Source organism: Phenylobacterium sp. (assembly GCF_036677185.1).
Classification (GTDB): domain Bacteria; phylum Pseudomonadota; class Alphaproteobacteria; order Caulobacterales; family Caulobacteraceae; genus Phenylobacterium.
This window is the reverse complement of record NZ_JAKFEN010000012.1, coordinates 54,505-163,286: the sequence shown is the minus strand read 5'-3', so window position 1 is coordinate 163,286 and position 108,782 is coordinate 54,505. Positions and strand designations below refer to the sequence as shown.

Annotated in this window: 112 protein-coding genes (2 of these 112 only partly in view); 56 read left to right on the top strand and 56 right to left on the bottom strand. The window is 69.2% G+C overall.

Annotated features, from left to right (window positions below; translation table 11 throughout):
* From dnaG to V6M51_RS02295, 5 genes are all read right to left on the bottom strand, one after another.
* On the bottom strand, positions 1-620 hold the beginning of the coding sequence (gene dnaG / locus V6M51_RS02315) for a DNA primase (protein WP_332764290.1). Its footprint begins 1,300 nt before the window's first position; only the first 620 of its 1,920 coding nucleotides appear in the window; its start codon is at positions 618-620; the stop codon falls past the left edge of the window.
* Between the two features lie 39 nt (positions 621-659).
* Complete coding sequence (locus V6M51_RS02310; RefSeq protein ID WP_332764288.1) at positions 660-1,520, bottom strand: sigma-70 family RNA polymerase sigma factor; 861 nt, start codon at positions 1,518-1,520, stop codon at positions 660-662.
* A 10-nt stretch (positions 1,521-1,530) separates the two neighbouring features.
* Positions 1,531-2,073, bottom strand: a complete 543-nt coding sequence (locus V6M51_RS02305) for a hypothetical protein (RefSeq protein WP_332764286.1) — start codon at positions 2,071-2,073, stop codon at positions 1,531-1,533.
* A 2-nt stretch (positions 2,074-2,075) separates the two neighbouring features.
* The gene (locus V6M51_RS02300; protein WP_332764284.1) at positions 2,076-2,456 is read right to left on the bottom strand and encodes a hypothetical protein; all 381 of its coding nucleotides are present in this window, start codon (positions 2,454-2,456) and stop codon (positions 2,076-2,078) included.
* Between the two features lie 67 nt (positions 2,457-2,523).
* Positions 2,524-3,219, bottom strand: a complete 696-nt coding sequence (locus V6M51_RS02295) for an HAD family hydrolase (protein WP_332764283.1) — start codon at positions 3,217-3,219, stop codon at positions 2,524-2,526.
* Positions 3,220-3,378: 159 nt separating this feature from the next.
* Between V6M51_RS02295 and V6M51_RS02290 the strand changes: the two genes are divergently transcribed.
* Positions 3,379-4,503, top strand: coding sequence for a hybrid sensor histidine kinase/response regulator (locus tag V6M51_RS02290; RefSeq protein ID WP_332764282.1), 1,125 nt, complete (start codon positions 3,379-3,381; stop codon positions 4,501-4,503).
* Here V6M51_RS02290 and V6M51_RS02285 read toward each other — a convergent pair.
* Entirely contained in the window at positions 4,500-4,745 is a 246-nt protein-coding gene (locus V6M51_RS02285) for a DUF1272 domain-containing protein (RefSeq protein ID WP_332764280.1), read from the bottom strand. The genes V6M51_RS02290 and V6M51_RS02285 overlap by 4 nt on opposite strands.
* A gap of 86 nt (positions 4,746-4,831) precedes the next feature.
* Positions 4,832-5,266, bottom strand: a complete 435-nt coding sequence (locus tag V6M51_RS02280) for a DUF1330 domain-containing protein (RefSeq protein WP_332764278.1) — start codon at positions 5,264-5,266, stop codon at positions 4,832-4,834.
* A gap of 153 nt (positions 5,267-5,419) precedes the next feature.
* On the opposite strand from V6M51_RS02280, the gene carA reads away from it, so the two are divergent.
* Positions 5,420-6,589, top strand: a complete 1,170-nt coding sequence (gene carA, locus V6M51_RS02275; RefSeq protein ID WP_332764276.1) for a glutamine-hydrolyzing carbamoyl-phosphate synthase small subunit — start codon at positions 5,420-5,422, stop codon at positions 6,587-6,589.
* Positions 6,590-6,646: 57 nt separating this feature from the next.
* On the opposite strand, the gene V6M51_RS02270 is transcribed toward carA, so the two are convergent.
* The 5 genes from V6M51_RS02270 to V6M51_RS02250 all read right to left on the bottom strand — a co-directional run bounded on the left by V6M51_RS02270 (position 6,647) and on the right by V6M51_RS02250 (position 9,637).
* Positions 6,647-7,150 (bottom strand): fasciclin domain-containing protein, encoded by a 504-nt coding sequence (locus V6M51_RS02270; RefSeq protein ID WP_332764274.1) that lies wholly within the window; start codon positions 7,148-7,150, stop codon positions 6,647-6,649.
* 178 nt (positions 7,151-7,328) lie between these two features.
* The gene (locus tag V6M51_RS02265; RefSeq protein WP_332764272.1) at positions 7,329-7,802 is read right to left on the bottom strand and encodes a YbjN domain-containing protein; all 474 of its coding nucleotides are present in this window, start codon (positions 7,800-7,802) and stop codon (positions 7,329-7,331) included.
* A 65-nt stretch (positions 7,803-7,867) separates the two neighbouring features.
* Complete coding sequence (locus V6M51_RS02260; protein ID WP_332764270.1) at positions 7,868-8,587, bottom strand: anti-sigma factor; 720 nt, start codon at positions 8,585-8,587, stop codon at positions 7,868-7,870.
* Positions 8,584-9,099: a sigma-70 family RNA polymerase sigma factor gene (locus V6M51_RS02255; RefSeq protein ID WP_332764710.1), complete on the bottom strand. Its 516-nt coding sequence runs from the start codon at positions 9,097-9,099 to the stop codon at positions 8,584-8,586. The genes V6M51_RS02260 and V6M51_RS02255 overlap by 4 nt, the downstream gene beginning before the upstream one ends.
* 124 nt (positions 9,100-9,223) lie before the next feature.
* Complete coding sequence (locus V6M51_RS02250) at positions 9,224-9,637, bottom strand: cupin domain-containing protein (RefSeq protein ID WP_332764269.1); 414 nt, start codon at positions 9,635-9,637, stop codon at positions 9,224-9,226.
* Between the two features lie 352 nt (positions 9,638-9,989).
* Here V6M51_RS02250 and V6M51_RS02245 point away from each other — a divergent pair, with 352 nt between their 5' ends.
* Positions 9,990-10,196, top strand: a complete 207-nt coding sequence (locus V6M51_RS02245; protein ID WP_254834032.1) for a cold-shock protein — start codon at positions 9,990-9,992, stop codon at positions 10,194-10,196.
* A gap of 190 nt (positions 10,197-10,386) precedes the next feature.
* Positions 10,387-13,677, top strand: coding sequence for a carbamoyl-phosphate synthase large subunit (gene carB, locus V6M51_RS02240; protein WP_332764264.1), 3,291 nt, complete (start codon positions 10,387-10,389; stop codon positions 13,675-13,677).
* On the opposite strand, the gene V6M51_RS02235 is transcribed toward carB, so the two are convergent.
* Both V6M51_RS02235 and V6M51_RS02230 read right to left on the bottom strand, forming a co-directional pair.
* Positions 13,674-14,021 (bottom strand): hypothetical protein, encoded by a 348-nt coding sequence (locus V6M51_RS02235; protein WP_332764262.1) that lies wholly within the window; start codon positions 14,019-14,021, stop codon positions 13,674-13,676. The genes carB and V6M51_RS02235 overlap by 4 nt on opposite strands.
* Positions 14,018-14,266 carry a hypothetical protein gene (locus V6M51_RS02230; RefSeq protein WP_332764260.1) on the bottom strand — a complete coding sequence of 83 codons (249 nt, stop codon included), beginning with the start codon at positions 14,264-14,266 and terminating at the stop codon, positions 14,018-14,020. The genes V6M51_RS02235 and V6M51_RS02230 overlap by 4 nt, the downstream gene beginning before the upstream one ends.
* 255 nt (positions 14,267-14,521) lie before the next feature.
* Here V6M51_RS02230 and V6M51_RS02225 point away from each other — a divergent pair, with 255 nt between their 5' ends.
* On the top strand, positions 14,522-14,683 hold the full coding sequence (locus tag V6M51_RS02225) for a hypothetical protein (protein WP_332764258.1): 162 nt from the start codon (positions 14,522-14,524) through the stop codon (positions 14,681-14,683).
* Between the two features lie 30 nt (positions 14,684-14,713).
* Here the strand turns inward: V6M51_RS02225 and V6M51_RS02220 are convergent, their stop codons facing one another.
* Positions 14,714-15,232, bottom strand: a complete 519-nt coding sequence (locus V6M51_RS02220) for a GNAT family N-acetyltransferase (RefSeq protein ID WP_332764256.1) — start codon at positions 15,230-15,232, stop codon at positions 14,714-14,716.
* 126 nt (positions 15,233-15,358) lie between these two features.
* Between V6M51_RS02220 and V6M51_RS02215 the strand changes: the two genes are divergently transcribed.
* Positions 15,359-16,156, top strand: coding sequence for an SDR family NAD(P)-dependent oxidoreductase (locus V6M51_RS02215; protein WP_332764254.1), 798 nt, complete (start codon positions 15,359-15,361; stop codon positions 16,154-16,156).
* Between the two features lie 9 nt (positions 16,157-16,165).
* Positions 16,166-16,666 carry an AAA family ATPase gene (locus V6M51_RS02210; RefSeq protein WP_332764252.1) on the top strand — a complete coding sequence of 167 codons (501 nt, stop codon included), beginning with the start codon at positions 16,166-16,168 and terminating at the stop codon, positions 16,664-16,666.
* Here V6M51_RS02210 and V6M51_RS02205 read toward each other — a convergent pair.
* On the bottom strand, positions 16,663-17,301 hold the full coding sequence (locus V6M51_RS02205) for a glutathione S-transferase family protein (protein ID WP_332764250.1): 639 nt from the start codon (positions 17,299-17,301) through the stop codon (positions 16,663-16,665). The two genes, V6M51_RS02210 and V6M51_RS02205, sit on opposite strands and share 4 nt — an antisense overlap.
* A 197-nt stretch (positions 17,302-17,498) precedes the next feature.
* Between V6M51_RS02205 and greA the strand changes: the two genes are divergently transcribed.
* Genes greA through V6M51_RS02180 form a run of 5 tightly spaced genes read left to right on the top strand, consistent with a single transcriptional unit; the run spans position 17,499 to position 21,823 of the window.
* Positions 17,499-17,972, top strand: a complete 474-nt coding sequence (gene greA / locus V6M51_RS02200) for a transcription elongation factor GreA (protein WP_305677653.1) — start codon at positions 17,499-17,501, stop codon at positions 17,970-17,972.
* Positions 17,973-18,001: 29 nt separating this feature from the next.
* Complete coding sequence (locus tag V6M51_RS02195) at positions 18,002-18,997, top strand: mitochondrial fission ELM1 family protein (protein ID WP_332764247.1); 996 nt, start codon at positions 18,002-18,004, stop codon at positions 18,995-18,997.
* Complete coding sequence (locus V6M51_RS02190) at positions 18,994-19,428, top strand: GNAT family N-acetyltransferase (RefSeq protein WP_332764246.1); 435 nt, start codon at positions 18,994-18,996, stop codon at positions 19,426-19,428. Before V6M51_RS02195 ends, V6M51_RS02190 begins: the two co-directional genes overlap by 4 nt.
* Before the next feature lie 45 nt (positions 19,429-19,473).
* Positions 19,474-20,529, top strand: coding sequence for a UDP-2,4-diacetamido-2,4,6-trideoxy-beta-L-altropyranose hydrolase (pseG, locus tag V6M51_RS02185; RefSeq protein ID WP_332764244.1), 1,056 nt, complete (start codon positions 19,474-19,476; stop codon positions 20,527-20,529).
* A 34-nt stretch (positions 20,530-20,563) separates the two neighbouring features.
* Positions 20,564-21,823 (top strand): flagellin modification protein FlmF, encoded by a 1,260-nt coding sequence (locus tag V6M51_RS02180; RefSeq protein WP_332764243.1) that lies wholly within the window; start codon positions 20,564-20,566, stop codon positions 21,821-21,823.
* 4 nt (positions 21,824-21,827) lie between these two features.
* Here V6M51_RS02180 and pseI read toward each other — a convergent pair whose 3' ends face one another.
* A complete protein-coding gene (pseI, locus tag V6M51_RS02175; RefSeq protein WP_332764242.1) occupies positions 21,828-22,883 on the bottom strand; it encodes a pseudaminic acid synthase in 1,056 nt (351 codons plus the stop codon).
* A 113-nt stretch (positions 22,884-22,996) separates the two neighbouring features.
* Between pseI and trxB the strand changes: the two genes are divergently transcribed.
* From trxB to V6M51_RS02145, 6 genes are all read left to right on the top strand, one after another.
* On the top strand, positions 22,997-24,004 hold the full coding sequence (gene trxB, locus V6M51_RS02170) for a thioredoxin-disulfide reductase (RefSeq protein ID WP_332764240.1): 1,008 nt from the start codon (positions 22,997-22,999) through the stop codon (positions 24,002-24,004).
* Positions 24,005-24,062: 58 nt separating this feature from the next.
* Positions 24,063-25,361, top strand: a complete 1,299-nt coding sequence (locus V6M51_RS02165) for a UDP-N-acetylglucosamine 1-carboxyvinyltransferase (RefSeq protein WP_332764238.1) — start codon at positions 24,063-24,065, stop codon at positions 25,359-25,361.
* Positions 25,362-25,527: 166 nt separating this feature from the next.
* Positions 25,528-26,841, top strand: a complete 1,314-nt coding sequence (locus V6M51_RS02160; protein ID WP_332764236.1) for an amidohydrolase — start codon at positions 25,528-25,530, stop codon at positions 26,839-26,841.
* A gap of 150 nt (positions 26,842-26,991) precedes the next feature.
* On the top strand, positions 26,992-28,728 hold the full coding sequence (locus tag V6M51_RS02155) for an N-acyl-D-amino-acid deacylase family protein (RefSeq protein WP_332764234.1): 1,737 nt from the start codon (positions 26,992-26,994) through the stop codon (positions 28,726-28,728).
* Positions 28,729-28,766: 38 nt separating this feature from the next.
* Complete coding sequence (locus V6M51_RS02150) at positions 28,767-29,252, top strand: GNAT family N-acetyltransferase (RefSeq protein WP_332764232.1); 486 nt, start codon at positions 28,767-28,769, stop codon at positions 29,250-29,252.
* A gap of 94 nt (positions 29,253-29,346) precedes the next feature.
* Positions 29,347-30,507 (top strand): Gfo/Idh/MocA family protein, encoded by a 1,161-nt coding sequence (locus V6M51_RS02145; RefSeq protein WP_332764230.1) that lies wholly within the window; start codon positions 29,347-29,349, stop codon positions 30,505-30,507.
* Here the strand turns inward: V6M51_RS02145 and V6M51_RS02140 are convergent.
* Positions 30,483-31,250, bottom strand: coding sequence for a PIG-L deacetylase family protein (locus tag V6M51_RS02140; protein ID WP_332764229.1), 768 nt, complete (start codon positions 31,248-31,250; stop codon positions 30,483-30,485). The two genes, V6M51_RS02145 and V6M51_RS02140, sit on opposite strands and share 25 nt — an antisense overlap.
* A 41-nt stretch (positions 31,251-31,291) precedes the next feature.
* Positions 31,292-32,425, bottom strand: a complete 1,134-nt coding sequence (locus V6M51_RS02135) for a cell wall hydrolase (protein ID WP_332764228.1) — start codon at positions 32,423-32,425, stop codon at positions 31,292-31,294.
* Positions 32,426-32,629: 204 nt separating this feature from the next.
* Between V6M51_RS02135 and V6M51_RS02130 the strand changes: the two genes are divergently transcribed.
* The 3 genes from V6M51_RS02130 to V6M51_RS02120 all read left to right on the top strand — a co-directional run bounded on the left by V6M51_RS02130 (position 32,630) and on the right by V6M51_RS02120 (position 37,781).
* Positions 32,630-35,008 carry a hybrid sensor histidine kinase/response regulator gene (locus tag V6M51_RS02130; protein ID WP_332764226.1) on the top strand — a complete coding sequence of 793 codons (2,379 nt, stop codon included), beginning with the start codon at positions 32,630-32,632 and terminating at the stop codon, positions 35,006-35,008.
* 157 nt (positions 35,009-35,165) lie between these two features.
* Positions 35,166-36,248 carry a quinolinate synthase NadA gene (gene nadA / locus V6M51_RS02125; RefSeq protein ID WP_332764225.1) on the top strand — a complete coding sequence of 361 codons (1,083 nt, stop codon included), beginning with the start codon at positions 35,166-35,168 and terminating at the stop codon, positions 36,246-36,248.
* A gap of 24 nt (positions 36,249-36,272) precedes the next feature.
* Positions 36,273-37,781 (top strand): L-aspartate oxidase, encoded by a 1,509-nt coding sequence (locus V6M51_RS02120; protein ID WP_332764223.1) that lies wholly within the window; start codon positions 36,273-36,275, stop codon positions 37,779-37,781.
* Here V6M51_RS02120 and V6M51_RS02115 read toward each other — a convergent pair.
* On the bottom strand, positions 37,769-38,362 hold the full coding sequence (locus tag V6M51_RS02115; protein WP_332764221.1) for a hypothetical protein: 594 nt from the start codon (positions 38,360-38,362) through the stop codon (positions 37,769-37,771). The genes V6M51_RS02120 and V6M51_RS02115 overlap by 13 nt on opposite strands.
* Before the next feature lie 50 nt (positions 38,363-38,412).
* On the opposite strand from V6M51_RS02115, the gene V6M51_RS02110 reads away from it, so the two are divergent.
* Genes V6M51_RS02110 through V6M51_RS02100 form a run of 3 tightly spaced genes read left to right on the top strand, consistent with a single transcriptional unit; the run spans position 38,413 to position 40,139 of the window.
* Positions 38,413-39,024, top strand: coding sequence for a TetR/AcrR family transcriptional regulator (locus tag V6M51_RS02110; protein ID WP_332764219.1), 612 nt, complete (start codon positions 38,413-38,415; stop codon positions 39,022-39,024).
* Entirely contained in the window at positions 39,021-39,866 is an 846-nt protein-coding gene (gene nadC / locus V6M51_RS02105) for a carboxylating nicotinate-nucleotide diphosphorylase (protein WP_332764217.1), read from the top strand. The genes V6M51_RS02110 and nadC overlap by 4 nt, the downstream gene beginning before the upstream one ends.
* A gap of 57 nt (positions 39,867-39,923) precedes the next feature.
* Positions 39,924-40,139, top strand: coding sequence for a hypothetical protein (locus V6M51_RS02100; protein WP_332764215.1), 216 nt, complete (start codon positions 39,924-39,926; stop codon positions 40,137-40,139).
* Between the two features lie 25 nt (positions 40,140-40,164).
* On the opposite strand, the gene V6M51_RS02095 is transcribed toward V6M51_RS02100, so the two are convergent.
* Together V6M51_RS02095 and V6M51_RS02090 are read right to left on the bottom strand one after the other, a co-directional pair.
* A complete protein-coding gene (locus tag V6M51_RS02095) occupies positions 40,165-41,184 on the bottom strand; it encodes a DJ-1/PfpI family protein (protein ID WP_332764213.1) in 1,020 nt (339 codons plus the stop codon).
* Complete coding sequence (locus V6M51_RS02090; protein WP_332764211.1) at positions 41,181-41,870, bottom strand: DJ-1/PfpI family protein; 690 nt, start codon at positions 41,868-41,870, stop codon at positions 41,181-41,183. Before V6M51_RS02090 ends, V6M51_RS02095 begins: the two co-directional genes overlap by 4 nt.
* A gap of 77 nt (positions 41,871-41,947) precedes the next feature.
* Here V6M51_RS02090 and V6M51_RS02085 point away from each other — a divergent pair, with 77 nt between their 5' ends.
* Positions 41,948-42,889, top strand: a complete 942-nt coding sequence (locus V6M51_RS02085) for a GlxA family transcriptional regulator (RefSeq protein ID WP_332764209.1) — start codon at positions 41,948-41,950, stop codon at positions 42,887-42,889.
* On the opposite strand, the gene V6M51_RS02080 is transcribed toward V6M51_RS02085, so the two are convergent.
* On the bottom strand, positions 42,886-43,962 hold the full coding sequence (locus tag V6M51_RS02080) for a cell wall hydrolase (RefSeq protein ID WP_332764207.1): 1,077 nt from the start codon (positions 43,960-43,962) through the stop codon (positions 42,886-42,888). The genes V6M51_RS02085 and V6M51_RS02080 overlap by 4 nt on opposite strands.
* Positions 43,963-44,260: 298 nt before the next feature.
* On the opposite strand from V6M51_RS02080, the gene V6M51_RS02075 reads away from it, so the two are divergent.
* The 3 genes from V6M51_RS02075 (at position 44,261) to uvrB (ending at position 47,460) form a co-directional block, all read left to right on the top strand.
* Complete coding sequence (locus V6M51_RS02075; protein ID WP_332764205.1) at positions 44,261-44,443, top strand: hypothetical protein; 183 nt, start codon at positions 44,261-44,263, stop codon at positions 44,441-44,443.
* Between the two features lie 238 nt (positions 44,444-44,681).
* Positions 44,682-45,086, top strand: coding sequence for a hypothetical protein (locus V6M51_RS02070; RefSeq protein WP_332764203.1), 405 nt, complete (start codon positions 44,682-44,684; stop codon positions 45,084-45,086).
* 127 nt (positions 45,087-45,213) lie between these two features.
* Positions 45,214-47,460: an excinuclease ABC subunit UvrB gene (gene uvrB / locus V6M51_RS02065; RefSeq protein ID WP_332764708.1), complete on the top strand. Its 2,247-nt coding sequence runs from the start codon at positions 45,214-45,216 to the stop codon at positions 47,458-47,460.
* A gap of 26 nt (positions 47,461-47,486) precedes the next feature.
* Here the strand turns inward: uvrB and V6M51_RS02060 are convergent, their stop codons facing one another.
* The 3 genes from V6M51_RS02060 to V6M51_RS02050 form a co-directional block, all read right to left on the bottom strand.
* On the bottom strand, positions 47,487-47,804 hold the full coding sequence (locus V6M51_RS02060; RefSeq protein ID WP_332764202.1) for a UrcA family protein: 318 nt from the start codon (positions 47,802-47,804) through the stop codon (positions 47,487-47,489).
* An 82-nt stretch (positions 47,805-47,886) separates the two neighbouring features.
* Complete coding sequence (locus V6M51_RS02055) at positions 47,887-48,237, bottom strand: UrcA family protein (RefSeq protein ID WP_332764200.1); 351 nt, start codon at positions 48,235-48,237, stop codon at positions 47,887-47,889.
* A 489-nt stretch (positions 48,238-48,726) separates the two neighbouring features.
* Positions 48,727-49,263 (bottom strand): 2'-5' RNA ligase family protein, encoded by a 537-nt coding sequence (locus V6M51_RS02050; protein ID WP_332764199.1) that lies wholly within the window; start codon positions 49,261-49,263, stop codon positions 48,727-48,729.
* Between the two features lie 239 nt (positions 49,264-49,502).
* Between V6M51_RS02050 and V6M51_RS02045 the strand changes: the two genes are divergently transcribed.
* Together V6M51_RS02045 and V6M51_RS02040 are read left to right on the top strand one after the other, a co-directional pair.
* Positions 49,503-49,793, top strand: coding sequence for a hypothetical protein (locus V6M51_RS02045; RefSeq protein WP_332764198.1), 291 nt, complete (start codon positions 49,503-49,505; stop codon positions 49,791-49,793).
* A 249-nt stretch (positions 49,794-50,042) separates the two neighbouring features.
* The gene (locus V6M51_RS02040; protein ID WP_332764196.1) at positions 50,043-50,369 is read left to right on the top strand and encodes a hypothetical protein; all 327 of its coding nucleotides are present in this window, start codon (positions 50,043-50,045) and stop codon (positions 50,367-50,369) included.
* 335 nt (positions 50,370-50,704) lie between these two features.
* Here the strand turns inward: V6M51_RS02040 and V6M51_RS02035 are convergent, their stop codons facing one another.
* The gene (locus V6M51_RS02035) at positions 50,705-50,977 is read right to left on the bottom strand and encodes a GNAT family N-acetyltransferase (RefSeq protein ID WP_332764195.1); all 273 of its coding nucleotides are present in this window, start codon (positions 50,975-50,977) and stop codon (positions 50,705-50,707) included.
* Between the two features lie 97 nt (positions 50,978-51,074).
* Here V6M51_RS02035 and V6M51_RS02030 point away from each other — a divergent pair, with 97 nt between their 5' ends.
* Both V6M51_RS02030 and V6M51_RS02025 read left to right on the top strand, forming a co-directional pair.
* Entirely contained in the window at positions 51,075-51,641 is a 567-nt protein-coding gene (locus V6M51_RS02030; RefSeq protein ID WP_332764194.1) for a DUF3617 domain-containing protein, read from the top strand.
* A 110-nt stretch (positions 51,642-51,751) separates the two neighbouring features.
* Positions 51,752-52,336 carry a DUF3617 domain-containing protein gene (locus V6M51_RS02025; RefSeq protein WP_332764193.1) on the top strand — a complete coding sequence of 195 codons (585 nt, stop codon included), beginning with the start codon at positions 51,752-51,754 and terminating at the stop codon, positions 52,334-52,336.
* A 165-nt stretch (positions 52,337-52,501) separates the two neighbouring features.
* Here V6M51_RS02025 and V6M51_RS02020 read toward each other — a convergent pair whose 3' ends face one another.
* Complete coding sequence (locus V6M51_RS02020; protein ID WP_332764192.1) at positions 52,502-53,689, bottom strand: acetyl-CoA C-acyltransferase; 1,188 nt, start codon at positions 53,687-53,689, stop codon at positions 52,502-52,504.
* 82 nt (positions 53,690-53,771) lie between these two features.
* Positions 53,772-54,929 carry a tRNA 2-thiouridine(34) synthase MnmA gene (gene mnmA / locus V6M51_RS02015; RefSeq protein WP_332764190.1) on the bottom strand — a complete coding sequence of 386 codons (1,158 nt, stop codon included), beginning with the start codon at positions 54,927-54,929 and terminating at the stop codon, positions 53,772-53,774.
* A gap of 206 nt (positions 54,930-55,135) precedes the next feature.
* On the opposite strand from mnmA, the gene V6M51_RS02010 reads away from it, so the two are divergent.
* Positions 55,136-55,321 carry a hypothetical protein gene (locus tag V6M51_RS02010; RefSeq protein ID WP_332764188.1) on the top strand — a complete coding sequence of 62 codons (186 nt, stop codon included), beginning with the start codon at positions 55,136-55,138 and terminating at the stop codon, positions 55,319-55,321.
* A gap of 5 nt (positions 55,322-55,326) precedes the next feature.
* On the opposite strand, the gene V6M51_RS02005 is transcribed toward V6M51_RS02010, so the two are convergent.
* On the bottom strand, positions 55,327-56,262 hold the full coding sequence (locus V6M51_RS02005) for a flagellin (protein WP_332701624.1): 936 nt from the start codon (positions 56,260-56,262) through the stop codon (positions 55,327-55,329).
* Positions 56,263-56,272: 10 nt separating this feature from the next.
* Positions 56,273-58,363, bottom strand: a complete 2,091-nt coding sequence (gene flgK, locus V6M51_RS02000; protein WP_332764186.1) for a flagellar hook-associated protein FlgK — start codon at positions 58,361-58,363, stop codon at positions 56,273-56,275.
* Between the two features lie 430 nt (positions 58,364-58,793).
* Between flgK and V6M51_RS01995 the strand changes: the two genes are divergently transcribed.
* From V6M51_RS01995 to V6M51_RS01975, 5 genes are all read left to right on the top strand, one after another.
* Positions 58,794-60,290 (top strand): flagellar hook-length control protein FliK, encoded by a 1,497-nt coding sequence (locus tag V6M51_RS01995; RefSeq protein WP_332764184.1) that lies wholly within the window; start codon positions 58,794-58,796, stop codon positions 60,288-60,290.
* A gap of 9 nt (positions 60,291-60,299) precedes the next feature.
* Positions 60,300-61,019, top strand: a complete 720-nt coding sequence (locus V6M51_RS01990) for a flagellar hook assembly protein FlgD (protein ID WP_332764182.1) — start codon at positions 60,300-60,302, stop codon at positions 61,017-61,019.
* Between the two features lie 45 nt (positions 61,020-61,064).
* On the top strand, positions 61,065-62,450 hold the full coding sequence (locus tag V6M51_RS01985; RefSeq protein ID WP_332764180.1) for a flagellar hook protein FlgE: 1,386 nt from the start codon (positions 61,065-61,067) through the stop codon (positions 62,448-62,450).
* Positions 62,451-62,616: 166 nt separating this feature from the next.
* Positions 62,617-62,904: a CtrA inhibitor SciP gene (sciP, locus tag V6M51_RS01980; protein ID WP_332764178.1), complete on the top strand. Its 288-nt coding sequence runs from the start codon at positions 62,617-62,619 to the stop codon at positions 62,902-62,904.
* A 147-nt stretch (positions 62,905-63,051) separates the two neighbouring features.
* Positions 63,052-64,077 (top strand): hypothetical protein, encoded by a 1,026-nt coding sequence (locus V6M51_RS01975; RefSeq protein WP_332764176.1) that lies wholly within the window; start codon positions 63,052-63,054, stop codon positions 64,075-64,077.
* Here V6M51_RS01975 and V6M51_RS01970 read toward each other — a convergent pair.
* A complete protein-coding gene (locus tag V6M51_RS01970) occupies positions 64,022-64,405 on the bottom strand; it encodes a RusA family crossover junction endodeoxyribonuclease (protein WP_332764175.1) in 384 nt (127 codons plus the stop codon). The genes V6M51_RS01975 and V6M51_RS01970 overlap by 56 nt on opposite strands.
* Positions 64,406-64,487: 82 nt before the next feature.
* Between V6M51_RS01970 and fumC the strand changes: the two genes are divergently transcribed.
* On the top strand, positions 64,488-65,879 hold the full coding sequence (gene fumC / locus V6M51_RS01965; RefSeq protein WP_332764174.1) for a class II fumarate hydratase: 1,392 nt from the start codon (positions 64,488-64,490) through the stop codon (positions 65,877-65,879).
* Positions 65,880-65,883: 4 nt separating this feature from the next.
* Here fumC and V6M51_RS01960 read toward each other — a convergent pair whose 3' ends face one another.
* A complete protein-coding gene (locus V6M51_RS01960; RefSeq protein WP_332764172.1) occupies positions 65,884-66,900 on the bottom strand; it encodes a polyprenyl synthetase family protein in 1,017 nt (338 codons plus the stop codon).
* A gap of 114 nt (positions 66,901-67,014) precedes the next feature.
* Here V6M51_RS01960 and V6M51_RS01955 point away from each other — a divergent pair, with 114 nt between their 5' ends.
* A complete protein-coding gene (locus V6M51_RS01955; RefSeq protein WP_332764171.1) occupies positions 67,015-67,782 on the top strand; it encodes a tRNA1(Val) (adenine(37)-N6)-methyltransferase in 768 nt (255 codons plus the stop codon).
* 73 nt (positions 67,783-67,855) lie between these two features.
* On the opposite strand, the gene V6M51_RS01950 is transcribed toward V6M51_RS01955, so the two are convergent.
* Positions 67,856-68,686, bottom strand: a complete 831-nt coding sequence (locus V6M51_RS01950) for an acyl-CoA thioesterase (RefSeq protein ID WP_332764169.1) — start codon at positions 68,684-68,686, stop codon at positions 67,856-67,858.
* 155 nt (positions 68,687-68,841) lie between these two features.
* Here V6M51_RS01950 and V6M51_RS01945 point away from each other — a divergent pair, with 155 nt between their 5' ends.
* The 3 genes from V6M51_RS01945 (at position 68,842) to V6M51_RS01935 (ending at position 73,282) form a co-directional block, all read left to right on the top strand.
* A complete protein-coding gene (locus V6M51_RS01945) occupies positions 68,842-70,989 on the top strand; it encodes a TonB-dependent receptor (RefSeq protein WP_332764167.1) in 2,148 nt (715 codons plus the stop codon).
* Complete coding sequence (locus tag V6M51_RS01940; RefSeq protein WP_332764166.1) at positions 70,989-72,041, top strand: PepSY-associated TM helix domain-containing protein; 1,053 nt, start codon at positions 70,989-70,991, stop codon at positions 72,039-72,041. Before V6M51_RS01945 ends, V6M51_RS01940 begins: the two co-directional genes overlap by 1 nt.
* A gap of 71 nt (positions 72,042-72,112) precedes the next feature.
* A complete protein-coding gene (locus tag V6M51_RS01935) occupies positions 72,113-73,282 on the top strand; it encodes a DegT/DnrJ/EryC1/StrS family aminotransferase (RefSeq protein WP_332764165.1) in 1,170 nt (389 codons plus the stop codon).
* Here the strand turns inward: V6M51_RS01935 and V6M51_RS01930 are convergent.
* From V6M51_RS01930 to V6M51_RS01915, 4 genes are all read right to left on the bottom strand, one after another.
* Positions 73,248-74,738 carry a hypothetical protein gene (locus tag V6M51_RS01930; protein ID WP_332764163.1) on the bottom strand — a complete coding sequence of 497 codons (1,491 nt, stop codon included), beginning with the start codon at positions 74,736-74,738 and terminating at the stop codon, positions 73,248-73,250. The genes V6M51_RS01935 and V6M51_RS01930 overlap by 35 nt on opposite strands.
* 26 nt (positions 74,739-74,764) lie before the next feature.
* A complete protein-coding gene (locus V6M51_RS01925; RefSeq protein WP_332764161.1) occupies positions 74,765-75,382 on the bottom strand; it encodes an acyltransferase in 618 nt (205 codons plus the stop codon).
* 159 nt (positions 75,383-75,541) lie between these two features.
* Positions 75,542-76,561: a ketol-acid reductoisomerase gene (ilvC, locus tag V6M51_RS01920; protein WP_332764159.1), complete on the bottom strand. Its 1,020-nt coding sequence runs from the start codon at positions 76,559-76,561 to the stop codon at positions 75,542-75,544.
* Positions 76,562-76,703: 142 nt separating this feature from the next.
* Entirely contained in the window at positions 76,704-77,510 is an 807-nt protein-coding gene (locus V6M51_RS01915) for an RcnB family protein (RefSeq protein ID WP_332764158.1), read from the bottom strand.
* A gap of 138 nt (positions 77,511-77,648) precedes the next feature.
* Here V6M51_RS01915 and V6M51_RS01910 point away from each other — a divergent pair, with 138 nt between their 5' ends.
* Entirely contained in the window at positions 77,649-78,203 is a 555-nt protein-coding gene (locus V6M51_RS01910) for a DUF924 family protein (RefSeq protein WP_332764156.1), read from the top strand.
* Positions 78,204-78,239: 36 nt separating this feature from the next.
* Here the strand turns inward: V6M51_RS01910 and V6M51_RS01905 are convergent, their stop codons facing one another.
* The 4 genes from V6M51_RS01905 to V6M51_RS01890 all read right to left on the bottom strand — a co-directional run bounded on the left by V6M51_RS01905 (position 78,240) and on the right by V6M51_RS01890 (position 80,591).
* A complete protein-coding gene (locus tag V6M51_RS01905) occupies positions 78,240-78,518 on the bottom strand; it encodes a hypothetical protein (protein ID WP_332764155.1) in 279 nt (92 codons plus the stop codon).
* Between the two features lie 130 nt (positions 78,519-78,648).
* A complete protein-coding gene (locus tag V6M51_RS01900; protein ID WP_332764154.1) occupies positions 78,649-78,942 on the bottom strand; it encodes a hypothetical protein in 294 nt (97 codons plus the stop codon).
* Positions 78,943-79,104: 162 nt separating this feature from the next.
* The gene (locus tag V6M51_RS01895; RefSeq protein ID WP_332764152.1) at positions 79,105-80,184 is read right to left on the bottom strand and encodes an alkaline phosphatase family protein; all 1,080 of its coding nucleotides are present in this window, start codon (positions 80,182-80,184) and stop codon (positions 79,105-79,107) included.
* Positions 80,185-80,276: 92 nt separating this feature from the next.
* Complete coding sequence (locus V6M51_RS01890) at positions 80,277-80,591, bottom strand: hypothetical protein (protein WP_332764151.1); 315 nt, start codon at positions 80,589-80,591, stop codon at positions 80,277-80,279.
* Between the two features lie 168 nt (positions 80,592-80,759).
* Here V6M51_RS01890 and V6M51_RS01885 point away from each other — a divergent pair, with 168 nt between their 5' ends.
* The 5 genes from V6M51_RS01885 (at position 80,760) to V6M51_RS01865 (ending at position 85,462) form a co-directional block, all read left to right on the top strand.
* Entirely contained in the window at positions 80,760-81,599 is an 840-nt protein-coding gene (locus V6M51_RS01885; RefSeq protein WP_332764150.1) for a thymidylate synthase, read from the top strand.
* Positions 81,600-81,616: 17 nt separating this feature from the next.
* Complete coding sequence (locus V6M51_RS01880; RefSeq protein WP_332764148.1) at positions 81,617-82,135, top strand: dihydrofolate reductase; 519 nt, start codon at positions 81,617-81,619, stop codon at positions 82,133-82,135.
* 81 nt (positions 82,136-82,216) lie between these two features.
* Positions 82,217-83,128, top strand: coding sequence for an SMP-30/gluconolactonase/LRE family protein (locus V6M51_RS01875; RefSeq protein ID WP_332764146.1), 912 nt, complete (start codon positions 82,217-82,219; stop codon positions 83,126-83,128).
* Between the two features lie 97 nt (positions 83,129-83,225).
* Positions 83,226-84,773 (top strand): DUF4118 domain-containing protein, encoded by a 1,548-nt coding sequence (locus V6M51_RS01870; RefSeq protein WP_332764144.1) that lies wholly within the window; start codon positions 83,226-83,228, stop codon positions 84,771-84,773.
* Positions 84,770-85,462: a response regulator gene (locus V6M51_RS01865; protein ID WP_332764142.1), complete on the top strand. Its 693-nt coding sequence runs from the start codon at positions 84,770-84,772 to the stop codon at positions 85,460-85,462. Before V6M51_RS01870 ends, V6M51_RS01865 begins: the two co-directional genes overlap by 4 nt.
* Here V6M51_RS01865 and V6M51_RS01860 read toward each other — a convergent pair.
* The gene (locus V6M51_RS01860; RefSeq protein ID WP_332764140.1) at positions 85,459-87,372 is read right to left on the bottom strand and encodes a potassium transporter Kup; all 1,914 of its coding nucleotides are present in this window, start codon (positions 87,370-87,372) and stop codon (positions 85,459-85,461) included. The two genes, V6M51_RS01865 and V6M51_RS01860, sit on opposite strands and share 4 nt — an antisense overlap.
* 120 nt (positions 87,373-87,492) lie before the next feature.
* Entirely contained in the window at positions 87,493-88,593 is a 1,101-nt protein-coding gene (locus tag V6M51_RS01855; RefSeq protein WP_332764139.1) for an NADH:flavin oxidoreductase, read from the bottom strand.
* A gap of 206 nt (positions 88,594-88,799) precedes the next feature.
* Here V6M51_RS01855 and V6M51_RS01850 point away from each other — a divergent pair, with 206 nt between their 5' ends.
* On the top strand, positions 88,800-90,077 hold the full coding sequence (locus V6M51_RS01850; protein ID WP_332764137.1) for a cytochrome P450: 1,278 nt from the start codon (positions 88,800-88,802) through the stop codon (positions 90,075-90,077).
* A gap of 211 nt (positions 90,078-90,288) precedes the next feature.
* A complete protein-coding gene (locus V6M51_RS01845; RefSeq protein ID WP_332764135.1) occupies positions 90,289-91,521 on the top strand; it encodes an aminotransferase-like domain-containing protein in 1,233 nt (410 codons plus the stop codon).
* A 24-nt stretch (positions 91,522-91,545) separates the two neighbouring features.
* Here the strand turns inward: V6M51_RS01845 and V6M51_RS01840 are convergent, their stop codons facing one another.
* Together V6M51_RS01840 and V6M51_RS01835 are read right to left on the bottom strand one after the other, a co-directional pair.
* A complete protein-coding gene (locus V6M51_RS01840; protein WP_332764134.1) occupies positions 91,546-91,677 on the bottom strand; it encodes a hypothetical protein in 132 nt (43 codons plus the stop codon).
* A gap of 113 nt (positions 91,678-91,790) precedes the next feature.
* The gene (locus tag V6M51_RS01835) at positions 91,791-92,423 is read right to left on the bottom strand and encodes a TetR/AcrR family transcriptional regulator (RefSeq protein ID WP_332764133.1); all 633 of its coding nucleotides are present in this window, start codon (positions 92,421-92,423) and stop codon (positions 91,791-91,793) included.
* Positions 92,424-92,595: 172 nt separating this feature from the next.
* Here V6M51_RS01835 and V6M51_RS01830 point away from each other — a divergent pair, with 172 nt between their 5' ends.
* Genes V6M51_RS01830 through V6M51_RS01820 form a run of 3 tightly spaced genes read left to right on the top strand, consistent with a single transcriptional unit; the run spans position 92,596 to position 98,309 of the window.
* Complete coding sequence (locus V6M51_RS01830; RefSeq protein ID WP_332764131.1) at positions 92,596-93,753, top strand: efflux RND transporter periplasmic adaptor subunit; 1,158 nt, start codon at positions 92,596-92,598, stop codon at positions 93,751-93,753.
* A gap of 9 nt (positions 93,754-93,762) precedes the next feature.
* Positions 93,763-96,903, top strand: coding sequence for an efflux RND transporter permease subunit (locus V6M51_RS01825; protein WP_332764129.1), 3,141 nt, complete (start codon positions 93,763-93,765; stop codon positions 96,901-96,903).
* Positions 96,903-98,309 (top strand): efflux transporter outer membrane subunit, encoded by a 1,407-nt coding sequence (locus V6M51_RS01820; protein ID WP_332764127.1) that lies wholly within the window; start codon positions 96,903-96,905, stop codon positions 98,307-98,309. The genes V6M51_RS01825 and V6M51_RS01820 overlap by 1 nt, the downstream gene beginning before the upstream one ends.
* Before the next feature lie 159 nt (positions 98,310-98,468).
* Here V6M51_RS01820 and V6M51_RS01815 read toward each other — a convergent pair whose 3' ends face one another.
* The 6 genes from V6M51_RS01815 to V6M51_RS01790 all read right to left on the bottom strand — a co-directional run bounded on the left by V6M51_RS01815 (position 98,469) and on the right by V6M51_RS01790 (position 104,408).
* Complete coding sequence (locus V6M51_RS01815) at positions 98,469-98,717, bottom strand: dodecin family protein (RefSeq protein WP_332764125.1); 249 nt, start codon at positions 98,715-98,717, stop codon at positions 98,469-98,471.
* A 73-nt stretch (positions 98,718-98,790) separates the two neighbouring features.
* Positions 98,791-99,948 carry a serine hydrolase domain-containing protein gene (locus tag V6M51_RS01810; protein WP_332764123.1) on the bottom strand — a complete coding sequence of 386 codons (1,158 nt, stop codon included), beginning with the start codon at positions 99,946-99,948 and terminating at the stop codon, positions 98,791-98,793.
* 14 nt (positions 99,949-99,962) lie between these two features.
* Positions 99,963-100,712, bottom strand: coding sequence for a class I SAM-dependent methyltransferase (locus V6M51_RS01805; RefSeq protein WP_332764121.1), 750 nt, complete (start codon positions 100,710-100,712; stop codon positions 99,963-99,965).
* A gap of 121 nt (positions 100,713-100,833) precedes the next feature.
* On the bottom strand, positions 100,834-101,730 hold the full coding sequence (mmsB, locus tag V6M51_RS01800; RefSeq protein ID WP_332764119.1) for a 3-hydroxyisobutyrate dehydrogenase: 897 nt from the start codon (positions 101,728-101,730) through the stop codon (positions 100,834-100,836).
* Between the two features lie 13 nt (positions 101,731-101,743).
* Positions 101,744-102,883, bottom strand: coding sequence for an isobutyryl-CoA dehydrogenase (locus V6M51_RS01795; protein WP_332764117.1), 1,140 nt, complete (start codon positions 102,881-102,883; stop codon positions 101,744-101,746).
* A gap of 10 nt (positions 102,884-102,893) precedes the next feature.
* Positions 102,894-104,408 (bottom strand): CoA-acylating methylmalonate-semialdehyde dehydrogenase, encoded by a 1,515-nt coding sequence (locus V6M51_RS01790; RefSeq protein ID WP_332764116.1) that lies wholly within the window; start codon positions 104,406-104,408, stop codon positions 102,894-102,896.
* Positions 104,409-104,500: 92 nt separating this feature from the next.
* Between V6M51_RS01790 and V6M51_RS01785 the strand changes: the two genes are divergently transcribed.
* Entirely contained in the window at positions 104,501-105,394 is an 894-nt protein-coding gene (locus V6M51_RS01785) for a LysR family transcriptional regulator (protein ID WP_332764114.1), read from the top strand.
* 178 nt (positions 105,395-105,572) lie between these two features.
* Here V6M51_RS01785 and V6M51_RS01780 read toward each other — a convergent pair whose 3' ends face one another.
* Positions 105,573-107,069, bottom strand: coding sequence for an MBL fold metallo-hydrolase (locus V6M51_RS01780; RefSeq protein WP_332764112.1), 1,497 nt, complete (start codon positions 107,067-107,069; stop codon positions 105,573-105,575).
* 10 nt (positions 107,070-107,079) lie between these two features.
* Positions 107,080-107,733, bottom strand: a complete 654-nt coding sequence (locus V6M51_RS01775) for a TetR/AcrR family transcriptional regulator (protein ID WP_332764111.1) — start codon at positions 107,731-107,733, stop codon at positions 107,080-107,082.
* 72 nt (positions 107,734-107,805) lie between these two features.
* Between V6M51_RS01775 and V6M51_RS01770 the strand changes: the two genes are divergently transcribed.
* Positions 107,806-108,459, top strand: coding sequence for a 2-hydroxychromene-2-carboxylate isomerase (locus tag V6M51_RS01770; protein WP_332764109.1), 654 nt, complete (start codon positions 107,806-107,808; stop codon positions 108,457-108,459).
* Between the two features lie 5 nt (positions 108,460-108,464).
* Here V6M51_RS01770 and V6M51_RS01765 read toward each other — a convergent pair whose 3' ends face one another.
* Positions 108,465-108,707, bottom strand: a complete 243-nt coding sequence (locus V6M51_RS01765; RefSeq protein WP_332764108.1) for a hypothetical protein — start codon at positions 108,705-108,707, stop codon at positions 108,465-108,467.
* 48 nt (positions 108,708-108,755) lie between these two features.
* Positions 108,756-108,782: the 3' portion of a toll/interleukin-1 receptor domain-containing protein gene (locus V6M51_RS01760; protein ID WP_332764107.1), read on the bottom strand. The gene runs 837 nt beyond the window's last position; the window shows 27 of its 864 coding nt (coding positions 838-864); its start codon lies off the right edge, out of view; the stop codon is at positions 108,756-108,758.

Sequence of the window (108,782 nt, the reverse complement as noted above, 5' to 3'; positions counted from 1 at the left end):
ATCCGGTCGCGGAACCGGTCATAGGGCGCGCCTCCGTCCTCCGGGGCGATCAGCACGCCGCTCTCGACCAGCTCGGCGGGTCTGGCGCCCTTGGCGATCAGATAGTCCTTTAGGGCCGTCCGGCTAGCCGGCGAGAAGCCCAGGCGGAAGCGACCCCACTCGCTCTCAGGCAGGCCGCGCCGCTCCAGATAGGCCCGGGCCTCGCGCCCCTCGGGCCGACGCAGGGCCGCCTCGAACCATTGGGCGGCCAGCTCCAGCCAGTCCGACAGGCCCTGGCGCTGCTTCTCCTGCTCGGCGGCGCGGGGATCGGCGGCCGGCAGGGTCAGTCCCGCCTCGGCGGCCAGGCGCTCCACGGCCTCCATAAAGGTCAGCCGCTCGGTCTCCTGCAAGAAGGTGATCAGGTCGCCGTTCTTGCCGGAGGAGAAGTCGAAGAACTGGCCCTTGTCGTCGTTGACGTAGAACGACGGGGTCTTCTCCTTGTTGAACGGCGACAGCCCCACATACTCCCGGCCCTGCTTGCGCAGTTTCACCGTCCGCCCGATCACGTCGGAGGGGCGGAGCCGGGATTTGATCTCGTCGAGGAAATGTTCGTCGAAGCGCACGGGCCTTATGTAAGCCATCGGCCCACAACCGCCTACAGCCTCCCCCGCCTGACGCGGCTACAGCCCCCGCAGCTTGTCCGGATTGCGCACCATATAGATGCCGGCCAGTTTGCCGCCCTCCCCGGGCTGGAAGGCCACGGTCATCGGGCCGTCCTCGGCCTCCAGGATCACCCCCGGATAGCCGTTGATGCGCACGGCGCGGAAGGTCATCGACCAGGGCTCGCCGTCGTGGCGCCAGGCCAGCCCCTCCAGCAGCCGCAGGATGTCCTCGCGACCGATCAACGGGCGCAGGGAGGCGTTCCGCTTGCCGCCGCCGTCGGTGACCATCACCGCGTCCTCGGCCAGCATCGCCGAGAGGGCGGTCATGTCGCCCTGGCTGGCAGCGGCCATGAAGGCGGCGGCGAGCTTGGCGGCATCCTCCTGGCTGACCGTGAAGCGCGGGCGGTTGTCCTTGACGTGGGCTCGGGCCCGAGCGGCGAGCTGGCGCACGGCCGCCTCGTTGCGGCCAAGGGTCTGCGCCACCGACTCATAGTCCTCGTCGAACACGTCGTGCAGCAGGAACACCGCCCGCTCCAGGGGCGAGAGCCGCTCCAGGGCCAGCAGGAAGGCCACCGAAACGTCCTCGGCCCGCTCGACGGGGTCGACGCTGAGCTCCTCGATCAGCGGCTCGGGCAGCCAGGGGCCGCGATAGGCCTCCCGCCGCGCCTTGGCCGAGCGCAGGCGGTCGATGCAGAGGCGCGAGGTGACCCGCACCAGCCAGCCGGCCGCGTCCTCGACGCCCTCCGCCTTGGTCCAGCGCAGCCAGGCGTCCTGCACCGCGTCCTCGGCCTCGGCCACAGAGCCCAGCATGCGATAGGCCAGCCGCGTCAGGCGGGGGCGCTGGGCCTCGAAGGCTTCCAGATCGCCGGTCGGGGTCATGGCGCGTCTCCTAGGCCGCCTGGCGCAGAGGCGCCGGCTCGCCCGCCACCGTCACCCGCGAGCAGGCCTTGCCGTAGCCGAGGGCGTATTTCAGGGTGGGATACATCCGCGCGGTGGTGATCGCCATGCTTACGGCCACCAGCCCCCGGTCGCCCCAGCGGCGCACGATCTCGTCGCGCAGGGGATCGGCGGCCTCCATGTCGCGAGCCAGGCTGGCCTGGGCGAACCGCCAGCCGAGCGCGGCATCCTCGCCCATGGCCGCCTCGTCCCCGGCCAGGATGGCGCGCAGGACCTGGGGCTTCACCCCGCCGGCCGCGGCCATGTCGACGGAGATCTGGGTGCAGGGTCCGCAGTCCTCGGCCAGCGTCCCCGCGATGCCGGCCGCGGCGAGCGCCGCCGCCGGCGCGGCCTTGCGGTCGACGAGCTGGGTGAGGAACCCGAATTTCAGGAACGTCGCCGGGCTCGCCCGCAGCACATGGCGCATATAGCTCGCGTCATAGCCCCAGGTGCGCTCGATCTTTTCGATCTGGCGGGTGAGGAAGGTCTTCAGCATGGTCAGTGTCCCGGCCGTTTGGCGACCGCCAGCCAGGCCGCCAGCAGGGCTGGCAGATAGACGCCGGGGAGGTCGCGGATGACGTCGGCCAGGGGGTTGGCCGAACAGCTGGCGTCGAAGACGTGGATCCCCGCGTGCAGCACCAGGAAGGCCGCCCCCGCCGCCAGGGCGGGCCAGCCCTGGACCCGCCGCCAGGCGAACCAGGCGAGCCCGCCGGCGGTCACCAGATAGGCCGCGCCGATATCCCTGACGAAATGCGGGTTGTAGGCGCCGGTGGCGGTGACCCCAGGCACGGCGCCGTACCACCAGAACGAGGCGAACAGCATCGCCAGGGCGTTGACGGCGAGCAATGCGGCCAGGGCGGCGGCCAGGATGCGGGTCATAGGTTTCTCCGACTTCGCCACGAGGACGGAGCGGAGCTTAGTCCTGTGACATCGCCTGAGAAGAAATTCAGCCGATCCGCGCCACCCACCCCGGCAGGTCGCGGATCGAGGCCAGCTCCACGAAGCGCGTATGGCCCACCGGCGCCTCGGCGACCTCGTGCGCCCAGGTCAGCGGATAGGGCACATGGGCGGCCCAGGCTCCGGCCTCGATGGCCGGCAGGATGTCGGAGCGCATGGAATTGCCGCACATCGCCGCCTCCCCCGCCCCGGTGCCGTGCCGCTCGAACACCCGCGCATAGGTCGAGGCGTCCTTCTCGCTGACAATCTCCACGGCGGCGAACAGGTCGCCCAGGCCCGAGGCCGCCAGCTTCTGTTCCTGGTGCAGCAGGTCGCCCTTGGTGATCAGCACCAGGCGATAGGTCTTGGAGAGCTCGTCCAGGGCGTCCTCGACCCCGGGCAGCGGCTCGACCGGCTCGGTCAGCATCTCACGGCCCACGGCAAGGATCTCGCGGATCACCTTGGACGGCGCCTCGCCCCCGGTCAGCTCCATGGCGGTCTCGATCATGGAAAGGGTGAAACCCTTCACCCCGTAGCCGTAGAGCCGCAAATTGCGCCGTTCGACCTCGGCCAGCTTGGCCTCCAACTCGGCCCGATCCGCCACCTCGGCCAGCAGGTCGCAGAACCGCTCATGGGTCAGGCGGAAGATGTTCTCGTTGTGCCAAAGGGTGTCGTCGGCGTCCAAGCCGACCGTGGTGATGCTCATGTGCTCCACATAGCCGCTTGTGCATGAAAATCGAGCCCCGCCGCCCAAGGGCCGGGCGCCGCGTCGTTTCCGCCCGCGGCGCGGGCGGTCGCAGCATTCCGGCAACATCAGGCGCGCCATCTGATCTCCGTGGCGTTGAGTGATTCTCCGGGGCGGCGGATGTCGAAGGACGGACTGCGCGGATGGCTGGCGCGCAATATCGGCCGCCGGCTGGGGGGCCGCGCCCTGGCGGCGGCCGAGGCCGAGGCGCGGCGGGCCGAGGCGCGCCTGCGCGAGGCCATCGACGTCCTGCCCGAAGGCGTGGTCTTCCTCGACGCCGAGGGCCGCTATGTCCTGTGGAACCGGCGATACGCCGAGATCTATCACCGCACCGCCGACCTGTTCCGGCCCGGCGCCAAGCTGGCCGACACCCTGCGGGTCGGGGTCGCCCGAGGCGACTATCCCGACGCCGTGGGCCGCGAAGACGAATGGCTCGCCGCCCGCCTCGAGAAGCTCCAGGCCCCCACGGGCGAGCGCCAGGAGCAGCGCCTGGCCGACGGGCGCTGGCTGATGATCGAGGAGCGGCGCACCGCCGACGGCGGCGTGATCGGCCTGCGGGTCGACATCACCCAGCTCAAGCGCCAGGCCGCCGACCTGGAGGACGCCCTGCACCGGGCCGAGGCCGCCAGCCGCGCCAAGAGCGAGTTCCTCGCCGATATGAGCCACGAGCTGCGCACCCCGCTGAACGGGGTCATGGGCCTGGCCCAGGCCCTGGAGCGGCAAGGCCTCAGCGATGATCAGCGCGCCATCGTCGCAGAGATGCTGAACTCGGCCCGCGCTCTCGACGACCTGGTCAACAACCTGCTGGACTATGGCGACGCCGCCCGCGAAGCCGACGCGGCGCCCACGGCCGGTCCGGTGGCTCACGCCGCGCCGCTGCGGGTGCTGGCGGCCGACGACAACCCCACCAACCGCAGGGTCATCGAGCTGATGCTGGGGGCGGCCGGCGCCGAGGTGGTCAGCGTCGAGGACGGCGCCCAGGCGGTGCAGGCCTGGCGCGGAGGCGCCTTCGACCTGGTGCTGATGGACCTGCGCATGCCGATCATGGACGGCCTGGACGCCATCCGCGCCATCCGCCGAGCCGAGGGGGCGGGCCTTCCGCGCGCGCCGATCATCGTGATCAGCGCCAACACCTCGCCGGGCGACCTTGAGGCGTCAAAGGCCGCCGGCGCCGACCGCCACATCGCCAAGCCGGTCCGGGCCGAGGCCCTATTCGAGGCGATCTCGGAGGTGCTGGAGAGTTAGGCTGCGCAGGCCTTGTGGGCCTTGGTGAACCGCTCCGTGGAGGCCGGGAACCGGGCCAGGGCCGCCGCCGGCCGGATCGGGCGGGCCGCGAAATTTCCGCCGCAGTTGGGGCAGGCCCCGCCCAGCCGATGTTCCACGCAGTCGGCGCAGAACGTGCATTCGAAGGTGCAGATCATGGCGTCCGCCGCATCGGCCGGCAGGTCCTTGTCGCAGCATTCGCAGTTCGGCTTCAGGGCCAGCATCCGTCAAACTCCCATGGGTGGAGCCAGGATCATGCCAGCCTCGCACCCTGTCGGAAATGACACACTTCCCTCGTTTTCAGCCAAACCTATTCGCCGAACCCCGCGCCCGGCTCGATCGGCGATAGCCGTAGGAGCCGCGAATCGGCGACGGCGGCGGTCCTGTGCTTCACGAACTCGCGGTACTCGGGGTCGGCCACCATGGCCAGGAAGGCCGCCGCGTTCGGATATTCGGCGATGAAGGCCAGGTCCCAGGCCTCGTCCCGTGGCCCCGTCACCATCACCTGCGGCTTGCCGGCCCAGACCTGGCGACCGCCCAGCCGCGCGAAGATCGGCGCGGTCGTCCGGCCATAGGCGCGATAGGCCTCCAGCCCGGTGAGCCCCTTGCCGTGGTCAGGATGGTCGGCGGGATATTCGGCCAGCGGCTTCACCCGCACCAGGTTCAGCATCTGAATCGGCTGGTCCCGCGGCAGGGCCTTGAAGATCGCCCAGGCGTCGCGGTCGGGATCGATGTGCGCGGTCATGACTGGCCTCCTCCCACAAGGGCGCATTGACCGGCCCTCCGGGACTCACTAACTACGCGGCCGTTTGCGCAACAAGCAGGCAGTTCCAGCGGGCGGGGTTTTCCCTCGGCCGGCCTTCTGCGAGCATGCGACCAACCCTTAGGAGCCACGCCCATGACCACCGACCTGCTTGCTGGTGTCACCGGCGTCCTGGTGTTGGCGGACGGCACGGTCCTGCAGGGGATCGGGGTCGGCGCGGCGGGCGAAGCGGTGGGCGAGGTCTGCTTCAACACCGCCATGACCGGCTACCAGGAGATCCTCACGGACCCCTCCTACATGTCCCAGATCGTGGCCTTCACCTTCCCGCACATGGGCAATACCGGGGTGAACGTCGAGGACATCGAACAGATGTCCGGCTCGGCCAAGACCTCCGCCTGCGGCGCGATCTTCCGCGACGTGCCCACCGCCCCCGCCAACTGGCGCTCGGACGGCGATCTCGACACCTGGATGAAGCGCCGAGAGGTCGTGGGTCTGGCTGGGGTCGACACGCGGGCGCTGACCCGCGCCATCCGCGAGAAGGGCATGCCGCACGGCGTCATCGCCCACAGCCCGGACGGCAAGTTCGACATCCCGGCCCTGGTCGCCAAGGCCAAGGCCTGGTCGGGCCTGGTGGGCCTGGACCTCGCCAAGGACGCCTCCTGCCTGCAGCCCTTCGTCTATGACGAGGGCCTGTGGACCTGGCCCGAGGGCTACGCCAAGGCCGGCCAGCCGAAGTACGAGGTCGTGGTCCTGGACTACGGGGTGAAGCGCAACATCCTGCGCGCGCTCACCTCCATCGGCGCCCGCGCCACCGTCGTGCCCGCAAGCACCTCGGCCGAAGACATCCTGGCCCGCAAGCCGGACGGGATCCTGCTGTCAAACGGCCCCGGCGACCCGGCGGCCACCGGCGAATACGCGGTGCCGGAGATCAAGAAGCTGGTCGACAGCGGCGTCCCGGTGTTCGGCATCTGCCTGGGCCATCAGATGATGGCGCTGGCGCTGGGCGCCACCACCATGAAGATGGAGCAGGGCCACCATGGCGCGAACCATCCGGTGAAGGACATCACCACCGGCAAGGTGGAGATCGTCTCCATGAATCACGGCTTCACCGTCGATCGCGACAGCCTGCCCGAGCCGGTGGTCGAGACCCACGTGTCGCTGTTCGACGGCACCAATGCCGGCATCGCGCTCAAGGATCGTCCGGTCTTCTCGGTCCAGCACCACCCGGAAGCGTCTCCCGGCCCGACGGACTCGCTTTACCTGTTCGAGCGGTTCGCGGGCTTCATGGACGCCGCGGCCAAGTAGCGCCCGAACCCCTCCCGCCGCGGGCGCGACGAGAAGGGGCCCGGCGCATCACGGCGCCTAGGGCATCAGCACCGTGTCGACGACGTGGATCACGCCGTTCGACTGGTGGACGTCGGCGATGGTCACCTTCGAGGTCCCGCCCATGGCGTCGTGGACCACCAGGCCGCCGCCCATGGCCATGATCGTCAGGCTCTCGCCCTGCACGGTCTTCAGCGTCGCCTTGCCGCCCCCAGCCTTCACCATCGCGGCGAGGTCAGCGCCCGACAGGCGGCCCGGCGCCACGTGATAGGTCAGCACCTTGGTCAGGGTCGCCTTGCTTTCCGGCTTCACCAGGGTCTCGACCGTGCCGGCCGGGAGCTTGGCGAAGGCGGCGTTGGTCGGGGCGAAGACCGTGAACGGGCCCGGGCTCGCCAGAGTGTCCACCAGGCCGGCCGCCTGCACGGCCGTGACCAGGGTGGTGTGGTCCTTCGAATTGACCGCGTTTTCGACGATGTTCTTGGACGGATACATGGCGGCGCCGCCGACCATGACCGTCTTCTCCTTGCCCATGGGCGAGGTCATTTGAGCAGAAGCCGCGCCGCTGACGAGACAAGCGGCAGCAACTCCGGCGACCAGCGCCGGAATGAACTTGTTAGACATAGGTCGAGTCCCTGGATTATCTGCCGCCATCTCAGCGACACCAAGGATACGGGACGGCCTCCGCCAAGGATGCGCGTCGCCGGCGTTTTTCTGCGCGGGGCTAGTCCCAGCCGATGTGGGTCTTCATGTCGGGCAGGAAGCTCAGCCAGACGGCGAAATTGTCGTCGAGGGCCTCGCGGGTGGCGCCGGGGCTGAGGTTGATGTCGTAGGTGAACCAGGGATCGCCGTCGTCGTCGATGAAGCAGTCGACGTAGCGCTTCTTGCTGTTCCAGGCGTTGACCTTGTCCATCGCCAGCTTGGCGTCCATGTCGAAGCCGGCGATCATCTGGATCGAGGTGCAGCGCGCCTTCTCGCAGTCGTAGAAATGCACGTCGAAGCTGACGCCCTCCGCCGCGCTCTTCAGGTACTCGTCGCCTGCGTCATCCTTGGCGACCTCGGCCTTGTAGCCGCCGTCGGTCAGCCAGGCCTTGACCTCCTTGACGCTCATGCCGCCCTTGGCGATCTCCGCGGCCTGCGCCGCGCCGCCCAGCCAGACGAACGCCGCCAGGCTCATGGCGATGAGACGCGTTTTCATGGTCGGCTCCCCCAATCCTGACCGCAGGATAGGGCGTTTCCAGCTGCAGGCGCTAGGGCGGCGGCTCAGATCCTGGCGAGCTTGCCGATCGCCGCCACGGGCCCCGAGGGGCCGTCGGACTTCGAGCCGCCCATCGGTTCGACCGAGACCGCCAGCGCCGCGCCCTCGGTGACCATGCCGGCCATCTCCGGCTTCATCGGCATGGATTTGGAGGTTCCGGGCGCCACCAGGCCCAGCGAGCGCGGCTTGCCATCGGCGGGGATCAGCCACAACTCGTGGCTATGGTTCGGGTCTGCGCCGGGCGCCATCAGCGAGGCCACCAGCATGGCTTTCCGCGCCGGGTCGTAGGCCGCCACGAACATCGGCTGGCCGGCGGTCGAGGCCAGGCGGGCGTCCAGCATGGGCGCCATCGGCGGCGGGGCGGTGCGGATCACCACCGGCGGCTGGCTGGCCAGCATGACGGCCGCAGCGATGCTGGCGGCGGCGAGGCCCATCGAGCCCATCGCCGTCCCCCGCCATAGGCGCATGCGCTTCAGGAGGCCGTTGTCGTTGGCCGGCAGGGCGCGTTCGATACGTGCCCAGAGCCCGGCGGGCGCCTCGACCGGGTCGACGGCGGCCAGCATCGGGGCGAGCCGCTCGCGCCAGGCCTCGACCTGGGCGGCGAAGGCGGGGTCGCGGGCCATGCGGGCCTCCGCCAGGGCTCTTTCGCGCGTGGAGAGCACGCCCAGAGCGTGTTCGGCCGCCAGGGCCTCGTCGTCGCGCAGCTCGGGGCCGATATCGCTCATCGCTCCAGGCACCCCCTGAGCTTGAGGAGGCCGCGGCGGATCCAGCTCTTCACGGTGCCGAGCGGGGCGTCCATGCGCTGGGCCAGGGCTTCGTAGGTCACACCCTCGAAGAAGGCCGTGCGGATGACCGCCCGGGTGCGTTCGTCCAGTTCGGACAGGCAGCGCCCCAGGGCCTGGCCGTCCTGGCTGGCGGCCAGCAGAGTCTCCGCGCTGGGCCTGCCGTCATCGATCTCCAGGTCTTCGACCTGCTCGGCATAGGCCAGCGGACCCCGCGCCCGCAGCCGGTCGATGGCGCGATTGCGCGCGATGGTCGAGATCCACGTCATGACGCTGGCCCGGCCCGCTTCGAAGCGGTCGGCCCTTCGCCAGATCGTCAAATAGACCTCTTGCAGCACGTCTTCGCTCTCATCCCTGTCGGACAAGATACGAAGACAGACGCCGAAAAGCTTCGAAGACGTGGCCTGGTAAAGTTGTCGCAGCGCCGCGCGATCGCCCGACGCGATGCGCGGCAACAGTTCGGCGAGCGGGTCGATCGAGGAAGTCGCGTTCAAACCAGGGGTTCGCAGACCGTCTTACGGACGGCGAGGCTGCCCTAGGCCAAGGCGCCAAGGCAAGCCTGAAACCGTCGTTCCGCGATCACGGGTCGCGTCGGATCATGTTGGCCTGGCCGGGCGGCGCCTGGTCGATGATCAGCAGCCGCGCGCCCTCCCCGCCCAGGGCCTCGCCCTGGTGCCACTGGTCGCGGGCCTCGACCGCGAAATCGCCGGGCGAGATCTCGACCACCGCCCCGGTGTCCAGGTTGGTCACCTTCACCCGGCCGGCCAGGACGTAGGCGAAGCGCTGGTTGGGGTGCTTGTGGGCTGGGATGATCCCGCCCGGCGGAATGGTGGTCTCCGAGACGCTGACCCGAACCGGCCCCTGGGGCAGCAGGATCGGTTGGCCGCCCTGGGTGGTCTCGAAGGCCGCCAGAGGGCGTGAGATCGGTGAGACTGTAGGCCCGGCGCAGGCGGTCGCCGCGGCCAGGCCAAGGAAAAGCGAAAGCATCGTCATTCAGATCTCCGGGCGCGCGGCAAGCAAGTCCGCCGTACAGATGCGCACTCAAACCTTCGCAAGCCTACGCCGTAAGGGCCAGGGATTTCAGGCCGGGGACCATCTAGTCTCCAGAATAGCCGCCTATCGGCTTCGGAAACCAAGTCGTCGCGGCCCCAAGACCAGTGTTCGGCGGATCATCTTGCGGGGTGGCTGGAACCGCGCTACGGTTCGAGGGTCAAACTCGTACGGTTCGGCTGAATTTCCTTATCCCGCCTGGGATTCCGGACCTGCTCCCCGATCCCCCGAGACCTTTGATCCGTTGCTCAAACCGCTTGGGCTGCGGGCATATCTATCAAGGACGAATATCTCTATGGCTACCGGCACTGTGAAATGGTTCAACGGAACCAAGGGCTACGGCTTCATCCAACCCGACGACGGCGGCGCTGACGTCTTCGTGCACATTTCGGCCGTCGAGCGCGCAGGCCTGCGTAGCCTGAACGAAGGCCAAAAGGTCAACTACGAGCTCGAACAGGATCGTCGCAGCGGCAAGATGTCCGCCGGCAACCTGCAGGTCTAGGCGACCGCATTCGGGCCCTCGGGCCCTTATGTCAGAACGATGATGGGCCGGCGGCGACGCCGGCCCATTTTCTTTGGGCGAAACGCGGCTTGCGCCCAGGCGACTCCGTCTCTAAACGGCCCCCTTAACCTGCAGTTTGACCGGGACCGGGCGCGCTTCGAGCCGCGCCCGCCCTCGCGCGCGAGTAGATATGCCCAAACGCACCGACATCTCGTCGATCCTCATCATCGGCGCCGGCCCGATCGTCATCGGACAGGCCTGCGAGTTCGACTATTCGGGGGTCCAGGCCTGCAAGGCGCTGCGCGCCGAGGGCTACCGCATCGTGCTGGTCAACTCGAACCCGGCCACGATCATGACCGACCCGGACGTGGCCGACGCCACCTATGTCGAGCCGATCACGCCGGAGATCGTCGAGAAGATCATCGCCAAGGAGCGGCCCGACGCCCTGCTGCCGACCATGGGCGGTCAGACGGCGCTGAACACGGCGCTCGCCCTCGAGGCCTCCGGCGTGCTGGCCAAGTACGGCGTGGAGATGATCGGGGCCAAGGCCGACGTCATCGACAAGGCCGAGGACCGCCAGAAATTCCGCGACGCCATGGACAAGCTGGGCCTCGAGAGCCCCAAGTCCAAGGCCGCCCACACCATGGACGAGGCCCTGGAGGGCCTGGACTTCGTGGGCCTGCCCGCCATCGTCCGCCCGTCCTTCACGCTCGCCGGCACCGGCGGCGGCATCGCCTATAACCTGGAAGAGTTCCACGAGATCGTGGCGCGCGGCCTCGACCTCTCCCCCACCACCGAAGTCCTCATCGAGGAGAGCGTGCTGGGCTGGAAGGAGTTCGAGATGGAGGTGGTCCGCGACAAGGCGGACAACTGCATCATCGTCTGTTCCATCGAGAACATCGATCCGATGGGCGTCCATACCGGCGACAGCATCACCGTCGCCCCGGCGCTGACGCTGACCGACAAGGAATACCAGCGCATGCGGGCGGCCTCGATCGCCGTCCTGCGCGAGATCGGGGTGGAGACCGGCGGCTCCAATGTGCAGTTCGCGGTGAACCCCGCCGATGGGCGCATGGTGGTCATCGAGATGAACCCGCGCGTGTCGCGTTCGTCGGCCCTGGCCTCCAAGGCCACAGGTTTCCCGATCGCCAAGGTCGCCGCGCGCCTGGCCGTGGGCTACACCCTCGATGAGCTGATGAACGACATCACCGGCGCCACCCCGGCCTCGTTCGAGCCCAGCATCGACTATGTGGTCACCAAGATCCCGCGCTTCGCCTTCGAGAAATACCCGGGCTCAGAACCGCACCTGACCACCGCCATGAAGTCGGTGGGCGAGGTCATGGCCATCGGCCGCACCTTCGCCGAGAGCCTGCAGAAGGCCCTGCGCGGCCTGGAGACCGGCCTGACCGGCCTCGATGACATCGAGATCGAGGGCGCGAACGACCCCGAGACCGGCCGCGCCGCAGTGATCCGCGCGCTCGGCCAGCCCACCCCCGACCGCCTGCGGGTGATCGCCCAGGCCTTCCGCCATGGCCTGTCGGTGGACGAGATCAACGAGGCCTGCTCCTACGAGCCCTGGTTCCTGCGCCAGATCGAGGACCTGATGCGCGCCGAGGCGGCGATCATGGTCGCGGGCCTGCCCGCCAACGCCGCGGAGTTCCGCGGCCTCAAGGCCCAGGGCTTCTCCGACGCGCGCCTGGCCAAGCTGACCCACACCACCGAGCGCGAGGTGCGCGAGCAGCGCCGCGCCCACGGGGTGCGCCCGGTGTTCAAGCGCATCGACAGCTGCGCGGGCGAGTTCCGGGCGGCCACGCCCTACATGTACTCGACCTATGAAACCGGGGCGCTGGGCCAGACCCCCGAATGCGAGAGCGAGCCTACCGAGGCCCGCAAGGCGATCATCTTGGGCGGCGGTCCAAACCGGATCGGCCAGGGCATCGAGTTCGACTACTGCTGCTGCCACGCGGCCTTCGCCCTGGACGCCATCGGCGTCGAGTCGATCATGGTCAACTGCAACCCGGAGACCGTGTCGACCGACTACGACACCTCCGACCGGCTCTATTTCGAGCCCCTGACCGCCGAGGATGTCCTGGAGCTCATCGCCGTCGAGCAGACCCGCGGGACCCTGCTGGGCGTCATCGTCCAGTTCGGCGGCCAAACCCCGCTGAAGCTGGCCCAGGCCCTGGAAGACGCCGGCATCCCGATCCTCGGCACCTCCCCCGACGCCATCGACCTGGCCGAGGACCGCGAGCGCTTCCAGCAGCTGCTGCACCGCCTGAAGATCGCCCAGCCGGTCAACGCCATCGCCCGCTCGCGCGACGAGGCCTTCGCCGGCGCCCACGCGGTCGGCTACCCCATCGTCATCCGGCCCTCCTATGTCCTGGGCGGCCGGGCCATGGAGATCATCCGCGACGACGAGCAGCTCGAGCGCTACGTCAACACCGCCGTCCAGGTCTCCGGCGACAGCCCCGTCCTGATCGACCAGTACCTGTCGCGCGCCACCGAGGTCGACGTGGACGCCCTATGCGACGGCGAGACCGTCTTCGTCTGCGGCGTCATGGAGCATATCGAAGAGGCTGGGGTGCACTCGGGCGACAGCGCCTGCTCCCTGCCCCCCTTCTCGCTGAAGCCCGAGACCATCGCCGAGCTGAAGCGCCAGACCGAGGCCATGGCCTTCGCGCTCAATGTCCGCGGCCTGATGAACGTGCAGTTCGCCATCGAGGAGCCGCACTCGGCCGCCCCGCGCATCTATGTGCTGGAGGTCAATCCCCGCGCCAGCCGCACCGTGCCCTTCGTGGCCAAGACCATCGGCCAGCCGATCGCCGCGATCGCGGCCAAGGTCATGGCCGGCGAGAAGCTCTCCAGCTTCAATCTGGTGGAAAAGCCCTACGACCATGTGGCCGTGAAAGAAGCCGTCTTCCCCTTCGCCCGCTTCGCCGGGGTCGACACCATCCTGGGCCCCGAGATGCGCTCCACGGGCGAGGTCATGGGCCTGGACTGGATCCGCGACGGCGAGACCTCCAGCGCCCCGGCCTTCGCCCGGGCCTTCGCCAAGAGCCAACTCGGCGGCGGGGTGAACCTGCCCAAGTCCGGCTGCGTCTTCGTCTCGGTGAAGGACGCCGACAAGACCTGGATCAAGGAGCCCGTGCGCCTGCTGATCGAGCTGGGTTTCAAGATCCTCGCCACCTCGGGCACCGCCTCCTACCTGTCCGGCGAAGGCCTGGCGGTGGAGACGGTCAAGAAGGTGCTGGAGGGCCGGCCGCACATCGTCGACACCATGAAGAACGGCGGCGTCCAGCTGGTGTTCAACACCACCGAGGGCAAGCAGTCCCTGGCCGACAGCTTCGAGATCCGCCGCACGGCCCTAATGATGAAGACCCCCTACTTCACCACCACCGCCGGAGCGCTCGCCGCCGCCCAGGCCATCGCGGCCACTGTGGAGGACACCCTCGAGGTCCGGCCGCTGCAGAGCTACGCCTAGGCCGTCGCCCCCAGCTTCATCTCCAGGAACACCAGGATCGCCACCGTGGCGCTGTAATAGGCGAAGCGGGCCGGGACGCCGCCGTGCGCCAGGTCCACCCCGGTGGCGATGACGAAGATGGCGATGAGGGCGCCGCCGGCCCAGAGCTGCGCCGGGATCCAGAGGAAGGCGAGCGCCGCGACGATCTCGGCACCCGCCAGCAGCCGGATGAAGGTCCCCATCTGGGCCGCCTCACCGCCGCCGTGGGTTGCGGGCCAGCCCTCGAGGAAGGTCTTGGCCGAGGCGAAGACGATGAAGGCGACATAGACGCAGCGATACAGATAGAGCGCCGTCGTTTCGGTCATTTCGGAGTCTCCGTCAGGCGGTGGGCGTCGGCCGCGGCAAGGTCCAGGCCGTAGACGCCCTTCAGGGCGGCTATCTTCTCCAGGGTCTCCGGCGAGAACGGCGCCTTGCCCTCGAAGGCGTGCAGGGTCATCCCCTCGATCAGATCGCCCAGCGACATGTCGAGATATTCGGCGAGGCTTTTCAGCACCTTCAGCAGGCGGCGCTCGATCCGCACGCCGGTCTGGGTTCGTTCGATTGTTACCATGGTAACTTGGTATCATCAGCATGGTGAACAGGCAAGCTGGTAACTCCCGCCGCACGCGCTCGTGAATGGCCAAGCTTAAGAGTCTGATTGACCACCAGGTTTCCGGGGCGCACCCTTTGCGTGTCGCCTAGCTTCGGCAGGCGCGTAGTGGGCGAGCTCCGGCGGCCCCTGATGACCAGCCGGAAGGCCCACCTGGGCGCCTGTCGCAGTCTGGCGGAGGATTCGTCCTCTTGAACAGAATGCGAAGGAAACGCCATGCAATCCGGACACCACGAGGGTGAGGTCCACCACAAGAACAAGCACCTGCTCGAGCGCTTCGAAGGCTACACAGACTTGATCATTGTGGGGCTGATCATCGCGCTCGGGGCGGCCATGCTGGTCGGTCTTCTGACCGCCAACGGCAAGGTGACCTGGTAAGCGTCAGGACCCAGCGAGACGCCGATCTGGTCAGAGCGCCCTAGCCAACACCAGATCGTCGTACTCGTTCGCGCCCACGCGGAATTTCCTCACGCCCGCCTCGACATAGCCTTGGCGGGCGTAGAAGGCGATTGCGCGTGAATTTCCACCGAACACGCCCAGCAGCATCCGGGTGAATCCGGCCTGCGCCGCGGCGTCCATCGCCGTGGTCATCAGCTTGGCCCCGAGCCCGGTCCCGTGGAACCGGTTCAGCAGATAGATGCGCTTCAGCTCCACGTCCTTCTCGCCGGTCGGCACCGGCAGGTCCGGGGGCGTCAGGGCGGCATAACCAACCGCAGCCCCGCCCTCGTCCATCTCCGCCGCCCAAAGGCTGTAGCCGGGCTTGGCCAACCAGTCCGCGTATAGCGCCTCGCCGTGCTCGCTCTTGCAGTGGCTGACGATGTCGGCCGACGGCAGCACCCCCGCATAGGTCTCCAGGAACGTCGCCTGGCCGACCAGGGCCAGGGCCGCCTCATCCCCCGGGCGGCAGGCCCGGATGGTGATGCTCATGAACGCTCTCCCGACTGGTGGGCTCTGCGGCCCGAATCTAAGCGACGCGGCGTGAGGCTGGCCCTGATCGAAGAGCTAGGCTAGGCGTACGGCCAACTAAACAACGATCACTCTGGGAGGGTAACCATGGCGGGACGGGTCGAGGGCAAGGTGGCGCTGATCACCGGCGGCGCGAGCGGGATCGGGCGCGGCTGCGCCGAACGGCTGGCTGAGGAAGGCGCGACCGTGGTCGTGACCGACCTCCAGGACGAGATGGGCGCCGAGGTTGTTGCGGTGATCGTCTCCGGCGGCGGCAAGGCCGACTACCTGCACCACGACGTCACCGGCGAACAGGCCTGGATCGACGTCATCGCCGCCATCAAGGCCCGGCATGGCCGCCTCGATATCCTGGTGAACAACGCCGGCATCGGCATCTCGGGCTCGGTGCTGGAGATGTCCCTGGCCGACTTCCAACGCCAGACGGCGATCAACCTCGACGGCGTCTTCCTGGGCGTGAAGCACGCCATCCCGCTGATGCGCCAGGGCGGTGGCGGTTCGATCATCAACATGTCCTCGGTGGCTGGCCTGAAGGGCTCGGCGATCCTGGCCGGATACTGCGCCACCAAGGGCGGCGTGCGGCTGTTCACCAAGGCCGTGGCCATGGAATGCGCCAACGCCAAGGACGGCGTCCGGGTCAATTCCGTGCACCCCGGCATCATCGAGACGCCGATCTGGGACTCGATCATGGGCACCGGCGAACCGGGCGACAATGCGCGGCCCGCGCGGCCGGTGGTGCTGGACGCCATGAGCGCCGAGGGCGTGCCGCTCGGCGTGAAGGGCTATCCCCTGGACATCGCCAACGGCGTCCTGTGGCTGGCCTCCGACGAGAGCCGCTATGTGACCGGGGCCGAGATCGTGATCGACGGCGGGCTGAGCGTGAAGTAGGAGCGGCTCATGCCCGCCACCCTGCACGTCGTCTTCGGCCCTTCCGGCGCCGGAAAGTCCACCTACGCCCAGGAGCTCGCCCGCCGCGAGCCGGCCGTCCATTTCGCCCTCGACGACTGGATGGCCCGGCTGTTCGGCGCCGACATGCCCGATCCGCTGGAGTTCGAGTGGATGATGGAGCGGGTCGAGCGCTGCGAGGCGCAGATCTGGTCCACGGCCGCGGCCACTATCGCGACGGGAACCTCGGTGGTCCTGGACCTGGGCCTGATGCGCAAGGCCGACCGCGCTCGGGTGGCCGAAATCGCCCAGGCCGTCGAACTGCCCCTGCAGTTCCACTTCGTCACCGCCCCGGCGGCCGTGCGGCGCGCGCGGGTGATGGAGCGCAACGAGATCCGCGGCAAGACCTTCGCCATCGAGGTGAACCCGGAGATGTTCGAGTTCATCGAGGGGGTCTATGAGGCGCCTGAAGCCGCCGAGCTCGCCGGCTGCGTGGTGTCGGAGAGCACCTAGGTCGCCGCGGTCCCCGCGAACAGCCACGCCGGCCAGGTGGCGTCGGCGGCGCGCTGATAGGCCGGGCGGCGCGCCAGGCGGGCGTCGTAGTCCATGATCGCTGGAAGCTCCGGCAAGTCCTTGCGATGCAGCGCCGCCGAGAGGGTCGAGCCCAGCATGACGTCGGCGGCGGTGAACTTGTCCCCCAGCAGGTAGTTCCGGCCTTTCAGCGCGCCCTCCATCACCCCCAGCATATCGTCGAAGCCGCCGAAACCGGTCTCGGTCCCGGGCAGGTCGATATGCTTGGGGTGCAGGCTGATCAGCGGGTCCAGCACCGCGGTCGAATAGACCATCCATTTGAGATAGGCCCCGCGGTCGACGTCCTCGATACGGGGCGCCAGGCCGCCATAGCCGTAGCGGTCGGCCAGATAGATGCAGATGGCGGGGTTCTCGCTGACCACCACCTTGCCGTCGGTGATGGTGGGCACCTTTCCCGACGGATTGAGCTTCAGGTATTCGGGCTTCTTCTGGTCGCCCTTGCGGATGTCCACGGTCTCGACGCGGAACGGAACGCCCAACTCCTCCAGCAGCCAATAGGCGGTGAAGGCCCGGCTGGCCGGCGAGTGGTAGAGGGTGATTCCGCGCCTGGGCGTCATGCTTGGCCTTTCCGACTTGCCGTCTATCTAGGTTCGCAGCAGACTGGGCGCCAGACGGTCGCGACCGCCAACCAACGTCATGCTGCATTGCACCCCTTGAGTTTTCTTGGGCAAGCTTCTATCCTCTACCCCCCCGGACGCCTGCGCCCGCGGCCGGCAACGAACACCTCAAGGGCGAACCCGAGTCCCCATCTACCATGGAAAAAGTCCCGATGACCGCCGAGGGCTGGAAAGCTCTCGACGACGAACTAAAGCGTTTGAAGACCGCTGAGCGCCCCGCTGTTATCGCGGCGATCTCGGAAGCGCGCTCGCATGGCGACCTTTCCGAGAACGCCGAATATCACGCCGCCAAGGAACGCCAAGGCTGGATCGAAGGCCAGATCGCCGACATCGAAGACAAGATGGCGCGCGCTCAGGTGATCGATGTCTCCAAGCTGTCCGGCAGCCAGGTGAAGTTCGGCGCCACCGTCTCCGTGGTGGACGAGGACACCGAGGAAAAGGCCCGCTACCAGATCGTCGGCGAGCACGAGGCTGACGTGAAGAAGGGCAAGATCTCGATCCTGTCCCCGCTGGCCCGAGCCATGATCGGCAAGGAAACCGGCGACGTCGTCGAGGTGCACACCCCCGGCGGCGGCAAGGCCTACGAGATCACCAAGGTCGATTGGGCCTAGCACCCGGCTCCGGCCCGAGGGCTTGCGACGTGGCGACACCCGCAACCGAACGTCCGTTGATCGTCTGGGCCGTCTCCGACGGCCGCGCCGGCATCGAGGCCCAGGTCACCGGGCTGGCCGGCGCCGTGGCCGCGCGCCGCAAGGCCAAGGTTGTGGTCAAGCGGATCGGCTGGAAGGGTCGGATCGGCCGCCTGCCCTGGTGGCTCAACCTGCTGCCCAAGCGCTTCCTCTCCTCGGAGAGCGAGATCGCGCCGCCGTGGCCGGACGTCTGGATCGCCGCCGGGCGCGCCACCCTGCCGCTATCGCTACGCATCAAGGGCTGGTCGGGCGGTCAGGCCTATGTGGTGCAGATCCAGGACCCGCGCCTGCCCCCCTCGAAGTTCGACCTGGTCATCCCGCCCAAGCATGACCGGCTGGCCGGCGACAACGTCTTCCCGATCATCGGCTCGCCCGGCCGGGTGAACGCCGACCGGCTGGACGGCGACCTGGCGCGCTTCAAGGACGTGCTGGGGCCCCTGCCCCGTCCCCGCGTCGCCGTGGTGATCGGCGGCAAGTCCAAGGCCCACGACCTGTCGCCGGTCCGCGCCGCGGCCATGGCCCGGGAGATCGAACTGCCGGTCACGGAAGAGGGCGGCTCGGTGATGATCACCTTCACCCGCCGCACTCCGCCCCAGGCCCAGGCGATCCTGGCCTCGCGTTTGCGCCACCTGCCCGGCGTGATCTGGGATGGGACCGGGGACAATCCCTATTTCGCCTACCTGGCCGCGGCCGACTACATCCTGGTCACCGAGGACTCCACCAACCTCGCCACCGACGCGGCCTCCACGGGCAAACCGGTCTTCATCCTCAAGATGGACGGCGAGAGCCTGAAGCTGCGTCGCTTCCACGAGGATCTCGAGCGCATCGGAGCGGCACGCCCGATGGGCGACGCCTTCCACAGCTGGACCTACGAACCCCTGGCCGAGACCGACCGCGCCGCCGCCGAGGTCTTGGCCCGCTACGACGCCTGGAAGGCCAAGGGATGAGCCTCACGGTCCGCCTCGCCGGCCCGGCGGACCTCCCCGTCGCCCTGGCCATGGACGAGGTCGCCGCCCGCGACGCCCACCGTCACGACTGGCTGACCCGCGCCTTCGCCGGCGAGAAGGGCCGCGTGGCGCGCCTGGCCCTGCTGGACGGCGAGCCGGCGGGCTTCGCGGTGATGGGTGAGTTCTTCTCCAACCCGTTTCTGGACCTGATCGTCACCGCGCCTGCGGCGCGGCGGCGCGGCGTGGCCGCCGCCCTGCTGACCGAGATCGAACGGGTCCACGCGGGCCAGAAGCTCTTCGTCTCGACCAATGTCTCCAACACGATCATGCAGGGCCTGCTCTCCTGCCGCGGCTATCTCCCGAGCGGCCAGGTCGAGAATCTGGACCCGGGCGACCCGGAGCTGTTCTTCGTACGCCCGCCCGCGCTGTAACGCCGCCTTTCCACAGCGAAGGTTTAGGCCTTCCATGGCTGCGAGATGATTCTCCGCCCGCGCATCCTGTTCATCGCGAACGCCGGCCCTGAGGTCGGCGGGGGTCACGTGATGCGCTCCCTGACCTTGGCCCGCGCGCTGATCGCCCGGGGCGCGGCCTGCGCCTTCCTGGCCCCACCCGAGGTGGCCGCGGTGCTGGACGCCTTCGGTCCCGACATCAGCCGTGAGGACGCCACCTCCGTCGACGCCGAGCACCTGGCCGACGCGGCCACCGGCGTGCAGTTCGACGCGGTGGTGTTCGACCACTACGGCCTGGCTCGCGCCGAGCACGAGGCCGTGGCCCACGGCCGCCCGACCCTGGTGATCGACGACCTCGCCGACCGGCCCCTGGCCGCCGACCTGGTGCTGGACTCCGGGCCTGCCAGGGTGGCGGCCGACTACGCCTTCTTCGCCGACCAGGCACGCCTGCTGCTCGGCCCCGACTATGCGCCCGTGCGTCCCGAGTTCGCCGCCCTGCGCGAGGAGGCCCTGGCCCGGCGCGGCGGTCCCGTGGGCCGGGTGCTGGTGGCCCTGGGCCTGACCGATCTCAGCAAGATCACCGCCCGGGTCGTCGACCACCTACGCCAGCGCAACGGCCAGGTGGCCCTCGACATCGTGCTGGGCAGCGGCGCCGGCAGCCTGCCGGGCCTGCGCCGTGTGGCCGCCCACGATCCACGCATCACCCTGCATGTGGACACCCAGGACATGGCGGCGCTGACCGCCGCGGCCGACGTCGCCATCGGGGCGGCGGGCTCCACCACCTGGGAGCGCTGCGTGCTCGGCCTGCCCTCGGCGCTGCTGATCCTGGCCGACAACCAGCGCCCGGCGGCCCTGGCCCTGGCCGCCCGCGACGCGGCGCTGGTCGTCGACGCCCAGGACGCCGACTTCGAGGCCGTGCTGGACCGGGCGATCGTGCGCCTGCTGTCGGACAGCGCGACCCGCGCCCGCCTCTCGGCCGCCAGCGCCGAGGTCTGCGACGGCCTGGGCGCGGGGCGCGTCGCCGAGGCCTTGCTGGAGGTCATCGCCGCCCCGCGACAGCCTGTCCCAGCGGCCCCGTCTTAACCAAGTCTTCGCAATGGCCGCCTCACCTTGAGGCATGGCCCAGAGCTCCACGAAGGTTCGGATCGTTGGCGGCGGACTGACCGGCGTGCTCGCCGCGCTGCAGGCCCACAGCCTCGGCTGGCGCGAGATCGAACTGCACGAACGCTTCGGCGAGCTGGGCGGACCGGACCTGCCCCGGCTGGATCACGGATTGGAGCTGCGCGTCCGACCCCGCCGGTTCGGTGGTCCCGGCGACCCGGTCCGGGCCCTGCTGGAATCCGGCGGCCTAGCCTTCGAAGACGCCGAGAACCGGGCCGGGTCCATCAGCCCCGCGCCCTGCGGCGACGTGGCGGTGGTCCATGATTTCGCTGGCCCCGCCCTGCGCACCCGCCAGATCGCGCTGTCGGCCCTGACGGGCGACAGCCTGGCCGATCGCCTGCGCGCCTATCCCTCGGACATCGCCCAGCCCCTGACCCGATACCTGCAGTGGCGCCTCGACGCCTGGCTGGACGAAATCCACGCCGCCGCGGCGGTGGAACTCGGCGTCGACCAGGTGTTTCCCACCGGCGGCGATGTCGCCGACCTGGCGCTGGCGCGCCGCGCCTGCCCGCTGCACGCCGAGCTCTACGCCATTCCCCGCGCCCTCTGCGGACGCCTGGACGACACCGTCGTCGGCGTCCCGGCCGGCGGCTTCACGGGTCTCTTCGCCGGCGCGCGCCGCGCCCTGGAGCGGCTGGGCGTCTCGATCCGGCTGAACAGCCTGGTCGCGCCGGGTCAGGCGCTCGCCAATCATGCCCCCGGCGACGCCCTGGTCTGGACCGCCGATCCGGCGCCCCTCTTCGCCCTGGCCGGGATCGAGCCCACGCGCCGGGTGGGCCGGAGCCTGGCCACCCATGTCTTCAAGGCCCGCTACGCCGGGCCGGTCCCCTTCGTGCTGCGCAACTTCACCGCTCAGGGCGCGGTCTGCGAGGTCCACCTCTACGAAAGCCGCGGCCAGGTCCTGCTGACAGCCCGCTGCGTGACCGAGGCCTCCGACGCCGACCTGCGCCGGGAGATCCACCGGCTGATGTCGAGCTTCGGCGGCGCCTCGCTCTGCCTCGGCGAGCAGATGCTGGGCACGGTGGAACCTCAGGAGTGCTACCTGACAATGGACGGGGCGAGGAAGCTCACGGCCATGCGGATCGGCCTACAGCGCCGGTTCGGCGCAGGCTTCATCGACGCCGGCTGGGCCTGCGCGCACGAGAGCGAACGCCTCGCCTGCATCGCCGAGGGCCTCAGCCAGGCGCGCGAGCGGCCTGAAGCGGTCGCCGCCTGAGCCGCTAGCCGACCATGTCCCAGGCCAGTGGCTCGCCCCGGGTCAGGTCGCGTTTGGCCGGCTTGCCCAGCACCTCGTCCAGGTGCGCGGGCGGCAGGCCGTTGCCGGGCCGGATAGAGCGGATATTAGTCCGACTCAGGGTCTCGCCGGCCTTGACGTCGGCGGCCACATAGAGCGAGCGGCGGAACTGCAGCGACCCGCGCTCCGAACCCAGGATGTCGTAATGGGCCCGGCCCAGGGACTTCCAGGCGTCCTTGCTGTCGCGGACCAGGGCGGCGAACTCGGCGGGCTCCAGGCTGAAGGCGGCGTCAGGCCCGCCGTCGGCCCGGGCCAGGGTGAAGTGCTTCTCGATCACGCAGGCGCCCATGGCGATGGCCGCCACCGAGGTCGCCGTGCCCGGCGTATGGTCCGACAGGCCGATGGGGCTTGCGAACCGCGTCGCCATGTCGGCGACCGTGCGGACGTTGGCGTCCTCGAAGGTGGCCGGATAGCTGGACACGCAGTGCAGCAGGACCACGCCCGGCGCCCCGGCCGCCAGGGCCGCGTCGCGGGCGGCGGCCATCTCGGCCTGGTTGGCCATGCCGGTGGAGATGATCAGCGGCTTGCCCTTGGCCGCGGCGTAGCGGATCAGCGGCAGGTCCACGGCCTCGAAGGAGGCGATCTTGTAGGCGGGCGCGTCGAGACCGGCCAGCAGGTCCACCGCCGTCTCGTCGAAGGGGCTGGAGAAGATGGTCACCCCGCGCTTGTGGGCGCGCTCGAAGATCGCCGCGTGCCACTCGTACGGCGTCTGGGCCTCCTGGTAGAGCTCATAGAGGCTGCGCCCGTCCCACAGCCCGCCGTGGATCTGGAACTCCGGCCGATCGACATCCATGGTGATGGTGTCGGCGGTGTAGGTTTGGATCTTGATGGCGTCGCAGCCGGTGTCGGCCGCCGCGTCGACCATCAGCAGGGCCCGGTCCAGGCTGCCGTTGTGGTTCCCCGACAGCTCGCAGATGACATAGGGCTCGTGGTCCGGCCCGATCTTGCGGCCGGCGATCTCGATCTCGGGGGCGTATGACATGTACGAACTCGGCGTGCGTTTATCGTAGGATAGATACACCCCTTGAAGGCTGCGTTAACCAACCGCGCCCCGACCCAGTCGCAACGCGCCAGAATCTCACCTACATAGACGCGATGTCGCAGAACGCTCCCCGCACCACCCGCTGCCTGATCCTGGGCTCCGGCCCGGCTGGCTACACCGCCGCCATCTACGCCGCGCGCGCCTTGCTCAATCCGGTGCTGATCGCCGGCATCCAGCCTGGCGGCCAGCTCACCATCACCACCGACGTGGAAAACTATCCGGGCTTCGCCGACGTGATCCAGGGGCCCTGGCTGATGGAACAGATGCAGGCCCAGGCGGCCCATGTCGGGACCGAGATCATCAACGACATCGTGCTGAAGGCCGACCTGTCGCAGCGCCCGTTCCGGCTCGAATGCGACTCGGGCGACGTTTGGCTGGCCGAGACCCTGATCATTTGCACCGGAGCCCAGGCCAAGTGGCTGGGCCTGCCGACCGAGCAGAAGTTCCAGGGCTTCGGCGTCTCGGCCTGCGCCACCTGCGACGGCTTCTTCTATCGCGGCAAGGAGGTCGTGGTGGTCGGCGGCGGCAACACCGCGGTCGAGGAGGCCCTCTTCCTCACCAACTTTGCCAGCAAGGTCACCGTCGTGCACCGCCGCGACGAGTTCCGCGCCGAGAAGATCCTGCAGGAGCGTCTGTTCGCCAATCCCAAGATCGAGGTGATCTGGGAGCACGGGATCGACGAGGTGCTGGGCTCCACCGATCCCTTGAGCGTCACCGGCGTGCGGCTGAAGAACGTCAAGACCGGCGGAACCCGCGAGCTGGCGGCCGACGGGGTGTTCGTCGCCATCGGCCACGCCCCGGCGTCCGAACTGTTCAAGGGCCAACTCGAGGCCGACGCCGCCGGCTACCTGCAGGTCAAGGCCGGCACGGCCTCGACCGCCATTCCGGGCGTCTTCGCCGCCGGCGACGTCACCGACGACATCTATCGCCAGGCGGTCACCGCCGCCGGCATGGGCTGCATGGCCGCCCTGGAAGCCGTCCGCCTGCTGGCCGAGGAAGACCACGAAAAGGCCCACCACCCGATCAGCCATCAAGAGGCCGAGAAGATCGGCACTTGGTGAGCGCCCGTCAGCCGCTAAGGTCGCTGACATTCCACCCTCGACGAGGCCGCGCGCGCCCATGACGAACCTGATCGTGCGAGGCGGCCGCGCCTTGCGGGGCGAGATCACGCCCTCGGCCAACAAGAACGCCGTCCTGCCGGTGCTGTGCGCCACCCTGCTCTCCGACGAGCCGGTGACCCTGCACCGCGTCCCCGACATAACCGACGTCCGCAAGCTGCTGGAATTCTTCAGGAACCTCGGCAGTTCGGTGGAGATGGATTTCGACACCGGGACCCTGCGCCTGCACCACGGCGGCGACCTCGATCCCAAGGCCGCGCACCTGCCGCTGGGCATGCGCTCCTCGATCATGCTGATCCCGGCCCTGCTGCACCGCTTCGGCCGCGCCAGCCTGGAGGAGGACGTCACCGGCTGCACCCTGGGCGCCCGCGAAATCGATCCGCACATCGACGTCTTCCGCGCCTTCGGGGCCCAGGTGGTCAGCGACACGACCTCCATCGTCATCACCTCGCCCAAGGGTTTCTCGGCGGTCCAGCACTGGCTCGACTACGCCTCGGTCACCACCACCGAGAACTTCGTCCTGTGCGCGGCCACCGCCAAGGGCCGTTCGCGCCTGACCAACGCCGCCTGCGAACCGCACGTCCAGGAGTTCTGTGACTTCCTGGCCCGCATGGGGGCGAAGATCGAAGGGGTCGGCGGCTCCCGCGTCGATGTCGAGGGGGTCGACGACCTGGGCGGGGTGGAGTTCACCTTCGCCGACGACTTCCACGAGGTGGCCACCTTCCTGGCCATGGGCGCGATCACCGGCGGCGACATCGCCGTGCGTAACGGCTCGGTGGAGCAGTTCCCGCTGCTCGACCGCACCTTCGCCAAGTTCGGGGTGGAGATCACCCACGAGAACGGCTGGTCCCGCGCCCGGGTCGACGGCCCGCTGAAGGTGCGCGAGCCCTTCACGAGCAACATCCTGACCAAGGTCGAGGCGGCGCCCTGGCCCTATGTCCCGGCCGACCTGCTGCCGATCTTCGTGGCCCTGGGCGTGCGCGCCGAGGGTCAGGTGATGTTCTGGAACAAGGTCTATGAGGGCGCGCTCGGCTGGTCGTCCGAACTGGGTAAGTTCGGCGCCCACTCCCTGCTCTGCGACCCGCACCGGCTGATCACCTTCGGCGGCAAGCCCCTGGTTCCGGCCGAGGTCGAGAGCCCCTACATCATCCGCGTGGCCATCGCCCTCTTCATGCTGGCCGCCAGCATCGAGGGCGAGAGCACCATCCTCAACGCCTCCCCCATCCAGCGCGCCCATCCGCGGTTCGTGGAGAACCTCAATGCCCTTGGGGCCGACGTGAGCTGGGTGGCGGGGGACTAGGGACGCGTGCCCATAGTCCTGGCTAAGTCGGCTAGCGGCCACCATGCCAACTTCCGCTTCCGACCCATCGCGGACATTGAGCTCTGCCCGAGCTTTCGGAGGAAAAGGTGCTTCGGGCCGCCTTCGGGGCTGCTATTCTCATGGCTGACTTCGGGGGATGACAGCCATGATCGGTCGATTTGTGGGCCTTGCGCTGGCGCTTTGTGCCTGGGCCTGGCCTGCCCAAGCCCTGGATGTCAGGGCGGCGAACAGTTGGATCGATCGAGAGCTGGACCAGATCTATCCGGACCTTTTCCGTCTCTACGCCGATATCCACGCCAACCCAGAGCTTAGCTCTCAAGAGACACGCACCGCCGCGCTGCTGGGCGCAGAGATGCGCAAGCTGGGCTTCACGGTGACGGAGCATGTCGGCGGCTCGGGCCTCGTGGCCATCGTTCGTAATGGCGCGGGGCCGACAGTGCTGGTGCGCACCGAACTCGATGCGCTGCCGATGGAGGAAAGGACCGGGTTGCCCTACGCCTCGCGCGTGCAGACGAACTACCGGGGCCAGCCCACCTTCGTCGCCCACAGCTGCGGGCACGACGTTCACATGGCCTCGTGGGTGGGTGCGGCCCGCGTCCTGATGGGCATGAAGGACAGATGGCGCGGCACACTGATGTTCGTCGCCCAGCCTGCCGAAGAGACGGTGAGCGGTGCCACCGCGATGTTGAAGGACGGCTTGTTCACCCGCTTCCCGAAGCCGGATTATGGCTTCGCGCTGCACACCGGCCCCTATGCCGCGGGTCAGGTCCTTTACCGGCCCGGCGCGCTCACATCGGCCGCCGACAACATTGAGATCACTTTCAAGGGGCGAGGCGGCCATGGATCGAGCCCGGACACGACCATCGATCCGGTGCTGATCGCCGCGCGGTTCGTTGTCGATGTCCAGTCCGTCGTCAGCCGCGAGAAGAACCCGCAGCAGCCAGGCGTGGTGACGATCGGCGCCATCCAGGGCGGGACGGCCGGAAACATCATCCCGGACGAGGTGACGGTGCGGGGAACGATCCGAAGCTATGACCCGGAGGTCCGCGCCAAACTTCTGGCGGGTGTCGAGCGGGTGGCGCTAGCGGCGGCAATGATGGCTGGCGCGCCAAAGCCGGAAATCAGCAAACCCCAGAGCGCGGACTCGGTCGTGAACGACCCCGAATTGACAGAGCGGACGGCTGCGGTCTTCCGCCAGGCGTTCGGTCAATCCGCGATACCGAAGAGGGATTTCATTACCGCAAGCGAAGACTTCTCGCAGTTTGCGTTGGCTGGCGTTCCGCGCTCGCTCTTCTTCGAGATCGGCATCTACGATCCGGGCAGGGTGCAGGCGGCCAGGAACGGCGGCCCGCCTCTGCCCTTCAACCATTCACCCCAGTATGCGCCGGTTCCGGAGCCGAGCATTCGAACCGGAGTGAAGGCGACGTCTCTCGCGGTGCTGAACGTGCTCGGAGGTTGAAGCGCCACGACCCGTGGCGTCCACAAACCACCCTTTGCGGACGTCCCGCAAATCCGTGCAGAGGCCAGGTCGCAAAGCCCCGCCAACAACCCGCTTGAGTGACCGGGCGTAACAAGCACACCGTGCTCGAAACATCCCCGGGAGGGAACGATGCACGATCTGGTCATCCGTAACGGCATGCTGGTCGATGGAACCGGCGTCCCGCCCCGACGCGCCGATGTGGCGGTGGACGCTGGCCTGGTCACCCAGGTCGGCGAGGTTGCCGCCAAGGGACGCCGCGAGATCGACGCCGCGGGCCTGATCGTCACCCCGGGCTGGGTCGACATCCACACCCACTATGACGGCCAGGCCACCTGGGACGCCTATCTGTCGCCCTCCTGCTGGCACGGCGTCACCACCGTGGTCATGGGCAATTGCGGCGTCGGCTTCGCGCCGGCCCGGCCCGATCGCCACGACTGGCTGATCGGCCTGATGGAGTCGGTCGAGGACATCCCCGGCGCGGCCCTGGCCGAGGGCATCAAGTGGGATTGGGAGACCTTCCCGGAATACATGGACAGCCTGGAGCGTAAGCCCCGCGTGCTCGACATCGCCACCCAGGCCCCGCACGGGGCGATCCGGGCCTATGTCATGGGCGAGCGCGGCGCGCGCAACGAGCCGGCCACCCCTGAAGACATCGTCGAGATGGCCAAGATCACCCGTGAGGCCGTCGAGGCCGGGGCGCTGGGCTTCTCCACCTCGCGCACCCAGCTCCACCGCGCCAAGGACGGCGAGGCCATGCCCGGCACCTTCGCCGGCGCCGACGAGATGATCGGCATCGGCGAGGCCCTGGGCCAGGCCGGCCACGGGGTGTTCGAGATGGCCTCCGACATGGCCATCCCGGAGGACGAATTCGCCTGGATGACCGCCTTCGCGGCCAAGACCGGGCTGCCGGTGACCTACGGCCTGCTGCAGTCGCCAGGCGCGCCGGACAAATGGCGCGACATGCTGGCCCTCACCGACAAGGCCCGCGCCGAGGGCGCCAACATCACCGCCCAGATCGCCTGCCGCCCCACCGGCATGGTCCTAGGCTGGCAGTCGACCGTGCATCCCTTCGTCCGCAAGAGCGCCTATCGCGCCATCGCCCACCTGCCGTTCGCCGAACGCCTGGTTCACCTGAAGGACCCCGCCGTGCGCGAGGCGATCCTGTCCGAGGACGCCCCGCCGCCGCCCGGGATCGGCGCGATCCTGACCCACGGCTTCAAGACGATGTTCCGCCTGGAGCGGAACGGTCAGCTCGACTACGAGCCCCGCGCCGAGGACTCCATCGCCGCGGAGGCCGAGCGCGCCGGCTGCAAGCCTGACGAGATCGTCTATGACATGCTCATGGAGAACGACGGGCGCGGCTACATCTACCTGCCGCTGCTGAACTACGCCCAGTTCAACTTCGACCATATCGCCGAGATGATGCATCATCCGGCCACGGTGCTCAGCCTGTCGGACGGCGGCGCCCATTGCGGCGTGATCTGCGACGCCAGCTTCCCGACCTATATGCTGACCCACTGGGTCCGCGACCGGGCGCGCGGCGAGCGCCTGTCGCTGGAGAAGGTGGTGTCCATGCAGACCCGCGACACCGCCAAGCTCTACGGCCTCAACGACCGGGGCGTGGTCGCGCCGGGGATGAAGGCCGACCTGAACGTCATCGACTTCGAGGCCCTGTCGATCCGCGCCCCGGAAATGGTGTTCGACCTGCCCGCCGACGGCCGCCGGCTGGTGCAGCGCGCCGACGGCTATCGCGCCACCGTGGTTTCGGGCGTCGTCACCTTCGAGAACGGCGAGGCCACCGGCGACCTGCCGGGCAAGCTGATCCGCGGACCGCAGGCATCGCCGGTCGCGATGGCCGCCGAGTAGACGCTTCCCCTCTCCGGGACCTGCCCTATGCTGAGGGCATGATCCGCCATGCCCGCCAGGCCGACCATCCCGCCATCCGCGAGGTAGTCGTCGCCGCCTTCGCCAAGACCGACGAGGCCGACCTGGTCGAGCGCCTGCGCGCCTGCGGCGACGTGGTCTTCGAACTGGTGGAGGAGGACGCCGGGGAGATCGTCGGCCACATCCTCTACAGCCGCCTGTGGGCCGACAGCGCCCATCTCTACGCCGCCCTCGCGCCGCTGGCCGTGCGCCCCGACCGCCAGAAGGACGGGGTCGGCAAGCGGCTGATGAAGGCGTCCCTGGAGACCGCGCGCGAGTTCGGCGCCCATGCGGTCATCGTCCTGGGCCATCCCGCCTACTATCCGAAGTTCGGCTTCACCGCCGAGGCGGCCAAGACCGTCACCTCCCCCTTCTCGGGCAGCCCGGCCTTCATGGCCATCGCCCTGGAGGACGGCGCGTTGGATACCCCGGTGACCGTCGCCTATCCGGAAGCTTTCAACGGCTAACCTCCCTTCTCCCCTTGCGGGAGAAGGACGCGCGGCGCCCTGGCGGTCTGCGTCCTTGCCGCTAAGCTTGCCCCTCGAAATCGGAGCCCGGCCCATGAAGACCTATCGCATCGGCGTCATCGGCCTGGGCCAGCGGATCGCCCATGTCCTGGCCGCCATGAAGGAGGTCGGCTGGAGCCTGGAGGTCGCCGCCCATGTGGACCCCGCCCCGGTGGGCGCGCCGATCCTGGCGGCGGTCGGGATCGATCAGGGCCGGGTCTGCGCCGACGTGTCCGAACTGCTGGCGGGCGGACCCTATGACCTGGTGATGATCGGCACGCCCAACCACCTGCATTTCGAGCATCTCAACCTGGCGCTCGACGCCGGCTTCCCGATCTTCGCCGAAAAGCCGATCGTGCGGACCGAGGACGAGACCCTGGAGCTCGCCGCCCGCCTGGCCAAGGGCGGCGCCCCGCCGCTGTTCATCGGCCTGGTCATGCGCTCGATGTCGATCGTGCGCGAGACCATCGCCCGGGTGGACGCGGGCGACCTGGGAACCCTCGTCTCCATCGACGCCACCGAGCACCTGCCGCCCGAGCACGGCGGCTATCTGGCCCGCAACTGGCGGCGCAAGCAGGCCTATGGCGGCTCCTACCTGCTGGACAAGGTCTGCCACGATTTCGATATCTTCGGGCGGCTGGCCGGCGGTCGCCCCGCCAAGGTGGCGAGCTTTGGGGGCCGGGACATCTTCACCCCAGCGCGGGCCGACGCGCCCCGGGTCTATAGCGACGGCCAACCCGCCTACGCCCTGCGCGACGCCGGCTGGGGCGGCGCCAACGACGCCTTCCAGTCCGACATGGACGTCACCGATCACCAGACGGCGCTGGTCCAGTACGACAACGGCGTGCGGCTCTCCTTCCACGCCAATAGCCACGTGGCCCTGCCCGAGCGGCGCTGGTACCTGGCGGGGACCGACGGGACCCTGATCGCCGATCTGGTCCGCAACAAGCTGATGTTCCGCAAGGCCATGGACCGCGGCAAGCCCGAGCGGATCGAATACGGAAACCGCACCGAGGACAGCCACAACGGCGCCGACCAGTCCATGGCCCGCGACCTGCTCGCCGCCCTGGAGGGCCGCGACACCTTCCCGGTGACCCCCTTCGATTCCATGGAGGCCGGCCTGACGGTCATGGCCATCGACGAGGCCATGGCGCGCGGCGAGATGCTGGACTGCGCCCCGATGTGGGCCCGCTATGACGCCGCGCGGGGCGCCTGAAGCAGGGCCGCGCCCACCAGCTCCTGCAGCCGCGGCGTCGCCGGATAGGGATGGTGGCGGTACTGGCGGAAACCCTCGGCCATCTCGGTCCCGAAATCCCGACCGCGCCGCCGCGACCAGGCCTCCATCGACTGGATCTGGTCGGGAATCCCGTGCTGACGCGCGACCCACCCGACCTGACTGACATGGGCGGCCAGCATGGCCCGCTTGGTCTCGAACACGGCGGCGATGTCGACGCCGAAGTCGGGGACGATCCGCACGCCCTCCCGGTTCCGCCCGCCGATGGGGTCCATGAAATAGAGGTGCGGGATCCCCGCCAGGGGCGCCGCGGGCCCGGTGCGATAGTTGGGCACCGAGGCCGCGAAACAGGCGTCGCGAACCAGCTGGCTCACCGCCTCATGGTCGGGATGGTAGTCGGCCGGCGAGGCGGTGAGCACCACGTCCGGCGCGGCCCAGCGCACCAGCTCGGTGACCCGCCGCCGGGTCGGGTCGTCGTTGAACACGCAGAGATCGCCGACCTCGCCGCAGCGATAGTCGGCCCCGATCAGGGCGGCCGCCGCCGTGGCCTCCGCGTGCCGGGTTCGGGCGGTCTGCGCCTGGTCCATCTCCGATGAGCCAAGGTCGCCCGCGGTGACGGTGGCGATCTTCACCGTGTGGCCCAGCCCCGCCAGCACCGCCAGGGTCCCAGCGCCCAGGGTCTCGATGTCGTCGGGATGGGCGTGGATCGCCAGCACTATCGCCATGCCGCCGAGCCTTGCCGTGGCCGCGCGCGGCGTCAATCGGCCTATTGCAGGCTCGCGCCGTCCTGGCCGTCGCTGGCGGGCGCGGCGGGCGTGGGCGCAGGCGGCGGCGCGCGCTCCATCGCCGCCAGGGAGGCGTTGATTTCCTTGATCTCCGCGGCGCTGGGCTTGCGGCGCGGCGCGTAGAGCGTGCCCAGGACGCGGGTCTTCTCACCCCCAGTCGCCGAGGCGTCGGCGACATTATAGGTCCGCACCTCGCCGGCCACGGCCAGGGTCACCTGGCGACCGCCGCCAATGCCCTGGGTCTCGGGATCCAGGCCCTGTGTCCTCTGGTCGATGCCGCCCAGGATGGTGGGCGAGATATAGGCCTCGCCGCCGGCGTAGCGTCCGGTGAAGGCCGCCGGTTCGCCCCAGGGGCCGGTCCAGCGATAGAAGATGTGCAGGCCGACCTGCTTCATCTTGACCAGGGTCGGGGCCCAGTACGGGGCGACATAACTGGCGTGATAATGGGTGGCCGAGCCCACGGCCTTGGTCACGTGGCCGTCGAGGGCGCGCCTGGCGATCTCCTGGGCCTGGCGCCAGAGGCTGGCCTCCGGCGCGTAGGCCAGCGACCCGTCGCAGGTGAAGCTGAACTGGCAGCCGGTGGCCCGAGCCGAGCCCTGATAGACCACGGCGCAGATCGATTTCGGATAGGCCGGATGACGCATCCGGTTGAGCACCACCTGGGCCACGGCCTCGCGGCCGAGCAGGGGTTCGCGGGCGCTCTCGTAGTAGACCGCCTGGGACAGGCAGCGGAGGGCGCGCGCGCGGTCGGCGCCGTCGGCCTTGAGATGGAACGGCTTCATCGGCCGGATCGGCAGCTTCGAGAACGACCGCAGCTCGTTGATTTCCTCGGCTGTTTCCGCGAGTTCCGTATTCAGGCCAAGGTCCGGGATCTCGTCCAGGTTCAGGGTCGTCCAGCCGATCGGCCGGCCCCAGAGGTCGGCATGGCGGCCGATGTCGTGGCGGTTGGCCACCGCCAGCATGGCCGGGTCCATCTCGCCCTTCAGCCGGGTGATGGCGCGATAGGTCAGCGGCTGCGCCTGGACTCCCACGACCGGGCTCTTCGCCGCGCCCCGGGCGGCCGTGAAGGCGTCCACGCAGCCCCACAGCACCGCCGCGGTGGCGACGATCGCCATCGCCGCGGCGATCCAGGACTTATGAGACGCAAGAGATTTCACGGCGCGGCTTGTGTTCCAGATTAGCTAGGGCGTGGGGTTCTGCAGCACGAACCGGGCCAAAATAGGGTTCTTGCCCGCAGATATCGAGTGTTGCCTGGCGTCACGCACCCTCGCATGCTCCCGCCGCTGGCTCGCATTCGAGGCCGGCCCTAGGAGCCTCTCTTGCCGCTGACCCCCGTCGAGTGGCCGCTTCGGCTCGTGCCAAGGCGCTCGCCGTCCCTGATCCGGGCCGCGACGATCAGTGTCGCGGCCATGGCGGCGGCGATCGGCAGCCGTGGCGCGATCCTCGGCTGGGACTACGCGCTCGGTCTCTCGGTCACCTATTTCCCGGCCTTCATCATCGCCACCCTCTATGCCGGCCAGCGCTGGGGCTGGGCCACGCTGGCCTTCGCCCTGCTGGCAGGGCTGATCTTCCCCAACGCCCTGCCCGCCGGCCTGTCGGGACCGGCGGTGGCGATCATGTTCGGCCTTTCCGGAGCGGTGACCGTACTGGTGGCGGCGGCGCTGCGCGGCGTGCTGGTGCGCCTGGGCGAGGCCCAGATCGAGCTGGACGCGAGCGAGGCGCGCCTGCAACTGGCGCAGGACGCCGGTGATGTCGGCCTGTGGAGCTGGGACCTGGTGACCGGCGAGGGCCGCTGGTCGCCGACGCTCTACAAGAACCTCGGCCTGTCGCCGGACAGTCCGGCGCGCATGGGCGAGCTGCTGAAGGCCGTCCACCCCGACGACCGCGAGGCCTTGCGCCTGAGCAATCTCGAAGCTGTCCGCGTCGGGCGGATGAACCCGACCGAATACCGGGTGATCTGGCCCGATGGTCAGGTCCGATGGCTGCTGACCCGCGGTGAGATGTTCCGCGACGACCAGGGTCGTGTGGTGCGCGCCATGGGGGTGAACATCGACATCACCGAGCGCCGACTGGCCTTCGAGCGGGTCCGCGAGAGCGAAGCGCGCTTCCGGGCCCTGGCCGACAGCGCCCCGGTCCTGTTGTGGGTCTCCAAGACCGATGGCAAGCGCGAGTTCGTAAACCAGGCCTATGTCGACTATCTCGGGGTCTCCTACGACGAGGCGATCAATTTCGACTGGCGTCAGCGGCTGCACGAAGAAGACCTGCCCCGCATCCTCAAGGAGCAGGTCGCCGGCGAGGCCTCGCGGGCGGCCTTCACCCTGGAAGCCCGCTATCGGCGCGTCGACGGCGAATGGCGGTGGATCCGGTCGATATCCCAGCCCCGATACGGCCCGACCCAGGAGTTTATCGGCTTCATCGGCATCGGCTTCGACGTCACCGGCGCCAAGCAGGCCGAGGCCGACCTGATGCGGATCAACGACCTGCTGGCCGAGCGCATCGAGGCGGCGCTGGCCGAGCGCGACGCCGTCGAGGCCCAACTGCGGCATGCCCAGAGGTTGGAGGCGGTGGGCCAACTCACCGGCGGGGTGGCCCACGACTTCAACAACCTGCTGACGGTGATCATCGGCGCCCTGGACCTGATGCAACGCCATCCGGAGGACGCCGCCCGCCGCGAACGCATGGTGGAGGCGGCCCAGAACGCGGCCCGGCGCGGCGAGCGCTTGACCCAGCAGTTGCTGGCCTTCTCGCGGCGCCAGGCCCTGAAGCCCGAGGCGGTGCAGATCGACCGGCTGGTGGCTGAGAGCGAGCCCCTGCTGCGCCGCGCAGCGGGCGAGACCGCGGTCCTGACCGTGTCGCCGGGCGCCGGCGAGGCGGTGGCGATGATCGATCCGAGCCAGTTCGAGGCCGCCCTGATGAATCTGGTGGTCAATGCTCGCGACGCCGTCGACCAGGGCGGCGCGATCCGGATCGAAACCGCCCCCTGCGAACTGGCCGAGGGCGAGGCGCCCGAGATAGCGGCCGGCGCCTATGTCAGCGTGACCGTCCGCGACACCGGTGTCGGCATGACGCCCGACATCGTCGGACGGGTGTTCGAGCCCTTCTTCACCACCAAGGAGGTCGGCAAGGGCACGGGCCTCGGCCTCTCCCAGGTCTACGGCTTCGCGCGCCAGAGCGGCGGCGGGGTGGCGATCGACACCGCGCCAGGACAGGGCGCGGCGGTGCGCCTCTACCTGCCCCGAGTGCGCGCGCAGGCCGAGACAGCGACCGAGGCCGATCCCGCGCCGCGGGCCGCCGTGGCCGGAGTCTCGCCCGGCGGTCCCGCCCTGACCATCCTGCTGGTCGAGGACGATCCGGAGGTCGCCGACATGGTGACGGCCATGCTCGTCGAGATCGGCCACCACGTCGTGCGAGCCGGCGGGACCACCGCGGCGCTCGACCTGCTGCGGGGCGGACAGGCGGCGGACTTGATGATCACCGACCTGGTCATGCCAGGCCTCAAGTCGGGGGTGGACCTGGCCCACGAGGCAGTCGCCCTGCGCCCCGGCCTGCCGGTGATCCTGTCGTCGGGCTATACCGCCGAGGCGATGAACTCGGCCGATGGCGCGCCCTGGCCCTTGCTGCGCAAGCCGTATTCGGCCGACGTCCTGGCCGCGGCCATCCGGCGGACCATGGGACGGAACTCCGAAACAATTTCGTGACAATGCGTGACTTGCCCCCGACCGAACGCGGGTCTATATGTCTGCCATCGGTTTTGCTCCCTTTGAGCATAATCAAGACGCCGACGGGGCGCTGCAGACATCCCGCGGCGTTTTTTGAGGCCGATGAAATGCTCATTGTGAGCATAAGGAGGACGCCATGGCTGACGGATCGCAATTCGCGTTTACGCCCGCTGTCGAAGCCGCCACCCTTCCCCTCTGGGAAAAGGTGAAGCGCCACGTCACGCCTATGGAGTGGCGCCTCCAGGCCCCGCTGATCGCCGAGATCAACCGCCTGAAGCGCGAGAAGAACGCGGTCATCCTGGCCCACAACTACATGACGCCCGAGATCTTCCACGGGGTCGGCGACTATGTCGGCGACAGCCTGGGCCTGGCCAAGGAAGCCGCCAAGTCGGACGCCAAGATCATCGTCCAGGCCGGCGTGCACTTCATGGCCGAGACCTCGAAGATCCTCTCGCCCGACAAGACCGTGCTCATCCCCGACCTGCGCGCGGGATGCAGCCTGGCCTCCTCGATCACCGGCGCCGACGTGCGCCTGATCAAGCAGCGCTATCCGGGCCTGCCGGTGGTCACCTATGTCAACACCACCGCCGACGTGAAGGCCGAGACCGACGTCTGCTGCACCAGCGCCAACGCCGTCCAGGTGGTCGAGCACGTGGCCCGCGAGTGGGCCGTCGACCGGGTGATCCTGATCCCCGATGAGTTCCTGGCCCGCAACGTGGCGCGCCAGACCACGGTCGGCATCATCGCCTGGAAGGGCCGCTGCGAGGTGCACGAGCGCTTCAACGCCGCCGACATCCTGGAGCTCAAGGCCGCCTATCCGGACGCCCAGATCCTGGCCCACCCGGAATGCCCAACCGAGGTGCTGGAAGTCGCCGACTTCGCCGGTTCCACGGCGGCGATGAACGACTACGTCCTGACCCGGAAGCCAAAGCAGGTGGTGCTGATCACCGAGTGCTCCATGGCCGACAACGTGGCCATCGACGCAGTGGAGACCGAGTTCGTGCGCCCCTGCAACCTGTGCCCGCACATGAAGCGCATCAGCCTGGAGAACATCTACGAGGCCCTGGTCAAGAACCAGCACGAGGTGCTGGTCGATCCGGTGATCGCCGAACGCGCCCGCCTGTCCGTCCAACGCATGATCGACCTGCCCCCGCCCCTCGTCCCGGCGCGCTACGACCTGATCAAGGCGCGCCACCATGTCGACGTCGAGCTCATCTAGAGCTCAGGCGGATAGGAGGTCCCCATGGACCGCATCCAGCATGACGGCGTCCTCATCGTGGGCGCCGGGCTAGCCGGCCTCTCCGCCGCGCTCGCCGCCGCCCCGCGCAAGGTCCTGGTGCTCACCGGGGCGCCGCTGAACCACGGCTGCTCCTCGGCCTGGGCCCAGGGCGGCATGGCCGCGGCCCTGTCGGCCGACGACGCGCCCGCCCTGCACGCCGCCGACACCGTCGCCGCCGGCGCGGGCCTGGTCGACGCCGACATGGCCCGCCTGCTCGCCGAGGAAGGCCCCGCCGCCGTGCGCAGGCTGGCGGCCCTGGGCGCGCCGTTCGACCGCGACGCCCGGGGTGAGTTCGCCACCAGCCTGGAGGCCGCCCACAGCCGCTCGCGCGTCGCCCGGGTGAAGGGCGACCAGGCCGGCCGCGCCATCATGGACGCCGTGGTCAAGGCCGCGCTCTCGGCCCGTCACATCCAGGTCCGGTCCGGCGCCCGGCTGCGCGGCCTGCTGCAGGACGCCGAGGGCCGCGTGCGCGGCGTCGTGGTCGAGCAGGACGGCCGGCTGACGGAGATCACCGCCCCCGCCACCATCCTGGCCACGGGCGGCGTCGGCGGGCTCTACGCCATCACCACCACCCCGCCGGAACTGCGCGGCGAGGGCCTGGGCCTGGCCGCCCTGGCCGGGGCTCAGATCGCCGATCCCGAGTTCGTCCAGTTCCACCCGACCGCCATCGACATCGGCCGCGATCCCGCGCCGCTGGCCACCGAGGCCCTGCGCGGAGAGGGCGCCAAGCTGATCAATGCGGCGGGAGAGGCCTTCATGGCCGGCTACCATCCCGACGCCGAGCTCGCCCCGCGCGACGTGGTGGCCCGGGCCATCCATGCCGAGCGCGAGGCTGGACGCGGCGCCTTCCTGGACGCGCGCCTGGCGGTCGGCGCCCACTTCCCCGAGGAATTCCCGGCGGTGTTCGCCGCCTGCCTGTCGGGCGGCGTCGATCCGCGCGTCCAGCCGATCCCGGTGTCGCCGGCCTGCCACTACCACATGGGCGGAATCGTCACCGACGCCCACGGCGCCAGCAGCCTGCCCGGCCTCTATGCGGCGGGCGAATGCGCCTCGACCGGGGTGCATGGGGCCAACCGCCTGGCTTCGAACTCGCTGTTGGAAGCCGCCGTGTTCGGAGCTCGGGCGGGCGAGGCCGCCCGCGACGCCCGCGATCCGGGAACCCGCCCCCTGCGCGCCGTGGCCGCCCCCGACCTGCCCGAGGCCGCCGTGGCCCAGCTGCGGATCGCCATGAGCCGCGACGCCGGCGTGGTGCGCGACGCCGCGGGCCTGACCCGGCTGCTGGCCGAGATCGACACCCTGGAAGCCGCCCACGGCCGCGCGCCGTCCCTGGTCGCCGCCCGGCTGGTGGCCGCCGCCGCGCTGGCCCGCAAGGCCAGCCTGGGCGCCCATTTCCGGGCCGACGGGGTCGCCGAGGACGAGCGCCGCCGCACTTTCATCTCGCTGGAGGGCGCGCCGACGTCTCAGGCGGCTTGAGGCGTGAGCCGGGTCTTGGCCGTGGCGGCCAGCTTCAGCCCCACCGCCAGCACGATCAGCCTGAGCGCCGGTATGGCCAGTTCCGGCTTGGTCATCAGTCGGCCGGCATAGCTGTTGGTGAAGACGATCAGCGCCATCAGCCCCCCGGCGGTGTGCAGGATCTTCCAGCCCTTCGGCCCCAGGGTCCGCAGGCCCCAGTTGTTGGACGTCGCCGCCATGGCCGCGATGAACAGATAGGTCAGGCCGCCGCCGATCAGCACCGGCAAGCCGCGCGGCTCGTGGAACACGCCCACCGCCATGAAGATGAAGACCAGGTGGACCCCGTGATTGGCTGCGAAGGCCAGGCCCACGGCGCGTCGCCGGCGCAGCAGCACGCCGCGCCAGCCGCCCGGCCACAACCTGGCCAGGGCCGACGCCGTCCAGGCGGCCAGGAACCAGATGAACGACCAGCGCGCCGTGATCCGCGCCCCCGCCAGGGCGCCTTCATGGGTCCAACCGCCGCTCGCCACGGTCCAGCCGACCCCCAGACAAAGCGCGGCGAACGCCGACGCCACAACGATCGACCAGGTCGGAATACGCATGGAATAGCCCTCTGTCATACCGCCGGTATGATCGACATACTGAGAGTATGATGTCAAGCCAGCCGCTGACCAATCGCGACCGCCTGGTGGTTGAGGCTCGCCGCCTGTTCGCCGAGAACGGCTACGCGGCGGTCTCCGTCGACGAGGTGGCCGCCGCCGCGGGGCTCACCAAGGGCGCGGTCTATTACCAGTTCAAGGACAAGACCGACCTGTTCCGGGCGGCCTGCGACGCCGTCATGGCCGACGTCGCCCGCTATGTTGACCTCTCGACCATGGCCGAGAGTCCGCATGCACTCGAGGAGATCGTCATCGGCGGCGGCAAGATGTTCGACGCCTATGAGGCCGCCGACGCGCGGCGCCTGCTGCTGATCGACGGCCCCTCGGTCCTGGGCTTCGAGCGCTGGATCGCCCTGCAGGAGCCGGTCTGTATCGGGCTGATCGCCCACGCCATGGGCCACCTGGCCGAAGCCGGACTGATGGACCAGAAAATCGTGCCGACCCTCTCGCACCTGGTGTTCGGGGCCTTCGTGCAAGGCGCCCTGCGCATCGCCGTGGCCGCCGACCCCGCCGCCGCCAGCCTTGAGGTGCGCGCCGCGACCCTCACCCTGATCCGAGGCTTCCTGACGGGCCTCACCCACGACGCCGCCGGACGAACCGCATGACCCCGCCCCTTCCCGACCTGCTGATCGAACCCGTGGTCCGCGCCGCCCTGGCCGAGGACCTCGGCCGCGCCGGCGACGTCACCGCCCAGGCCTGCATCGCGGCCGAGGCACGGCTGTCGGCGATGTTCGCGGTCCGGCAGTCGGGCGTGGTCGCGGGCCTGGCCTGCGCGCGCCTCGCCGTGGCGGCGCTCGATCCCACCGCGCGGTTCGAGACCCTGGCCGCCGACGGCGACCGGGTGGAGGCCGGCGCCGTCCTGGCGCGCGTCGAGGGAAACGCCCGCGCGATCCTCTCGGCCGAGCGTACGGCGCTCAACCTGCTGGGCCGGCTCTCGGGCGTGGCGACCCTGACCCAGACCTATGTGGACGCCGTGGCCGGGACCAGGGCGCGCGTCGCCGACACCCGCAAGACCACGCCGGGCCTGCGCCATCTGGAGAAGTACGCCGTGCGCTGCGGCGGCGGCCTGAACCACCGCTTCGGCTTGGATGACGCCATCCTGATCAAGGACAACCATGTGGCGGCCTGCGGCGGGGTCGGCGAGGCCCTGAAGCGCGCCCGCGCCGCAGCCGGCCACCTGATGAAGATCGAGGTCGAGGTCGACAGCCTGGGCCAGCTCGAGGAGGCCCTGCCCTTCGCCCCCGACGTGATCATGTTGGACAATTTCAGCCCCGAGGACCTGGTCCGCGCCGTGGCCCTGACCGCGGGCCGCGTGGTCCTGGAGGCCTCCGGCGGGGTCAACCTGCAGACCGTCCGCACGATCGCCGAGAGCGGGGTCGACGTGATCAGCGTCGGGGCCCTGACCCACTCCGCCCCGGTGCTGGATATCGGCCTGGACGCGGCCTAGCCTTAGGAACCGGGTCGTCCGGGGGCGGGTTTCTTTCGCACAGGAAGGAGCCCGCACATGACTTCGAAGGCGCCCCCGATCCCCAAGGAACAACAGTCCTTCCGAGGCGGCCGGCCCGCTATCACCGGCTCGGCCCACGGTCGCCGCGACGGCAAGATCAGCCTGCGCTCGTCTCAGCCCGGCGACGGCGACGTGAACCTGAGGCAGCAAGGCCGCCAGGGAAACATCCACCAGAACGTCGACACCGTTCACGCCCGCACCCAGGATCGTTGAGCCGATCAAGGCCTTGCGCGGCGAGCTACCGGCTCGCCAGCCACAGCGGGTGTTCCAGCTGCAGGGCCACGAAGCGTTCGGTCGCCTCGCCATAGGCCTCGCCCACGGCTTCCAGCATCGCCTCGATCGGCTGGCCGGAGGTCAGCTTGAGGGTCCGGCTGAAGGTCGGCGGCTTGTCGGCGCCGTAGATCGTCAGCCCGCCGCGGGAGGTCGCCCCGCCCGGCGCCACCGCCCAGGCCTTGGCGCGGTAGGTCCGCGTCCAGCCGTCCAGGGCCGCGCCGAAGGCCAGTTCGTCGAAGCCATCCTCCAGCTTCAGCGCCACCTGATCGTGCCGCCAGAAGGCCGAGGCATTGCCCGCGGCGGTTCCCATCGCCTCGATGGTCAGCTGGTAAGCGGTGGCGTCATGGTCGCGGCTGGGCGCAGGCAGGCCCATGCGCCGAGCCGTACCGAGCATGGTCTCCTCGCCCGCCAGTTCGGCCAGCAGGGCGAGCGCGGCGGGGGCCGAGGCGCTGACCCCGGCGCTGGTGGTGATCTTCCTGTCGGTGACCCAGCGGGCGTCCTGGCGCCAGGCGACCGCCGGATAGGCCTTCACCCGCTTACCGTGCGAGGCCCAATGGGCGGTGGCCTGACGGCCGTCCAGCAATCCGGCCTCGGCCAGCACCAGCGCTCCGTCGCAGATCGAGACGATCCGTACGCCGCGCTTGGCCTGCGTGCGCAGCCAGGCCGCCCGCTCCGGGTTCCTCGTGTCCATGATGAAGGGCACGATGATCATGTCGGGCCCGCCGGGATAGCGGCGGTCGAAGGAGGCCTGGGTCTCTTGCGGACGCACCCAGGCCACGCCCGGCATCAGGCGCACCGGTTCGGCGGTGGAGGAGACCACCTTCACCTCCACCGCGCCGGATTCCGTCAGGATCGCGAAAGGGGCGGTCAGGTCGGTGATCTCGGCGCCGGAGGGATCGGCGAGGATGGCCACCAAGGGCTTGGCCAACGACGGCGAGGCCAGGCCCAGGGTCAGGATGACCGCGAGGATCAGGCCGCGGATCATAGGGCCGGCTCCAGCCGGTCGGCGGCCTTCTGCGCGGCCTCGCTGCGGGCCTGTTTGCCGCGATCCAGGAACGCGCGGACGGTGGCCAGGATCTCGGGGCTGGCCAGCTCCGGCCGGCCTGACTGGAAGGGCGGCGCCGGGGCGTATTCCAGGCTGAGCTGCAGGGTCTTGGCGAAGTCCTCGCCGGCCAGTTCGGCGACCATGACGAAGGCGAAGTCGAGCCCCGCGGTCACCCCGCCTCCGGTGATGATGTTGCCGTCGCGCGCCACCCGGCTCTCGTCGACGATCGCCCCGAACGGCAGCAGCAGCTCGCGCCAGGCCCAGTGGCAGGCGCTGCGCTTGCCGCGCAGGAAGCCGGCCGCCGCCAGGATCAGCGAGCCCGTGCAGACGCTGGTCAGGTACTTGGCGCCCGTCCCCAGCCGGCGGATTTCGGCCATGAAGGCCTCGTCCAGCATCGCGTCGGTGGCGCCGAAGCCGCCCGGCACGCACAGCAGGTCGCAATGCTCGACCTTGGACAGGTCGGCGAGGTTTCCGAAGGTCAGGCCGTCGGCGGTGATGTCCTGGCCGCCCATCGAGGCCACCGTCACCTTCGAATTGGGCAACCGGCACAGCACCTGGTGCGGACCGGTGAAGTCCAGGTGGGTGACGTCGGGATAGAGCGGGATGACGATCTGCAGTTCGGCCATGGAAGCCTCCTATTTGACGAGCCATGGTGCGCGGCCTAGCGTTCGGCTGAAATGACAATCTTCCCTCGGAAACTGCCATGCCGCGCAAACTGGGCCTCCTGATCTTCCCGAACTTCCAGATCCTCGATGCGGCCGGGCCCATCGCCGCTTTCGAGATCGCCGAGCGCTATGCCCCGGGCAGCTACGACATCCGGATCATGGCGAAGGAGCCGGGCCTGGTGACCTCCTCGTCGCGGGCGGCCATGGCCGCCGAGGCCTTGGCCGACCTTCCGCTGGACACCCTGGTGGTCGCCGGCGGCGACGGGACCCGCGCGGCGATGTTCGAGACCTCGTTGCTCGACTGGATCCGCGCGGCCTCCGGCCAGGCCCGGCGCACGGCCAGCGTCTGCTCGGGCGCCTTCCTGCTGGCGGAGGCTGGGCTGCTGGACGGCCGGCGCGCCACCACCCACTGGCAGCGCTGTCCGGACTTCGCGCGGCGCTATTCCCGGGTGAGGATGGAGCCCGACCGCATCTTCGTGCGCGACGGCGATATCTGGACCTCGGCCGGGATCACGGCGGGGATCGATCTCTCCTTGGCCCTGATCGCCGAGGACCTGGGCGAGCCCATCGCCCGTGCGGTGGCCCAGCAGCTGGTGGTCTATCACCGCCGTCCGGGCGGCCAGTCGCAGTTCTCGGCCCTGATCGAGATGGGCGGCCAGGGCGGCCGCTTCGCCACGCTGCTGGACTGGATGCGCGAGCGCATCGCCGAGCACCTGCCGGTGGAGCGCCTGGCCGATCGGGCGGCCATGAGTCCGCGCCATTTCGCCCGCGCCTTCGCCGCCGAGACCGGCCTCACCCCGGCCAAGGCGGTGGAGCGGCTAAGGCTGGAGACCGCCCGCGAGCGGGTGGAGAGCTCGTCGGAGCCCATCGACCGGGTGGCGGAAAGCTCGGGCTTCGGCGATCCCGAGCGGATGCGCCGCGCCTTCCTACGCGCCTTCGGCCAGCCGCCACAGGCGCTGAGGCGGGCCGCCCGGGCCTAGGACGGCGTCGAGGCTTGCGGCTTGGGCGGGATCGGGGCGCTGGTGGGGGTCACCTTGCCGGCGGCGGGTTCGGCCTTGGCCGCGTCCGGCGTGGCGGCGGGGGTCTCGATCTTGGGCTCGACGGTCACCGCCGAGGACAACCGCAGTTCGCCGGCGATCTCCGTCGGCGCGGGAATCCCCGGCGCGGAGGTGAAGCTGGCATAGGTCGGCTCGGCCGTGAGCTCCGGCGCCGGAACCTTGCGGCCCGCGGCATAGGAGCGTCCGGCGTCGCGGCCGAAGCGATAGAAGACGTGCAGGCCCACCTGGGCGGTGCGCAGCATGCGCGGCCCCCAGTTCGGCGCCACGTTGGTGGTGTGGAAGTGGGTCGAGTCGCCGACGCTGGCCATCACCACCCCCGACAGGGCCTTGGCCGCCACCCGCTGGGCGCGGAGCCAGGCCCCGGCCTCGCGGCCCCGGCGCATGGAGCCGTCGCAGGCGAAGCTGAACTGGCAGCCGCGGCTGCGGGCCGCGCCCTGATAGACCACGCTGCAGACGCTCTTGGGGAAGGCCGGGTGACGCACGCGGTTCAGCACCACCTGGGCCACGGCCGCCTGGCCGGCCGGGGTCTCGCCGCGGGCCTCGAAATAGACCGCCTGGGTCAGGCATTCGAGTTCGCGGGAGGCGCTGAGCGCGCCGGACGCATGGAACGGCGCGGCGGGACGGACGAAGGCAGCGCGCTGCTTGAGGGGTTGGGCCGCGACGGGGGCGGCGTCCAGCCGAGCGGCCAGGTCGACGCTCTGACGGTCGCGCTCGACGGCCTCGGTCCCGGTGATGGACATGGTGAACGGGTCGTGGCGGCGGGCCACGCGCAGCACCCCTGGATCCATGGCGGCGGCTTCGCGCTGCAACACGGATTCGGAGAAGCCGCCGGCCGCCGCCTCGGCGAGGCGTTCGGCCCGGGCGTGGTCGGAGGCGGCGCGCGCCATGCCGCCGGCCATGTAGGCCGCGCCGAGCGCAAGGCCGATGCCGGAGCCGATCAACGCAGCGCTGATTGACGCACGCCGATCGGCGCGCGCCTTGATACTGAATTGCAAAGGAAATCTAGTCCCGTGTGACGAGGGCGGTCGCGCCCCCAGACATCGTCGTCACAAGGCCCCTGCTCATGCTGGCGGCGTTGTGACCAGAGCCTGTCCGAGTACACGTGGGATGGCAGGCTACGGCGAAGTTGATGTGTTTCTGACAGGCTTGGCCACGATTCGCAAGCTTATATTGCAGTGCAGCATGAGATATTTCCGTGGGTTAAGCTTAACGCGCACCCCCAGAGGCCTTCCGGAACCTCCGCCTTAGCCCGCCGTTCCCGTTGCGACGCTTGAAGCTTCTGGAGCTGAACCTATGCACAAGACCCTGACCTTGATCGCCGCCGCGGGCCTGGCCCTGACCCTGGCCGCCTGCGGGCACAATGTGGAACAGCGCGCCGCCACAGGCGCCGCCACGGGGGCGGTGGTCGGTGGTCCGGTCGGCGCCGTCGCCGGCGCCGCCGTGGGCACGGTGGTCAGCAAGGCGACCGACAAATAGCCACAGGGTCCTCGCCGGCCGGGCGAGGACCGAAGGACGCCGCATAGTCCGGTTGGGTCATGCGTGCGTCCGGGCGCTCCCCCAGACTCGTATCCGTCAAGGAAGCGAGTCTTGGGGGAGTTCGCCGTGCTTCACGTCACCTTCGCCCTGGCGGTCCTGATCGCGGTCGTCGCGATCGCCGCCACGGGGGCGCCGTATTTCTGACCGCTAGTTTCGCCCGATGCTGAAACAGGTGGTCTTGGTTCTGATTCTCGCCGGCGCGGCCCTGCCCGCCCAGGCCGCGCCCGCGGCCGGCTGGCGCGTGCAGCAGGCCTGCGCCATGCAGCGCTACCTGCGCGCCACCCCGGCCTTCGCCAGCGACTGGGGCCGCGACGCCGCCCAGGTCTCCCTGGGCTCGGGCGGCTTGGCCCTGCGTCGCCGCGACGACCCCGAGGCTCGCGCCCGCTTCGACATCGCCATGCGTTCCGGCCGCGCCTTCGCCGACCGCGCCGCCGCCCAGCTCGCGGCCCGCGAGGGGATCACCGAGGAGGAAGCCACCCGTCGCATCGGCGCCGACCCCGGCCCCTGGCCGGTGGTGACGCCGGTCAAGTGCGAGGCCCTGGAACGCCGGGCGGAAGCCCACCGGGCGCCCAGAGGTCAGTAACCTCCTTCCCCGCTCGAGGGGAGATGAGGCGAGTTGGCGGTCGCCCTCGAGGTCCCGCCACCCTGCTGACAGGTTTGGGCTCACGGCGCGCTAGCATCGCGGCATGATCGATCCTACCTTGGCGTTCATGCCCCGTTCCGCCGAACCCACCGTCCCCGCTGGCGTCGCCGACATGTCGGGCGCCTTCGACTATGACGAGACCGCGCTGCCGATGCTGTGGAAGCCCCACCGCCCGGCGCGGCCGGAGAAGTCCGAGGGCGGCAAGCGGTTCAAGCTGGTCTCCGACTACGAACCGGCCGGCGACCAGCCGACGGCTATCGCCGAGCTGGTGGCGGGGCTGGAGGGCAAGGAGCACGACCAGGTGCTGCTGGGGGTCACCGGCTCCGGCAAGACCTTCACCATGGCCAAGGTCATCGAGCAGACCCAGCGCCCGGCCCTGATCCTGGCGCCCAACAAGACCCTGGCCGCCCAGCTCTATTCCGAGATGAAGAGCTTCTTCCCCGAGAACGCGGTGGAGTTCTTCGTCTCCTATTACGACTACTACCAGCCCGAGGCCTACGTCCCGCGGACCGACACCTATATCGAGAAGGACTCATCGATTAACGAGCAGATCGACCGGATGCGCCACTCGGCCACCCGGGCGATCCTCGAGCGCGACGACGTGATCGTGGTCGCCTCGGTCTCCTGCATCTACGGCATCGGCTCGGTCGAGACCTACACGGCCATGACCATGACCCTGGAGCCCGGCCAGCGGATCGACGAGAAGCGGCTGATGGGCGACCTGGTGGCCCTGCAGTACAAGCGCAACGACGCGGCCTTCGAGCGCGGCTCGTTCCGCCGCCGGGGCGACACCCTCGAGATCTTCCCGGCCCACTACGAGGACCGCGCCTGGCGCATCAGCCTGTTCGGCGACGAGATCGAGACCGTCACCGAGTTCGACCCCCTGACTGGCAAGAAGACCGCCGACCTTGAGGGGATCAAGATCTACGCCAACAGCCACCACGTCACGCCGAGGCCGACCCTCAACCAGGCGGTCATCGCCATCAAGGCGGAGCTGAAGGAGCGCCTCGACTGGCTGGTGGCCAATGGCAAGCTGCTGGAGGCCCAGCGCCTGGAGCAGAGGACCAATTTCGACATCGAGATGATCCAGGCCACCGGCTCCTGCGCCGGCATCGAGAACTACAGCCGCTACCTGTCGGGCCGCCGCACCGGCGAGCCGCCGCCGACCTTCTTCGAGTACATCCCCGAGAACGGCCTGCTGTTCGTCGACGAGAGCCACCAGTCGGTGCCCCAGATCGGCGGCATGTACCGCGGCGACTACCGCCGCAAGTTCACCCTGGCGGAATACGGCTTCCGCCTGCCCTCCTGCCTCGACAACCGCCCGCTCAAGTTCGAGGAGTGGGACGCCATGCGGCCGGCGACGGTCCACGTCTCGGCCACCCCGGGCGACTGGGAGATGGAGCGCACCGGCGGCGTCTTCGCCGAGCAGGTGATCCGCCCCACCGGCCTGATCGACCCGCCGGTGGAGGTGCGCCCGGTGACCACCGGCGGCTTCAGCCAGGTGGACGACGTCATCGACATGGTCCGCCAGACCACGGCCAAGGGCTATCGCAGCCTGATCACCGTCCTGACCAAGAAGATGGCCGAGGACCTCACCGAGTACATGCACGAGCAGGGCCTGCGCGTGCGCTACATGCACTCCGACATCGACACCATGGAGCGGATCGAGATCATCCGCGACCTGCGCCTGGGCGCCTTCGACGCCCTGGTGGGGATCAACCTGCTGCGCGAGGGCCTCGACATCCCCGAATGCGGCCTGGTGGCCATCCTCGACGCCGACAAGGAGGGCTTCCTGCGCTCCGAGACCAGCCTGATCCAGACCATCGGCCGGGCCGCGCGCAACGTCGACGGCCAGGTGATCCTCTATGCCGACCGCATCACCGGCTCCATGGAACGCGCCATGGCCGAGACCAGCCGCCGCCGGGAGAAGCAGGAGATCTACAACCTCGAGCACGGCATCACCCCCGAGAGCATCAAGAGCTCCATCAAGGAGATCCTGGCCAGCGGCTACGAGCGCGACCGCCCGCTGGTCAGCGCCGGGGTGGCGGAGGACTCCAAGCCGTTCCTCGGCGACAACTTCAAGGCCACCCTGCGCGACCTCGAAGCCAAGATGCGCCAGGCCGCCGCCGACCTGGAGTTCGAGACCGCCGCGCGCCTGCGCGACGAGATCAAGCGGCTGAAGATGCTGGACCTGGAATTCGCCAACGACGTGCTCACGGCGCCGGGCGAAGAGGTGGATCGCGGCGCGGTGAAGCGGGTGAAGGCCGAGGCGCGGGCCGAGGCGCAGGAGCGGTTCCGGAAGGGGAAGTTGTAGGAGTTGGAGGTCGCCGCCACCCCCGCCTAGCGCAACGCCAGCAGGCTCACCGACGGCAGCTCGGTCTGCAGGCGGATCACGGTGGGGGCCCTGAGCTTGGTCGCGGCCCGCTGCGCCATGTCGCGGCGGCACTTCAGGGTGGTCACGTCCATCTCACGCACGCCGTCCAGGCCTCGGGTGTCGCAAAATAGCGACGCGGCGTCGTTCATGCGCTGGACGGCCAGATAGGCGCCGGCCTTGGTGTCCAGGTTCAGATCCCGCACCTTGACGACCATGGCCGATTCCGCGCGGGCGACCCCGCTCAGCAGCAGCGACATGGTGACGAGGTAGGCCAGGTGTTTCATCGCGATCCCCCTGTCGGGCGGGCGCCCGCGCGGGTCTCGAAACCGAGGGGGAAGGTGCGCGGGCGCACCCTCCCCTAGGGGTTCAGCGTTCCGCCAGAATGATCGGCGGCCGTGCTCCGGATTCATCGTACCGGGCGGTCACCAGCGGCGCGTCGAGCTTGTTGACGGCGAGATACATCATCCTGTCGCGGCACGCCCGGGCGTTCGACCGTTCCTGGAGGGTCGTCACCCGCGCGGTGTCCTGACAGAAGGCCTTGGACGCCGACTTGATGCGGCGCAGCGCCCGCTCGGCGCCAGTCCCGGCGTGCAGGTTCAGGTCACCGACGGCGACCTTCATGTCGGCCCGCTCCCCCTGCGCGAACGCAGGGGTTCCGGCGAACGCCGCACCCAGGAAGGCGGATGCGGTCACAATGGCGATTAGCTTCGATTTCATGGTCTGAGCCCTCGTTTTGGTGGATGGCTTCCAGTCAAGGACCCGCGCGAGCGGAAGCTGTCGCTCGCCCTCTCAACCAGAAGCGAGCGCCAGGTGAATTCCTCGGCGATCAGGCCGAGCGCGGATCGAGTTGGGAACTATGCTTGAGCGGCGGCGGACGCTTGCCGAGCGTGGCCGGGAGGATGGTCAGGCGGCGCGGGCGCGCCGCTTCATACCCTACGAAACAACGCGCCTGGATTGCCGATCCAGAGGCGCACACGTAAGTGGAGAGCCATGATGCCCCCTCCTACAGTCTAGGATCGCAAGTGATTGAGTTTTCGTCCCTTGCGGGTAGTATTACTACCGCATTTGAAATATACTCTAATCCTATTAACTGTCATCATGTTTATTGAACATAAATACTATTTAATATGTCCAAAGCTAAGCTTTATACATGGCTAAGGTTGCTGAGACGAAATGGAAGCTTGGCTAGGCGCGAAGCGCCCCGCCTCACCCGAACCACCCCGCCTTCTCCAGCGGGATTTCCGCCACCACCCTCACCACCCCGCCCTGGCGGCGCTCGACCTGCAGGGTGTCGATGAGGCCGGTGATGGAGAGGTCGCGGGCGTTGATCGCCGCGGCGGTCTTGCGGGCGGCGGCGTAGTCGTGGTCGGTGGTGACGGTGATGTGCGGCAGGTAGGGCATGTCCGGGCGCAGGGCCGCCTCGATCGGGCCGACGTGCAGGCGGTCGTGCAGGCGGGCGATGGCGCCGAACCCCTCGTCCGGGATCAGGAAGACGTGGAAGCCCCCGACCGCCGGCTCCGGCGCGACCAGGGCGCAGCGCAGGTGGAAGCGGATCGGCGCCACGCCCTTGACCTGGGCGGCGACCAGTTCGGCGAAGGCCTTGGGCGGCATCTGGGCGCCGGGGAAGACCAGGGTGAACTTGGGCGGGCCGGGATTGCCGGTGCGCTTGCGGCGGATGTCGGTCAGCCAGGCCAGTTCGGCCTTGTGAAACTGGGGTCTGGCGACGACTTCGAGCACTTCCATGGGTTCTCCCCCGCGCGGGCGGCTGAACGGCGATGCTACACCGATCTCCACCTAGACGCGCGAAGCTGGACCGCTGCGTGTCACCCAAATTCAACACCGGGCGAATAGTCGTGCTTAACGCCAACCCATCTGCTGGCGCGGGTGGAACTTCGGCCCCACCTCAAACGTAGGCACTTCAAAGGGCGTCCCAAGTCGAAGCGGTCCATGGGGGACCACAGGCGCGCCCCGGGGATGGACATATGTCGCCTCCGCTTTCCGTCGTGGCCGACAACTCGGCCCCTAAGATCGCCCCGCCGAAGCTCAACGAGCTCTCCGAGCGCATCCGCCGCCTGCAGGCCGAGGCCAAGGGCCTGGCCCGCGAGCACATCCGCAGCCTGGAAGCCGCCCTGATCGAGGTCGAGCGCCTGTCGGCCGAGATCGCCGAGGGCGGCGAGGCCTATCCCGCCGGGGTGCGCGACATCGCCCGCCGGCTGGCCGAGGACTGCGAGCACAAGGTCCAGGCCATCGAGGCCATCGCGTCGCGGAACTAGGCGGCTCCAGTTCCTCCCCCAGCGCGCAGCGCGGTTTCGGGGAGGTGGCTCGATGCGCGGCGTCGAGACGGAGGGGGCTTCATCCACGACGGGACGAGTCAAAGTCCCCCTCAGCCGGCCATTCGGCCGACAGCTCCCCCAGGAGGGGAGCAATTGGGTGCGCCGGCGCCTCACTCACATAACGCGTTCTGTCGGTTGGCGCCCTTCCTGCTGCCTAGCTCCGTGAGTGTGCAGCAATGGAGCAGGTAGATGGTCGATCGAGTTCAAGCCCTGGCGGCCCTGACCGTGGTGTCCGACGTCGCCCCCACCCGTGTTTCCGGCGGTCCGCGCGAGGTCGCCCTGGCGCCCCGTGAGAGCGTCTCCGAGCGCGTCCGCCGCCTGCAGGCCGAGGCCAAGGGCCTGGCCCGCGAGCATATCGGCGCCCTGGACGAAGCCATCCTCAAGGTCGAGCAGCTGGCCTTCGAAATCGCCGACGGCGGCGAGGCCTATCCGGCCGGCGTGCGCGACCTGGCGCGTCGCCTGGCCGACGATTGCGACGCCAAGCTGATGACCATCCGGGCCATCGCCGGGCGCTGAGGCGCCACTGAACTGTTGTGTTGGTTGCGTAGCTTACCCCTCTCCCCTTGCGGGAGAAGGTGTCGGGTCCGCCCGACGGACGGTCGCGCAGCCCCGTCCCGCCCACGCCTCTGGCGCGCCGGCGGGATAGACAAGCAGCGTGGTCCGCCTGGTCCCATCCCCCCCGGAAGGGCCGCCTTCTCCCGCAAGGGGAGAGGATTGTTTTCCTCCCCCATTCGTGGGGGAGGGGGACCGCGAAGCGGTGGAGGGGGCGGCCCCTCGCACGGCGTCCGGTCTCGTCCCCTCCACCACGCTACGCGCGGTCCCCCTCCCCCGTAAACGTGGGAGGAAGAGGGCTACGAAACCAGATCCCGGAACTCCTGGCTCCGGCGCAGCCAGGCCGCCGCATAGCCGCAGATCGGGGTGATCTTCAGGCCCTGGGCGCGGATGTCGGCGGCGAGCGCCGCCATCAGCCGGCCAGAGGCGCCCGTGCCCCACAATGGGACCGGCGCCTCTACGTGGTCGATATAGATCCGGTCGTCCACGAGACGGTAGTCGGCCCAGGATGTCATCCCGTTCTCGTCCATCTCGTAGCGCTGTTCGTCGACGTTGTTTCGAAGCTCGCTCATGACGACATCATAACCCCTTCCTTCGGCCATTCGATCCCGGCTAGCGTGCATCCGCACACTTCCAGGGAGAGCGGCGATGGTTCGGCGGGCTTTGACGATGACGGTCGCGCTGCTGGCGCTCGCAGCCTGCGGCAAGAAGGAAGACAAGACCGCCGCCGTGGGCGACGCGGCGCCGGCCGCGGCCACCGCCCCGGCGCCTGCGCCCGCCGCCATGCCCAGGCGCAAGCCCGGCCTCTGGACCCAGACCGTGTCCATGGAGGGCTTCAGCCAGACCACCCGCATCTGCCTGGACGCGGCGGCCGAGGCCAAGCTCTCCGTGGTCGGCGGCCAGATGAGCCAGGAGGCCTGCAGCCAGACCGCCATGACCCCCAAGCTGGGCGGCGGCTGGAGCTTCTCATCGACCTGCGACATGGGGTCGGGCGGCAAGACCACCACCACCGGGGTCATCACCGGCGACTTCGGCTCCAAGTATCGGATGGAGGCCGACTCCACGACCGAGGGGGCCGGGGCGCCGCAGATGAATGGCGCGCGCAAGATGGTCATGGAAGCCGCCTGGCAGGGCCCCTGCCCCGCCGACTTCAAGCCCGGCGACATGGAGATGCCCAACGGCATGAAGATGAACATGCTGGCCATGGGCGGCTCGGCCGCGGCGGCGAAAAAATAGTCCGGACCGAGGGAGCTTCACGGTTTCTCAGGGCGTTCATGCTCAAGTCATCCAAGCTCGGCCATAGGAACCGTCCCCTACGGTTTCCGGCGGGGCCAGGGAGGGGACTCATGTTCGGCCTGCGCCATCTGTTGCTCGCCGGCTCTGTCGGGATAGGGCTGGCCGCCTGCGGCTCGGCCGACATTCCGCCGAACCGCCAGCCGGGCCTGTGGGAGCAGAACGTCCGGATCGGGCCTCTGGCCAAGGTCACCAATGTCTGCCTCGACGACAAGGTCGCCAAGACCGCCGACTGGTGGGGCGTCCAGATGAACCGGGGGACCTGCAAGGCCCACACCTTCAAGGGCCGCGAAGACGGCGGCTGGGACTTCACCTCGACCTGCGACATGGGGACCAACGGCGTGGTGGTCACCAAGGGCGTGGTCTATGGCGACTTCATCCATCGCTTCATGGTGCGCGGGACCCAGACCACCACGGGCGCCCTGCTGAAGGCCGCCAACGGGACGCGGCCGGTGGCCATAGATTCCAAGTACCAGGAAGCCTGCCCGGTCCCCTACCAGCCCGGCGACATGTGGATCGAGGGCCTGAAGCCCAAGCCCGACGAGAGCACCCTGAAACAGGTCGGGCCGGTGAATTTCAACGACAACGCCGTGCCGATCTCGCAGGCGATGACGGCGAAGAAGCCGGCGGCGGACTAGGCAAGCGAACGCCCCCAATTGCTCCCCCTCTGGGGGAGCTGTCGGCGAAGCTGACTGAGGGGGACTTTGACTCGCTTGTGGGCTTCAACCCCCTCCGTCTCGTCGCAAAGAGGCGACGATCCACCTCCCCCAAATCGCGCTGCGCGCTGGGGGAGGAATTGGACCCTAGACCAACTCCACCGCCATCGCGGTCGCTTCTCCACCCCCTATGCAGAGGCTGGCGACGCCCTTCTTGCCGCCGCGGGCCTCCAGCGCCGAGAGCAGGGTCGCCAGGATCCGCGCGCCCGAGGCGCCGATGGGGTGGCCCAGCGCGCAGGCGCCGCCGTTGACGTTCAGCTGCGCCCGGTCGATGCCCAGATCCCGCTCGGCGATCATCGACACCACGGCGAAGGCCTCGTTGACCTCCCAGAGGTCGACGTCCTTGGCGCTCCAGCCGGCCTTGGCCAGCGCCTTCTGCATGGCCGGGACCGGAGCGGTGGTGAAGAGGCCCGGCTCATGGGCATGGCCGGCATGGCTGACCACCCGGGCCACCACCTTCAGGCCCAGCTTCTCGGCCACCGAGGCGCGGGTCAGGACCAGGGCCGCGGCCCCGTCGCTGATGGAGCTGGCGTTGGCCGCCGTGATCGCGCCGTCCTTGCCGAAGGCGGGCTTCAGCGTCGGGATCTTGGCTGGATCGGCCTTCAAAGGCTGTTCGTCGGCCGAGACGGTCTCGGTCCCCTTGCGGCTCACCACCTGGACCGGGGTGATCTCGCGGGCGAAGGCGCCGCTCTCGGTGGCCGCCTTGGCGCGGGTCAGCGAGGAAATGGCGTACTCGTCCATGGCCTCGCGGGTGAACTGGTAGGCCTTGGCGGTCTCGTCGGCGAAGGAGCCCATCAACCGGCCGGGATCATAGGCGTCCTCCAGGCCGTCCAGGTACATGGAGTCCGAGATCGTATCGTGGCCGATGCGGGCCCCGCCGCGGTGCTTGGCCAGCAGGTAGGGGGCGTTGGTCATGCTCTCCATGCCCCCGGCGATGACGATGTCCACCGAGCCGGCGGCCAGGGCGTCATGGGCCATGATCGCGGCCTGCATGCCCGAGCCGCACATCTTGTTGACGGTGGTGGCCTCCACCGACTTGGGCAGGCCCGCGCCCAGGGCCGCCTGGCGGGCCGGGGCCTGGCCCAGGCCGCCCGGCAGGACGCAGCCCATGATGATCTGCTGGACGGCGTCGGGGCTGAGCCCTGCCCGCTCCACCGCCGCCTTGACCGCCGCCGCGCCGAGATCGGTGGCCTTGACCGGGGAAAGCACGCCCTGGAAGCCGCCGATGGGCGTGCGGGCATAGGAGGCGATGACGACGGGATCGGCGGCGGACATGGGCGGGCTCCGGAAATGTTCCTGGCTCATGTGCGCCGCACAATGGACGAGTTCAAGCCCGCCACGGAAGCAAACGCCCTGCTCAGAGCGCCCGGACGGTGGCCTCGATGAAGCCGCCGCCCAGCACCCGGTCGGGCGCCTCGGGGGCGTAGAGCACGCAGGCCTGGCCGGGGGCGACGCCCTCCTCCGGCTCGCTGAGCGCCACGCCGGCCACGCCGTTCTCGAAGGTCAGATGCCCCGGGACCGGCTCGCGGGTGGAGCGCACCCGGGCCAGGACCGGGCGACCGGCGGCCTCGCCGATCGTGCCGGTCTCGCCCAGCCAGTTGGTTTCCTTGAGCGTCAGCGCGCGGGTCAGCAGGGCCTCGCGCGGCCCGACCACCACCTGGCGCGCTTCCGCGTCGATCCTGACCACGAACAGCGGATCGCCCACGGCGATGTTCAGGCCCCGGCGCTGGCCGATGGTGTAGCGGGTGACGCCCTCGTGGCGGCCCAGCACCCGGCCGTCCATGTGCACCACATCGCCGGGCTCGGCCCCATGCGGGCGCAGGCGGTCGATCACCGTTGTGTAGCGGCCCTCCGGCACGAAGCAGATGTCCTGACTGTCGGGCTTGTCGGCGGCGGCCAGGCCCAGTTCGGCGGCCACCCGGCGCACCTCCGGCTTCGGCAGTCCGCCCAGCGGGAAGCGCAGGAAGTCCAGCTGGTCGCGCGTGGTGGCGAACAGGAAGTAGCTCTGGTCGCGCGCGGAATCTGCGGCCCGGCGCAGCTCCGGCCCATCCACGCCCTCGGCGCGGCGCACATAGTGTCCGGTAGCCATGGCCTGGGCGCCCAGCTCGCGGGCGACGTCCAGCAGGTCGCGGAACTTCACCGTCTGATTGCAGCGGATGCAGGGGACCGGCGTCTCACCGCGCAGATAGGCGTCCGCGAAATCCTCGATCACCTGCTGCTTGAAGCGGCTCTCATAGTCGAGGACGTAATGGGGGATGTTCAGCGCGTCGGCCGCCGTGCGGGCGTCGTGGATGTCCTGGCCCGCGCAGCAGGCGCCCTTCTTCTGCACCGCCGCCCCGTGATCGTAGAGCTGCAGGGTGACGCCGACCACGTCGTAGCCGGCCCGCGCGAGCAGCGCCGCGGTCACTGTGGAATCCACCCCGCCGGACATGGCCGCGACCACGCGCGCGCCGGCGGGCAGGCCCACGGCGGCCCGGGCGGCTTCGACGGCGCTGTCGGCGAAGGGGGCGTTCATGGGCTGCTATGTAGACGCTGCCGGTCGGCATTGCGAGATGCGCCTGGACTGTGAAATGTCGGTCGGCCGGCCGAAAGTCATGGCGAAAGCGTGATCGTCGTCATTCTTGCCTGGGTGTATGATTGGCAAGTCGTCGGAGAGTAGAGGTCAGGACCACCGACGACTGAGAGCTGTGCTCCCACCTGTCTTTTGGAAGGGATGCGCCAATGACTTCGTACCGCCTCTATGTCCTGGGTCCGCAAGAACGCATTTGGGACGCGCGCGAATTGCAGTTTTCCGACGACGAGGCCGCGCTTGCCCAGGCTGACGCCCTGCGGCAGGAGAATTGCGCCGTCGAGGTCTGGACCGGCGAACGCCTGGTCGCCCGCCTCGGCGCGGAGTTCAATCTGTAGAAGCCTTACGGCTGCAGCACGTTCAGCAGCGAGCTGTTCTGCAAGGTCAGGAAGACCTGTGACGCCGCCTGGACCGACAGCTGGGCCTGCTCCAGGGCGCTGATCGCCAGCGTCATGTCGGCGTCGGTGATCTCGCCCATCATCCCCTGCAGGCTGTCCTGCCGTGAAACCAGGTCCTTCTTCACCGACTCCACCCGCTTCTGGACCATGCCGTTGCGCGCGGTTTCGTTGATGATGTCCTTGTGGACCGTATCCCAGGTCGCAAGGATGCCCTCGAGGAAGGTCTGCTGAGCCGTGGTCAGCTCGCCGGTGAACGGCCCCGAGCCGCCTTCCTCGAACACCTGGATGTCCTTGAACGCCTGCAGCAGGTCGGTGCCGATATTGTCGGCCAGCAGGCCGGTGTTGACCGTGGTGGAGTCGTCGATCTTGGCTTGAGTGATGAAGTCGTCGTTCTGGAAGAAGTCCGAGATCAGCGGCGTTCCGGGATTGGTCAGGTCCGCCATCGCGGTGGCGGTGACCGGCAGGGTGTCGATCTTGCCGCCGGCGAACAGGTATTTGCCGCCGTAGCGGGCGTTCATCCCCTCGACGCCGTTGCGGAAGTAGCCCCGGATGTCCTGCATCAGGGTGTCGGCGCGTCCGGAGGCCAGGGACTCGGCGATGGCCTGGCGGACCCCGTCGGCCGACTCGGCCACCTGGTTGAGGCCGAAGTCCTGGGTGGTCAGCTTGTCGGAGATCAGCTTGTTCTGCTCCAGATAGCCGCCCAGGCGCACGTCGATGGACCGCATGGCGGTCAGCATGTCGGCGTTGCGCGAGAAATCCTTGAGATCGCTGCCCTTCTTCTGGGTCGCGACCTGGTTGCCCGCCTCCATCTGCCGCTGCTGGGCGGCCATGATGTTGGAGAGCACCTGGTTGTAGTTGCCGGTCGTGGAAACGCGGTTCATGGCGTTGGCCCTAGATCATGTTGGTCAGGACATCGAACATGTCCTTGGCGGCCTGGATCATCCGGGCCGAGGCGTTGAAGGCTTGTTGATAGGTGGTCAGCCGGACGAGCTCTTCGTCGATATTGACGCCCTCAACCGACTGGCGGCGCGCCATGGCCTCATTGGAGACCGACTCGGCGCTCTGTTTGCGGGTCTCCGCGCCCTGGGCCTGGCGGCCGATCGAGCCGCCGAACTCCGAGGCGTAGCGCGACACGGTCATGGTCACCTTGCCGAGCTCGCCCGCGGCGCTGAAGTCGGTGGTCACGTCACCGGCGGCGGCGATCAGCCGTGCGCCGCGACCGTCGCCGGCGGTGACCGCCGGCTGGCCAGCGGCCACCGACAGATCGAGGGTGGCCAGGCTGAGTTTCATCGGATTTGAGGTCAGCGCCGGATCGACCTTGTAGCGGCCGGCGCGCCCGGCGCGCTCCACCGTGCCCAGGCCGAAGAGCTGGCTCATGGACGGCCCGCCCACGCCGCGCTCGGTCAGGTCCTGGGTCACCGAAAGGTTGGCGTTCAGCGGAGCCGATCCGGCGAAGGACAGCGCGCCCTTGCTGTCCAGGGAGAACGACCCGTAGAGCCCGACGCCTGTGGTGGGGTCGTTGAGCGCGGTCAGCAGGTTGGCCATGGTGGTCCCCGCCGGCACGGCGACGGAGACGTCGCGGATCGGCTTGCCGTCCTCCTGGGCCAGGCGGAAACTGATGGTGTCGCCGGGGGTGAAGCCGTGCGGATCGGTGCTGGCCAGGCTGGTGTCGTAGGTGCCCGTCCCGTCGGTGCGGATCAGGTCATTGAGGCCGAAGAAGTGCGAGAAGGCTCGTCCCGACTTGTTCGACGTGCCCTCGTCGATGGCCAGGCCGTTGGTTCCGGCCGCCGTGAGGCTCAGGGCGCCATTGGTGAAGGTCGCCGTCGCCGCCCCGCCAAGGGCGCCGTTCAGGCTGGCCAGGAACGTCGCGGGGGTGAAGGCGCCGCCGGGCGTCATGGTCATGGCGTCGAAGTCGATGCTCACCGAGCTCTGCGCGACGCCGGACTGGTTCAGGATGGCGATCCGCGTCTGGCCCGTGAAACCGCCGACCGCGGTCGGTAGGTCCAGGCCTGTGTTGCGCCCGGTCATCACCTTCGGCGGCGGAATGGCGGCCGACTTGTTATGGGCGGCGTTGATCTGCTCGGCCGCCCGGCTCATGAACTCGCCCAGCTGGTCCTGCATGCCGGGCAGGATGTCGTCGCGCAAATCCATCAGCCCGCGGATACGGCCGCCGGTCATGGCGATGGGCTGGGCGAAACCGAGTCCGTTCGACGGCTCGACGGCGATATAGCCCTTGGTGGCGTCGGTCCGGTTGTAGCTGAGCTTGGCGGCCTGGCCGTCCCCCGCCAGCATCAGGCCCTCGGCCGAGCGGATGGTGACCCCGCCGATGGCCTTCTGACCCACCTGGATGTTCATCATGGTGGCCAGTTCGTCGACCAGCTGGCTCTGGATGTTCTCCGAGCCCGAGGAGTCGGCGTTGGCCAGCTTGGCGCGGCTGATGTCGGAATTCAGCCGGTTGATGGTTTCCAGCAGATCGTTGGCGCGATCCACGTGGGCCTTGACCTGGGCGTCGACGGTCTTGCCGAGGTCGCTGAACTGGCCGCCGATCCGGGCGCCCTCGTTCATTATGTCCTGAACCTTCGACAGCGCCTGGCTTCGGAGCAGCGACGAGGACGGGTCGTCGGCGGCCTGGGAGAAGGCGCTGAACACGTCGTCCAGGCGGCTGAAGAAGAAGTTGTCGCCCGAGGGGTCGCCGAACAGGCTCTGGGCGTTGTCCAGGTACTGCGAGACCACGTCCCAACGGTTGGCGTCCGACGACGCCGCGAGCGTCGCCATCTGCAGGTATTGGTCGGTGACGCGTTTGACGCCGGATATCTCGACGCCCATCCCCATGCCGCCGACCACCAGCGGCTGCTGGTCGACCGTCTTGCGGACGTAACCGGGCGTGTTGACGTTGGCGATGTTGTCGGAGACGGCGCGCAGGCTGACCTGCGAGGCCAGCATGCCCGATGAGGCGGTCTTGAGAACGGTCGTCAGCGACATGGCTTAACCCTCGCCTCGGCAAAGGCTGTCACCCGACCCGGCGGAATCTGCCGGGACATTGGTGAACGCCCGCGCGAGGACCCGCAAAAAGTACAAATTTTTCAACGCCGTCCCTTTCGGGGTCCAATGATGTCGCGGAACACGGCGCAAGACCGGCGCCACATCGCGAAGGCAGCGCCCGGCAAGGCTCGTCGGAGCAGGCTCCAGGGCGGCAGGGACGACCTATCGCCACGTTCGCGCCCGGCAAAAAGCGCCCCGAGGGCCTGACCACCTCTCGTCTCTGAAATAAACTTTCTGATGTTTTTTCAATGTGTTGATTGGAAATTTCCAATGTGGCGCAAAGGTTGCTCCGAACCTGCCGAATGAACGCGGCGCAGGAAGCGCTCCCTTCGATCACGGCCCACCCTGTTCTGGGCCGACCCTGGAAGTCATGACAGCGCCGCTGCTCAACCTGCCCCCCACCAGCCCGGCCGCCGGAGCCGCCGGCGCATCTGCGTCCGGCGCCTCGGCGCAGGGCGCGGCGGCGGGTTTCCAGGTCCTGCTGGCGGCCTTCTTCGGCGCCCAGGGCGAGGGCGACGCCGCGACCAGCCTGTTTGGCGAGACCGACGGATCCAAGGAGGAGACCGCGCCCGGCGAGGCCGTCCCCGTCGACGCCTCCCTGGTCCCCAGCGCCAATGCGGACGCCCTGGCCTTCGCCGCCCAACTCGCCGCGCCGGCCGTTCAGACCGCGCCGCAGCCGACATCCAATACGGACGGCCAGGCGCCCGCCGCGGCCCCGGTCTTCGCCCCGATCGCGCCGCCGGCCGCCGACGGCCAGGCCGCGAAGACCGCGCTCGACGCCGCAGCGGCCGCCAAGCCAGCGAAGACGTCCGAAACCGTCCTGGCCGAACCGCTCGCGCCGGCCCCCGCCGCGGAAGATGTCGCGACCCCCGCCTCGGCCAAGGCCCCGGTCCAGCCGGAGACCAAGCCCGACCTCGGCCGGACACCGCCGTCGACGGGTCTCAACGCCATGCCCAGGCCCGCGGAGGCCCCGGCGCATGCGGCCAAAACCGTCCCGCCGCAGCCGCAGCCGCTGCCGATCACCACTGCGGCCGCGTCCGCCCCGACCGAAATCGTCACGGCCGAGGCCGCCGCCGAATTCGCCCCCGTGACCGAGTCCGGCAAGGAGAAAGCGACCCCCGGCGCCAAGGCCGCGGAGTCGGCGCGCAAGGGCGCGCCCGCCAACGCCGCCGCCCCGGTCTCCGATCCTGATGCGCCCACCGCCGTCGTCGCCGCGGCCGACGCCGCCAGCCTTGGCGACGATACGTCGGCCACCAGCCAGGACGACGTCGCCACGCCCTCGACGGGCAACGCCAAGCCGGAGCCGGCCAAGGCCAACGCCGCCGACGCCCAGGCGGCGGGACCAGCCGCTCCGGCCCATGCCTCCGCCCAGGCTCAGGCCCACGCCTCGATCCACTCCGCGGTCCGCGGTTCGCCCGAAACCGTCGCCAACCTCGCCGCTCAAATCATCCAGAAGCTGGACGGCCGCTCGACCCGCTTCGACGTCGAGCTCAATCCCATCGGCCTCGGCCAGGTGAACGTCGCCGTCGAGATCGCCGCCAACGGCAAGATGACCGCGGCCCTGTCCTTCGAGACCCAGCATGCCGCCAACGAGTTGCGTGGCCGTTCGGCCGACCTGCAGCGCGCGCTGGAGCAGGCCGGGTTCGACGTGTCCGGCGGCCTCTCCTTCGACGTCGCCGGCGACGGCCGCTCGGCCTGGGCCGACCAACAGCAGCAACAACAACAGCAGCAGCAAGCCAACGGCGCCTGGCGCGGCCGGGCCTTCCAGGCGGTGCTCGGCACAGCCGGCGACGCGGCCGATCTCGCAGCGGCCAGCGCCCTCAACCCTCAACGCCGGACCCGTTCCGGCGTCGATGTGAAAGTCTAGGAGCCAGCCATGGCCGTCGACGCAGCAGCATCCACCGGCACGGGATCCACATCGGCCACCGGCCGCACCCGGCTCACCGAGAGCTTCGACACCTTCCTGAACCTGCTCACCGCGCAGATCAAAAACCAGGATCCGCTGTCGCCGATGGACTCGACACAGTTCACCCAGCAACTCGTGCAGATGACCGGGGTGGAGCAGCAGCTCCTGACCAACGATCTGCTGGAGAAGCTGGTGAGCAACACCGGCTCGGGCATCCAGACCGCCGTCAGCCTGATCGGCCGCGAGGTGCGCGCCGTCAGCGCCGACGCCAAGCTGACCGCCGGAAAGGCCGAGTGGAACTACAAGCTCGACCGCGAGGGCTCCGACGTCACCGTCGAGGTGCTCAACAGCTCGGGCAAGGTCGTCCAGGTCGTCAAGCCAACGGACAACGCCGCGGGCGACCACACCTTCAGCTGGAACGGTAAGGACCGCACGGGCGCCCAGCTGCCCAACGGCGGGACCTACACCCTGCGCATCACCGCCAAGGATGGAACGGGCGCGACCGTTCCCTCCACCGTCTTCGTCAAGGGCGTCGTCACCGGCGTCGAGCAAGTCGACGGCAAGACCCTGATCACCGTCAACGGCGTCCAGATCGGCTGGGAGAAGGTCACCTCGATCAAGCAGCCGGAAGAGACCGCCGAAACCGAAACCGAAACCGACACAACCCCGGAACCCGAGCTGGCCGCCTAACGGCGCGCGGGCTCCCCTGAAGACAACGAAAGAAGGCAAGAACCCATGAGCATCAACAGCGCCATGCTCGCCGGCGTGTCCGGCCTGGTCTCCAACTCGTCGGCCTTGGCGGCGATCTCCGACAACATCGCCAACGTCAACACCACCGCCTACAAGCGCAACCAGGTGAACTTCGCCAACGTGGTGACCGCCCAGGCGGTCAAGGGCCGCTACTCGGCCGGCGGCGTGCAGGCGGTGACCCGCCAGTTCGTCAGCCAGCAGGGCCTGATCCAGAGCGCCAACTCGCCGACCGACCTCGGCATCTCGGGCGACGGCTTCTTCATCGTCACCGACAAGGGCCCGGGCCTCACCTCGGCCGACGCGCGCAAGTTCACGCGCTCGGGCTCCTTCAGCGTCGACGCCGACGGCTACATGGTCAACGACGCCAAGCTCTACCTGCAGGGCTGGCCCTACGCCTCGGACGGCACGATCAACGTCAACCCGTCCGACCTGAACCTGATGGAGTCGATCAACGTCAAGAACCTGGGCGCGGCCGTCGCGGCGACCCAGAACGTGATGATCAACGCCAATGTCAACAAGACCCAGGCGATCTCGGCCGGCGAGGCGACCTATAACGCCGCGACCCGCTCCATGGCCGACTGGGCCGTCAACCAGAACCCGGCCACCGGCACCCAGCCGGACTTCACCCTCGAGATGAACGTGATCGACTCGGTGGGCGCGACCCACAAGTTCGCCGTGTCCTTCCTCAAGAGCGACACCCCGCCAAACTCCTGGCACTCGGAAATCTACGCCATCCCCGCCACCGACGTGACCGCCGGCCCGTCCGGACAGGTGGCCGCCGGCCTGACCATGTTCACCGCCGACGGCGCCTTCGACCTAGCCAACACCACCCTGTTCGGCGCGCTCGGCGCCGCGGCCGAACTGAACTTCGCCGCTTCCGGCGCGGTCACGACGCCGCGCTGGGCCAACGCGCTCGGCATCTCGGCCTCCTCCATCGACCTGGACCTGGCCAAGCTCACCCAATACGCCTCGGCCTCCACCGTGAACGCGGTGAACTCGGACGGCGCCAATGTGGGTAACGTCGTCGGCGTGGAAGTTTCCGAGGACGGCATCGTCTCGGCCATCTTCGACAACTCTGAAGTTCGCAAGATCGCCAAGATCGGCCTGGCCACCTTCCCCAATCCGGATGGGTTGTCGCCGGTCAGCGGCAATGCATATCGGCCGACGATTCCCTCAGGCGAATTCGTGATCAAGGAACCGGGGGTCGGTGGAGCGGGTGAAATCGCCGCCTCTACCCTGGAAGCGTCCACCGTCGACCTCTCGGCGGAGTTTACAGGACTGATCACCACTCAGAAAGCTTACTCGGCCTGCTCCAAGATTATCACCACCGCTGACCAGATGTTGGATGAACTCATCAACATCAAGCGGTAATTCTTGGCGTTAACCACCCTTAACACTGGTTGACAACTTAGACTGTATCAAATTCGTACACGGGGATCGAATGCGCAACCATTCCTTTACTATCGTGATTCACCGGATGTTATGTCCCGGTGGTTACGTTCAATCCGAACAGTGATGGTCGGAAGGGCGTAAAGCCATGTTGCAGCAACAGCAAACGCGCACGAACAGCCGCGGCGAGCCCTATGTCATCGGCCCCACGGGCGCGCCCCTGACGCTGAGCGATCTGCCGCCGGTCGACACCGGGCGTTGGGTCATCCGGCGCAAGGCCGAGGTGGTGGCCGCCGTGCGCGGCGGCCTGCTCACCCTGGACGAGGCCTGCGAGCGCTACTCCCTGACCAACGAGGAATTCCTCGCCTGGCAGAAGTCGATCGACCGCCATGGCCTGGCCGGCCTGCGCACGACGCGGTTGCAGCAGTATCGCTGAACCCTGAATCCCCCCAGACGAAGGTTCGCGAGATCGCGGCCGCGCTGTCCCCCAGCGCGGCCGTTTTCGTTTTCGCCCCGATATATCGCCCTGGACGTGTGCGGACACCAAGACTAACCTGGCCGGGAATATGCTAGGGGGGATTGCATGGTCGGCGCTCCAAACCCGGGCCAGAGCTCCGTCGTCGAGGCGATCCAGAAGAGCGTCACCGCCGTGACCCTGGTGGTCGGCGCAGTCGTCAGCCTCAACACGTTCCTGACAAGCTGCACCGCGCAGAAGATCACTGACTACGGCGACTTCCGAAAGGCGGTGGCCGCCGAGGAGACCTACTGGAAGGGCCTCTACGCCGACTACGAGACCACCTTCACCGGCGACTACAAGACCGATCAGGCGCGCCGCGACGCCAAGCTGTTCGTGATCTCCCAGCTCACCGAGCACGTCGTGCCGGACTTCGCCGAGTACAAGGTGCCGGAACCGCTGAAGGCGCAGGCTCAGAGACAGTTCGACACCTACCGCGTCGGACTGCGCCAGATCCTCAAGAACCCGGAGACCAGCAGCCCCACCGTCGTGGCCAAGCTGCAGGCCCAGGCCCAGGCCCAGGCGGACGCCGCCGTTCCACGGCCGGCCGACGGTTCCGTGGCCCCCATAGCCGAACAGGCCGCGGTCGCCGAGGTGGCGCCGGGCCAGACCGCCACGCCCAGCCTCGACACGGTGGTGCTCTCCCAGGGCCGGGCCCAGGGCTGGGACATCGACGTCTTCTGGTGCCAGGGCCCGAGCGGAGAGACGTCCAACTACGTGACCGCCAGCACGGTCGCCAATATCCTGGCCAGCAGGGCCAAGGCCGGGGAGGCGCTCGACGCGGCCAAGGCGGTGACCCTGGGGCGGGTGCGTCTGCGCCCGCTGTCGACGACGCTCAACGGTCGGGCGGGCTACAACGCCAGCGGCTACCAGATCCGCTTCGAGCGAGCGGCGGCCGGCGAACCCGCCGCCGCCACAGCGGTGCTCGCCCTGGTCAACAGTTCCCAGCCCGCGGCGTTCACGCCCTATACGGTGGGCAACAAGACGCCGTGGTACCTGAGCATGTTCGTCTGCGGCCCGATCACCCCCGCGCCCGCGCTCACCGCGCTGCAAACGGTCCAGCCGGCTCCGCGACCTTCCGCACCAGCACGATGATCCGCTCGCGTTCGCCGGCGCGCCGCTCCACCAGCAGCCGCGCCACCTGGGCGTCGTCATGGAAGGCGTAGCCCTTGATCGCGTCGAGGATGGCCTTGGCGAGGTTGTCGAGGTCGATCCAGGGTGGATCGCCGACATATTCCATCACGATGTCGACGGCGAACTCGCCCCAGGCCGGGCGCGAGCCGCGCCAGGCCTTGCGGAAGAACTCGTAGATCAGCGGCTTGTAGTATTTCGACTGGGTGGTCAGCCCCTCGACCACCACCTCCATGAAGCCGTCGCCTTCGCGGGCGCGCACCTTGCCGTGCTGGGTCCAGGTCTCGTCCATATCCGTCCATAGTCCGGCGCCGCCTTGCAGTCTCCCGCCCGTTCGCTAAACCGGCCCGGAGATTTTCGCCGGAGATGAGACCATGAGCGCGACCCGCACCGAAACCGACACCTTCGGCCCCATCGAGGTCGCGGCGGATGTCTATTGGGGCGCCCAGTCGCAGCGCTCGATCGGCAACTTCAAGATCGGCTGGGAAAGGCAGCCCAAGCCGGTGATCCGCGCCCTGGGCATCGTCAAGCGCGCCGCGGCCGAGGCCAATATGGAGCTCGGCAAGCTGGACCCGAAGATCGGCGCCGCCATCGTCGCGGCCGCCCAGGAGGTGATCGACGGCAAGCTCGACGACCATTTCCCCCTGGTGGTCTGGCAGACCGGCTCCGGCACCCAGTCGAACATGAACGCCAACGAGGTGATCTCGAACCGCGCCATCGAGATGCTGGGCGGGGTGATGGGCTCCAAGTCGCCCGTTCACCCCAACGACCACGTCAATATGAGCCAGTCGTCCAACGACACCTATCCGACGGCCATGCACATCGCCTGCGCCGAGCAGGTGGCCAAGGAGCTGATGCCGGCGCTCGAGCACCTGCATGCGGCGCTGAAGACCAAGGAAAAGGCCTTCGCCCACATCATCAAGATCGGCCGCACCCACACCCAGGACGCCACGCCGCTGACCCTGGGCCAGGAGTTCTCAGGCTATCGCCAGCAGCTCGCCAACGGCGTGCGGCGGATCAAGGACACCCTGCACGGCCTTTACGAGCTGGCCCAAGGCGGCACCGCGGTCGGCACCGGCCTCAACGCCCCGGTTGGCTTCGCCGAGCTGGTGGCCAAGAAGATCGCCGACATCACCCACCTGCCCTTCATCACCGCCCCCAACAAGTTCGAGGCCCTGGCCGCCCATGACGCCATGGTGTTCAGCCACGGGGCGATCAACACCATGGCCGGCAGCCTGTTCAAGATCGCCAACGACATCCGGTTCCTGGGCTCGGGCCCCCGCTCGGGCCTGGGCGAACTGGCCCTGCCGGAGAACGAGCCGGGCTCCTCGATCATGCCGGGCAAGGTCAACCCGACCCAGTGCGAGGCGCTGACCATGGTCTGCACCCAGGTGTTCGGGAACAACGCGACCCTCACCTTCGCCGGCGCCTCGGGCCATTTCGAGCTGAACGTCTTCAACCCGGTGATGGCCTACAATTTCCTGCAGTCCTGCCGCCTGATGGCCGACGCCGCGGTCAGCTTCACCGACAACTGCGTGGTCGGCATCGAGGCCCGCGAGGACAACATCAAGGCCGCGCTCGAGCGCTCGCTGATGCTGGTGACCGCGCTGAACGGCAAGATCGGCTACGACAACGCCGCCAAGATCGCCAAGACCGCGCACAAGAACGGCACAACCCTGCGCGAGGAAGCCGTCGGCGGCGGCTATGTGACCAACGAGGAGTTCGACGCCCTGGTCCGCCCGGAGAAGATGATCTCGCCGGGGTGAGGCCCTACATCCGCCGGCTGACGGCGAAGTCGGCCAGGTCTTCCAGGGCCGGTCGCCAGGAATTGTTGGCGGCGAACTCGGCGAGCTGGGTCTTGGCGGCCACGGCGTAGTCGCTGGCCAGGTCCAGGGTGGCGTCATCGGCGCCGGACGAGGCGATCAGGCCGGACGCGCGCTCGAAGTCGCCGTCCTGCTGGTCCAGCCGGTCCACCGTGCGCTGCCAGAACGCCGCCTCGGCCGGGCCGGTGCGGGCGATGGCCAGCAGCAACGGCAGGGTGGCCTTGCCTTCACGGAAGTCGTCGCCGGGGTTCTTGCCCAGACCCTTGCTGGTCCCGCTGTAGTCCAGGGCGTCGTCGACCAGCTGGAAGGCCAGGCCCAGGTCCTGGCCGAACCGGCGTAGGGCCTTGCAGCGCGCGGGGCTCGCCCCGGCCGAGACCGCCCCAGCCTCGGCGGCGGCGGCGAACAGCTCGGCGGTCTTGGCGGTGATGATCTCGAGATACAGATCCTGGCCCAGGTTCAGGTCGTGGGCGCGGGTGAGCTGCAGCACCTCGCCCTCGGCGATCACACGGCTGGCGCGGGCCAGGATCTCCAGGGCCTGCATGGAGCCGGCCTCGACCATCAGTTCGAAGGCCCGGGCGAACAGGAAATCCCCCACCAGCACGCTGGCCGGCGCGCCCCAGATCAGGTGGGCGGCGACCTTGCCTCGGCGCAGCTGGGAAGAGTCGACCACGTCGTCGTGCAGCAGGGTGGCGGTGTGGATGAACTCCACCGCAGCGGCCAGTTTCAGACAGGCGTCGTCCTGGGCGCCCGACACCCGGGCCGCGGCGATGGTCAGCAAGGGACGCAGACGCTTGGCCGAGCCGCCGATCAGGTGTTCGGCGAGGGCCGGGATCACCGAAACCGGGCTCTGCATCCGGTCGCGGATCAGCGCGTCGACCTTGTCCATGTCCGGGCGCGCGAGCTCCAGCAGCCCGTCGATCGAGGCCGGCTTTTCGCGGGAAATGGCGGCGCTGGCTGCGTCCAACTGCGTCTAACTCCTGTGCAGCCTGACGATGCGGGGAGGCGTCGTCATTTGCCGGGGACAATGGTCACGCGATAGGGCACGGTCAAGGCGGGCCTTGGCCCTCTGCGCCGAGCCATGGAAACCACGCCACACTCTTCCCCGACCAAGCCCCCCTCCGAGGATCGCCTGCTGGGCGGCCGGGTGCTGTTGCGCCAGGCGCTCGGCGGCTATCGGGCGGGCCTGGACGCCGCCCTGCTGGCCGCCGCCTGCGACGCCGCTGAGGGCGCTCGGGTGCTGGAGGCCGGCTGCGGGGCCGGGGGCGTCTTGCTGCCCGCCGCGGTCCGCCGTCCGGGCGCCCGCTTCACCGGCCTGGAGCGCGACGCCGCGGCGGCGGCCCTGGCCCGCGAGAACGTCGCGGCGAACGGCCTCTCCGGCCGGGTCGCAATCCTGGATGGCGACGTCGCCCGCCCCTTCAAGGCGCTCGACCTAGCGCCTTTCGACGCGGTGATGGCCAACCCGCCCTTCTTTGACGATCCCGCCGCCCTGCGCGCGCCGGCGCCGGCCAAGCGCGACGCCTGGATGGCCGATGGCGGGCTCTCCACCTGGACGGGTTTCCTGCTGAAGGCGGTGCGCGAGGGCGGGACCATCACCCTGATCCACCGCGCCGACCGGCTGGCCGACATCCTGGCCCTGCTGGCGCCCAAGGCCGGCTCCTTCCAGGTGCGCCCCGTCCACCCCCATGCCGACGCCCCGGCCAAGCGGGTCCTCGTCCGGGCGATCAAGACCGGCAAGGCGCCGCTGCAGCTCCTGCCGGCCCTGGTCCTGCACCCGCGCGAGGGCGCCAAGCACACGGCCGAAGCCGAAGCGATCCTGCGCGGCGAGGCGGATCTGGCCTGGCGCTGAGCCATCCCCCAATTCGATTCATCCCCGCGAAAGCGGGGATGAATGGAGGGTAGGGGCTTGTCGGCTCCCCGCCTCAGCCCTTGAACCACACCACCTGGTGCGACACGGCCAGCAGTTGGCCGTCGTCGCTCCACAGCTCGGCGCTCTGGTCGTTGAAGCCGTGCTTGAACGCGCGGGCGTCGCTGGTCGTCGCCAGGGGCCGGGAGCCCTGCCGCGCCAGGGCCGCCTCGTCGGCCATGAAATAGGTGGAGAGCGAGACCGTGGCGACCGGCGGGATGTCGCCGCGCACGTTGAGGATCTTGACCACGAAGGTGTCGCTGAGCGCCGCGAGCGCGAGATAGTCCAGCGGCCGCGCGGGCAAGTCGCGCACCCAAGCCTGGCTCAGAGCCGGACCCGGCTGCTCGGGGCTCGATCCGTTGCCGCGCGTGGGTTCGCCGCGCGCATAGCGGAACTCGTAGCGCTGCAGCCAGGCATTGCGGCCCTCCGTGGACATGACCGGCAGATCGCGGGCGGGCGGCATCTCCGGCGGGCGGGCTGCGGCGTGGCTCCAGGTTTCGCGCTCGGCGCCGGTCACCACGCTGGCGGTGCTGGCCACGGTCTCGCCCTGGGTCATCTCCACGTTCCAGTGCTGGGTGGAGCGCCCGTCGCGCACCAGCCGCACGGCGATCTCGAATTCGCCCTGGGCCAAGGCCGCGCAGAAGTTCACGGTCAGGGCCACCGGCCGGCCGCGCCGTTCCGGGTGGTCCAGCACCGCCTTCAGCAGGGTCGCCGCCGTGGTCCCGCCGAACGGCCCCGCCATGTTCCAATAGTCCGGGGTCGTCGCGCCCCGGTAGAGGCCCGCGCGCTGCGGCTCCAGGTTCAGCGTCCGGTCCAGCGGATGTTCGGCGGTCATGGTGTCGGTCATACGAGCCTCACGAGATAAGTGACCGATCGTGCGCAATTCCCCGGTCCTTGTCCATGACGCGCGAGGTAATGACCCCGTCACTTCCTGCAAATGCGATTGACTTGCATTATTGCCTCTGATTTCACCACGGCCTGTCCTTGGAGTCCGAGACCGCCTTGCCCCGTAGAATCTCCCTCGCCGCCGGCTGCGCCCTGGCCGCCCTGCTGATCGCCACCGCCGCCCAGGCCCAGGTCGCCGGAGACGCCGCGCCGGGTGACCAGCCGGTCGATATCGGCGAGCTGATCATCACGGCGACGCGCTTCGAGGCGCCGCGCTCCACCGTCCCGGCCACCATCCAGGTGATCGACCAGGCGGCCATACAATCCCAGACCGCGCTCGGCTTCTCGGCCGTGGAGACGGTGTCCAACCTGGCGCCGTCCTTCTCCCCCACCCGCCAGAAGCTGTCGGGCTTTGGCGAGACCCTGCGCGGCCGCTCCCCGCTCTACCTGGTGGACGGCGTCCCGCAGTCGACGCCGCTGCGCGACGACAGCCGCGACGGCTTCACCATCGATCCCTTCTTCATCGACAAGGTCGAGGTGGTGTTCGGCGCCAACGCCATCCAGGGCATCGGCGCGACCGGCGGAGTGATCAACTACGTCACCGCGCCCACGCCCAAGGAAACCGAAGGCTTCACCGGCCGGGTCCTGGCCCAGGCCAGCGCCGATCCCGACCGCTTCGGCGACAGCACGGGGTGGAAGACCGCCGCCTATGTCGGCCGTGACTTTGGCCGGTGGGACTTCGTGGCCGGCGCGTCCTACGAGGCCCGCGGGGCTTATTATGACGCCGACCAGCGCCGCATCGGCTTCGACGGCGCCCAGGGCGAGCTGCAGGATTCGAAGTCCTGGTCCCTGTTCGGCAAGGCCGGCGTCGACCTCACCGACCAGCGGCGGCTGGAGGTGATGGTCAATCATTTCGAGCTCGAGGCCGACAACGACTACGTCACGGTCAACGGCAATCGAGCCACCGGCCGGACCACCACGGCGGTGCGCGGCCGCACCCCGGGCCTCCCCACCGTCAACGATGTCACTTCCGCGGCGGTCACCTATCGTGATCGCGGCCTGTTCGGCGGCGTGCTCACCCTGCAGGCCTACGCCCACGACTATCAGGGCGTGTTCGGTGGCGGGACCTTCGCCGACTTCCAGGACCCGCGCATCGCCCCGGTCGGGACGCTGTTCGACCAGTCGGCCAACAATTCCGAGAAGCAGGGCTTCAAGATCGACTACGAGCGCGGCTTCGCCGCCCTGCCCGGCTTCAAGATGCTGATCGGCCTCGACGGCCTGCGCGACAAGACCTTCCAGGCCCTGGCTCTGACGGGCCGCTTCTGGGTTCCTGAGACCACCTACAAGAGCCTGTCGCCCTTCCTGCAGCTGCGCCAGTCGGCGCTGGAGGGCCGCCTGAACCTCGCCGCCGGCGTGCGCCGGGAGAACGCCACCCTGGAGGTCGACGACTACACCACCCTCTACGCCTACGGCCCGCGCCAGGTGGCCGGCGGCGAGCCCAGCTTCGAGGAGACGCTCTACAATGTGGGCGCCACCTTCGAGATCGTGGACGGCCTGACCGCCTACGCCTCCTACGCCCAAGGCTTCACCATGCCCGACGTCGGCCGGGTGCTGCGGGCCATCAACACCCCGAACCGCGACGTCGACACCTATCTCGACGTGACCCCGGTGGTCTCCGACAATATCGAACTCGGCCTCGACTACGGGTCCGGCCCGCTCCAGGCCCAGGCGGCTTGGTTCCGCTCGACCTCTGACCGCGGCTCCCTGCTGGTGCTGAACGCCGGCGGCAATTTCGAGGTCCAACGCCAGCGCACCGAGATCGAGGGGATCGAGCTCTCCGCCCGGTTCGCCGCGACCGACTGGCTGACCATCGGCGGCGCCTACGCCCACCTGGAGGGCCGCACCGACTCAAATGGCGACGGCTCGGTCGACCGCGACCTCAACGGCGCCAACATCGCCCCCGACCGCCTGCTGCTCTACGCCGAGGTCACCCGCGGCGACTGGTCGGGCCGCGTGCAGGCCCAGCAGTTCTACGGCCGCGACTTCGAGGGCGAGGTCGCCGCCAACGGCTTCGAGGGCTACGGCCTGGTCGACGCCATCGTCGCGTGGAAGGCCCCGGCCGCCACCCTGACGCTCGGCGTCCAGAACCTGTTGGACGAGCAGTACGTCACCTATTTCAGCGACACCCAGGGCCCGACCGACAACGCCCGCTACTTCGCCGGCCGCGGCCGGACGCTGGCCTTCGGCGTCACCAAGGACTTCTGATGGGTTTTCTGCGCGCCGTGCACGCCTGGGCCGGCGCGCTGCTCGCCCTGCAACTCATCGTCCTGGGGCTCTCGGGCTCCCTGCTGGTGCTGAAGGACGACTGGCTGCGGGCCACCCTGCCGGCCGCCCGGCAGGTGGTGACACCGACTCCCCAGGCCCTGGGCCAGGCGGCCGAGGCGCTGGAACAGGCCTATCCGGGCGAGATCAAGACCCTTGTCTTCGCTCGCCCCGATCTCGGCGTCCATCGCGTCTACCTGGCGCGCGAGAGCTCGGCCTATGCCGACGGGTCCGGCGGGGTGATCGCCGCCTGGCGCGGGAACGCCCGGCTCGAGGCCTGGATCTTCGACCTGCACCACAGGCTGCTGGCCGGCGAGCCGGGCGAGATGATCGTCGGGATCGTTGGCCTGGCCGGCGCCGTGCTCACCCTCACCGGCCTGGTGATCTGGTTTCCCGCCTGGCGCGCCTTCGCCTGGAAACTCTGGCCGCGCTCGGCGCGACGCCGCGACCTGGTCGGCGCGCACCGGGACACCGGCATGATCTTCCTGATCCCGGTCTTCGCCCTTTGCCTGACCGGCGGGGCGATCATCTTCCACGAGCAGAGCCAGGCCCTGATGACCGCCGCCTTCCCGGGGGGGATCAAGCCGCCCAAGCCGCCCAGGGCCGGTCAGGGGGACATCGACTGGCCCCGCGCGCTCGCCGCCGCCCAGGCCCGTTTCCCCGACGCCGCCCTGCGCATGGCCGCCTGGCCGGCAAAGCCCGGGGCGCCCGCCGCCATCCGCCTGCGCAGGGCCGGCGAGTGGCACCCGAACGGGCGCACCCTGGTCTATATCGACCCGGCGACCAGCCAAGCGATCGGGACGCTGGACAGCCGCGCGCTCGCGCCCGGCATGCGGGCCTATAACGCCTTCTATCCCCTGCACGCCGCCTCGGTGGGCGGTCGGGGCTACGACCTGGCGATTTTCCTGTCAGGCCTCGCCCTGGCGGGCCTCGGCGGGGTCGGATTCTGGTCGTTCCTGGTCAAGCCGCGACAACGCCGCACGGCCCCGGCTTAAGCCCTCGTCAACCCAAACCCGGCTCCACTGGCGCCGAAGGTGGGCGAGCCGCGCCCGCGGGGGCGAAAACCATGGCCAGGACCAATCCAGCAATCGCACAGCCGCCGCCGAGCGGCACGGCCGCCAAGCCCTGGGACTTGGCGCGGGCCCCGCGCATCCCGGTCGCCCGGCCGCGCCTGGTCGAGCTCTCCGCGGCCCTGCCCTATCTGAGATCGATCGACGCCAGCCGCACCTATTCCAACTTCGGCCCGCTCAACACCCAGTTCGAGACCCGCCTGGCGGCCCAGTTCGGCCTGGAGCCCGGCCACGTCGCCACCTGCAACAACGCCACCAGCGGCCTGACCATGGCCCTGCAGCGGGCGGCGGCCAGGGGCGGCCGCTACTGCCTGATGCCCGCCTGGACCTTTGCGGCCACCGCCCATGCGGCGCTCGCGGCGGGTCTGACGCCCTACCTGGTCGATGTGGACCCCACCACCTGGGCCTTGACCCCGGAGATCGCGATCGAGGCGCTGCCACGCATCTCGCACGGGGTCGCCGCCATCGTGCCGGTCGCGCCCTTCGGCCTGCCGCTGGACGCCGCGGCCTGGGACGCCTTCCAGGCCAGGACCGGGGTGGAGGTCGTGCTGGACGCCGCCGCCGGCTTCGACGCCCTGACCGTTGGCCGGGCAGCGGCCGTGGTCAGCCTGCACGCCACCAAGATCCTCGGCATCGGCGAGGGCGGATTCGTGATCAGCCGCGACCCCGACCTGATCGTCGACATCCACCGCCGCTCCAATTTCGGCTTCGACTCCAGCCGCGACTCCAGCCTGATCGGCGGCAACGGCAAGATCAGCGAATTCGCCGCGGCGTATGGCCTGGCGGCCCTCGACCAATGGCGCCTGCAGCGCGCCCAGTACCAGTCGGTGCTCGGCTACTACCGCGCCGCCCTGGCCGATACGCCGGACCTGAGGATCGCGCCGGGCCTCGGCGACGACTGGATGGCCTCGACCTTCAATATCGAGGCGCCGGAAGAGGCCATCCTGGAGATCGAGACGCGGCTTTCGGGGGGCGAAATCGCCACCCGCCGCTGGTGGGGCCATGGCCTGCAGGGGCACCGGGCCTTCGCCGACCTGCCCCGCGCGGCCTTGCCCGTCACCGAGCGGCTGGCCGCCACGACCCTTGGCCTGCCGTGCTGGCCGGGGCTCGACGCCGCGGCGATCGACGAGATCAGCGCGGTCGTGCGCGCAGTCCTCCGGCGCTGAGCGCCGGCCGTCGCGGCTGCGGCTGGGCGAAGATCGTCTCCAGCGGCGTCGGGATGCGCGCGGCGAACCGCGTGAAGGCCAGGCCGACAAGCTCCTTCAGCTCGCGGGCGAAATTGTCCTGATCGAGGCGCCGGGCCAGCAGGGCCTGCTGCTCGGCCAATCGCGCGGCGCGCAGCGCCCTGTCATCCACCAGGGCGCCCAGCGTCTCGAAATAGGCATCGACATCCCGGGTCAGGTGGTGGGGCGGCACGAAGGCGCCCACATCGCCCAGGTCACCCCGGCTCATCACCACGGCGCCTGCCTCGATCGCCATGATGGCGGTGGTGCCGCCGCCTGAGCGGAACGGGTTGGCGAAGATGTCGCAAGCGCCCAGCAGGCCGATCAGGTCGTCGTCATAGGGAATGTGGGTGAACTGGGACCCCAGCACGGACTCGAACGCCTCGATCCAGAACCCCTGCATCCAGCCGACCACGACCCAGCGGATGCTGGGGTCGCTCAGGACCAGCGCCCCCATGCCGTCGACGAAGGCCTGGTCCATGTCGACGCCCAGCCGGTTGCCGACCGTGACGATCACCGTCTCCTCGGGCCGGAAACCGAAATCGCCGCGACCGCGGGTCTGTAGCGGGGCCGGGCTGGGGAACGGCGCGCTCTCGAGCTTGCGATAGGCCTCGGCGAAGGCGGGCGGCGCGCCGATCCGCCGCCAGAGCCCTTCGATGTAGGCGGGCTCCTGGCAATACCAGTAGACGTCGGAGAACTGGACAGGCGCGGCGTCGCCACAGGTGAACATCAAGGTCGGGCCCACCAGCGCCGCCAGGCTGATGTGGATGAAGAACGGTTCCTCGCACCAGAAGTGGAACGTGCGCGGCCCCTGCCCGACCGCCTTCGCCAGGAAATTCAGGTCGGCCTCGATCGAGACGAAGCTGAGCTTGGAAAATGATTTCCCCAGCCGCGCCTGGGCGTAGGCCTCCAGATCCGGCGATAGGATCCCGGCATGGAAGACGTCCACGCGCTGGTTCTCGGGATCGCACGCCAGGGCGCGGAGATAGTCGAAGGCGCCCCGCGTCGGGGAATGCCGTACGTCGAGCAGCCGTCCGACGAACACGGCATGCGACCGCAGCGCCGCGGGATCGACGGTCTCCAGCTGGTAAGGGATCGCCTGGGCTTCCTGGTAGTAGGTCCGCCGGGCCAGGGCCGCCAGCGCCGCGCTGAAGGCCTCGCCCGGATCCAGCCCGCACCACCAGTTGAGGCTGGATATATCGCTGACCAGCTGCAGCTTCACCCCCGAAGGGTGGGTCGAGGCCTCGATGAGCCGGACGGTGTGCAGGCCGAAATCCGACTTGGTCACGCCGGCGAAGGCGGCCTCTCCCAGCGCCTGGCGAAGTCTCTGCAGGATGACCGCGACGGACGGCGCATAGCCCGGCTGGGCGTCGGCCTGTATCTCATCCAGAACGCTCAACCCCACCCCCTCAAGATGGTCTGCGGTCAGAGACGCGCCACCGGCAAGTCGATCTCTCCCGCCGCGATAGCGGCCTTCAAGCGACTCTCATGGTCAATGATATCTTGCCGTCGGTTACGGAGAAATTTAGCCGGAACGCCGGCATAGATTCCCCAGGGATCCAGGCTGCGACGGATCAGCGCGCCGGCGCCGACGGCGGTCCCCTCGCCGATCTCCACCTCCGGCAGCACGATGGTGTTGGCGCCCAGGATCACGTGCCGGCCCACGCGTACGGGCCGCGACGCCGGCGGCAGGATGTAGGCCAGCGGCACCGTGGGGTTGGTCAGGAACTCGCCCGTGTAGTCGTCTGTGCGCGAGAAGATCCGCACCCCGGCGGAGAGGTTGGCGAAGTCGCCGAGTTCCACGCCCGACGCCGCCAGGATCGAACAGTTCGAACTCACATGGATGAAGTCGCCGAAATGCAGCCAGCCCCCCGCCGCGCTCAGCACGGTGAAGGGATCGATCCGCACATTGTTCCCGAAGCGGATGGCTTCCATGTCCACCATCACGCAGGTCTCGTGGACCGCGACGTTCTCGCCCACCTTGCCGACGCCGAGCTCGCGCAGCTCCGCCTCACGCATGAAACGTCCCCGGTGGTTCTTCATGGGGGCTCCCGACTCAGTCCTTGGGCCCAGGATAGACCAGAAGGTGGGCCAGGGCGGGGAGAGGTGAGCCTGCGGACCCGCGTCGCGAACCTCGCCCCGAAATGAACGAGGCCCGGACTCGCGTCCGGGCCTCGCCATTTCGCTCGCGCGTCGCCGTCCCTAGTTGCGGGCGGTGTCGACCAGCTTGTTCTTGGTGATCCAGGGCATCATGGCGCGCAGGCGGCCGCCGACTTCCTCGATCTGGTGTTCCGAACCGCGGCGGCGGGTGGCCTTGAAGCTGGGCTGGCCCGCCTGGTTCTCGGCCATGAAGTCGCGCACGAAACGGCCCGACTGGATGTCCTCCAGCACGCGCTTCATCTCGGCCTTGGTCTCGGCGGTGACGATGCGCGGGCCGGTCACGTACTCGCCGTACTCGGCGGTGTTGGAGATCGAGTAGTTCATGTTGGCGATGCCGCCTTCGTAGATCAGGTCCACGATCAGCTTCACCTCGTGCAGGCATTCGAAATAGGCCATTTCGGGCGCGTAGCCCGCCTCGACCAGGGTCTCGAAGCCGGCGCGGATCAGTTCCACCAGGCCGCCGCACAGCACGGCCTGCTCGCCGAACAGGTCGGTCTCGCATTCCTCGCGGAAGGTGGTCTCGATGACGCCCGAGCGGCCGCCGCCGATGGCCGAGGCGTAGGCCAGGCCGAAGTCGTGGGCGTTGCCCGTCGGGTTCTGGTGGATGGCGATCAGGCAGGGCACGCCGCCGCCCTTCTGGTACTCGCCGCGCACGGTGTGGCCGGGACCCTTGGGGGCGATCATCAGCACGTCGATGCCGGGAGCCGGCTCGATCAGGTTGAAGTGCACGTTCAGGCCGTGGGCGAACAGCAGGGCCGCGCCGTCTTTGATGTTGGGCGCGATCTCTTCGTTATAGATGCCGCGCTGCAGCTCGTCGGGGGCCAGCACCATGATGGCGTCAGCCCACTTGGCGGCCTCGGCCACCGACATGACCTTCAGGCCGTCGGCCTCGACCTTCTTGGCGGTCGCCGAGCCGGGGCGCAGGGCCACGACCACGTTCTTCACGCCGGAATCCTTCAGGTTCAGCGCATGCGCGCGACCCTGGCTGCCATAGCCTACGATGGCGATCTTCTTGTCCAGGATGCGGGCGAGGTCGGCGTCGCGGTCGTAGTAGACGCGCATGATCATTCTCCTGAAGACAAGACGAGCCGCGGGACACGCAACGGCGCCGCAGCAAAGGCGGGGCTATGGAGGGGAATTTTGCGCGAAGGTCAAGACTTCCCTCGCCTGTCCGGCAAGGGAAGTCCCGCGGCCGAACGACCATCTACCAGAAGAGGTTGCGAGCCACCTGGATCACTCGCCCGCTGAACATGTCCACCAGCAGGGCGTCGTCCCCGACCCGGACCCATTCGTAGCCGATGGGCGGAATGGGCAGGCCATAGGCCCACCAGTCGTCGATCCGGTACTGCGGCTCCCACCAGCTGCGCGGCAGGAGATCGCCGAACACCCAGCTACGCGCATAGAAGCCGCGCGGGGCGTAGTAGGTCCAGCCACGGTAGCGCTGCTGGCTGCGCCAGTCGGGATGGTAGTGGCGGCGGTCATAGCGCGGCCGCTGCTGATGGCGGCGCGCGTCGTCCCAGCGCCGTCCATCGTCCCATCGGCGACCATCGCGGTTCCAGTCGTGGCCGTCGCGCCGATCGTCCCGGCGGTCGTCGTTCCAGTCGCGGTCGCGGCGCTCCCCGCGATCGGAGTCGGGGCGGCGTCCGTCGCGATTCCAGTCGCGGCGCTGCTCGGGCGCGGGCTGGACCACGGCGGGCGGCGGCGGACGCGCCTGGTCGCCGCCTCGGCTTCCGCGGTCGCCACGGTTCCAGTCCCGGCGCTCACCCTCCGGACGCGGGCCGCGATCACCGCCGTCGCGCACGCGCGGCGCCTCGGGCGCGGCGGCGGCCTGGGGCGCGGCCGGCGCTTCGCGGGCCTCGCGGGCCGGGCGGGTTTCCGGCGCGGTCTCCGGCCGGTCCGTGTTCTTCCAGCTGCGGCGCATTTCCGGCCGGAAGCCGCCCTCCTGGGCGGCGGCCACGCCGGTGGAAGCCAGCAGGGCCAGGACCAGAACGCTCGTACCAAGTTTCGTCATGTCTATTCCCGATGTGGCGGAAGGCCGCCGACGCTCGAATTGGTCCCTTGGTTAACAGGGATGACTCCGACAAGCTGAACCGCGCTTGAACGAGGCGGCGACCCATCCGACATAGGGCGCCTGTTCGGGAGGGTTCAGATGGCCGCCGCACCGCAGGACGTCACCGGCTTCTGGCGCACCGCCGGGCCGCGGAAGTGGTACGCCAAGGACGCGAAGTTCGACGCGGCCATCGCGCTGAAGTTCGAACCCGTCCACCACGCCGCCGCGCGCGGCGAGTACGACGGTTGGGCGACGAGCGCCGATGGGGCGCTCGCCCTGTTGATCCTGTTCGACCAGTTCCCGCGCAACCTGTTCCGCGGTTCGCCCCACGCCTTCGCCACCGACGGCCGGGCCCGGCAGGTGGCCCGCACGGCGGTGAACGCCGGCCACGACCGCGCCATCGACCCGCAGCTGCGGCAGTTTTTCTACATGCCCTTCGAGCACTCCGAGGACCTGGCCGACCAGGACGAGGCCGTACGGCTGTTCACACTGGTCCGGGACGAGACGGGCGACGCGGAGTCGCTGAAATGGGCGGTGATCCACCACGACATCATCGCGCGCTTCGGCCGTTTCCCGCACCGCAACGCCAGCCTGGGCCGGATGACCACCCCGGCCGAACAGGCCTTCCTGGACGACGGCGGCTTCGCGGGCTGACCGCGAAGCGCTCGCGGCGGGGCCTATTCGGCCCGCCTAGTGATCATTGTCCTTCTTGTAGACCAAGTTCTGGCTTCGCTGCATCTCGGCGAAGCCGTCGCGGGACTCATCCTGTCGCCGCTTGAAATCCTCAAGCGACAGGCAGGTACGTTTGGCGAACCGCGTGCCAGTCGGCGTCTCGGAGCGACAGACCATCTTGACCCTCCGTTCGCCGGGCTTGAGGTCGGCAGGCACGGCCGCAGCGGCGGCGGGCGCCGCGCTGGCTGACTGCGGCTCGGTGGCGAGGAAGGCCGCGAAGGCGAGCACGATTAGCATCTGACCACTCCAAAGGGATGGGACGACGCTGCTCAGCTTGTGAGAGTTTTCCGCCTCCGTCCAACAGTAGAGCCGCCTCGGCTACAAATGTAGCTCAGCGGTTACTTGGCTCGCGCATTTGAGATGCGGTTCAGTTGCCCTTGGTCGGGGTGACGTTGTGGTTGCGCTGCATCTCGGCGAAGCCCTCGCGGGACTCCTCCTGGCGCCGCTTGAAGTCGTCCAGCGAGAGGCAGACCCGCTTGCCGAACCGGGTGCCCGTGGCGGTCTCGGTGCGGCAGACCACCTTCATCTTCTTTTCCCCGGGCTTCAGGGCCGGAGCCGCGGCGAGATTTGCATTGGCGGCCTCGGTCGGCGTGGGCGGCGCCGACGACGAGGTGGGCTCGGTGGCCGCCAGAAGGGCGGCGGCGGCGATCACTAGCAACATTCATAGCCCCCGATCATTCGAGTCCGCGACGGCTTGGGCCCGGTCTCGGCTGCGCAAGGGATCAATCTGCGTCACTTTCCCGACCGTGCGCAACCGCTGGGTGGTGCAATCGGCGGGGCCTGGTCCGCGGCGACGACCATGAACAAGGCCGGGGCGCTCGAACTATGGCGCTCCGTCGAAGATCGGCAGCGGCGCCCCCGCCTTGGGATCGAAGGCCCGCCAGTCGAGCCCCAAGGCGCTGAGCGCCGTGGCGGCCACCTGGTCGGCGCCCGCGCAGTCGGGCGTCCGCGACAGCCCCGCCTTCACCCCTGGGCCGATCACCGCGATCCAGGTCTCGTCGGACCTCGGCCAGAGCACCTTGCCGTGCCCCTTCCAGTCGCCCTTCTTGGCGCCGGCCCCGCGGCCGTGGTCGGTGGTGACGATCAGCGTGGTCTTGCCGGCATAGGCCTTGTCGGCCTGAAGCGTGGTCCAAAGTTCGCGCAGGAAGCCGTCGGTGCGCCGCGCGGCGTCCAGCACCAGGCCGTAGTGGCCCTCGTGGGCGAAGTCGTCGGTCTCGCCATAGGCGATGTAGACCATCCTTGGCTTGTCGCGCTTCAGCGCCTGCAGGGCGTAGTTGTGGGTGAAGACGTCGAACCGCACGGTGGGCCAGATGCGCGGGGTCTGGGCCTGCATCCGCGCCAGGTGTTCCTCCGTGGCGCCGCGAGGCTTGGGCGTGGTCATGCCGGCGTCGACCGGAACGCCGCTGCGCTCGGCGTTGATGATCGCCGTGAAGACGTTCCACGAGGTGAAGGCCGCCACCTTGCCCTTGAACCCCGGCTGGCGGACCAGCCATTCCAGAACCGTCACATTGGCGTTCGCGACCGGGTCGTTCGACTTGATGGCCGGATCGGGTCGCCCGGTCAGGATCTCGTTGTAGCCGGGATAGGAGAACCACTGGTCATTGGTGACCCGGGCGCAGGAGCCGCTGTCGCGGTCGCCGATCAAGACACCCTGCTTGGCCACCACCTCGTGGAGGAACGGCATCAGCGCCGCCTTGCGGTCGGCCGGATCCAGATAGGCCGCCTTCACCGCCTTGCGGTCCTCGACATAGGTCGGGTCCTCGGCGAGCGCGGTCTCGGCCCCGCGGAACACCTCCTGCCAGCGCAGGCCGTCCAGGGTCACCAGCACCACCCGGGCGTCCTTGGCCGCGGCGTTCGAGGCGACCAGGCTCAAGGCCAGGGCCAACAGGCTCAGGATCTTCATGGTGCGTCCCCCCTTTGCGTTCCCACAGGCGATAGGACGACCCGGTGACAGCGATGTGAAGGCCCTACGGCCATGGAGCCGCGAGTTTCGCCTCAGCAGGTTCGCCCGCTCGACTGGCAGGGCGGGTTCATCTCGCGACGATCCTGCATGTCCTTCAAAGCCTGCTGGCCGTCCTTCTCCTGCTGCTTCCAGTCCTCCACGGACATGCAGCGGCGCTTGACCATGCGCGAGCCGCCCATCTGCTCGTTGCGGCAGACCATCTTGACCACCCGCTCGCCGGGCTTGAGCTCAGGCTGGCCGGGCGCGGCGCCCGTGGCCGGCGTCGGAGGCGTTTCGGCCGCTGCGAGAAGGGCGGCTAAGGCGATGGCCAGGAACATGTTCGAACTCCCCCGAGTGATGGTGGTCATTCTGGGGGATTCCTGGGCCGCGTCCAGTGGTTGAAATTCCGCCCCAGCACGCGCGCCGGTAGGTCTTGCCCGCGACGACATGATCCACATGTCATTGCAGATCGCCATCTCGTATGACGCCGCGAATCAGTCGCGAATCACCCCTAAGACCTTCACGCGGCAGATCCCATGAACGCCCACGTCGCCATCGTCGAATCGCAGGACGCCGCCCATCCGGAGCGGCAGTATCTCGATCTGCTGGCCGACATCCTGGCCAACGGCGTGGAGCGCGGCGACCGCACCGGCACCGGCACCCGCGGCGTCTTCGGCCGCCAGATGCGCTTCGACCTGGCCAAGGGCTTCCCGCTTCTGACCACCAAGAAGCTGCATCGCAAGTCGATCATCCTCGAACTGCTGTGGTTCCTGCGCGGCGACACCAATGTGAAGTGGCTGCAGGAGCGCGGGGTCAGCATCTGGGACGAGTGGGCCGCCCCGAACGGAGAGCTCGGCCCGGTCTACGGCAAGCAGTGGCGCTCCTGGACCGCCCCGGACGGCCGGGTGATCGACCAGATCGCCAATGTGGTCGAGACTCTGAAGACCACCCCCCATTCGCGCCGCCACATCGTCTCGGCCTGGAACCCGGCCGAGGTCGACGACATGGCCCTGCCGCCCTGCCACTGCCTGTTCCAGTTCTTCGTCGCGGACGGCAAGCTGAGCTGCCAGCTCTACCAGCGCTCGGCCGACGTCTTCCTGGGAGTGCCCTTCAACATCGCCTCCTACGCCCTGCTGACCATGATGGTGGCCAAGGTCGTGGGCCTGCAGCCGGGCGAGTTCGTGCACACGCTGGGTGACGCCCACCTCTATCTGAACCACCTGGACCAGGCCCGCGAGCAGCTGGAACGCGAACCCCTGCCCCTGCCGGTCATGGAGATCGCCGACAAGCGCGACCTCTTCGCCTTCGAGTACGAGGACTTCAAGCTCCGCGGCTACAAGGCCCACGACAGGATCAGCGCGCCCATCGCCGTCTGACCTGCTAAGACGCCGGAATGCCCACACCCATCCTCACCGCCGGCCCCATCGCCCGGTCGCGCAACGGCGTCATCGGCAAGGACGGCCGGCTCCCCTGGCGGCTCAAGTCCGACATGGCGATCTTCCGCGCCGTGACCATGGGCAAGCCGGTGATCATGGGCCGCAAGACCTGGGACAGCCTGCCCCGCAAGCCGCTGATCGGGCGCACCAACATCGTGCTCAGCCGCGACGGCTCGTTCGAGCCCAAGCAGGCCGTGGTCTGCGAGGAGTTCGCCGAGGCCTTCGCCATCGCCAAGGAACAGGCCGAGGAGGACGGGGTCGAGGAGGTCTGCGTGATCGGCGGCGCCTCCCTGTTCGAGATGGCCCTGCCCCGCGCCCGGCGCCTCTACCTCACCGAGGTCGACGCCGAGGTCGAGGGCGACGTGGTGCTCTCCCCCATCGACGAGAGCCGCTGGACCGAGGTCCGCCGCGAGGCCTATCCGGCCGGCGAGGGCGACGAGTATCCCTTCACCTTCCGGGTGCTGGAACGGCGCTGAGGTCCTTGACCTGCCGCCGCGTCGCCCGGCCATAGTCGCCGCCGAACGCCGTCAACCCGAACGGCGACGGGAGGGATGACCATGGACCTGCAACTCATCGCCGAGGGCTTCGAATTCCCCGAAGGCCCCATCGCCATGGCCGACGGCAGCGTGATCCTCACCGAGATCAAGGCCCAGCGCCTCACCCGCGTCCATGCCGACGGCCGCAAGGAGACCCTGGTCGAGACCGGCGGCGGGCCCAACGGCGCGGCCATCGGGCCGGACGGCGCCATCTACATCACCAACAACGGCGGCTCGTTCCAGTGGCTGGAGAACCAGGGCCTGACCATCCCCGGCCCCACGCCGCCCGGCCACGCCGGCGGCATGATCCAGCGCTTCGACCTGGCGACCGGCGCGCTCACCACCCTCTACGACGCCTGCGACGGCCGCCGGCTGATCGGCCCCAATGACATCGTCTTCGACAAGCAAGGCGGCTTCTGGTTCACCGACCACGGCTGCTCCACGCCGGAGGGCCGTAAGTTCGGCGCGGTCTATTACGCCAAGACCGACGGCAGCCACATCAGCCGCCAGCGCGACCACATCATCTCGCCCAACGGGATCGGCCTCTCGCCGGACGAGAGCGCGGTCTATGTGGCCGACACCCAGCTTGGCCGCCTCTGGGCCTTCGACGTGGCCGAGCCCGGCGTGCTGGCGCCCCCGGCGGGCTTCGCCCCGGGCCGGGTGGTCTGCAACCTGCCGGGCTACCAGCTGCTGGACAGCCTGGCGGTGGAGGCCTCGGGCAAGGTCTGCGTCGCCACGATCATCAACGGCGGGATCACCGCCTTCGACCCGGACGGCTCGACCGAGCACTTCGCCGTCCCCGACCTGATTGTCACCAACATCTGTTTCGGCGGCCCTGGCATGACCACCGCCTGGATCACCGCCTCGGCCACCGGCAAGCTCTACAAGGCGGCCTGGCCCCGGCCAGGCCTGAAGCTGAACTTCAACGCCTGAAGCCTGCTCGGGGGATTGCCGGAGAGCGATTGTTTCTGCACGCGTCAAGGCTCAGTAGTCTCATCGACCGGGGCGGATCTCGGAGTTCGGGGACGGCATGGCTGAGCAGGGCTCGTTGGGCGACCAGGATCACGGCTCCGGCCTGCGTCGCCTGACGCCCGCTCGAGTCTGGGGCTACCTCGCCGCCGCGGGCCTGGTGTCGGCGGCCAACCTCGTCGGGCATGGCGGCGGCCAGCTGGCGGGCGCCAATCTGGCGATGCTCTTCCTGCTCGCCGTCCTGATCTGCGCCCTGGGCTTCGGGCTCGGTCCGGCCCTGTTCGCGGCCCTCATCGCGGCGGTCAGCTACAATTTCTTCTTCCTGGAGCCGCGGCTCACCCTGGCCATCGCCAGGCCTGCGGATGTCCTGACCTTCGTCGTCTTCTTCGCCGTGGCCCTGGCGACGGGATGGCTGGCCGGGAGGGTCCGCGACGAGGCCAGGAACACCGCGCGGCGGGCGCGGACCGTGAGCCTGCTGCTGGAGGCGAGCCGGCGTCTTTCGGCCGCGGCGAGCCCCGATGAGGCGGCGCAGGCCCTCGCCGAGCAAGCCGCCCTGGCCGCCGGGTCCGCCGCGATCGTGTTGCTGCCGGACGGCGAGGGCCTGCGGATGGCGGCCGGTCCGCCGGGCCTGACCGATCTCGCCGGGCCCACCCGCCAGGCGGCGGGCCACACCTGGGAGACGGGCGAGACCACCGGCGCTGCTGGTGACGCCGGCTGGACCTTCCGGCCGCTGGCGGGCCTGCATGGGCGGGTCGGCGTCATCGGTTTTCGGACCGCGGCAGGGTCCTCGGACCCCGGGCGCGAGGGTTTGCTGGTCGCGCTGCTGCATCAAGGCGCCGTGGCCCTGGAGCGGGCGAACCTCGCCTCGGCGGCGGCCGAGAACGAGGCCCTGCGTCGGGCCGACCATCTCCGCTCGGCGCTGCTCAACTCGATCAGCCACGACTTCCGTACGCCGCTCTCCACCGTGCTCGGCTCGGCCACCACCTTGCTGGACTTCGAGGCCAGCCTGAAGCCGGCGGTGCGGCGGGACCTGCTCCAGAGCATCGCTGAGGAGGCCCGACGTCTGAACCGCTATGTCGGAGACCTGCTCGACATGAGCCGGCTCGAGGGCGGCGCGCTCAAGCCCCGCCGCGAGCCGACCGATGTTCGCGCGGTGCTGACCGCCACCCGTGCAAGGCTCGGCGACCAGGTGGGCGAACGGCGCATCGTCCACGATTTCGCCCGCCAGGTGTCGCTGGTCGACGCCGACCCTACCTTGCTCGGCCAGGCCGTGCTCAACATCCTGGAAAACGCGCTCGCCTACAGTCCCGAGGGATCGGCCGTCGAGCTCGCTGTGCAAGAGGATCTGCATCAGGTGGTGATCTCCATCGAGGACGAGGGCCCCGGCATCGCCGCCGCCGACCTGGACAGCGTCTTCGACCGGTTTCGCAGACTGGAGACTCCGACCGACCGCGCCCAGGGGCTCGGCCTCGGCCTTTCGATCGCCAAGGGCTTCATCGAAGCCATGGGCGGCCGGATCGCGGCCGCCAGTCCCGTGCGGGACGGGCGCGGCACGCGATTCCTGATTTCCTTGCCAAAGGCCCGGGCCACGCCTCGGGAGCTGCTGTGAGCCTTCGTCTCCGCATTCTGGTCGTCGACGACGAACCGCAGATCCATCGGTTCCTGACGCCCGCGCTCGAGGCCGCCGGTTTCGAGCCGATCCGCGCCGATACCGCCGCCGCCGCCCTGCGGGAGATCGCCCTGCGCGCGCCCGACGCCGTGATCCTGGATCTCGGATTGCCGGACATGGACGGCAAGGACGCCCTGCGAAAGGCGCGCGCCTTCTACGACGGACCGATCCTCATCCTGTCGGCCCGCGACCGCGAGACCGAGAAGATCGACGCGCTGGACCTCGGCGCCGACGATTTCGTGGAAAAGCCCTTCGGAGTGGGCGAGTTGCTCGCCCGCCTGCGGGCGGCCATCCGGAGAGGCTCACGAGGCGAGGCCGCCCCCACGGCGGTGCGCGGCGGCGACCTCGACATCGATCTCGCCATGCATTCGGTTCGGCGGAAGGGCGCGGTGGTGCGGCTATCGCCCAAGGAGTTCGAACTCCTGGCCCGGCTGGTCGAGGGCGGTGGGAAGGTCATCACCCATCGCCAGCTGCTGACCGCGGTCTGGGGCCCGGCCCACGAACACGACACCCAGTATCTGCGCGTCTTCGTCGGCCAGCTGCGCCAGAAGCTCGAGGCCGATCCCGCCCGGCCCGAGCACATCGTGACCGAGCCGGGGGTCGGGTACCGGTTCGTCGCCCAGGCCTAGATCGCGACCTGGGCGCCCATCTCCACCACCCGGCCGGGCGGGATGTGGAAGTAGTCGGTCGGATTGGCGGCGTTCTTCATCAGGTAGATGAAAAGCTTGTCCTGCCACAGAGGCATGCCGGGCCCCGCGCCGGCCACCACGGAGCGGCGGCCCAGGAAGAACGACGTCGCCATGATGTCGAACCGGAACCCTTGCCGGCGCGCCGCGCTGAGGGCTCGGGGCAGGTTGGGGCTCTCCATGAAGCCGTAGGTCACCGTGATGCGGTCGAAGTCGGGACTGACGGTCTCGACCCGCACCCGGCCCTCCTCGGGGACTCGAGGGCGATCCGACGTCTGCACGGTCAGCATGACGTTGCGCTCATGCAGCACCCTGTTGTGCTTGAGGTTGTGCATCAACGCGACCGGCGCGACGTCTGGCTGCGAGGTCAGGTAGATGGCGGCGCCCGGCACGCGATGCGGCGCGCGATGGCGGAAGGTCTCGATCAGGTCGGCGAGGGGAATCGAGTCCCGCTGGGTCTTGTCGGCCAAGATCCGCGCGCCCTTCATCCACGTCCAGATCACCAGCACGATGGCGGCGCCTACCGCGATGGGGAACCAGCCGCCGTCGGCGATCCGCAGCACGTTCGATCCGAGGAACACCAGGTCGATGCTCAGGAGGGGAACCACCACCGCCAGGGATGCCGCCAGCGGCCACTTCCACAGCTTCCGCTCGATAACGAACATCAGCAGCACGGTGACGACCATGGTGGCGGTCACGGCGATCCCGTAGGCGGTGGCCAGGTTCGAGGAGCTGCGGAACATGAACAGCAGTAGGACCACGCCGACCAGCAGCAGGCCATTGACCGCCGGCACATAGATCTGGCCGGCGACGGTCTCGCTGGTCCGTTTGATCTCGATGCGCGGCAGCAGGCCAAGCTGGACCGCCTGCTGGGTGACGGAGAACGCCCCGGTGATGACCGCCTGGCTGGCGATGACCGTGGCCATGGTGGTCAGGACCATGACCGGCCAGTAGGCGAGCTCGGGGATCATGCGGAAAAACGGACTCTCCGCCGTGCTCGGGTCGATCAACACCAGCGCGCCCTGGCCCAGATAGTTCAGCATCAGGCAGGGGAAGGCGACCATCAGCCAGCCGGCCCGGATCGGGGCCTTCCCGAAGTGGCCCATGTCCGCGTAGAGCGCCTCCGCGCCGGTGACGACGAGGAACACACTGCCCAGGATCGCGAACCCGAGCCAGCCGTTGCTGACCAACAGCCGCACCGCATGGACCGGGCTCAAGGCCATCAGGATCGAGGGCTCCTGGACGATGTAGATCAGGCCCATGCCCGCCAGGACCAGGAACCAGACCAGGGTGATCGGTCCGAAGAACCGTCCGACGGCGGCGGTGCCGCGCGCCTGGACCAGGAACAGGCCTGTAAGAATGACCGTCGCCGCGGGTAGGACATAGGGCTCGAAGAGCTTCCCCACCCCGGGCGCGAGGGCCAGGCCCTCCGTGGCCGAAAGCACCGAGATCGCCGGGGTGATCAGGCCGTCGCCATAGAAAAGCGCCGCGCCGCAAATACCGAGGATCAGGATCCAACCCGACCGCCGACCTGTGGCGTGCTGGGCCAGGGCCATCAGGGCCAGGGTCCCGCCTTCTCCCTTATTGTCGGCGCGCATGACCACGACCACGTATTTCAGGGTCACGATCAGCAGCAGCGCCCAGAAGATCAGCGAGACCACCCCGAACACCGCCAGGTCGGAGGCTCCGCCCTTCGCGTGGGCGAGGGCCTCCTTCATCGCATAGAGCGGACTGGTGCCGATATCGCCGAACACCACACCGATCGCGCCGAGGGTCAGGGCCCAGAAGCCGTGACCGCGATCGGCCGGTGCGTGCGCGACGCCGGCCTCCGCCAAAACCTGTTCGTTGGACATCCAGCAACCTCACGCGACCGATGCGCACCGTTGCGGCCGTTCGACGTCAGGTTTCGATATGGAATCCCGCCCGTGGGCATAAGGGAGACGTAAAGATCGCCCAGTCCGCCCCGGCGGCGCCTAGTACAGCGTCGCCATCGCCGAGCGTTCGAAGCTCTTCAGCTCCTCGGTCCGGCCGTCGCGGACCTTCAGCAGCCATTCCGGGTCCTGCAGGAGGGCGCGCCCCACACCGACCAGGTCGAAGTCGCCGCGCTCCAGGCGCTTCTCCAGCTCGTCCAGCGAGGCCGGCTGCGAGGCCTCCCCGGCGAATCCGGCGATGAATTCGCCCGACAGGCCGACCGAGCCCACGGTGATGGTCGGCACGCCCGTGACCTTCTTGGCCCAGCCGGCGAAGTTGAGGTCGGAGCCCTCGAACTCAGGCTCCCAGAAGCGCCGCTGCGAGCAGTGCAGGATGTCGGCGCCGGCCTCGACCAGGGCGCCCAGCCAGGCTTCCAGGGCCTTGGGGTCCTGGGCCAGCTTCACCTCGTAGTCCTGCTGCTTCCACTGGCTGATGCGGATGATCACCGGATAGTCGGGCCCGACCTCGGCGCGCACGGCCTTGAGGATGTCGGCGGCGAATCGCGCCCGGCCCGGCAGCGCCTTGGAACCGTAGGCGTCCTCGCGGCGGTTGGTGCCGTCCCAGAAGAACTGATCGATCAGGTAGCCGTGGGCGCCGTGCAGTTCGATGGCGTCGAAGCCCAGCTTCTTGGCGTTTCCGGCCGCCTCGGCGAAGGCGCGGATGGCGTCGGCCACGTCCGCGTCGCTCATCGGGGCGCCGAATTCCTTGTCCGGTCGCGACAGGCCCGAGGGGCTGTCATAGGGGCCGGGCGGGGCCCACTCGGGATCGCGGGTGCGCACCGCGCCCACGTGCCAGAGCTGCGGCGCCATCACCCCACCGGCGGCGTGGACCTCGTCGATCACCGTCTTCCAGGCGGCCAGTTCCTTCTCACCGTGGAAGCGCGGCACGTTGCGGTCGTTCACCGAGGCTGGCCGGTTTACGCCCGTGCCCTCCGAGACGATCAGTCCCACCTGGCCCTCGGCGCGGCGGCGGTAGTAGTCGGCCACCTCCCTGGTCGCCACGCCATCGGGCGAGAACGAGCGGGTCATCGGCGCCATGACGACGCGGTTGGCGAGATGGAGTCCCTTGAAGGCGAAGGGGGTGAAGAGGGCGTCGGCGGCCATGGGCGCTCCGGTTTCAAACGGGTGTTCGTCGCAGTTAGAGCACGACCGTGCGCCTCGGTCTGTCCAGAAAATCTGGCGACGCCCTGAAAAATGACGCAGGTGTCAACGATCACGGGGTTGCCAGCCGGGCCTCGCTCCCGCATTCTTCTGAACAGTGATTAGATAGCGACAAAAGCGCCCGAAGCCGGCGCTGAACGGAGGATCCCATGAGCGACGGCGCGATCGATCTGAAGGCCGAGGCCCGTGCGAAGGCCTACGCCATGCCTCTGGAAGACATCAACGTCACCGACCTCGAGCTGTGGCGCACCGACACCATGTGGCCCTACTTCGAACGCCTGCGGAAGGAGGACCCGGTCCACCTGCACCCGGCCGAGCACCATGAGGACGGCGCCTTCTGGTCGGTGACCAAGTACAACGACATCATGGCGGTCGACACCAATCACGAGGTGTTCTCCTCCGAGCCGGCGATCACCATCTTCGACCCCAAGGAAGACTTCACGCTTCCGATGTTCATCGCGATGGACCCGCCCAAGCACGACGTCCAGCGCAAGACCGTCAGCCCCATCGTCTCGCCGGCCAACTTGCACGTGCTGGAGCCGCTGATCCGCGGCCGGATCCAGAAGACCCTGGATGAGCTCCCCATCGGCGAGCCCTTCGACTGGGTGGACCGGGTGTCCATCGAGCTGACCACCCAGATGCTGGCCACCCTGTTCGACTTCCCCTGGGAAGACCGCCGCATGCTGACCCGCTGGTCGGACGTGGCCACGGCCGGGCCGGAATCGGGGCTCTTCAGCTCCACCGATCCCGAGATCGTCGACGCGGAACGCAAGATGGAGCTGTTCGGCTGCGTCGACTACTTCACCCGGCTCTGGAACGAGCGGATCAATGCTCCGCCCAAGGGCGACCTGATCTCCATGCTGGCCCACGGCGAGGCCACCCGGAACATGGACCGGATGGAGTACCTCGGGAATCTGATCCTGCTGATCGTCGGCGGCAACGACACCACGCGCAACTCGATGACCGGCTCGGTCCTGGCGCTGAACCAGAACCCCGACCAGTACCGCAAGCTGCGCGATAACCCGGCCCTGATCCCCTCGATGGTCTCCGAGACCATCCGCTGGCAGACCCCGCTGGCCCACATGCGCCGCACCGCGACGCGGGATTTCGAACTGGGCGGCAAGACCATCAAGAAGGGCGACAAGGTCATCATGTGGTACGCCTCGGGCAACCGGGACGAAGAGGTGATCGACAACCCGAACGCCTACATCATCGACCGCGAGCGGCCCCGCAACCACCTCTCCTTCGGCTTCGGCATCCACCGCTGCGTGGGCAACCGCCTGGCCGAGCTGCAGCTGCGCATCCTCTGGGAAGAAATCCTGCCGCGCTTCCCCGAGATCAAGGTGCTGGACGAACCCCGCCGCGTGCCCTCGGCCTTCGTCAAGGGCTACGAGTACATGGAAGTGGTCATCCCCTCGAAGAACTGAGGCGACCGGCGGCGGGGGTTTCCCTGCCGCCTTCGACCAGCTAGGCTTGGCCCATGAGCAAGTTCAAACGCGCTCCGCGACGCTTCTGGCGCCGCCGGACGCAGGGCCAGACCTGCAGCGTACGCCCCTGACCCCCATCAGGTGAGAGGCCGCGTCCGCGCGGCCAGACAGGCGCCCATCGGCGTCGGCGATACGATAAGAGACCTTGCTCATGACCACCCCGACCCCCGACTGGGCCGCGCGTTTCAGCGACCGCATGGCGCGCGTCCGCGCCAACGAGATCCGCGAGCTGCTCAAGCTCCTGGACCAGCCCGACATCCTCTCCTTCGCGGGCGGCATCCCCGACCCCGACCTGTTTCCCGCCGCCGCCATCCAGGCCGCCTATGACGAGATCCTCGCCGATCCCGTCCAGGCGCGGCAGGCGCTGCAGTACTCGGTCAGCGAGGGCTACCTGCCCCTGCGTCGCTGGATCGCCGAGCGCATGGCGCTGTCGGACGTGGCCTGCGACGAACACAACATCCTGCTGACCGCCGGGTCCCAACAGGCCCTGGACCTGCTGGGCAAGCTGTTCCTGAGCCGGGGCGACACGGTCATGGTCGCCCGGCCGACCTATCTGGGCGCCTTGCAAGCTTTCAACGCCTACGAACCCGACTATCTCGACCTGCCGTCCGGCGCGCTGCGCGGCGAAATCGATGGCGCGACCCTGCTGGATGGCCGCGCGCCCCGGCCGCTCGGCTATTTCGTCCCCGATTTCGCCAACCCGACCGGCGAAAGCCTCACCCTGGCCGAGCGCGAGGCCCTGCTGGACCTGGCCGAAGGCCTGGACATGACCCTGATCGAGGACGCCGCCTATCGCGAACTGCGGTTCGGCGGCGCCCAGACCCCCAGCCTGCTTGCCCTGGACATCGCTCGCACGGGCTCCATCGAGACCGCGCGCACCCTCTTCTGCGGCACGCTGTCGAAGACCATCTCCCCGGCCCTGCGCATGGGCTGGGTCTGCGGTCCCCGGGCGGTGATCGAGAAGCTGGTCCTGCTCAAGCAGGGCTGCGACCTGCACGTCTCCACCATCAACCAGATGGTCGCCTACGGCACGGTGTCCGAGGGCTATGAGCAGCACCTGTCGCGGCTGCGCAACGCCTATGGCGCCAAGGCCCGGGCGACCCTGGAGGCCCTGGCGCGGCACATGCCTCCGGGCGTGACCTGGTCGAGACCGGAGGGCGGGATGTTCGTCTGGCTGTGGCTGCCGGAGGCCATGGACGGCAAGCTCTTGCTGGAACGCGCCATCGCCGAGGAGCGCGTCGCCTTCGTGCCCGGCGAACCGTTCTTCGCCGAGGTCCCCTCGGCCAACGCCATCCGCCTCAGCTATTCCCTGCCGACGGAAGCTCAAATTGAAGATGGTGTGGCGCGGCTGGCCGGCCTGATCCGCAGGATCGGCGGGGCCTAGGCCGACCTTGGTCCTGGCTCGGTCCTAAAGGATGAACCCGAACAACCATTGCAGGCCGACCGCGAGGGCGGCCAGCGCCGCAGCCGTAAAGGTGAAGCAGATCGCGCTTTCGCCAAGGGTCTTTGGCGCACGCTGAGCGGTGTGGTGCAGCGACATCGTTTCCTCCACGCGCCGGCCCGCTCTCAAGGGCTTGCCGTACGCAAGGTGCAGGATGCGACCAAATTCGTCGTCTGACCAGAGCCTTGTGACGCGGCCCCGGCGCGCGGCGCCTAGGAATTATCCGGCTTGGCGGGGGGAAGGGCGCAATCGGTCAACAAATGGCGCAGCACCGAGCCCAGAACCTCGCCCATGGCTTGGCGGTTCGCGCTCGGATTGTTGACCCCGCGGATCACCATCCCCTCGAACAACATGCTCAGCACCTCGCCGCGCGCCACCAGTTCTTCCTCGCTGGCGCCGGGCGGGCTGACCCGGTCCAGGATCGACCGCTTCAGCGCCCGCTCCACCGTATCGGCCTCCCGCACGATGGCGGCGACCCGCGGATTGCGCGCCGCCTCGGCCAGGACCTCCAGCATCAAGGCGGCGTAGTCGGGATCGTAGTGACGATCGAGGGCCTCGAAGCGCCGGTCGATGATCGCATCGGCCAACGAGCCTCCGGCCTTTTCCATCTCGGCGAACTTCTCGCGCATCTCGGCCACGTCCTGGTCGACGATGGCGGCGATGATCGCCTCCTTGTTCTCGAAATAGCGGTAGATCTGGCCCACGCTCAGGCCCGCGGCCTGGGCGATCTCGGCCATGCTCGCCCCATGGAAGCCCGCGCGGCGCGCGCACGCCGACGCCGCGTCGAGGATCTGCTGGCGCCGGGCTTCCGCCGTCGGCCGAGCCGGGGTCATTGCGTCCGTCACGAGGCCTCCCCAATTGTGCAACGCAACAAAAGTCTGTCGCCTGCGGTTGACTTGCCCGTTGGCCGACCTTAAGTCCGCCGTCCGAGAATGAACGTTCATTCTCATGTCGTCTACCCGCGGGGTTCCGTCAAGGCCACAGGCCTGCGGCGCCCTGCCGCCCCCAGGTGCGAACATGCCTCTATCGATCCGGAGCGGCGCGGCCGCCGCCCTCGTCCTTCTCGCCCTGGCCGCCTGTGGACCCAAGGGGCCGGGCGGTCCCGGCATGGGCGGCCCCGCCGCGGTCGCCTTCGTGGTCGCGCGCACCGAACCGGTGACGCTCACCACGGAGCTGTCGGGCCGCACCTCGGCCGTCCTGGTCTCCGAGGTCCGGCCCCAGGTGGGCGGCATCGTCCAGGCCCGCCTGTTCCAGGAGGGCGGCCAGGTCCGAGCCGGCCAGGCCCTCTACCAGATCGACCCGGCCACCTATCGCGCCAGCCTCAACAGCGCCAACGCCGGCCTGGCCCAGGCCCAGGCCGCCCACGTCTCCGCCAAACTGAAGGCCGACCGCTACAAGGACCTGGTGGCGATCAACGCCGTCTCCCGGCAGGAGAACGACGACGCTCAGGCCGCCGCCCAGCAGGCCGCCGCCAATGTCCAGGCCCAGCGCGCGGCGGTGGACCAGGCGCGCATCAATCTCGGCTACACCCGCGTGGCCGCGCCCATCTCGGGCCGCATCGGCAAGTCCTCCGTCACCCCCGGCGCCCTGGTCACCGCCGGCCAGGCCAACGCCCTGGCCGTGGTCCAGAACCTCGACCGGATCTATGTCGACGTCACCCAGTCCTCCGCCGACCTGCTCAAGCTGAAGCGCGACATGGCTGCCGGCCAGCTGGGCGCGACCGGCGCCGCCCAGGTCAGCCTGATCCTGGAGGACGGCTCGACCTATCCCCTGCCCGGCACGCTGCAGTTCTCGGACGTCACCGTCGATCCCGGCACCGGCTCGGTCGGCCTGCGCGCGGTCTTCCCCAATCCCCAAGGCGCCCTGCTGCCCGGCATGTATGTCCGCGCCAGGCTCAGCAAGGGCGTGGCCACGGGCGGCATGCTGATCCCCCAGGCCGCCGTCAGCCGCGATCCCAAGGGCCAGGCCACGGTCTTGGTGGTCGGCGCGGGGAACAAGGCCGAGATCCGGCCCCTCACCGTCGCCCAGACGGTGGGTGACAAATGGCTGGTCACCGGCGGCCTGAAGCCGGGCGACAAGGTGATCGTCGAGGGTCTGCAGAACCTGCGGCCGGGCGCGGACATCAAGCCGACCCCGCTCGGCGCCAAGCCCGCCCCCGTCAGCGCCCAGCGTTAGGTCCCGGCCATGTTGTCCCGCTTTTTCATCGACCGGCCGATCTTCGCCTGGGTCGTGGCCATCGTCATCATGCTGGCCGGCGCCCTGGCCATCCGCGGCCTGCCCATCGCGCAATATCCCGACATCGCCCTGCCCCAGGTGGCGGTCCAGGCCCTCTATCCCGGCGCCTCGGCCAAGACCGTCGAGGACAGCGTCACCCAGGTCATCGAGCAGAAGATGAAGGGCCTGGATGGCCTGCTCTACATGTCGTCCAGCAGCGACTCGAGCGGTGCGGCCACCGTCACCCTGACCTTCAAGGGCGGGACCAATATCGATATCGCCCAGGTCCAGGTGCAGAACAAACTGCAGACCGCCACCGCCCTCCTGCCCCAGGAGGTCCAGCAGCAGGGCCTCAGCGTCGTCAAGTCGACCCGCAACTTCCTGATGGTGGTGGGTCTCTACTCCGCCGACGGCAAGTCCACCGACAACGACCTGGCCGACTACATCGCCTCCAACCTCCAAGACCAGCTCAGCCGCGTCGACGGGGTCGGCGACGTCCAGCTGTTCGGCGCCCAGTACGCCATGCGCATCTGGCTGGACCCGGCCAAGCTGGCCTCGTTTGCGATCACCCCGGCCGACGTGATCACCGCGATCCGCGCCCAGAACGCCCAGGTCTCAGCGGGCCAGCTCGGCGGCGCCCCGTCCACCCCCGGCACGGCGCTCAACGCCACCATCAGCGCCCAGTCGCGCCTGCAGACCCCGGAACAGTTCCAGGCGATCGTCCTGCGCACCACGCCGGACGGCGCCCACGTCTTCCTGCGCGACGTCGCCCGCGTCGAGCTCGGGGCCGAGAACTACGGCTCGATCGCCAAGTACAACGGCAAGCCGGCCGCGGGCCTGGCCATCAAGCTCGCCCCCGGCGGCAACGCCCTGGACACCGCCAAGGCCGTCAAGGCGAGGGTCGAGGAGCTGTCCTCCAGCTTCCCGACCGGGGTCGAATACGTGATCCCGGTCGACTCCACCCCCTTCATCCAGCAGTCCATCGAGGAGGTGGTGAAGACCCTGGTCGAGGCCATTGTCCTGGTCTTCCTGGTGATCTTCCTCTTCCTGCAGAACTGGCGCGCGACGCTCATCCCGACCATCGCCGTGCCCGTGGTCCTGCTGGGCACCTTCGGCGTGCTGGCGGCGTTCGGCTACTCGATCAACACGCTCACCATGTTCGGCCTGGTGCTGGCCATCGGCCTGCTGGTCGACGACGCCATCGTCGTGGTCGAGAACGTCGAGCGGCTGATGGAGGAGGAAGGCCTGTCGCCCCGCGAAGCCTCCCGCAAGTCCATGGACGAGATCACCGGCGCCCTGATCGGCATCGCCCTGGTCCTGGCCGCGGTCTTCGTGCCCATGGCCTTCTTCGGCGGGTCCCAGGGCGTGATCTACCGGCAGTTCTCCATCACCCTGGTCTCGGCCATGGCCCTGTCGGTCCTGGTCGCCCTGGTCCTCACCCCAGCGCTCTGCGCCACCCTGCTCAAGCCCAAGCCCAAGGGCCACGGCGTCACCAAGGGCGGCTTCTTCGGCTGGTTCAACCGCAACTTCGACAACGCCAGCGGCCGTTACCAGGACCAGGTCCGCCGCATTCTCGGCAATGGCGGTCGCTGGATGCTGATCTATGCCGGCATCATCGTGATCCTGGCCTTGCTGTTCGTCCGCCTGCCCACCGCCTTCCTGCCGGAAGAGGACCAGGGCAATGTCATCACCCTGGTTCAGCTGCCCCCGGGGGCCACCGCGGAGCGCACCCAGGGCGTGCTCAAGCGGGTCCGCGAGCACTACGCCAAGGACGACGCCGTCCTGGCGGTGTTCACCGTCTCCGGCTTCAGCTTCTCGGGCGCCGGCCAGAACGCGGGCATCGCCTTCGTGCGGCTGAAGCCCTTCGACGAGCGCAAGTCCGGCGACCTCAAGGCCCCCGCCGTGGCGCAGCGCGCCATGGGTGAGTTCGGCGGCTATCGCGACGCCATGGTCTTCGCCGTGGTCCCGCCGGCGGTGCCGGAGCTCGGCACCTCCTCGGGCTTCGACTTCCAGCTGCAGGATGTCGGCGGCGTCGGCCACGAGACCCTGATGGCCGCCCGCGGCCAGATGCTCGGCATGGCCGGCCAGGATCCGACCCTGGCGGGGGTCCGCCCCAACGGCCAGGACGACACCCCGCAGCTGCGCATCGACGTCGACCAGGCCAAGGCCGGCGCGCTTGGCCTCACCACCGCCGACATCAACAGTTCGCTGAGCGCCGCGCTCGGCGGGGCCTATGTGAACGACTTCATCGACCGGGGACGGATCAAGAAGGTCTTCGTCCAGTCCGACGCCCCCTATCGCATGGCGCCCGAGGATCTGGAGCGCTGGTACGTGCGCAACGACAAGGGCCAGATGGTCCCGTTCTCGGCCTTCGCCACCACCCAGTGGACGGTCGGCTCGCCCCGCCTGGAGCGCTATAACGGCCTCTCTTCGGTGAACATCCAGGGCGCCCCCGCCCCCGGCAAGAGCTCAGGCGAGGCCATGAAGAGCATGGAGACCCTGGCCGCCAAGCTGCCCCCCGGCATCGGCTACGAATGGACCGGCCTGTCGCTGCAGGAACGGGAGTCCGGCGCCCAGGCCCCTGCCCTCTACGCCCTCTCGGTCCTCGTGGTCTTCCTGTTGCTGGCGGCCCTCTACGAGAGCTGGACCATCCCGCTGTCGGTGATCATGGTCGTCCCCCTGGGCGTGGTCGGCGCGGTGCTGGCCACCACCCTGCGCGGGCTCTCCAACGACATCTATTTCCAGGTGGGCCTGCTCACGACCATGGGCCTGGCGGCCAAGAACGCCATCCTGATCGTCGAGTTCGCCAAGGACCGCTACCGCGCCGGGGCCGACCTGGTCGAGGCTACGCTGGAGGCCGTGCGCATCCGGTTGCGGCCGATCCTGATGACCTCGCTGGCCTTCGTCTTCGGGGTCCTGCCGCTGGCCATCGCCAACGGCCCGGGCTCGGGCAGCCAGCACGCCATCGGCACGGGCGTGATCGGCGGGATGATCTCCGCCGTGGCGCTGGCCATCTTCTTCGTCCCGCTCTTCTTCGTCCTGGTCCAGCGCCACCTCGGTCGCGCCCCCAGGACCGAGGAAGCCGCACCCACCCCCAGCGAGGCGAGCTGATGTCGCGTCGAACCCTTGCCGCGGTCCTGCTGGCCGCGACCGCCGTCTCGGCCTGCACCATGGCCCCGCGCTATGAGCGTCCGGCCCTCCCGGTCGCCCAGGTCTGGCCGCAGGCCGTCGCCGCCCAGGGCCCCTCGGCCGCCGAGCTCGACTGGCGCCAGGTCTTCCAGGACCCGCGCCTGCAGGGCGTCATCGACCTGGCGCTGAAGGAGAACCGCGACCTGCGGGTAGCGGTGGGCAATATCGAGCGCGCCCGGTCGCAATACCGCGTCCAGCGCGCGGCCCTGCTGCCGACCCTCAACGCCACGGGTTCCCAGACCCAGTCGCGCACCCCGGCCTCGGTCTCCCAGACCGGCCAGGCCTTCGAGACCGAGCAATATAGCGCCACCGTCGGCCTCTCGGCCTATGAGCTCGACCTTTTCGGCCGGGTCCGCAGCCTCAGCGCCGCGGCCCTGCAGAACTATTTCGCCACCGAGGAGAACCGTCGCGCCGCCCAGATCAGCCTGATCGGCGAGGTGGCCTCCACCTACCTCACCCTGGCCGCCGACCAGGACCTCCTGGCCATCACCCGCGATACGCTCAAGGCCCGCGAGGACGCGCTCAGCCTGGCGCGCAAGCGCTTCGAGGGCGGCGCCACCTCGGCGCTCGACCTGCGCCAGACCGAGACCCTGGCCGAGCAGGCCCGCAGCGATGCGGCGACGGCTGAGGCCCTGGTCGATCTCGACCGCAACGCCCTGCGCCTGGTGGTCGGCGCCGAGGTCCCGGCCGACCTGCTGCCCAATGGCGGCCTGACGGAGATCGCCGTCCTGGCCGACCTGCCCCCCGGCCTGCCGTCCGACATCCTGACCCGCCGGCCCGACGTCCTGGCCGCCGAGCACACGCTTCAGGCCCAGAACGCCAATATCGGCGCGGCGCGGGCGGCCTTCTTCCCGCGGATCACGCTCACCGGCGCCACGGGGAACGCCAGCACCGACCTCGACAGGTTGTTCAGCGCCGGAACCGGGACCTGGAGCTTCATGCCGCAGATCACCCTGCCGATCTTTGCCGGCGGGGCCAATATCGCGAGCCTGGGCGTGGCCAGGGCCAATCGCGACATCGCCGTCTCGCAGTACGAAAAGGCCGTCCAGACCGCCTTCCGCGAGGTCTCCGACGCGCTCGCGGTCCGCGCCACCATCCGCCAGCGGATCGAGGCCCAGGAGCGCCTGGTGGCCGCGGCGGCCGAGGTCCAACGCCTGACCCAGGCCCGCTACGACCGCGGCGTCGATGGCTACCTGGCCCTGCTGGACGCCCAGCGCACCCTCTATGGCGCCCGCCAGAACCTGACCAACACCCGTCTGGTGGAGGCCACCAACCGCGTGACGCTCTATCGGGCGCTGGGCGGTGGGGCTGGCGCGGCCTCGCGCTAGGGCGGATTGATAAGGGTTTCGCCCGTCCAACTCCGCTCATCCCGGCGAAGGCCGGGACCCAGATTCAGCCACCGCGCTAGGTGATTTTCGCGTCTGGCCCCAGACCTACGACCTGGGTCCCGGCCTTCGCCGGGATGAGCGGTTATGGAAGCCGGCGACCTAGAACCCCAGCGCCTCGACCACCAGGGACTGGGCCTCGGCGTCCTGTTCGACCTTGAAGCTGACCTGCATCCGGACGCGGTAAGCCTCGATCCTGCCGTCGGGCCCCAGCGTGACGTCCTGGGCCACGACGTCCGCCACCCTCAGGTCGCGCAGGGATCCGGCCGCGGCCTCCAGGGCCTGTTTGGCGGCGTCGGCCCAGCCGCTTTCGCTCGTGCCGACGATTTCGGTGACGCGATAGACACTCATGGGCTCCTCCTGCCAGGCGCCCACCCCGACGCATTAGGGCGCCTTCCGCCGCGCCGGGACAAGCCATTCCCGCTCAGCCCACCCGATAGGCGTCCCGCTCCAGGGCGCCGAGCAGACCCAGCACGTCAGGATCGCCGAATGGGGTCTGCTGGGTCATCAGCATGCCGCTCAACCCCGCCGCGCGATCGACCCAGTAATAGGTGTTGAAAATGCCGGCCCAGGCCAGGCTGCCCGCCCCACGACCGTCGGCCGAGGGCTCCGGGTTGATCAGGCCGGTCAGACCCCAGCCGGTGTGCTGGTCGGGGAACAGGTCGAAGTCCAGGGTCATGGCCACCCCGTCCTTGAACGCCCCGGCCCGCAGGGGTCCGGTCTGCACCTGGCCGAGCTGATCGACGGTCTCCGGGCTCAGCACCCGGACGCCATCCAGGGTCCCACCGTTCAGCAGCATGCGGGTGAAGCGCGCATAGTCCCGCGCCGTGCCGAACAGGCCCCCGCCTCCCGACCAGACCTCCGGCGCGCTCGGCAGGGCGAAGGGGATCGGCGCCAGCCTACCGTCCTCGCCGCGCGCATGGGGGCTGGCCTGCCGCGCCGCCTGCTCGGGTGTCGGCAGGAAGCCGGTGTCGACCATCCCCAACGGCCCGAAGACGTGCTCGGCCAGATAGGCGTCCAAGCGCTGGCCGCTGGCCGCCTCCACCGCCAGGCCCGCCCAGTCGATGCCGATGCCGTAGGCCCACTGCTCGCCCGGCTCGAACAGCAGCGGCTGGGCGTGGCCGGCGCGGAAACCGGCCATCGGGTCGGGCGCCCCGGCCGCCTCGCGCCAGCGGGTGAGCTCCCCGTGCAGGAAGCCGTAGCCGAAGCCCGAGGTGTGGGTCAGCAGCTGGCGCAGGGTCGGCGCCCGCTTGGCCGGCCGCAGCCGCGGCGCGCCGTCGGCCTCGAAACCCTCCAGCATCTGCAGGCCGGCGAACTCCGGCAGCAGCGCCGAGAGATCGCCATCGAGGCTGAGCCGTCCCTGCTCCACCTCGCGCAGGGCCGCCACCGAAGCCACCGCCTTGGTCATCGAGGCCAGCCAGAACACCGTCGCCGGGTCCATCAGCGCCGCATCGCCAACCTTCCGGAGCCCGGCGGCGGCCTCGTAGGTCACCCCATCCCGGTCGGCGACCAGGGCCACGGCGCCGGCCACCCGGCCGCCCGCGACCGCGGCGTCCAGCGCCGTTTCGAACCTCGAATACATGAGAAAACCTTAGCTTAGCCTGGCTTCTTGAACTTCAGGATGAACTGGTCGGTCTTGCCACGAATGGCTGGGTCGAAGACGTTGGCGGTGTGCGGGTCGCCAGGCGCGTGCAGCAGCTGGCTCTCCTCGACGAACTTGAACCCGGCCGCCTCGACGCCCTTCTTCACGTCGGCGATGTCGATGCGGTGCAGGCTGTCGCCCACGCCCAGGCCCGCGCCGGGCAGAGCCTCGTGGTCGACGATCAGATAGACCCCGCCCGGCTTCAGCGACTTGAAGATCTCGGCATTGACCTTGGTCGCCGTGTCGGCGGGAAACGGCTTCAGAAAGAAGTCGTGATAGTTCTGCACGGTCAGCACCAGGTCCAGCCCGTCGGGCAGGTCCACGGTCTGGAAGCTCGTATCGATGGGCTTCACATTGGGAAGGGCCGCGGCGATCTTCTTCAAGTTCTCGCCATAGCTCTTGTCGTACCCGATGAACTCGGCCGGCTGGTAGGCGTAGACGGTCCCGGTCGGACCGACCGCCGCCGACAGGATGCGGGTGAAATAGCCGCCGCCGATCACGAAGTCGGCCACCTTGCCGCCGACCTTGATGTCGCCCATGGCCAGCAGTTCGCCGGGCTTGCGCGCGGCGTCCCGCGCAACGTCCTCGGCGGGCCGGGCCTTGTCGGCCAGGGCGGCCTGGATATGGGCGGGAACCTCGGCGGCGACCGCCGCGCCGGCGAAACTGACGCTGAGCGCCGCGAACAGGGGAACCATCAGACGCATGGCGCGCCTCCCTCACATTGTTGTTGTGAGGCGAGGCTAGGACGACTGCGCGGGCTTGGCTAACGCTGTTTGGCGCAAGTCGTCCTTCTCCCCTTGCGGGAGAAGGAACGCTGACCCGCCCCTAGGCCAGCTCGTCCAGCTTGCCGCGCAATAACTGCAGCACCGCGGAGAAGTCCTTCCCGCCGTGTCCCAGCCCGTCGAACATCGCGTAAAGCGCCCCGGCCTGGGCGCCCATGGGGGTCGAGGCGCCGACCTTGGCCGCGGCGTCCTGCGACAGCTTCAGGTCCTTCAGCATGAGCGCGGTCAGGAACCCGCCCTCATAGCCGCGATTGGACGGCGCCGCCGGCACCGGCCCCGGCCAGGGGCAATAGCTGGTCAGCGACCAGCACTGGCCGGAGGACTTGGACGCGATCTCGAAGAACCGCTCGGCCTCGAGGCCCAGCTTCTCGGCGAGCGCGAAGGCTTCGCAGGTCCCCAGCATCGAGACGCCCAGCAGCATGTTGTTGCAGATCTTGGCCGCCTGGCCGGCCCCGGCCTCGCCGGCACGCAGCACCACCCGCGCCATGGGGGTGAGCGCGGCCTCGACGGCGGCGAAATCGGCCTCGGCGCAGCCCACCATGAAGGCCAGGGTCCCGGCGTCGGCCGCCATGATCCCGCCGGAGACCGGCGCGTCGGCGAACCGGAACCCGGCCTCGACGGCCTGGCCGGCGACGGCGCGGGCCGACTCCACGTCGATGGTCGAGCAGTCGATCAACAGGGCGCCCTTGGCCGCGTTCGGCAGCACCTGCTGCGCATAGACCTCGCGCACGTGCTTGCCGGCCGGCAGCATGGTGATCACCACCTCGGCGTCCTTGACCGCCGCGGCCACGGAGTCCGCCGCCTGGCACCCGGCCTCCACCGCCTTGGCCAGCGCCGCCGGCGACAGGTCGAAGGCCGCCACCTGGTGCTGGGCCTTGGCCTGGTTGGCCGCCATGCCGGCGCCCATGTTGCCGACCCCGATGAAGGCGATCTTCGTCATCTGCTGGGCTTCCTTATTGCCGGAACATCTCGCGGGCGATGATCACCCGCATGATCTCGTTGGTGCCTTCGAGGATCTGGTGGACCCGCAGGTCGCGCACGATCCGCTCCAGCGGATAGTCGGCCAGGTAGCCGTAGCCGCCGTGCAGTTGCAGGGCCTGGTTGGCCACCTCGAAGCCCGCGTCGGTGGCGAACCGCTTGGCCATGGCGCAGAGCTTGGTGGCCTGGGGGTCGCGATTGTCGAGCGCAGAGGCCGCCCGCCGCACCATCAGCCGGGCGGCCTCCAACTCGGTGGCCATGTCGGCGATCTTGAACTGCAGGGCCTGGAAGTCGGCCAGGTTCTTCCCGAACTGCTGGCGCTGGGTCATGTAGGCCTGGGCCGTGTCGAGGGCGAAGCCCGCCCCGCCGAGCGAACACGAGGCGATGTTCAGCCGCCCGCCGTCCAATCCCATCATGGCGAAGCGGAAGCCCTCGCCCTCGGCCCCGATGCGGTTGGCGACCGGGACCCGGCAATTGTCGAAATTGACCTGGGCGGTAGGCTGGGCGTTCCAGCCCATCTTCTTTTCCTGGGCCCCGAACGACAGGCCGGGCGTCCCCTTCTCCACCACGATGGCCGAGACCCCCTTGGCGCCCGTCTCGCCGGTCCGCGCCATCACCACATAGACGTCGGAGACCCCGCCGCCGGAGATGAAGGCCTTCGACCCGTTCAGGACGTAGTGGTCACCGTCCAGCTTGGCGCTGGTCCGCAGGGCCGCGGCGTCGGACCCCGAGCCCGGCTCGGTCAGGCAGTAGCTGGCGATCAGCTCCATGCTGGTCAGCCGCGGCAGGTAGCGCTGGCGCAGTTCCTCGGCCCCGAACCGGTCGATCATCCACGAGGCCATGTTGTGGATGGTCAGGTAGGCCGCCGTCGACACGTCGCCGTAGGAGAGCGCCTCGAACACGATCGAGGCGTCGAGCCGCGTCAGGGCCGACCCGCCGACATCCTCGCCGATATAGATGCCCGCGAAGCCCAGCTCGGCGGCCTTCCGCAGCACGTCCACCGGGAAGTGCTTCTCCTCGTCCCATTTCGCCGAATGCGGGGCCAGTTCGGCCGCGGCGAAGGCCTGCGCCGCGTCCTGGATCGCCCGCTGGTCGTCGGTCAGGTCGAAGTTCATGGAGGGGCCTTTAGCGCATGGTCGGGATGACGAACGACGAGTCTGCATGACTGTCGCCTTCCGGCCAGCGCGCCGTGATCGTCTTGACCTTGGTGTAGAACTTCACGCCCTCGAGGCCGTGCTGGTTGGTGTCTCCGAAGGCGCTGCGCTTCCAGCCGCCGAAGGTGTGATAGGCCACCGGCACCGGGATCGGCACATTGATCCCCACCATGCCCACCTGCACCCGGTTGGCGAAGTCGCGGGCCGCGCGGCCGTTGCGGGTGAAGATCGCCACCCCGTTGCCGTACTGGTGCTTGGACGGCAGGGCCAGCGCCTCCTCATAGGTCTCGGCGCGGACGATCTGCAGCACCGGACCGAAGATCTCCTCCTGGTAGGTGCGCATGCCGGGCTTCACCTGGTCGAACAGGCTGGGGCCGATGAAGAAGCCCTTCTCATAGCCCTGCAGCGAGAAGCCGCGGCCGTCGGCGACCAGCTCGGCGCCCTCGTCGACCCCCATCTGGATATAGTTGGCGATCTTGTCGCGGTGGGCGGCCGAGACCACCGGGCCGTACTGGGCCGCGGCGTCGGACGACACCCCGACCTTCAGGGTCTCGATCTCGGCGATCATGCGCTTGCGCAGTTCGTCAGCCACGGTCCTGCCCACCGGCACCACCACCGGCAGGGCCATGCAGCGCTCGCCCGCCGAGCCGAAGGCCGCGCCCGACAGGTCCTTCACCACCTGGTCGAGGTCGGCGTCGGGCAGGACGATGCCGTGGTTCTTGGCCCCGCCCATGGCCTGGACCCGCTTCCCGTGCGCGGTGCCGGTCGAATAGACATAGTGGGCGATGTCGGACGAGCCGACGAAGCTGACCGCGGCGATGTCCGGATGGGTCAGGATCGCGTCGACCGCGGCCTTGTCGCCGTGGATCACGTTCAGCACGCCCTTGACGTCCATGCCCACGGCGGCGCCCGCCTCCATGAACAGCTCGGCCAGGCGGACCGGGACGCTGGGGTCCTTCTCCGAGGGCTTCAGGATGAAGGTGTTGCCCACCGCGATGGCGATGCCGAACATCCACATCGGGATCATGGCCGGGAAGTTGAACGGGGTGATCCCCGCCGCCACGCCCAGCGGCTGGCGCATGGAATAGACATCGATCCCGGGACCCGCGCCCTCGGTATATTCGCCCTTCAAGACATGCGGGATACCGCAAGCAAATTCAATGACTTCCAGCCCGCGCTGAATGTCGCCCTTGGAGTCGGCCACGACCTTGCCGTGCTCGGAGGACAGCAGCTCGGCCAGCGACTGCATATTGGCCTCGACCAAGCGCTTGAACTCGAACATCACCCGCGCCCGGCGCTGGGGATTGGTGGCGGCCCAGGCCGGCTGGGCGGCGACGGCGGCGGCCACCGCGGCGTCGACCTCGGCGGAGGTGGCCAGGGCCACCCGGGCCTGAACCTCGCCGGTGTTGGGATTGTAGACGTCGCCGAAGCGGCCGGAGGTTCCCGCGACGGACGCGCCGCTGATGAAGTGTTGGATGTCGCGCATGGAGGCCTCCCTGTTCTTGCGCCCTGCCCTATCAGAGCCGGCCGGCCACCGGTATTGCAGACTTGCGGCTTAGGTCATGCAAATATGCAGGCATGTTCGATTGGGACGACCTGAAGGTCTTCATCGCCGCGGCCCGCACCGGCTCGCTCACCGCCGCCGCCCAACGGCTGGGCGTCGACGCCGCCACGGTGGGCCGCCGGGTGTCGCGGCTGGAATCGGCCCTGAAGTCCACCCTGCTGGCCCGCTCGCCGTCCGGCCTGCAGCTCACCGCCGCCGGGGCCCAGCTCCTGGCCATCGCCCTGGACGCCGAGGCCGCCATGGAGGCCGCCGCCCAGGTCACCCGCCCCGACGTCATCGCCGGCACGGTGCGGATCAGCGCCGCCGAAGGGTTCGGTTCGGCGATCCTGGCCCCGGCCCTGCCCGGCCTCGCCGCCGCCCGGCCCGGCCTGCGCGTCGAACTGGCCGCCAGCGCCGGCTTCCTCTCGCCCGGCCGCCGCGAGGTGGACATGGCCATCACGCTCAGCGCCCCCGACCAGGCCCGGCTGATCGTCGAACCCCTGACGCCCTACCAGCTCGCCCTCTACGCCGCCCCGGCCTATCTCGAACGCCGGCCCGCGCCGAATGACGTCGCCGACCTGCGCGACCTGGATATCGTGGGCTATGTGGACGACCTGATCTACGCCCCGGAGCTGCGCTATCTGGACGAGGTCCTGCCGGGCCTCACCCCTCGCCTCGCCAGTTCCTCGATCCGCGCCCAGCGGGAGATCGTCGCCGGCGGCGGCGGCATAGGCGTCCTGCCCTGCTTCATGGCCCAGGGCCTGACGCGGGTCCTGGCGGGCGAGGTGCTGCTGGAGCGCCGCTTCTGGCTCGCCACCCACCGCGAGGTCCACGACACCGCCCGCCTCCGCGCCGTCCGCACCTGGGTCAAGGCGCTCTGCATCGACGAGGCGGCGCGGCTTGCGCCATACGCCCAAGAACGACGTTAGCCTCGCTCCTCCTCTCCCCTTCCAAGGGGAGAGGGTAGGGTGAAGGGATGCGGCGCGAAGCGACGCAATGCGGTCTCTCAGCCAACCCAGCGCCGCGGAAACGCCCCCCTCACCCTACCCTCTCCCCCAAGATGGGTGGAGAGGAGGAGATCCAGCCGGCTCAAGCGGTTCTCCAGAATCAAGGCGCCCTCGGAACCCGCCCGATCCGGACCTCCTTGGACCCCAGCGGCAGGGTGTAGAGGCTGCCGTCGTCGGCCAGGGTCCAGTCGCCGTCCCGCGCCGCCTCGATCCCGCTTTCGAAAGTCCGCCGCGCGATCATCCCGTCCGGCGCCGGCAGCAGGTGATAGAAGACCAGCAGCTTGACCTTGGCCTGGTTGGCCAGGACCGCCGCCTCCTGGGGCGAGACGTGGTAGTCCTGGATGTCGTGCATGATGCGCTCGACCCGGCCGCGGCCGAGGCCCTTGGCGCCGGCCTCCATCGTCTGGATCATCGGCCGGGCGATCGCCTCGGAGACCATCACGTCGGCGCCCATGGCGGCGCGCGCCAGCGGCGGATGGTTCTTCATGTCGCCGCTGATCACCACCGAGCGGCCCTTGTAGTCGAAGCGGTAGGCATAGGCCGGCTCGATCGGCCCGTGGTCCACCTCGATGGCCGTGATCTTCAGCTTGCCGTCGTCGAACACCAGGCCGGTGCGGGCCTTGGCGGGCGTGGCCGGTCCGGCCATCTCGACGGTCCGCGCCACCAGGGGCCAGGTCTCCGGCGGCATCATCTTGGCCGTGTGGTGGACGGTCCGGTAGCCCTGGTCGATCCGGTAGGCCTGGTTGAAGCCATCGACCACCTGGTCGACCCCCGGTCCGCCATGGACGTCGAGCGGCGCGGGCCGTCCCTGGGCCCAGGTCTGCAGGTTCAGCTCACCCAGGTCGCCGATATGGTCGGAGTGGAAATGGGTGATCAGCACCCCGCCGATCCGGTCCAGCGGGATACCCCACTGCATCAGGTTCTCCACCGACTCCGGCCCCACATCGACGATGTAGAACTTGCCGCCGGCGATCACCGCCACGCAGGCCTTCGCCCGCGTCTTGCTGGGCAGGGGCGCGGAGGTGCCGCAGACCGCCACCCGCAGGGCGTCGTCGGCCAGGAGGGCGGAGTTGTCGGCGCCCATCCGCTGGGCCACCGCGCGCTCGAAGATCTTCTGCTGGACCGTCGGATTGGCCAGGGCCGCGGAGAGGCCGAGCTTGGCGGCGACCCCCAGGCCCACCACCAGCAGGATCGCCCGCGTCAGACCGGCGCGCTCGGGCGCCTCGGATCGGCCCAGGCCGCGACCGTGGAGCACCAGGGCGACGATCGCGGCGATCTCGATAACCAGGGCGCGCGGGACGCCGCCCGGCAGGCCGTCGTCGACCACGCCCATCAGCCGTCCCACGACGATGGTGACCAGGATCAGGGCGGCGGCCTGCAGCAGCATCGCGCGGCGGGTCCAGACCCCGGCGAAGCATAGGGCCGCCAGCGCGACGAACAGCCCGCCCAGGTCGGCCCTGAGGGTGGAGACGCCTTCCGGGGACAGGGCTCCCACCTGCAGCCCACCCGCCAGTTCCTCGGGCGCGGCCCACAACCCGAAGCCCAGGGCCGCGAACAGCAGCGCGAAGACGACAACGAAAAATCCGGTGACGCGCATGTCCAGGTCCTCAGAGTCCGTTGGGCAGGGTGGCGGCGAAGATGTCGGCGCAGGCCTTGGCGGCCACGGCGCGCGCGGCGGCGGCGTCCAGTCCCAGCCCCCGCAACAGGCCGAAGATCAGGTCCTCGGCCAGGGTCGCGACCGCGTCGGAGGCTTGGCGTTCCAGCACGCGCGACACCGCGATCTGAGCCGTTCCGACCGCCATCAGCACGGCGGCCTCCGGCGCCAGGCCCTCGAAACGCCCGGCCGCGAGGCCCGCCTGGATATCGGCGCGCACGCCGCGGTTCATCGGCGCGTCGGGGACCGAGGCGAAGGGGAACAGCCGCATCATGGCCTGGGCCCGGATCGGGAACGCCTCGGCGCCGCGGGCGAACATCGCCAGCGCCCGCGCCACCCGCTCGGCGGGGTCGGCCACCCCGCCGTTGATGTCGGCCACCGTCAGCTCGATGGCCGCCCGCGCCTGCTGGGCGATCTCCCAAGCCAGGCCATCCTTGTCGGGGAAGTGGTTGTAGAAGCTGCCCTTGGCGACCTCGGCGGCGGCCACGATGTCGTCGATGCTGACCGCGTCCACCGAGCGCGTGGCGAACAGCGCCTGGCCCGCGCGCACCAGGGCCGCCCGCGTCCGCTCCCGCCGCCGATCAACCCGCTCGCCCCCCGCGATCATCACTCGGACTCCAATTTGACTATCTAGTCACTATTGGACTAAATAGTCATTATTGCAAGCGCGAGGTTTCCGATGACCCTGCAGGTCGACGTCTTCTGGTCGTTCAGAAGCCCCTATTCGTACCTCGCGACCCCGCGGCTGGCTGAGATCGCGGCGCGCTACGACGTCCAGGTCGACATTCGCCCGGTCTATCCGCTGGCGGTCCGCGTCGACGGCTTCTTCAAGCGCCAGGACAAGCGCTGGCCGTTCTATGTGGGACGCGACTGCTTCCGCACCGCCCAGATGCTGGGCATGACCTTCGGCCCCCCGCGGCCGGACCCGATCGTCATGGATATCGCCACCGGCGACGTGGCCAAGGACCAACCCTATATCCGCCGCCTCACCCACCTGGGCCAGGCCGCGGTCGAGGCCGGCGCCGGCCTTCCCTTCATCGTCGAGGTCAGCAAGCTGATCTGGGGCGGCCAGGTCCAGGGCTGGGACCAGGGCGACCACCTGGCCCAGGCCACGGCGCGGGCCGGCCTCGACCTCGCCGCCCTGGAGAACCTGGTCTCAACCGACGCCGATCGCCTCGAAGCCGCCATCCAGGCCAGCCACGCCCGGCTGGAGGCGGTCGGCCACTGGGGTGTCCCCACCATGGTCTTCCAGGACGAACCCTTCTTCGGCCAGGACCGCCTGGAGACCCTGCTCTGGCGCATGGGCCAGCACGGCCTGGCCGCACGGGTCTAGGGCTGTCAGGCCGGGATGCGCGAACGCGTCTCCCATCGGGCCTCGCCGCAGCGGTAGCACGACCGCTCGGAAAACCGGCCCAGTTCCCGGACGTCGACCTGGTCGTCCCCCAGCCCGCGCGCTTCCAGTCGGGTCAGGACGGTCGCCGCGGCGACGTCGTGGCTGGTCCGGCAGCCTGAACAACTGAAGCGGATCTGCGCGTCGGGATGCTCCGCGAGCAGCGCGCCCAGCGATATGGTGTCGTGCATATGGTTCGTCCGTCCTAGCCGGGCTCGAGACAGCCCGAGTCCCGGCGTTCAGTAGGGGATTTCCTCCTCGACCTG

Excerpts from the sequence above, each read along its gene's own strand:
- V6M51_RS01910 (WP_332764156.1), top strand. The coding sequence starts at position 77,649 with ATGGCCGCCGCACCGCAGGACGTCACCGGCTTCTGGCGCACCGCCGGG.
- V6M51_RS02265 (WP_332764272.1), bottom strand. The coding sequence starts at position 7,802 with ATGAAAACGCGTCTCATCGCCATGAGCCTGGCGGCGTTCGTCTGGCTG.
- V6M51_RS01900 (WP_332764154.1), bottom strand. The coding sequence starts at position 78,942 with ATGTTGCTAGTGATCGCCGCCGCCGCCCTTCTGGCGGCCACCGAGCCC.
- V6M51_RS01925 (WP_332764161.1), bottom strand. The coding sequence starts at position 75,382 with ATGAAGAACCACCGGGGACGTTTCATGCGTGAGGCGGAGCTGCGCGAG.
- pseI (WP_332764242.1), bottom strand. The coding sequence starts at position 22,883 with ATGTCATACGCCCCCGAGATCGAGATCGCCGGCCGCAAGATCGGGCCG.
- V6M51_RS02050 (WP_332764199.1), bottom strand. The coding sequence starts at position 49,263 with ATGGAAGTGCTCGAAGTCGTCGCCAGACCCCAGTTTCACAAGGCCGAA.
- carA (WP_332764276.1), top strand. The coding sequence starts at position 5,420 with ATGACCACCGACCTGCTTGCTGGTGTCACCGGCGTCCTGGTGTTGGCG.
- V6M51_RS01890 (WP_332764151.1), bottom strand. The coding sequence starts at position 80,591 with ATGACCACCATCACTCGGGGGAGTTCGAACATGTTCCTGGCCATCGCC.
- V6M51_RS02095 (WP_332764213.1), bottom strand. The coding sequence starts at position 41,184 with ATGATCCGCGGCCTGATCCTCGCGGTCATCCTGACCCTGGGCCTGGCC.
- V6M51_RS01795 (WP_332764117.1), bottom strand. The coding sequence starts at position 102,883 with ATGAACTTCGACCTGACCGACGACCAGCGGGCGATCCAGGACGCGGCG.
- V6M51_RS02045 (WP_332764198.1), top strand. The coding sequence starts at position 49,503 with ATGTCGCCTCCGCTTTCCGTCGTGGCCGACAACTCGGCCCCTAAGATC.
- mnmA (WP_332764190.1), bottom strand. The coding sequence starts at position 54,929 with ATGAACGCCCCCTTCGCCGACAGCGCCGTCGAAGCCGCCCGGGCCGCC.
- V6M51_RS02180 (WP_332764243.1), top strand. The coding sequence starts at position 20,564 with ATGGCCCAGAGCTCCACGAAGGTTCGGATCGTTGGCGGCGGACTGACC.
- V6M51_RS02030 (WP_332764194.1), top strand. The coding sequence starts at position 51,075 with ATGACGGTCGCGCTGCTGGCGCTCGCAGCCTGCGGCAAGAAGGAAGAC.
- V6M51_RS02235 (WP_332764262.1), bottom strand. The coding sequence starts at position 14,021 with ATGACCGAAACGACGGCGCTCTATCTGTATCGCTGCGTCTATGTCGCC.
- V6M51_RS02210 (WP_332764252.1), top strand. The coding sequence starts at position 16,166 with ATGCCCGCCACCCTGCACGTCGTCTTCGGCCCTTCCGGCGCCGGAAAG.
- V6M51_RS02020 (WP_332764192.1), bottom strand. The coding sequence starts at position 53,689 with ATGTCCGCCGCCGATCCCGTCGTCATCGCCTCCTATGCCCGCACGCCC.
- sciP (WP_332764178.1), top strand. The coding sequence starts at position 62,617 with ATGTTGCAGCAACAGCAAACGCGCACGAACAGCCGCGGCGAGCCCTAT.
- V6M51_RS01905 (WP_332764155.1), bottom strand. The coding sequence starts at position 78,518 with ATGCTAATCGTGCTCGCCTTCGCGGCCTTCCTCGCCACCGAGCCGCAG.
- V6M51_RS02115 (WP_332764221.1), bottom strand. The coding sequence starts at position 38,362 with ATGCGTATTCCGACCTGGTCGATCGTTGTGGCGTCGGCGTTCGCCGCG.
- V6M51_RS02005 (WP_332701624.1), bottom strand. The coding sequence starts at position 56,262 with ATGAACCGCGTTTCCACGACCGGCAACTACAACCAGGTGCTCTCCAAC.
- V6M51_RS02190 (WP_332764246.1), top strand. The coding sequence starts at position 18,994 with ATGAGCCTCACGGTCCGCCTCGCCGGCCCGGCGGACCTCCCCGTCGCC.
- V6M51_RS01775 (WP_332764111.1), bottom strand. The coding sequence starts at position 107,733 with ATGATCGCGGGGGGCGAGCGGGTTGATCGGCGGCGGGAGCGGACGCGG.
- V6M51_RS01995 (WP_332764184.1), top strand. The coding sequence starts at position 58,794 with ATGACAGCGCCGCTGCTCAACCTGCCCCCCACCAGCCCGGCCGCCGGA.
- V6M51_RS01955 (WP_332764171.1), top strand. The coding sequence starts at position 67,015 with ATGGAAACCACGCCACACTCTTCCCCGACCAAGCCCCCCTCCGAGGAT.
- V6M51_RS02110 (WP_332764219.1), top strand. The coding sequence starts at position 38,413 with ATGTCAAGCCAGCCGCTGACCAATCGCGACCGCCTGGTGGTTGAGGCT.
- nadA (WP_332764225.1), top strand. The coding sequence starts at position 35,166 with ATGGCTGACGGATCGCAATTCGCGTTTACGCCCGCTGTCGAAGCCGCC.
- V6M51_RS01880 (WP_332764148.1), top strand. The coding sequence starts at position 81,617 with ATGCCCACACCCATCCTCACCGCCGGCCCCATCGCCCGGTCGCGCAAC.
- ilvC (WP_332764159.1), bottom strand. The coding sequence starts at position 76,561 with ATGCGCGTCTACTACGACCGCGACGCCGACCTCGCCCGCATCCTGGAC.
- V6M51_RS02160 (WP_332764236.1), top strand. The coding sequence starts at position 25,528 with ATGATCGGTCGATTTGTGGGCCTTGCGCTGGCGCTTTGTGCCTGGGCC.
- V6M51_RS02225 (WP_332764258.1), top strand. The coding sequence starts at position 14,522 with ATGCAATCCGGACACCACGAGGGTGAGGTCCACCACAAGAACAAGCAC.
- V6M51_RS01875 (WP_332764146.1), top strand. The coding sequence starts at position 82,217 with ATGGACCTGCAACTCATCGCCGAGGGCTTCGAATTCCCCGAAGGCCCC.
- V6M51_RS01765 (WP_332764108.1), bottom strand. The coding sequence starts at position 108,707 with ATGCACGACACCATATCGCTGGGCGCGCTGCTCGCGGAGCATCCCGAC.
- V6M51_RS01990 (WP_332764182.1), top strand. The coding sequence starts at position 60,300 with ATGGCCGTCGACGCAGCAGCATCCACCGGCACGGGATCCACATCGGCC.
- V6M51_RS01845 (WP_332764135.1), top strand. The coding sequence starts at position 90,289 with ATGACCACCCCGACCCCCGACTGGGCCGCGCGTTTCAGCGACCGCATG.
- V6M51_RS02075 (WP_332764205.1), top strand. The coding sequence starts at position 44,261 with ATGCACAAGACCCTGACCTTGATCGCCGCCGCGGGCCTGGCCCTGACC.
- V6M51_RS02085 (WP_332764209.1), top strand. The coding sequence starts at position 41,948 with ATGCCGCGCAAACTGGGCCTCCTGATCTTCCCGAACTTCCAGATCCTC.
- V6M51_RS01820 (WP_332764127.1), top strand. The coding sequence starts at position 96,903 with ATGTCGCGTCGAACCCTTGCCGCGGTCCTGCTGGCCGCGACCGCCGTC.
- V6M51_RS02120 (WP_332764223.1), top strand. The coding sequence starts at position 36,273 with ATGGACCGCATCCAGCATGACGGCGTCCTCATCGTGGGCGCCGGGCTA.
- V6M51_RS02305 (WP_332764286.1), bottom strand. The coding sequence starts at position 2,073 with ATGCTGAAGACCTTCCTCACCCGCCAGATCGAAAAGATCGAGCGCACC.
- V6M51_RS02145 (WP_332764230.1), top strand. The coding sequence starts at position 29,347 with ATGAAGACCTATCGCATCGGCGTCATCGGCCTGGGCCAGCGGATCGCC.
- V6M51_RS02250 (WP_332764269.1), bottom strand. The coding sequence starts at position 9,637 with ATGACGATGCTTTCGCTTTTCCTTGGCCTGGCCGCGGCGACCGCCTGC.
- V6M51_RS01830 (WP_332764131.1), top strand. The coding sequence starts at position 92,596 with ATGCCTCTATCGATCCGGAGCGGCGCGGCCGCCGCCCTCGTCCTTCTC.
- V6M51_RS01815 (WP_332764125.1), bottom strand. The coding sequence starts at position 98,717 with ATGAGTGTCTATCGCGTCACCGAAATCGTCGGCACGAGCGAAAGCGGC.
- V6M51_RS02260 (WP_332764270.1), bottom strand. The coding sequence starts at position 8,587 with ATGAGCGATATCGGCCCCGAGCTGCGCGACGACGAGGCCCTGGCGGCC.
- V6M51_RS01810 (WP_332764123.1), bottom strand. The coding sequence starts at position 99,948 with ATGTATTCGAGGTTCGAAACGGCGCTGGACGCCGCGGTCGCGGGCGGC.
- V6M51_RS01790 (WP_332764116.1), bottom strand. The coding sequence starts at position 104,408 with ATGCGCGACATCCAACACTTCATCAGCGGCGCGTCCGTCGCGGGAACC.
- V6M51_RS01895 (WP_332764152.1), bottom strand. The coding sequence starts at position 80,184 with ATGAAGATCCTGAGCCTGTTGGCCCTGGCCTTGAGCCTGGTCGCCTCG.
- V6M51_RS02290 (WP_332764282.1), top strand. The coding sequence starts at position 3,379 with ATGTCGAAGGACGGACTGCGCGGATGGCTGGCGCGCAATATCGGCCGC.
- V6M51_RS02270 (WP_332764274.1), bottom strand. The coding sequence starts at position 7,150 with ATGACCTCGCCCATGGGCAAGGAGAAGACGGTCATGGTCGGCGGCGCC.
- V6M51_RS02025 (WP_332764193.1), top strand. The coding sequence starts at position 51,752 with ATGTTCGGCCTGCGCCATCTGTTGCTCGCCGGCTCTGTCGGGATAGGG.
- V6M51_RS02060 (WP_332764202.1), bottom strand. The coding sequence starts at position 47,804 with ATGAAACACCTGGCCTACCTCGTCACCATGTCGCTGCTGCTGAGCGGG.
- V6M51_RS02310 (WP_332764288.1), bottom strand. The coding sequence starts at position 1,520 with ATGACCCCGACCGGCGATCTGGAAGCCTTCGAGGCCCAGCGCCCCCGC.
- V6M51_RS01970 (WP_332764175.1), bottom strand. The coding sequence starts at position 64,405 with ATGGACGAGACCTGGACCCAGCACGGCAAGGTGCGCGCCCGCGAAGGC.
- fumC (WP_332764174.1), top strand. The coding sequence starts at position 64,488 with ATGAGCGCGACCCGCACCGAAACCGACACCTTCGGCCCCATCGAGGTC.
- V6M51_RS01805 (WP_332764121.1), bottom strand. The coding sequence starts at position 100,712 with ATGCGTCTGATGGTTCCCCTGTTCGCGGCGCTCAGCGTCAGTTTCGCC.
- V6M51_RS01940 (WP_332764166.1), top strand. The coding sequence starts at position 70,989 with ATGGGTTTTCTGCGCGCCGTGCACGCCTGGGCCGGCGCGCTGCTCGCC.
- V6M51_RS01785 (WP_332764114.1), top strand. The coding sequence starts at position 104,501 with ATGTTCGATTGGGACGACCTGAAGGTCTTCATCGCCGCGGCCCGCACC.
- V6M51_RS02155 (WP_332764234.1), top strand. The coding sequence starts at position 26,992 with ATGCACGATCTGGTCATCCGTAACGGCATGCTGGTCGATGGAACCGGC.
- V6M51_RS02280 (WP_332764278.1), bottom strand. The coding sequence starts at position 5,266 with ATGACCGCGCACATCGATCCCGACCGCGACGCCTGGGCGATCTTCAAG.
- V6M51_RS01780 (WP_332764112.1), bottom strand. The coding sequence starts at position 107,069 with ATGCGCGTCACCGGATTTTTCGTTGTCGTCTTCGCGCTGCTGTTCGCG.
- V6M51_RS02090 (WP_332764211.1), bottom strand. The coding sequence starts at position 41,870 with ATGGCCGAACTGCAGATCGTCATCCCGCTCTATCCCGACGTCACCCAC.
- V6M51_RS02040 (WP_332764196.1), top strand. The coding sequence starts at position 50,043 with ATGGTCGATCGAGTTCAAGCCCTGGCGGCCCTGACCGTGGTGTCCGAC.
- V6M51_RS01825 (WP_332764129.1), top strand. The coding sequence starts at position 93,763 with ATGTTGTCCCGCTTTTTCATCGACCGGCCGATCTTCGCCTGGGTCGTG.
- V6M51_RS02100 (WP_332764215.1), top strand. The coding sequence starts at position 39,924 with ATGACTTCGAAGGCGCCCCCGATCCCCAAGGAACAACAGTCCTTCCGA.
- mmsB (WP_332764119.1), bottom strand. The coding sequence starts at position 101,730 with ATGACGAAGATCGCCTTCATCGGGGTCGGCAACATGGGCGCCGGCATG.
- V6M51_RS01770 (WP_332764109.1), top strand. The coding sequence starts at position 107,806 with ATGACCCTGCAGGTCGACGTCTTCTGGTCGTTCAGAAGCCCCTATTCG.
- greA (WP_305677653.1), top strand. The coding sequence starts at position 17,499 with ATGGAAAAAGTCCCGATGACCGCCGAGGGCTGGAAAGCTCTCGACGAC.
- flgK (WP_332764186.1), bottom strand. The coding sequence starts at position 58,363 with ATGTCGCTGACGACCGTTCTCAAGACCGCCTCATCGGGCATGCTGGCC.
- V6M51_RS02165 (WP_332764238.1), top strand. The coding sequence starts at position 24,063 with ATGACGAACCTGATCGTGCGAGGCGGCCGCGCCTTGCGGGGCGAGATC.
- nadC (WP_332764217.1), top strand. The coding sequence starts at position 39,021 with ATGACCCCGCCCCTTCCCGACCTGCTGATCGAACCCGTGGTCCGCGCC.
- V6M51_RS01860 (WP_332764140.1), bottom strand. The coding sequence starts at position 87,372 with ATGTCCAACGAACAGGTTTTGGCGGAGGCCGGCGTCGCGCACGCACCG.
- V6M51_RS01975 (WP_332764176.1), top strand. The coding sequence starts at position 63,052 with ATGGTCGGCGCTCCAAACCCGGGCCAGAGCTCCGTCGTCGAGGCGATC.
- V6M51_RS02295 (WP_332764283.1), bottom strand. The coding sequence starts at position 3,219 with ATGAGCATCACCACGGTCGGCTTGGACGCCGACGACACCCTTTGGCAC.
- V6M51_RS02245 (WP_254834032.1), top strand. The coding sequence starts at position 9,990 with ATGGCTACCGGCACTGTGAAATGGTTCAACGGAACCAAGGGCTACGGC.
- V6M51_RS02220 (WP_332764256.1), bottom strand. The coding sequence starts at position 15,232 with ATGAGCATCACCATCCGGGCCTGCCGCCCGGGGGATGAGGCGGCCCTG.
- V6M51_RS02300 (WP_332764284.1), bottom strand. The coding sequence starts at position 2,456 with ATGACCCGCATCCTGGCCGCCGCCCTGGCCGCATTGCTCGCCGTCAAC.
- V6M51_RS02140 (WP_332764229.1), bottom strand. The coding sequence starts at position 31,250 with ATGGCGATAGTGCTGGCGATCCACGCCCATCCCGACGACATCGAGACC.
- V6M51_RS01855 (WP_332764139.1), bottom strand. The coding sequence starts at position 88,593 with ATGGCCGCCGACGCCCTCTTCACCCCCTTCGCCTTCAAGGGACTCCAT.
- V6M51_RS02215 (WP_332764254.1), top strand. The coding sequence starts at position 15,359 with ATGGCGGGACGGGTCGAGGGCAAGGTGGCGCTGATCACCGGCGGCGCG.
- V6M51_RS02010 (WP_332764188.1), top strand. The coding sequence starts at position 55,136 with ATGACTTCGTACCGCCTCTATGTCCTGGGTCCGCAAGAACGCATTTGG.
- V6M51_RS02285 (WP_332764280.1), bottom strand. The coding sequence starts at position 4,745 with ATGCTGGCCCTGAAGCCGAACTGCGAATGCTGCGACAAGGACCTGCCG.
- uvrB (WP_332764708.1), top strand. The coding sequence starts at position 45,214 with ATGCCCCGTTCCGCCGAACCCACCGTCCCCGCTGGCGTCGCCGACATG.
- carB (WP_332764264.1), top strand. The coding sequence starts at position 10,387 with ATGCCCAAACGCACCGACATCTCGTCGATCCTCATCATCGGCGCCGGC.
- V6M51_RS02230 (WP_332764260.1), bottom strand. The coding sequence starts at position 14,266 with ATGGTAACAATCGAACGAACCCAGACCGGCGTGCGGATCGAGCGCCGC.
- V6M51_RS01985 (WP_332764180.1), top strand. The coding sequence starts at position 61,065 with ATGAGCATCAACAGCGCCATGCTCGCCGGCGTGTCCGGCCTGGTCTCC.
- V6M51_RS02055 (WP_332764200.1), bottom strand. The coding sequence starts at position 48,237 with ATGAAATCGAAGCTAATCGCCATTGTGACCGCATCCGCCTTCCTGGGT.
- V6M51_RS02135 (WP_332764228.1), bottom strand. The coding sequence starts at position 32,425 with ATGGCGATCGTCGCCACCGCGGCGGTGCTGTGGGGCTGCGTGGACGCC.
- V6M51_RS01915 (WP_332764158.1), bottom strand. The coding sequence starts at position 77,510 with ATGACGAAACTTGGTACGAGCGTTCTGGTCCTGGCCCTGCTGGCTTCC.
- V6M51_RS01950 (WP_332764169.1), bottom strand. The coding sequence starts at position 68,686 with ATGACCGACACCATGACCGCCGAACATCCGCTGGACCGGACGCTGAAC.
- V6M51_RS01840 (WP_332764134.1), bottom strand. The coding sequence starts at position 91,677 with ATGTCGCTGCACCACACCGCTCAGCGTGCGCCAAAGACCCTTGGCGAA.
- V6M51_RS01935 (WP_332764165.1), top strand. The coding sequence starts at position 72,113 with ATGGCCAGGACCAATCCAGCAATCGCACAGCCGCCGCCGAGCGGCACG.
- V6M51_RS01870 (WP_332764144.1), top strand. The coding sequence starts at position 83,226 with ATGGCTGAGCAGGGCTCGTTGGGCGACCAGGATCACGGCTCCGGCCTG.
- V6M51_RS02035 (WP_332764195.1), bottom strand. The coding sequence starts at position 50,977 with ATGAGCGAGCTTCGAAACAACGTCGACGAACAGCGCTACGAGATGGAC.
- V6M51_RS01850 (WP_332764137.1), top strand. The coding sequence starts at position 88,800 with ATGAGCGACGGCGCGATCGATCTGAAGGCCGAGGCCCGTGCGAAGGCC.
- V6M51_RS01885 (WP_332764150.1), top strand. The coding sequence starts at position 80,760 with ATGAACGCCCACGTCGCCATCGTCGAATCGCAGGACGCCGCCCATCCG.
- V6M51_RS02205 (WP_332764250.1), bottom strand. The coding sequence starts at position 17,301 with ATGACGCCCAGGCGCGGAATCACCCTCTACCACTCGCCGGCCAGCCGG.
- V6M51_RS02150 (WP_332764232.1), top strand. The coding sequence starts at position 28,767 with ATGATCCGCCATGCCCGCCAGGCCGACCATCCCGCCATCCGCGAGGTA.
- pseG (WP_332764244.1), top strand. The coding sequence starts at position 19,474 with ATGATTCTCCGCCCGCGCATCCTGTTCATCGCGAACGCCGGCCCTGAG.
- trxB (WP_332764240.1), top strand. The coding sequence starts at position 22,997 with ATGTCGCAGAACGCTCCCCGCACCACCCGCTGCCTGATCCTGGGCTCC.